The 115343-nt window shown below is 42.2% G+C and carries 112 protein-coding genes and 1 pseudogene (2 of these 113 cut by a window edge); 67 read left to right on the forward strand and 46 right to left on the reverse strand.

Features of this window, described 5'->3' with window-relative positions; genetic code table 11:
• The 10 genes in view from gspE to FIV01_RS00560 are tightly spaced (at most 53 nt apart) and all read left to right on the forward strand, a layout consistent with a single transcriptional unit that may run on beyond the window.
• Nucleotides 1-308, forward strand: the final stretch of a protein-coding gene (gspE, locus tag FIV01_RS00515; RefSeq protein WP_152429266.1) for a type II secretion system ATPase GspE. 1177 nt of this gene lie to the left of the window's left edge; only the last 308 of its 1485 coding nucleotides appear in the window; the start codon falls outside the window, past its left edge; its stop codon occupies nt 306-308.
• The gene (gene gspF, locus FIV01_RS00520) at nt 308-1531 is read left to right on the forward strand and encodes a type II secretion system inner membrane protein GspF (RefSeq protein WP_152429267.1); all 1224 of its coding nucleotides are present in this window, start codon (nt 308-310) and stop codon (nt 1529-1531) included. Before gspE ends, gspF begins: the two co-directional genes overlap by 1 nt.
• A 53-nt stretch (nt 1532-1584) precedes the next feature.
• Nucleotides 1585-2028 carry a type II secretion system major pseudopilin GspG gene (gspG, locus tag FIV01_RS00525; RefSeq protein WP_152429268.1) on the forward strand — a complete coding sequence of 148 codons (444 nt, stop codon included), beginning with the start codon at nt 1585-1587 and terminating at the stop codon, nt 2026-2028.
• A gap of 33 nt (nt 2029-2061) precedes the next feature.
• Nucleotides 2062-2661 carry a type II secretion system minor pseudopilin GspH gene (gene gspH / locus FIV01_RS00530; protein ID WP_152429269.1) on the forward strand — a complete coding sequence of 200 codons (600 nt, stop codon included), beginning with the start codon at nt 2062-2064 and terminating at the stop codon, nt 2659-2661.
• On the forward strand, nt 2651-3004 hold the full coding sequence (gspI, locus tag FIV01_RS00535; protein WP_152429270.1) for a type II secretion system minor pseudopilin GspI: 354 nt from the start codon (nt 2651-2653) through the stop codon (nt 3002-3004). The genes gspH and gspI overlap by 11 nt, the downstream gene beginning before the upstream one ends.
• Nucleotides 2991-3638 carry a type II secretion system minor pseudopilin GspJ gene (gspJ, locus tag FIV01_RS00540; protein ID WP_152429271.1) on the forward strand — a complete coding sequence of 216 codons (648 nt, stop codon included), beginning with the start codon at nt 2991-2993 and terminating at the stop codon, nt 3636-3638. The genes gspI and gspJ overlap by 14 nt, the downstream gene beginning before the upstream one ends.
• Nucleotides 3638-4657, forward strand: a complete 1020-nt coding sequence (gspK, locus tag FIV01_RS00545) for a type II secretion system minor pseudopilin GspK (RefSeq protein ID WP_152431616.1) — start codon at nt 3638-3640, stop codon at nt 4655-4657. Before gspJ ends, gspK begins: the two co-directional genes overlap by 1 nt.
• Nucleotides 4620-5831, forward strand: a complete 1212-nt coding sequence (gspL, locus tag FIV01_RS00550) for a type II secretion system protein GspL (RefSeq protein ID WP_152429272.1) — start codon at nt 4620-4622, stop codon at nt 5829-5831. The genes gspK and gspL overlap by 38 nt, the downstream gene beginning before the upstream one ends.
• A gap of 9 nt (nt 5832-5840) precedes the next feature.
• Nucleotides 5841-6332, forward strand: coding sequence for a type II secretion system protein M (locus FIV01_RS00555; protein WP_152429273.1), 492 nt, complete (start codon nt 5841-5843; stop codon nt 6330-6332).
• A gap of 6 nt (nt 6333-6338) precedes the next feature.
• Nucleotides 6339-7103: a type II secretion system protein N gene (locus FIV01_RS00560; RefSeq protein WP_152429274.1), complete on the forward strand. Its 765-nt coding sequence runs from the start codon at nt 6339-6341 to the stop codon at nt 7101-7103.
• 69 nt (nt 7104-7172) lie between these two features.
• Here FIV01_RS00560 and envZ read toward each other — a convergent pair whose 3' ends face one another.
• Entirely contained in the window at nt 7173-8486 is a 1314-nt protein-coding gene (gene envZ, locus FIV01_RS00565) for a two-component system sensor histidine kinase EnvZ (RefSeq protein ID WP_152429275.1), read from the reverse strand.
• 70 nt (nt 8487-8556) lie between these two features.
• Nucleotides 8557-9276, reverse strand: coding sequence for an osmolarity response regulator transcription factor OmpR (ompR, locus tag FIV01_RS00570; RefSeq protein WP_152429276.1), 720 nt, complete (start codon nt 9274-9276; stop codon nt 8557-8559).
• A 180-nt stretch (nt 9277-9456) separates the two neighbouring features.
• On the opposite strand from ompR, the gene greB reads away from it, so the two are divergent.
• Complete coding sequence (greB, locus tag FIV01_RS00575) at nt 9457-9948, forward strand: transcription elongation factor GreB (RefSeq protein ID WP_152429277.1); 492 nt, start codon at nt 9457-9459, stop codon at nt 9946-9948.
• A gap of 37 nt (nt 9949-9985) precedes the next feature.
• Here the strand turns inward: greB and FIV01_RS00580 are convergent, their stop codons facing one another.
• A complete protein-coding gene (locus tag FIV01_RS00580; RefSeq protein WP_172971797.1) occupies nt 9986-11890 on the reverse strand; it encodes a putative ATP-dependent zinc protease in 1905 nt (634 codons plus the stop codon).
• A gap of 211 nt (nt 11891-12101) precedes the next feature.
• On the opposite strand from FIV01_RS00580, the gene FIV01_RS00585 reads away from it, so the two are divergent.
• Entirely contained in the window at nt 12102-14411 is a 2310-nt protein-coding gene (locus tag FIV01_RS00585) for a Tex family protein (protein WP_152429278.1), read from the forward strand.
• 57 nt (nt 14412-14468) lie between these two features.
• Here FIV01_RS00585 and FIV01_RS00590 read toward each other — a convergent pair whose 3' ends face one another.
• Together FIV01_RS00590 and bioH are read right to left on the reverse strand one after the other, a co-directional pair.
• Nucleotides 14469-14939 carry an ATP-dependent Lon protease gene (locus tag FIV01_RS00590; RefSeq protein ID WP_152429279.1) on the reverse strand — a complete coding sequence of 157 codons (471 nt, stop codon included), beginning with the start codon at nt 14937-14939 and terminating at the stop codon, nt 14469-14471.
• Between the two features lie 111 nt (nt 14940-15050).
• The gene (bioH, locus tag FIV01_RS00595) at nt 15051-15848 is read right to left on the reverse strand and encodes a pimeloyl-ACP methyl ester esterase BioH (RefSeq protein ID WP_152429280.1); all 798 of its coding nucleotides are present in this window, start codon (nt 15846-15848) and stop codon (nt 15051-15053) included.
• 62 nt (nt 15849-15910) lie between these two features.
• Here bioH and FIV01_RS00600 point away from each other — a divergent pair, with 62 nt between their 5' ends.
• The 4 genes from FIV01_RS00600 to cysQ all read left to right on the forward strand — a co-directional run bounded on the left by FIV01_RS00600 (nt 15911) and on the right by cysQ (nt 18829).
• Complete coding sequence (locus FIV01_RS00600) at nt 15911-16636, forward strand: phosphoribosyltransferase family protein (RefSeq protein WP_152429281.1); 726 nt, start codon at nt 15911-15913, stop codon at nt 16634-16636.
• 72 nt (nt 16637-16708) lie between these two features.
• Entirely contained in the window at nt 16709-17296 is a 588-nt protein-coding gene (gene nfuA / locus FIV01_RS00605; protein ID WP_152429282.1) for a Fe-S biogenesis protein NfuA, read from the forward strand.
• 129 nt (nt 17297-17425) lie between these two features.
• Entirely contained in the window at nt 17426-17974 is a 549-nt protein-coding gene (nudE, locus tag FIV01_RS00610; protein ID WP_152429283.1) for an ADP compounds hydrolase NudE, read from the forward strand.
• Nucleotides 17975-18001: 27 nt separating this feature from the next.
• On the forward strand, nt 18002-18829 hold the full coding sequence (gene cysQ / locus FIV01_RS00615; RefSeq protein WP_152429284.1) for a 3'(2'),5'-bisphosphate nucleotidase CysQ: 828 nt from the start codon (nt 18002-18004) through the stop codon (nt 18827-18829).
• A gap of 25 nt (nt 18830-18854) precedes the next feature.
• On the opposite strand, the gene recG is transcribed toward cysQ, so the two are convergent.
• The 5 genes from recG to gmk form a co-directional block, all read right to left on the reverse strand.
• Nucleotides 18855-20933 carry an ATP-dependent DNA helicase RecG gene (gene recG, locus FIV01_RS00620; RefSeq protein WP_152429285.1) on the reverse strand — a complete coding sequence of 693 codons (2079 nt, stop codon included), beginning with the start codon at nt 20931-20933 and terminating at the stop codon, nt 18855-18857.
• A gap of 102 nt (nt 20934-21035) precedes the next feature.
• Nucleotides 21036-21719: a tRNA (guanosine(18)-2'-O)-methyltransferase TrmH gene (gene trmH, locus FIV01_RS00625; RefSeq protein WP_152429286.1), complete on the reverse strand. Its 684-nt coding sequence runs from the start codon at nt 21717-21719 to the stop codon at nt 21036-21038.
• A 60-nt stretch (nt 21720-21779) separates the two neighbouring features.
• The gene (gene spoT, locus FIV01_RS00630) at nt 21780-23894 is read right to left on the reverse strand and encodes a bifunctional GTP diphosphokinase/guanosine-3',5'-bis pyrophosphate 3'-pyrophosphohydrolase (protein WP_152429287.1); all 2115 of its coding nucleotides are present in this window, start codon (nt 23892-23894) and stop codon (nt 21780-21782) included.
• 39 nt (nt 23895-23933) lie between these two features.
• On the reverse strand, nt 23934-24206 hold the full coding sequence (rpoZ, locus tag FIV01_RS00635) for a DNA-directed RNA polymerase subunit omega (protein WP_006957184.1): 273 nt from the start codon (nt 24204-24206) through the stop codon (nt 23934-23936).
• 116 nt (nt 24207-24322) lie between these two features.
• A complete protein-coding gene (gene gmk / locus FIV01_RS00640; protein ID WP_152429288.1) occupies nt 24323-24946 on the reverse strand; it encodes a guanylate kinase in 624 nt (207 codons plus the stop codon).
• A gap of 314 nt (nt 24947-25260) precedes the next feature.
• Between gmk and FIV01_RS00645 the strand changes: the two genes are divergently transcribed.
• From FIV01_RS00645 to FIV01_RS00670, 6 genes are all read left to right on the forward strand, one after another.
• Entirely contained in the window at nt 25261-26928 is a 1668-nt protein-coding gene (locus tag FIV01_RS00645; RefSeq protein WP_152429289.1) for a hypothetical protein, read from the forward strand.
• A gap of 319 nt (nt 26929-27247) precedes the next feature.
• Nucleotides 27248-28513, forward strand: a complete 1266-nt coding sequence (locus tag FIV01_RS00650) for a DNA cytosine methyltransferase (protein ID WP_152429290.1) — start codon at nt 27248-27250, stop codon at nt 28511-28513.
• Entirely contained in the window at nt 28506-30929 is a 2424-nt protein-coding gene (locus FIV01_RS00655) for a sensor histidine kinase (RefSeq protein WP_152429291.1), read from the forward strand. The genes FIV01_RS00650 and FIV01_RS00655 overlap by 8 nt, the downstream gene beginning before the upstream one ends.
• Complete coding sequence (locus FIV01_RS00660) at nt 30926-31816, forward strand: hypothetical protein (protein ID WP_152429292.1); 891 nt, start codon at nt 30926-30928, stop codon at nt 31814-31816. Before FIV01_RS00655 ends, FIV01_RS00660 begins: the two co-directional genes overlap by 4 nt.
• The gene (locus FIV01_RS00665) at nt 31797-32261 is read left to right on the forward strand and encodes a phosphatase domain-containing protein (RefSeq protein WP_246210414.1); all 465 of its coding nucleotides are present in this window, start codon (nt 31797-31799) and stop codon (nt 32259-32261) included. The genes FIV01_RS00660 and FIV01_RS00665 overlap by 20 nt, the downstream gene beginning before the upstream one ends.
• A gap of 24 nt (nt 32262-32285) precedes the next feature.
• Nucleotides 32286-33014, forward strand: coding sequence for a restriction endonuclease (locus FIV01_RS00670; RefSeq protein WP_152429293.1), 729 nt, complete (start codon nt 32286-32288; stop codon nt 33012-33014).
• A 378-nt stretch (nt 33015-33392) separates the two neighbouring features.
• Here FIV01_RS00670 and FIV01_RS00675 read toward each other — a convergent pair whose 3' ends face one another.
• Nucleotides 33393-34259, reverse strand: coding sequence for a YicC/YloC family endoribonuclease (locus FIV01_RS00675; RefSeq protein WP_152429294.1), 867 nt, complete (start codon nt 34257-34259; stop codon nt 33393-33395).
• 14 nt (nt 34260-34273) lie between these two features.
• On the reverse strand, nt 34274-34438 hold the full coding sequence (locus FIV01_RS20565) for a hypothetical protein (protein ID WP_172971798.1): 165 nt from the start codon (nt 34436-34438) through the stop codon (nt 34274-34276).
• Here FIV01_RS20565 and rph point away from each other — a divergent pair.
• Together rph and pyrE are read left to right on the forward strand one after the other, a co-directional pair.
• A complete protein-coding gene (gene rph / locus FIV01_RS00680; protein WP_152429295.1) occupies nt 34438-35154 on the forward strand; it encodes a ribonuclease PH in 717 nt (238 codons plus the stop codon). The two genes, FIV01_RS20565 and rph, sit on opposite strands and share 1 nt — an antisense overlap.
• An 84-nt stretch (nt 35155-35238) precedes the next feature.
• The gene (pyrE, locus tag FIV01_RS00685) at nt 35239-35880 is read left to right on the forward strand and encodes an orotate phosphoribosyltransferase (protein ID WP_152429296.1); all 642 of its coding nucleotides are present in this window, start codon (nt 35239-35241) and stop codon (nt 35878-35880) included.
• A 72-nt stretch (nt 35881-35952) separates the two neighbouring features.
• Here pyrE and lpxM read toward each other — a convergent pair whose 3' ends face one another.
• The 4 genes from lpxM to coaBC form a co-directional block, all read right to left on the reverse strand.
• Complete coding sequence (gene lpxM, locus FIV01_RS00690; protein ID WP_152429297.1) at nt 35953-36912, reverse strand: lauroyl-Kdo(2)-lipid IV(A) myristoyltransferase; 960 nt, start codon at nt 36910-36912, stop codon at nt 35953-35955.
• A 6-nt stretch (nt 36913-36918) separates the two neighbouring features.
• Complete coding sequence (locus tag FIV01_RS00695) at nt 36919-37869, reverse strand: Kdo(2)-lipid IV(A) acyltransferase (RefSeq protein WP_152429298.1); 951 nt, start codon at nt 37867-37869, stop codon at nt 36919-36921.
• Nucleotides 37870-37877: 8 nt separating this feature from the next.
• The gene (gene slmA / locus FIV01_RS00700) at nt 37878-38468 is read right to left on the reverse strand and encodes a nucleoid occlusion factor SlmA (protein ID WP_114785895.1); all 591 of its coding nucleotides are present in this window, start codon (nt 38466-38468) and stop codon (nt 37878-37880) included.
• A gap of 162 nt (nt 38469-38630) precedes the next feature.
• Nucleotides 38631-39836 (reverse strand): bifunctional phosphopantothenoylcysteine decarboxylase/phosphopantothenate--cysteine ligase CoaBC, encoded by a 1206-nt coding sequence (gene coaBC, locus FIV01_RS00705; RefSeq protein WP_152429299.1) that lies wholly within the window; start codon nt 39834-39836, stop codon nt 38631-38633.
• Between the two features lie 223 nt (nt 39837-40059).
• Here coaBC and radC point away from each other — a divergent pair, with 223 nt between their 5' ends.
• The 5 genes from radC to mutM all read left to right on the forward strand — a co-directional run bounded on the left by radC (nt 40060) and on the right by mutM (nt 42932).
• On the forward strand, nt 40060-40725 hold the full coding sequence (radC, locus tag FIV01_RS00710; protein WP_152429300.1) for a RadC family protein: 666 nt from the start codon (nt 40060-40062) through the stop codon (nt 40723-40725).
• A gap of 276 nt (nt 40726-41001) precedes the next feature.
• Entirely contained in the window at nt 41002-41238 is a 237-nt protein-coding gene (gene rpmB, locus FIV01_RS00715) for a 50S ribosomal protein L28 (RefSeq protein ID WP_006881432.1), read from the forward strand.
• A 13-nt stretch (nt 41239-41251) separates the two neighbouring features.
• A complete protein-coding gene (rpmG, locus tag FIV01_RS00720; protein WP_004410866.1) occupies nt 41252-41422 on the forward strand; it encodes a 50S ribosomal protein L33 in 171 nt (56 codons plus the stop codon).
• 184 nt (nt 41423-41606) lie between these two features.
• Complete coding sequence (locus FIV01_RS00725; protein ID WP_152429301.1) at nt 41607-42092, forward strand: hypothetical protein; 486 nt, start codon at nt 41607-41609, stop codon at nt 42090-42092.
• A gap of 33 nt (nt 42093-42125) precedes the next feature.
• Nucleotides 42126-42932: a bifunctional DNA-formamidopyrimidine glycosylase/DNA-(apurinic or apyrimidinic site) lyase gene (gene mutM, locus FIV01_RS00730; protein ID WP_152429302.1), complete on the forward strand. Its 807-nt coding sequence runs from the start codon at nt 42126-42128 to the stop codon at nt 42930-42932.
• A gap of 24 nt (nt 42933-42956) precedes the next feature.
• Here the strand turns inward: mutM and coaD are convergent, their stop codons facing one another.
• Entirely contained in the window at nt 42957-43451 is a 495-nt protein-coding gene (gene coaD, locus FIV01_RS00735; RefSeq protein ID WP_152429303.1) for a pantetheine-phosphate adenylyltransferase, read from the reverse strand.
• A gap of 110 nt (nt 43452-43561) precedes the next feature.
• On the opposite strand from coaD, the gene FIV01_RS00740 reads away from it, so the two are divergent.
• Nucleotides 43562-44596 (forward strand): glycosyltransferase family 9 protein, encoded by a 1035-nt coding sequence (locus FIV01_RS00740; protein WP_152429304.1) that lies wholly within the window; start codon nt 43562-43564, stop codon nt 44594-44596.
• A gap of 49 nt (nt 44597-44645) precedes the next feature.
• On the opposite strand, the gene FIV01_RS00745 is transcribed toward FIV01_RS00740, so the two are convergent.
• Together FIV01_RS00745 and FIV01_RS00750 are read right to left on the reverse strand one after the other, a co-directional pair.
• Nucleotides 44646-45431: a glycosyltransferase family 2 protein gene (locus FIV01_RS00745; protein WP_152429305.1), complete on the reverse strand. Its 786-nt coding sequence runs from the start codon at nt 45429-45431 to the stop codon at nt 44646-44648.
• 9 nt (nt 45432-45440) lie between these two features.
• A complete protein-coding gene (locus tag FIV01_RS00750) occupies nt 45441-46523 on the reverse strand; it encodes a glycosyltransferase family 9 protein (protein ID WP_152429306.1) in 1083 nt (360 codons plus the stop codon).
• 94 nt (nt 46524-46617) lie between these two features.
• Here FIV01_RS00750 and FIV01_RS00755 point away from each other — a divergent pair, with 94 nt between their 5' ends.
• A complete protein-coding gene (locus FIV01_RS00755) occupies nt 46618-47325 on the forward strand; it encodes a 3-deoxy-D-manno-octulosonic acid kinase (RefSeq protein ID WP_152429307.1) in 708 nt (235 codons plus the stop codon).
• A 90-nt stretch (nt 47326-47415) separates the two neighbouring features.
• Entirely contained in the window at nt 47416-48291 is an 876-nt protein-coding gene (locus FIV01_RS00760; RefSeq protein WP_152429308.1) for a hypothetical protein, read from the forward strand.
• A gap of 13 nt (nt 48292-48304) precedes the next feature.
• Here the strand turns inward: FIV01_RS00760 and waaA are convergent, their stop codons facing one another.
• The 4 genes from waaA to waaF are packed head-to-tail and all read right to left on the reverse strand — an operon-like array spanning nt 48305 to nt 52438.
• Nucleotides 48305-49564, reverse strand: a complete 1260-nt coding sequence (gene waaA, locus FIV01_RS00765) for a lipid IV(A) 3-deoxy-D-manno-octulosonic acid transferase (RefSeq protein WP_152429309.1) — start codon at nt 49562-49564, stop codon at nt 48305-48307.
• On the reverse strand, nt 49561-50349 hold the full coding sequence (locus tag FIV01_RS00770) for a glycosyltransferase family 32 protein (RefSeq protein ID WP_152429310.1): 789 nt from the start codon (nt 50347-50349) through the stop codon (nt 49561-49563). Before FIV01_RS00770 ends, waaA begins: the two co-directional genes overlap by 4 nt.
• A 38-nt stretch (nt 50350-50387) precedes the next feature.
• Entirely contained in the window at nt 50388-51404 is a 1017-nt protein-coding gene (locus FIV01_RS00775; protein WP_152429311.1) for a glycosyltransferase family 9 protein, read from the reverse strand.
• Entirely contained in the window at nt 51401-52438 is a 1038-nt protein-coding gene (gene waaF, locus FIV01_RS00780; RefSeq protein WP_152429312.1) for a lipopolysaccharide heptosyltransferase II, read from the reverse strand. Before waaF ends, FIV01_RS00775 begins: the two co-directional genes overlap by 4 nt.
• 182 nt (nt 52439-52620) lie before the next feature.
• Here waaF and FIV01_RS00785 point away from each other — a divergent pair, with 182 nt between their 5' ends.
• A complete protein-coding gene (locus tag FIV01_RS00785) occupies nt 52621-53346 on the forward strand; it encodes a glycosyltransferase family 25 protein (protein ID WP_152429313.1) in 726 nt (241 codons plus the stop codon).
• Nucleotides 53343-54494, forward strand: a complete 1152-nt coding sequence (locus FIV01_RS00790) for an O-antigen ligase family protein (protein WP_152429314.1) — start codon at nt 53343-53345, stop codon at nt 54492-54494. The genes FIV01_RS00785 and FIV01_RS00790 overlap by 4 nt, the downstream gene beginning before the upstream one ends.
• A gap of 12 nt (nt 54495-54506) precedes the next feature.
• Here FIV01_RS00790 and FIV01_RS00795 read toward each other — a convergent pair whose 3' ends face one another.
• The 3 genes and pseudogenes from FIV01_RS00795 to rfaD form a co-directional block, all read right to left on the reverse strand.
• Nucleotides 54507-55067 (reverse strand): acyltransferase, encoded by a 561-nt coding sequence (locus FIV01_RS00795; RefSeq protein ID WP_152431619.1) that lies wholly within the window; start codon nt 55065-55067, stop codon nt 54507-54509.
• 90 nt (nt 55068-55157) lie between these two features.
• Nucleotides 55158-56195 (reverse strand): annotated as a pseudogene (locus tag FIV01_RS00800) (glycosyltransferase family 4 protein); the annotation flags it as partial.
• Between the two features lie 83 nt (nt 56196-56278).
• Entirely contained in the window at nt 56279-57220 is a 942-nt protein-coding gene (gene rfaD / locus FIV01_RS00805) for an ADP-glyceromanno-heptose 6-epimerase (protein WP_152429315.1), read from the reverse strand.
• Nucleotides 57221-58277: 1057 nt separating this feature from the next.
• On the opposite strand from rfaD, the gene FIV01_RS00810 reads away from it, so the two are divergent.
• Both FIV01_RS00810 and FIV01_RS00815 read left to right on the forward strand, forming a co-directional pair.
• The gene (locus FIV01_RS00810; protein WP_152429316.1) at nt 58278-58826 is read left to right on the forward strand and encodes a sugar transferase; all 549 of its coding nucleotides are present in this window, start codon (nt 58278-58280) and stop codon (nt 58824-58826) included.
• 57 nt (nt 58827-58883) lie between these two features.
• On the forward strand, nt 58884-60824 hold the full coding sequence (locus FIV01_RS00815; protein WP_152429317.1) for a polysaccharide biosynthesis protein: 1941 nt from the start codon (nt 58884-58886) through the stop codon (nt 60822-60824).
• Nucleotides 60825-60856: 32 nt separating this feature from the next.
• Here FIV01_RS00815 and pssA read toward each other — a convergent pair whose 3' ends face one another.
• From pssA to murB, 3 genes are all read right to left on the reverse strand, one after another.
• Nucleotides 60857-62197: a CDP-diacylglycerol--serine O-phosphatidyltransferase gene (pssA, locus tag FIV01_RS00820; RefSeq protein WP_152429318.1), complete on the reverse strand. Its 1341-nt coding sequence runs from the start codon at nt 62195-62197 to the stop codon at nt 60857-60859.
• A gap of 107 nt (nt 62198-62304) precedes the next feature.
• A complete protein-coding gene (birA, locus tag FIV01_RS00825) occupies nt 62305-63267 on the reverse strand; it encodes a bifunctional biotin--[acetyl-CoA-carboxylase] ligase/biotin operon repressor BirA (RefSeq protein WP_152429319.1) in 963 nt (320 codons plus the stop codon).
• Nucleotides 63267-64310, reverse strand: coding sequence for a UDP-N-acetylmuramate dehydrogenase (murB, locus tag FIV01_RS00830; protein WP_152429320.1), 1044 nt, complete (start codon nt 64308-64310; stop codon nt 63267-63269). Before murB ends, birA begins: the two co-directional genes overlap by 1 nt.
• Before the next feature lie 59 nt (nt 64311-64369).
• On the opposite strand from murB, the gene FIV01_RS00835 reads away from it, so the two are divergent.
• Nucleotides 64370-64789: a GNAT family N-acetyltransferase gene (locus FIV01_RS00835; protein ID WP_172971799.1), complete on the forward strand. Its 420-nt coding sequence runs from the start codon at nt 64370-64372 to the stop codon at nt 64787-64789.
• Nucleotides 64790-64821: 32 nt separating this feature from the next.
• On the opposite strand, the gene FIV01_RS00840 is transcribed toward FIV01_RS00835, so the two are convergent.
• The 4 genes from FIV01_RS00840 to FIV01_RS00855 all read right to left on the reverse strand — a co-directional run bounded on the left by FIV01_RS00840 (nt 64822) and on the right by FIV01_RS00855 (nt 68776).
• Entirely contained in the window at nt 64822-67032 is a 2211-nt protein-coding gene (locus FIV01_RS00840) for a YjbH domain-containing protein (protein WP_152429321.1), read from the reverse strand.
• The gene (locus FIV01_RS00845; RefSeq protein ID WP_152429322.1) at nt 67032-67760 is read right to left on the reverse strand and encodes a capsule biosynthesis GfcC D2 domain-containing protein; all 729 of its coding nucleotides are present in this window, start codon (nt 67758-67760) and stop codon (nt 67032-67034) included. Before FIV01_RS00845 ends, FIV01_RS00840 begins: the two co-directional genes overlap by 1 nt.
• A 6-nt stretch (nt 67761-67766) precedes the next feature.
• A complete protein-coding gene (locus FIV01_RS00850; RefSeq protein WP_152429323.1) occupies nt 67767-68423 on the reverse strand; it encodes a YjbF family lipoprotein in 657 nt (218 codons plus the stop codon).
• A 95-nt stretch (nt 68424-68518) separates the two neighbouring features.
• Nucleotides 68519-68776 carry a hypothetical protein gene (locus tag FIV01_RS00855; RefSeq protein ID WP_152429324.1) on the reverse strand — a complete coding sequence of 86 codons (258 nt, stop codon included), beginning with the start codon at nt 68774-68776 and terminating at the stop codon, nt 68519-68521.
• A 743-nt stretch (nt 68777-69519) separates the two neighbouring features.
• On the opposite strand from FIV01_RS00855, the gene FIV01_RS00860 reads away from it, so the two are divergent.
• The 16 genes from FIV01_RS00860 (at nt 69520) to groL (ending at nt 85849) form a co-directional block, all read left to right on the forward strand.
• Nucleotides 69520-70656, forward strand: coding sequence for a polysaccharide export protein (locus FIV01_RS00860; RefSeq protein WP_152429325.1), 1137 nt, complete (start codon nt 69520-69522; stop codon nt 70654-70656).
• Between the two features lie 62 nt (nt 70657-70718).
• A complete protein-coding gene (locus tag FIV01_RS00865) occupies nt 70719-71159 on the forward strand; it encodes a low molecular weight protein-tyrosine-phosphatase (RefSeq protein ID WP_152429326.1) in 441 nt (146 codons plus the stop codon).
• Nucleotides 71160-71198: 39 nt separating this feature from the next.
• Nucleotides 71199-73367: a polysaccharide biosynthesis tyrosine autokinase gene (locus FIV01_RS00870; RefSeq protein ID WP_152429327.1), complete on the forward strand. Its 2169-nt coding sequence runs from the start codon at nt 71199-71201 to the stop codon at nt 73365-73367.
• Between the two features lie 211 nt (nt 73368-73578).
• Nucleotides 73579-74046 (forward strand): transcription/translation regulatory transformer protein RfaH, encoded by a 468-nt coding sequence (gene rfaH, locus FIV01_RS00875; RefSeq protein WP_172971800.1) that lies wholly within the window; start codon nt 73579-73581, stop codon nt 74044-74046.
• 208 nt (nt 74047-74254) lie between these two features.
• Nucleotides 74255-75406 (forward strand): hypothetical protein, encoded by a 1152-nt coding sequence (locus FIV01_RS00880; RefSeq protein WP_152429329.1) that lies wholly within the window; start codon nt 74255-74257, stop codon nt 75404-75406.
• On the forward strand, nt 75381-76592 hold the full coding sequence (locus FIV01_RS00885; protein WP_152429330.1) for a capsular polysaccharide export protein, LipB/KpsS family: 1212 nt from the start codon (nt 75381-75383) through the stop codon (nt 76590-76592). The genes FIV01_RS00880 and FIV01_RS00885 overlap by 26 nt, the downstream gene beginning before the upstream one ends.
• Nucleotides 76592-77785: a polysaccharide biosynthesis protein gene (locus tag FIV01_RS00890; RefSeq protein ID WP_152429331.1), complete on the forward strand. Its 1194-nt coding sequence runs from the start codon at nt 76592-76594 to the stop codon at nt 77783-77785. The genes FIV01_RS00885 and FIV01_RS00890 overlap by 1 nt, the downstream gene beginning before the upstream one ends.
• Before the next feature lie 28 nt (nt 77786-77813).
• Complete coding sequence (gene kdsA, locus FIV01_RS00895) at nt 77814-78611, forward strand: 3-deoxy-8-phosphooctulonate synthase (protein WP_152429332.1); 798 nt, start codon at nt 77814-77816, stop codon at nt 78609-78611.
• Nucleotides 78612-78613: 2 nt separating this feature from the next.
• The gene (locus FIV01_RS00900) at nt 78614-79177 is read left to right on the forward strand and encodes a KdsC family phosphatase (protein WP_152429333.1); all 564 of its coding nucleotides are present in this window, start codon (nt 78614-78616) and stop codon (nt 79175-79177) included.
• Between the two features lie 3 nt (nt 79178-79180).
• Nucleotides 79181-79933, forward strand: coding sequence for a 3-deoxy-manno-octulosonate cytidylyltransferase (gene kdsB / locus FIV01_RS00905; protein WP_152429334.1), 753 nt, complete (start codon nt 79181-79183; stop codon nt 79931-79933).
• A complete protein-coding gene (locus FIV01_RS00910; protein WP_152429335.1) occupies nt 79934-80869 on the forward strand; it encodes a KpsF/GutQ family sugar-phosphate isomerase in 936 nt (311 codons plus the stop codon).
• A 159-nt stretch (nt 80870-81028) separates the two neighbouring features.
• Nucleotides 81029-81865, forward strand: a complete 837-nt coding sequence (locus tag FIV01_RS00915; protein ID WP_152429336.1) for a glycosyltransferase — start codon at nt 81029-81031, stop codon at nt 81863-81865.
• A 164-nt stretch (nt 81866-82029) separates the two neighbouring features.
• Nucleotides 82030-83031 (forward strand): sugar transferase, encoded by a 1002-nt coding sequence (locus tag FIV01_RS00920; protein ID WP_152429337.1) that lies wholly within the window; start codon nt 82030-82032, stop codon nt 83029-83031.
• Nucleotides 83032-83305: 274 nt separating this feature from the next.
• A complete protein-coding gene (locus FIV01_RS00925) occupies nt 83306-83641 on the forward strand; it encodes a DUF3135 domain-containing protein (RefSeq protein WP_152429338.1) in 336 nt (111 codons plus the stop codon).
• Between the two features lie 193 nt (nt 83642-83834).
• Complete coding sequence (locus FIV01_RS00930; protein ID WP_114785960.1) at nt 83835-84128, forward strand: co-chaperone GroES; 294 nt, start codon at nt 83835-83837, stop codon at nt 84126-84128.
• Nucleotides 84129-84211: 83 nt separating this feature from the next.
• Nucleotides 84212-85849 (forward strand): chaperonin GroEL, encoded by a 1638-nt coding sequence (gene groL, locus FIV01_RS00935; RefSeq protein WP_152429339.1) that lies wholly within the window; start codon nt 84212-84214, stop codon nt 85847-85849.
• A gap of 74 nt (nt 85850-85923) precedes the next feature.
• On the opposite strand, the gene glpX is transcribed toward groL, so the two are convergent.
• Entirely contained in the window at nt 85924-86931 is a 1008-nt protein-coding gene (glpX, locus tag FIV01_RS00940) for a class II fructose-bisphosphatase (RefSeq protein ID WP_152429340.1), read from the reverse strand.
• Nucleotides 86932-87189: 258 nt separating this feature from the next.
• Here glpX and FIV01_RS00945 point away from each other — a divergent pair, with 258 nt between their 5' ends.
• Nucleotides 87190-87600 carry a hypothetical protein gene (locus FIV01_RS00945; RefSeq protein ID WP_152429341.1) on the forward strand — a complete coding sequence of 137 codons (411 nt, stop codon included), beginning with the start codon at nt 87190-87192 and terminating at the stop codon, nt 87598-87600.
• A 285-nt stretch (nt 87601-87885) separates the two neighbouring features.
• The gene (zapB, locus tag FIV01_RS00950) at nt 87886-88128 is read left to right on the forward strand and encodes a cell division protein ZapB (RefSeq protein ID WP_114785964.1); all 243 of its coding nucleotides are present in this window, start codon (nt 87886-87888) and stop codon (nt 88126-88128) included.
• Nucleotides 88129-88180: 52 nt separating this feature from the next.
• Here zapB and metF read toward each other — a convergent pair whose 3' ends face one another.
• The 3 genes from metF to FIV01_RS00965 all read right to left on the reverse strand — a co-directional run bounded on the left by metF (nt 88181) and on the right by FIV01_RS00965 (nt 92857).
• Nucleotides 88181-89071, reverse strand: a complete 891-nt coding sequence (metF, locus tag FIV01_RS00955; protein WP_152429342.1) for a methylenetetrahydrofolate reductase — start codon at nt 89069-89071, stop codon at nt 88181-88183.
• Between the two features lie 208 nt (nt 89072-89279).
• Nucleotides 89280-91691, reverse strand: a complete 2412-nt coding sequence (locus FIV01_RS00960) for a bifunctional aspartate kinase/homoserine dehydrogenase II (protein WP_152429343.1) — start codon at nt 91689-91691, stop codon at nt 89280-89282.
• Nucleotides 91688-92857 carry an O-succinylhomoserine (thiol)-lyase gene (locus FIV01_RS00965; RefSeq protein WP_152429344.1) on the reverse strand — a complete coding sequence of 390 codons (1170 nt, stop codon included), beginning with the start codon at nt 92855-92857 and terminating at the stop codon, nt 91688-91690. Before FIV01_RS00965 ends, FIV01_RS00960 begins: the two co-directional genes overlap by 4 nt.
• Nucleotides 92858-93075: 218 nt before the next feature.
• On the opposite strand from FIV01_RS00965, the gene metJ reads away from it, so the two are divergent.
• Nucleotides 93076-93396, forward strand: coding sequence for a met regulon transcriptional regulator MetJ (metJ, locus tag FIV01_RS00970; protein ID WP_152429345.1), 321 nt, complete (start codon nt 93076-93078; stop codon nt 93394-93396).
• A 136-nt stretch (nt 93397-93532) separates the two neighbouring features.
• On the opposite strand, the gene FIV01_RS00975 is transcribed toward metJ, so the two are convergent.
• Both FIV01_RS00975 and rpmE read right to left on the reverse strand, forming a co-directional pair.
• Nucleotides 93533-94807, reverse strand: a complete 1275-nt coding sequence (locus FIV01_RS00975) for a malic enzyme-like NAD(P)-binding protein (RefSeq protein WP_152429346.1) — start codon at nt 94805-94807, stop codon at nt 93533-93535.
• A 239-nt stretch (nt 94808-95046) separates the two neighbouring features.
• Nucleotides 95047-95265, reverse strand: a complete 219-nt coding sequence (rpmE, locus tag FIV01_RS00980; protein ID WP_114785970.1) for a 50S ribosomal protein L31 — start codon at nt 95263-95265, stop codon at nt 95047-95049.
• Between the two features lie 284 nt (nt 95266-95549).
• Between rpmE and priA the strand changes: the two genes are divergently transcribed.
• The 6 genes from priA (at nt 95550) to FIV01_RS01010 (ending at nt 102724) form a co-directional block, all read left to right on the forward strand.
• Nucleotides 95550-97748, forward strand: coding sequence for a primosomal protein N' (priA, locus tag FIV01_RS00985; RefSeq protein ID WP_152429347.1), 2199 nt, complete (start codon nt 95550-95552; stop codon nt 97746-97748).
• A gap of 245 nt (nt 97749-97993) precedes the next feature.
• Nucleotides 97994-99001, forward strand: a complete 1008-nt coding sequence (gene cytR, locus FIV01_RS00990; RefSeq protein WP_152429348.1) for a DNA-binding transcriptional regulator CytR — start codon at nt 97994-97996, stop codon at nt 98999-99001.
• A gap of 183 nt (nt 99002-99184) precedes the next feature.
• Nucleotides 99185-99718, forward strand: a complete 534-nt coding sequence (ftsN, locus tag FIV01_RS00995; protein ID WP_152429349.1) for a cell division protein FtsN — start codon at nt 99185-99187, stop codon at nt 99716-99718.
• Between the two features lie 231 nt (nt 99719-99949).
• Nucleotides 99950-100492 carry an ATP-dependent protease subunit HslV gene (hslV, locus tag FIV01_RS01000; RefSeq protein ID WP_152429350.1) on the forward strand — a complete coding sequence of 181 codons (543 nt, stop codon included), beginning with the start codon at nt 99950-99952 and terminating at the stop codon, nt 100490-100492.
• A 37-nt stretch (nt 100493-100529) separates the two neighbouring features.
• Nucleotides 100530-101861: an ATP-dependent protease ATPase subunit HslU gene (hslU, locus tag FIV01_RS01005; RefSeq protein WP_152429351.1), complete on the forward strand. Its 1332-nt coding sequence runs from the start codon at nt 100530-100532 to the stop codon at nt 101859-101861.
• A 179-nt stretch (nt 101862-102040) separates the two neighbouring features.
• Entirely contained in the window at nt 102041-102724 is a 684-nt protein-coding gene (locus FIV01_RS01010; RefSeq protein ID WP_152429352.1) for a nitroreductase family protein, read from the forward strand.
• A gap of 65 nt (nt 102725-102789) precedes the next feature.
• On the opposite strand, the gene frdD is transcribed toward FIV01_RS01010, so the two are convergent.
• From frdD to frdA, 4 genes are read right to left on the reverse strand one after another with little or no spacing between them, the layout of a single operon-like run.
• Complete coding sequence (gene frdD, locus FIV01_RS01015; RefSeq protein ID WP_152429353.1) at nt 102790-103167, reverse strand: fumarate reductase subunit FrdD; 378 nt, start codon at nt 103165-103167, stop codon at nt 102790-102792.
• A 12-nt stretch (nt 103168-103179) separates the two neighbouring features.
• The gene (frdC, locus tag FIV01_RS01020) at nt 103180-103563 is read right to left on the reverse strand and encodes a fumarate reductase subunit FrdC (protein ID WP_152429354.1); all 384 of its coding nucleotides are present in this window, start codon (nt 103561-103563) and stop codon (nt 103180-103182) included.
• A 2-nt stretch (nt 103564-103565) separates the two neighbouring features.
• The gene (locus FIV01_RS01025) at nt 103566-104324 is read right to left on the reverse strand and encodes a succinate dehydrogenase/fumarate reductase iron-sulfur subunit (protein WP_152429355.1); all 759 of its coding nucleotides are present in this window, start codon (nt 104322-104324) and stop codon (nt 103566-103568) included.
• Complete coding sequence (gene frdA, locus FIV01_RS01030; protein ID WP_152429356.1) at nt 104324-106129, reverse strand: fumarate reductase (quinol) flavoprotein subunit; 1806 nt, start codon at nt 106127-106129, stop codon at nt 104324-104326. The genes FIV01_RS01025 and frdA overlap by 1 nt, the downstream gene beginning before the upstream one ends.
• 381 nt (nt 106130-106510) lie before the next feature.
• On the opposite strand from frdA, the gene epmA reads away from it, so the two are divergent.
• The 5 genes from epmA to cysE all read left to right on the forward strand — a co-directional run bounded on the left by epmA (nt 106511) and on the right by cysE (nt 110748).
• Nucleotides 106511-107482, forward strand: coding sequence for an elongation factor P--(R)-beta-lysine ligase (gene epmA / locus FIV01_RS01035; protein WP_152429357.1), 972 nt, complete (start codon nt 106511-106513; stop codon nt 107480-107482).
• Between the two features lie 111 nt (nt 107483-107593).
• Nucleotides 107594-108028 carry a rhodanese-like domain-containing protein gene (locus tag FIV01_RS01040; protein WP_152429358.1) on the forward strand — a complete coding sequence of 145 codons (435 nt, stop codon included), beginning with the start codon at nt 107594-107596 and terminating at the stop codon, nt 108026-108028.
• Nucleotides 108029-108162: 134 nt separating this feature from the next.
• Nucleotides 108163-108630, forward strand: coding sequence for a protein-export chaperone SecB (secB, locus tag FIV01_RS01045; RefSeq protein ID WP_114785983.1), 468 nt, complete (start codon nt 108163-108165; stop codon nt 108628-108630).
• Nucleotides 108631-108834: 204 nt separating this feature from the next.
• Complete coding sequence (gpsA, locus tag FIV01_RS01050) at nt 108835-109869, forward strand: NAD(P)H-dependent glycerol-3-phosphate dehydrogenase (RefSeq protein ID WP_152429359.1); 1035 nt, start codon at nt 108835-108837, stop codon at nt 109867-109869.
• A gap of 57 nt (nt 109870-109926) precedes the next feature.
• On the forward strand, nt 109927-110748 hold the full coding sequence (gene cysE, locus FIV01_RS01055) for a serine O-acetyltransferase (protein WP_152429360.1): 822 nt from the start codon (nt 109927-109929) through the stop codon (nt 110746-110748).
• A gap of 57 nt (nt 110749-110805) precedes the next feature.
• Here the strand turns inward: cysE and FIV01_RS01060 are convergent, their stop codons facing one another.
• The 3 genes from FIV01_RS01060 to argE all read right to left on the reverse strand — a co-directional run.
• Nucleotides 110806-111345: a PadR family transcriptional regulator gene (locus FIV01_RS01060; protein ID WP_114785986.1), complete on the reverse strand. Its 540-nt coding sequence runs from the start codon at nt 111343-111345 to the stop codon at nt 110806-110808.
• A gap of 394 nt (nt 111346-111739) precedes the next feature.
• Nucleotides 111740-114373, reverse strand: a complete 2634-nt coding sequence (gene ppc, locus FIV01_RS01065) for a phosphoenolpyruvate carboxylase (protein ID WP_152429361.1) — start codon at nt 114371-114373, stop codon at nt 111740-111742.
• 204 nt (nt 114374-114577) lie between these two features.
• On the reverse strand, nt 114578-115343 hold the 3' portion of the coding sequence (gene argE, locus FIV01_RS01070) for an acetylornithine deacetylase (protein WP_152429362.1). The gene runs 371 nt beyond the window's last position; 766 of the gene's 1137 nt are visible here — the last part of the coding sequence; the start codon falls outside the window, past its right edge; the stop codon is at nt 114578-114580.

Here is a 115343-nt window from a genome sequence, read left to right on the forward strand (position 1 = left end):
AGCCTTATCAAGCGGATAAAGAGACGAAGAAGCTGTTCGAACTTAATGAGCAAGATGAGCTAACTCTGTTCAAGCCCAAAGGGTGTGAACACTGCAATAACAAAGGTTATCGAGGTCGTACCGGTATTCATGAACTTCTTGTTGTCGATGAGCAGGTACAAGAGAGTATTCATAGTGAAGCTGGTGAGCAAGCGATTGAAAAAGTGATTCGCCAATATACGCCAAGTATTCGTCAAGATGGTCTAAGCAAGGTTCGTAATGGCATTACCTCTCTTGAAGAAGTAATGAGAGTGACGAAGGAAGGTTAATGGCAGCATTTGAATACAAAGCTTTAAATAAAAAAGGAAAAAATCAAAAGGGTGTTATTGAAGGTGATAACGCTCGCCAAGTTCGTGCTCGCCTTAAAGAGCAGGGTCTAATTCCGATTGAAGTGACAGAAACGCGGCAAAAAGCCAAGAAGCAAAATGAGCAAGCGGGTTTTACCTTCAAACGTGGTATTAGCACCCCTGATTTGGCTTTGATTACCCGTCAGCTCGCTACTTTGGTGCAATCGGGTATGCCGTTGGAGGAATGTCTTAAGGCTGTGTCTGAGCAATCAGAAAAGCCACGTATCCGAACCATGCTTTTGGCGGTTCGCTCGAAAGTGACGGAGGGTTACACTCTTTCGGATAGTTTGGCCGACTTTCCCCATATCTTCGATGACTTATTCCGCTCTATGGTGTCTGCAGGAGAAAAGTCGGGTCATTTAGATGCGGTTTTGGAGCGCCTAGCTGATTATGCAGAAAATCGCCAAAAAATGCGCTCTAAGCTGCAACAAGCCATGATTTACCCTGTGGTACTGGTTGTTTTTGCGATTGGGATTGTGGCCTTTTTGTTGGCGGCTGTGGTGCCTAAGATTATTGGTCAATTTGTACAAATGGGGCAGGAATTACCTCAATCGACTCAGATTCTTTTGGCATCGAGTGATTTTATTCAACATTGGGGAATCCAGATATTCTTTGCTATCGTAGTCTTGGTTTATGTGTCTAAGTTTGCTTTGAGCAAACCGAATTTACGTTTGAGTTGGGACCGTAAAGTTGTACATATGCCATTAATCGGCAAGATCTCGCGTGGATTAAATACGTCGCGGTTTGCGCGTACGTTATCTATTTGTACATCAAGTGCTATCCCGATTCTTGAAGGTATGAAGGTCGCAGTTGATGTAATGTCTAACCACTATGTAAAACAGCAGGTTTTGAGTGCCACAGATAATGTTCGTGAAGGTGCGAGCCTGAGAAAATCTCTCGAACAAACTAAGTTATTCCCCCCTATGATGCTGCATATGATAGCCAGTGGTGAGCAAAGTGGAGAATTAGAAAGTATGCTCACTCGCGCAGCGGATACTCAAGATGCGAACTTTGAATCCACAGTCAATATTGCGTTAGGTATTTTCACTCCAGCTCTTATCGCCTTGATGGCTGGGCTGGTTCTGTTTATTGTGATGGCAACTATGATGCCAATTTTGGAAATGAATAACTTAATGAGTGGTTAGTCATAGTCAGGCGACTTTCCCGTCTTGATACGAGTTTTTATATGGAGAATCTAATGAAAGGAAAAATGAGGAAGCAATCTGGTTTCACCCTGTTAGAGGTCATGGTTGTTATAGTTATTCTGGGTATCCTAGCCAGTTTTGTTGTTCCTAACTTACTCGGTAATAAAGAAAAAGCGGACCAACAGAAGGCCATTACCGATATTGTTGCACTAGAAAATTCACTGGATATGTACAAACTGGATAACAGTGTCTATCCAACTACCGACCAAGGTTTGGAAGCATTGGTTAAAAAGCCTTCCAGTCCTGAGCCGCGTAACTACCGTGAGGGGGGCTATGTGAAGCGTTTGCCAACAGACCCATGGGGAAATGACTATCAATACTTAAGCCCGGGTGATCATGGCAATGTTGATATCTTCACATTGGGAGCGGATGGCCAAGAAGGTGGTGAAGGTATTAATGCCGATATCGGCAACTGGAACATTCAAGACTTTCAATAAGGCAGTGGCGGCATAAGCCGCCCTCTTTTTCTTATGCATCAAAGATATTCAAATCGCTTTCGAGCTGGATTTACATTGCTCGAGATTTTGCTTGTCCTAGTATTGGTTTCGCTGGCATCTGTTGCGGTAATTTCAACGTTGCCAACCAGTGCTAAGGACGAGTCAAAGATACAAGCAAAATCACTCTATCAACGTCTCTTATTGCTCAATGAAGAGGCGATGCTGAGTGGCCGTGATTATGGTTTAAGGGTGGATGAAAAAAAATCTTCTTACTATCTGATGACACTAGAAACTGAAGGTTGGAAAAAGCTTAACATCGATCAAATCCCTTATGAAACAAAGCTTGAAGACTCTATGGTCATGGCTTTATCTTTAGGCGGAAGTGCATGGGATGATGATAGGTTGTTTAAGCCTGGTGGCTTGTTTGATGATGATTTGCATGAGGAACTGTTCGAGAAGAAAAAACTTCCTCCACCGCAAATTTTCATTGTTTCTAGTGGAGAAGTAACGCCATTCACTGTCTCTATTTATCCACAAAAAGGTGATGAAGAGCAAGATGCGTGGAAAGTGACGGCTAAAGAGAATGGTCAGATAGTGCTTTTAGCTCCGGGAGAGAGTCTTGATGAAAGCTAAGCGCGGAATGACACTATTAGAGGTATTAATCGCTTTGGCTATTTTTGCCACCGCTGCTATCGCGACAATTCGTTCCGTAAGCCAGCACATTAATACTCTCAGTTACCTTGAAGAAAAAACTTTCGCTGCCTTGGTGGCGGATAACCAAATGGCGCAAGTCTTGTTGTCACAGAGCAAGCCGAGTAAAAAGAAAGGCAAAGAGGAATTAGCTGGTCGAGAGTGGTTTTGGTCGATAGAACCAGTAGCAACGCAAGGTGATATTTTGCAAGCCTTCGATGTGAAGGTGGCGACGACTGAAAAAGGCTCTCCAGTAGTAACGGTAAGAAGCTATGTGCAGAAATAAAGCGCCTCTTAAGCCATCGGGATTTACACTTATTGAAGTTTTGGTAGCTATTGCTATCTTTGCCAGCTTAAGTATTGGTGCCTATCAAGTGTTGAACCAGGTACAACGCAGTAATGCTCTGTCACTTGAACGCAGTGAAAGATTAAAAATGCTGCAGCGAACTCTTGTTTATATGGATGGCGACTTTCGCCAGATGGCGACACGTCAAACCCGAACCAATGGTGAAGAGACCAATGGCATGTTGCTGCAATGGAAGGAATACCTTTTGGACTCTGATGCAAAAGGTATCATGTATACTCGTTTAGGTTGGCATAATCCACAGCAGCAATTCCCTCGAGGCGAGATAAGCAAAGTCGGTTATCGGATAAAAGATGATGTGCTAGAGAGAGTGTGGTGGCGCTATGCTGATACTCCTGCTGGTCAAGAAGGTATTTCTTTACCACTGATCGATAACGTTGAGTCTTTCGAAGTTAAGTTTATGGAAGGCTCTGATTGGAAAAAAGAGTGGACCAAGAAAGAGGCCTTGCCAAAGGCGGTCTCTGTCGAATTGCAACTGAAGGATTATGGCAAGATTGAGCGCATTTATTTGGTTGCAGGTAGTGAAGCAAGTAATTCAGAGGAGAAGACGCCATGATGAGGCGCTCTCAGCAGGGTGTTGCCCTTATCGTCATTTTGCTTGTTTTGGCTGTTATGGTGAGTATCGCTGCGAGCATGGCTGATAGGCTATTTACCCAATTTAAGCGCGCACAAAATCAGCTCAACTATCAGCAAGCTTATTGGTACAGTTTGAGTGTTGAAGCTCTAGCAAAATATGGCATTGAGCAAAGTTACCAAGATAACCCAGATAGTATTAACTTATCTCAACCTTGGGCTAATGAATTTGATAGTTTGCCGCTTGAGTATGGTACGGTTAGTGGTAAATTAATCGATGCACAGGCATGCTTCAATATCAATGCATTGGCGGGGCTAGAAACAAACGCTGGGTCGTCTCAAGTGCCATTTTTGGTGGCTAGATTTCAAAACCTACTTGAAGAGTTAGAAGTAGAAAACTACCAGGCGGAAACAATATCTCAATCTTTATGGGAATATACCGATAGTAACGACTCGGTGAATTCACCTTCAGGCGTTGAAGATAGCTATTATGAGGGTTTGTCTCCAGCCTATCTAAGCGCTAATACTTTGCTCGCTGATAGCAGTGAGCTTCGAGCGGTCAAAGAAGTCAGTGGCGATGCCATGGAAAAAATTAGTTCTATGATTTGCGCACTTCCCACCAGTGATTTACGCCTCAATGTAAATACCATATCGGTAGATCATGCCGCTTTGCTGGTTGCTATGTTTTATCCTAACTTGAGCGCATCACAAGCGAAAGAAGTTCTGGATGGCCGAGGCCCAGATGGTTGGGCCTCGATAGATGACTTTATGAATCAAGCTGTACTGAGTAGTTTGGGCGATGAAGTCAAAAAAGAAGTAAAAAAGTACTTGAGTGTCGATAGCAAGTATTTTGAGATGGATGCTGAGGTGCTGGTGGATAATTCTAGGGTGCGACTTCGCAGCCTGTTATTTAGTGATGATAAAAAAACTGCAACGGTAGTACGCCGTCGCTTTGGAGGGATCGGTGAACGAGTTTCTAATCGTTCGGCTGAGCAAAAATAAAACAGCGGTCATTCAATGGCTGGTTTGGTCTGAAATCCAAAAGGAAGTGATAGCGAGCGGAGAGCTGCAGGATCATCAGGATTTATCAGACCTAACTCACTATGCGCAAGGGCGCCAGCTTATTTTATTGGTGTCTACTGCCAACCTAGTGTTAACTCAAGTTGATATTCCCGCTGGGGCAAATCGTCAGCTTGAGTCGATGCTGCCATTTCTGCTTGAAGATGACATTGCTCAGGATGTTGATGAGCTACATTTTACTGTGCTTGCGAAGCAAGATGGTAAAGCAAATGTGTGTGGTATCGATCATAGTTGGTTGGAAGCCATTATTGCTGATTTTCGTGAGTTGGGTTTGGTGGTGCGTAAAGTCATACCTGATGCACTTGCTTTACCAGTCTCTGAGGAGATGGGCTTAACAGCAGTAGAAGTTGATGGGCAGTGGCTGGTAAAAAAAGGGCCTTATCAAGCCATGAGTATTGAGGCATCTTGGCTTTGTCTCCTAGTACAATCTGAATGGGTTAAACAAGGTGATGACTATTTGCCGCTACAAGCGTTCTCACCATTACCAGATTTAGATTTGGGTCAAGATCAAGACTGGCAAAATGCCTCGCCTAAATTAGTCATGCAGCTGCTGGCAGAAGGTGCGGTGCAGAGCAAGTTGAACCTTCTATCTGGAGAGTTTAAACCTAAATCTTCGCTTGGTCGTCACCTCAAGGTATGGAGAAAAGCCGGTATAGCGGCTGGTGTGCTACTTGTTATGGTCGGTGTGAACAATTGGCTGCAGATCCGAAATGCAGAAGCTCAAGCCAATGCATACCGTAGTGAAAGTGAGCGTATATTCCGCCAAATAACCAACAAGAATAAGATCCCAACGGTCACCTATCTGAAACGAGAATTACAGCGAGAGGAAACAATTTTGTCTGGGAGTGGTGGTGAATCAGTGCTTGATTGGATGATAAAGATGCCTCAAGTGATGAAGCAAGTACCGGGACTCAAATTGACCAGCTTTAAATACGACGGCTCCAGAGGTGAGGTGCGGTTGCAGGCACAGAGTAATGACTTTCAAACCTTTGAGAAAGCTCGAGAGTTGATGTCAGATAAATTCATGGTTGAGCAAGGGCAATTGAGTAAGTCTGGTACTTTAGTCAATGGTACCTTCGTGCTTAAACGTCTGTAAGAGGTGGAGATGAAGCAGTTATTAACATCAATACAGCTTTGGTGGATGAAGACCAGCCAACGTGAGCAACATATGTTGATGGTTTGCGGTGCATTTTTGTTTTTGGGCATCCTCTATTGGGGTATTGTACAGCCTGTCATTGAAAGGGCCGATGCCGCGACGCAGCGCATTCAAAACGAAAAGCAGCTTTTGAGTTGGGTTAAGGATAAAGCGGATAGTATCAGTCAACTTCGCGCCAATGGTGGAATGTCCTCATCCAATTTGCCTTTAAATCAATCTATCTCTTCTACAGCCTCTCGTTTTGGCGCGGAACTTGTGAGAGTCCAGCCTCGAGGAGACGAGCTGCAAGTATGGGTGCAGCCGATGCCGTTCAATCGTTTGATTGACTGGATGACTTTCCTGAAAGAAAGTCATGGTGTGTCTGCAACTTTTATGGATATTGATAAAGGTGAGCAAGAAGGAACTGTTGAAATTAAGCGCCTCCAATTTGTAAAAGGATAGTGTGCAGTGAAAAAAATTATTCTGCTGAGTTTGGCTCTGTTTATGGTGTTTTTAATAAGTGCTATCGCACATTTGCCCGCTCAGATAGCGCTGAATTATCTGCCTTTGCCCCAACAGCTTATGGTAAGTGGGGTCACAGGCTCTTTTTGGAATGGTCGAGCTGATGCTGTTCAGTGGCAAAATAGTAACTATGGTTCTCTGAACTGGACCTTATCACCACTTAAGCTCCTGCTTGGTAAAGCAGAAGCGCAAGTACGCTTTGGTCAGGGTAGCGATATGCAGATCTCTGGGCGAGGAACTGTCGGCCTGAGTATGTCTGGTCCTTATGCTCATAAGCTAGTTGCTTCTCTTCCAGTTGATAAAGCCCTTGAGCTAGCTCCACCGCTTCCCATTCCTATTGAGCTCAACGGTAAAGTGGAATTGAGTATTCAATCTATGGTTTATGCTGCGCCATATTGTCAATCGGCTACGGGCTCATTGGTGTGGAACACAGACAAAGTTGTTACTCCTCTTGACGAACTAAAGCTAGGTCCAGTGATTGCCAACTTTACTTGCAATAATAGTGATATCAAGGTTAAAGTGGAGCAAAGCAGTCAAGATGTTGTAAGTTCAGGCGATCTTGAACTTAGCCCAAATCGCACTTATCAAGCATCGGCATGGTTTAAACCAGGGGAAAGTTTCCCTCAAGCTCTTGCGGAGCAATTGAAGTGGCTGCCCTCGCCAGACGGGCAAGGCCGCTATCAGCTTAGTTACCAGGGTAAGCTTAACTAAAGACAGCAACTTGAGTTAGATATTTGCCAGAAATAGGCGTTTGTATTTGTGGCAAATATCGACATTGGGCTAGCTAGCCTTGATCGTTGGAAAACTAATTTGCGCTCTAAGTCCGCCATTGCTGCGATTATTAATAGTGACGCTTCCTTGGTGTTGATTGGCGATGCGTTTGACTATCGCTAGGCCGAGTCCAGTTCCCTCGCTTCCACGAGCTGTATCACCACGAGTAAAGGGTTCAAACAGTTTTCCTATCTGATTTTCCTCGATCCCTGGGCCATTGTCTTCCACACAAACCCATACAAGTGCATTATCTGCTGTGATACCCGTACTAACTTTGACCCAGCCATTGCCGTAACGCATGGCGTTGATCACTAGGTTAGTAATGGCTCGCTTGATAGCAATCGGGCTTCCATAGGCAAACTTAAGTGGTCGGTGATACTCAGTTTCGATTTTTACTTCATATCCACCTTCAGCAGAAGTCACTTCATTGGTGATGTCGTTTAGATTAACAGCAACAAACGTTTCTCTGTCGACGGGTTTTAGATAATCCATAAACTGATTGATGATCTGATTGCATTCCTCAGTATCACTAATGATACCCTCAGCAAGATAACTATCCTGCGGTGACATCATTTCGGTTGCGAGACGTATGCGTGTCAGTGGGGTTCTCAAATCGTGACTGATACCAGCCATGAGTAAGGTTCGGTCCTCTTCAAGTGCTTGAATGCCTTTGGCCATTTGATTAAAAGCGCGGGTAACCGCGCGAATTTCTGATGCACCCTTCACCGGTAAAGGAGGAGGGATATCGCCTTTACCCACTCCTTTGGCGGCTTTTTCTAGCGCTATAAGAGGCCGGTTTTGTAAGCGGATAAAAAGCCAGCCTCCTGCAACTATGAGTAAAGCCACCAATAAGCTATTGCGAAATAATGGGGCAAAGTCTTCTTCATGTAATTCGGATAGTGGAATACGGAGAATAGAGCCTGGTAGCGAGTCAATTTTCATCCACAGTGTATAGCTATCCTCTCCGAGCGTCATGCGCACATCGGTTCCAGTGCCGAGCTCTTTGCTCATGTCTTCACTCATGAGATCTATGGTCATTCCCTGATAATACTCGGCCGCTATTGGGCTATCTTCACTATGAATAGTGACCCCAAGCTGCTCAAGTACTCTTCTTCGTAATGGTGCGTCTATTTGGAGCTGATGCTCGGCATTTGCAGAGTCATCAAGCATAAGGCTGATTTCATGACCGAGAATCTTATTGAATTGTTGTAAGCTGGGCATCAAGGCGTAATTGAATACAGCGTAATAGGAATAAATTTGGCTTGCGATAAGTAAGGTGAAAAAGATAAAGATTGATTGGGTAAATGAGCTAGTAATACGCATGCCAGTAACCTTAGTCGCAATGAATAAAAGAAATGCGAGACATAAGCTCGCATTCTTACCGGATTAGCTATTATGCCTCTTTGCCATCTGGAACAAAAACATAACCTAGTCCCCAGACAGTTTGTATGTAGCGTGGCTTACTTGGGTCGAGCTCAAGCATTCGGCGCAGACGCGATATCTGTACGTCAATCGAGCGCTCCATCGCTGAATACTCTCGGCCTCTGGCCATGTTCATCAGCTTATCTCGAGACATGGGCTCTCTGGCGTTGGTGACCAGTGCCTTTAAAACGGCGAACTCCCCTGATGTCAGAGGCATAGATTCTTCGCCTTTAAACATCTCTCGTGTGCCTAGATTAAGGCTAAACTCGCCAAACTCGACAACAGATTCTTCAGCACTAGGAGCGCCAGGAAGTTCAACCGTTTGACGACGTAATACGGCCTTGATTCGAGCAAGCAGTTCACGGGGATTAAATGGTTTAGGTAGATAGTCATCTGCCCCCACCTCTAAACCGACAATGCGATCGATTTCATCGCCTTTGGCAGTTAGCATTAAAATCGGAAGAGTGCTGTTTGCATTGCGTAGTCGTCGGCAGATAGATAAACCGTCCTCTCCTGGTAGCATGAGATCCAGCACCATTAAATGGAAGTTTTCACGGGTCAATAGGCGGTCCATTTGTTCGCTGTTGGCAACACTGCGCACTTGAAACCCTTGTTCAGACAAGTAACGTTCTAACAGTGCACGCAAACGCGCATCGTCATCAACAACCAAAACTTTGTGCTTTTCTTGCATAGAATGCTTCCACCTATTTGTATATCCAGTGCTCAGTGTGAGGGGCTAGGACTTTTGCCTTGCGACTAAAATGTAACACCCTTTAGTAAAAAGTAGTCAAAAGAATTGTTAATGATTATTACCTTTTTGATCCTTTTTAGCTAATGTATATGCCAAGATCAACCGAGTAGTATTGAAGCAATGAAAACAAACTTGATCACCCGTGAAGGTTTTCAGCGATTAAAAGATGAACTTGATTTTTTGTGGAAAGAAGAACGTCCAGAAGTGACCAAAAAAGTCACTTGGGCCGCTGGTTTGGGCGATCGCTCCGAAAATGCGGATTACCAATATAACAAAAAACGCTTACGAGAAATTGATCGACGGGTTCGCTACCTTAGGAAGCGTATAGAGCAGGTTAAAGTGGTCGACTATTCGCCTCAGCAAGAGGGAAAGGTTTTTTTTGGAGCATGGGTAGAAGTAGAAAATCAAATGGGCGAAGTGAAAAAATTTCGTATTGTTGGTCCAGATGAAATTTACGGCGATGCAAAGGACTATATTTCGATTGATTCACCTATGGCGAGAGCGCTAATCAAAAAAGAAATCGATGATGAAGTGATGGTAAGAACCCCTGAAGGGGAGAAAGAGTGGTTTGTAAACAGGATTGATTATAAGGCTGATGTTGAGCCTAGTTAGAATACCGCCGCGCAGCTGCGTGGCGGTAGAAGATTGATTATTTCTCGTAATCAGGCTTGTCTGTCACTATATAGTTGGTTTCACTAGAGACCATAACACCATGTTTTAAGAAGTTTTTGCCTAAAATCATACTGTAATGAAAGCGGCTGCGATCTTGAAGGTTTACTCTCACTCTCTTTTCCAAGTCACCGAGTTTCACTTGCATTTCAACCACAGGGCGAACATTGGCTTTCTCCCCCTTTTTGGCCTTGATTCGCATAGTGTCTACAACTGGCTTGGTAAAAGTTTTGCTCATGCCTGCGTCGTTTTTATAGGTAAAGCTAACCATGTCTTGGCCATCTTTTTTAAATTGCTTGATATTTAAAGCGTTTATCGAGCTGACATCCGCGCCAGTATCAAGTTTGACCGGAAAAGATATACCTTCGACTTGCGCAACTTCAATATGGCCAGCTTTAAAAATTGGGTCATTCTCCAGTAGATTATCTGACCGTGTGTTTAAGAGTACGCCACCTTTGGCAATGTTATGACCCAATACAAAAAAGGGTTGTTGATCTTTATCTAGGATATCCAGAGCAACATTCATTGGCTTATCTTTACTGCCAAGTTGGACATTTACTTCTATTACAGGGCGTACTGAGTCACCTACTTTGAGCTTTTTAATCACAGGTTTTGTAATTTTTTCCACTTTCCCTATCTCTGTTGGTAGATAGAAAGTCACTACTTCTTTGTTATCCTTTTCAGTGAGCTCGAAGCTCTCTACGCGAAGTAAAGGGGTTTTAACCGCAAAAGTTGGGTAAGCAGGCAGACTGATATTATCCAGTTTGATGGATTCTTGCGGCGAAATCACCAGAGGGTCAGATTTAAGAGCGTCGCTGAATGGCTTGTTGTGTTGGAGTAAGTTTTCTTTGTCGGTGTCGATAACAAAGTGCTGGCTTGCCAAATCCTTACCAATTCTAATTTGCGAGCTGAACTTACTCCGGTCGCGCAAATAGACCAACCAATTTTGGTTATGCGTCTTATCTATTGTGACGGGTAGGTAAACCAAAGGACGTTCACCACTGCTGGTCTTCAGCATCCGTACTAAAGGCAAGCTCATGGTTTGGCGCTGTTTGTTCTTTCCCTCCAGAACAAACGAGACTTGCTTATTCTTTTTGTCTACTTGGATGTCTAGTGCATGGGCACTGGTATAGCGAGCTGTGGTTGAAATGCTGGTTTTATAGGGAATATTAGAGATGGTGACTAAGTCCTTTTTGCCAATCATCTTCGCATTGGGCTGCTCTTGAAGATAGTTATATCCGGCTAGCACCCAAGCATTGTTGTTAAGGTAGGTTTTGCCAATTAGGATTGGAGCTGAAAAGTGAGAGCGGTCAGTTAAATTAACCAAAGTCTCTACTTTCTTGTTCGCAATTGTCAGAGGCATCATTATCGCGGGGCGCAAAATGGGCTCTTGGCTGGTGCGGCTGCGGATGACACTTAACTTCTCCAGCTCTTTGTCGACGGGTATTTTCTTACCTGTTATGGGGTTTGGTATCTCAAAAGTGACGTGGACTTGATAGGTATCAAAGCTGTCATTATCCCAGCTTGCTGCGGCAAATTTCTCAGCATCCCAAGTTCCATCGGTACCAATTAAATCACCGAAAACTGCCCACATAAGTTGGTCATCTTGGTACTTTTTAAACTTAGGGTTGTTGCTGTATAGGTGAACATTTTCGGCATGAATAGAGGTGCTATCAGCACCAGTATCAATTTTGCCAGCAAAAGGTACCTGAGCAAGCTCAGAAATACCGCTGAAGTAGACGTTTTCGACTCGGCCTAATACAGGTTTGTTATCGAGCTGGTAAATAGGACTTTGTGTGGTGGCTGCAAGGGCATGCTGCCAAGTCAATGGGTTGGCAAGTAAAGCCACCATTAGCACTAAGGCCGAAGACAGTTTCTTCATCATAGTTTCCCGTAGATATTTAAGCGCAAAGGTATGTTCTAATACTCAGAGTTGATCTGCTTTCAGTTGTTCCAGTTTTGACATAAATCTGCTGGATGTCTATCAGGAGTTGGTAAATTTTACTCAACATAGTTAAAAACATTGCAAATTCTGTATAGAACCCCAATGTTCTACGGATAAATCCCATCACTAAGAATTAAAAGAGAATCACCGGATGAGCCAAGCTATCTGCCAAATGATTGCTCAAGAACTTAATGTTCGTCCTGAGCAAGTCACTGCTGCTGTTGACCTAATTGATGACGGCAATACCGTCCCTTTTATTGCTCGATATCGAAAGGAGGCGACAGGTGGCCTGGATGATACCCAATTACGTAATCTCGATAGCCGACTCGCATACTTAAGGGAACTAGAGGATCGTCGTCAGACCATTCTAAAGTCGATTCAGGACCAAGGTAAACTCACCGATCAATTGGCTAAAGATATTCACCAAGCGGAGAGTAAAACCCGTTTGGAAGACTTGTATTTGCCTTTTAAACCTAAACGTCGAACCAAGGGGCAAATTGCCATTGAGGCGGGTCTTGAGCCATTGGCAGAAACGCTGTGGAATCACCCTGAACATGATCCTGAGCAACAGGCCTCTGACTATGTTGATTTGGAAAAGGGTATAGCAGATACCAAAGCGGCACTTGATGGTGCACGTGCCATCATCATGGAGCAAATCGCAGAAGACGCCGATCTGCTTGAGAAAATACGTTCATATCTTAACCGTCACGCTGAACTGGAAGCCAGAGTTGTTGAAGGAAAAGAGCGCGAAGGAGAGAAATTTAAAGACTATTTCTCACATTCTGAGCCTTTAAATAAAGTGCCTTCTCATCGCGCGCTTGCCATGCTGCGTGGTCGCAATGAAGGCTTTCTTACACTGACCATGAATGCGGATCCTTCGCAAGAGCAAGGTGCTCGTCAGTCTTATTGTGAAACCATTATTGCCGATCATTATGGTATTACTCTAAGCGAGGCCCCGAGTGATGGCTGGCGTAAGCAAGTGATCAGCTGGGCGTGGCGCGTGAAAGTGTCAATGCACATGGAAACTGAGCTCATGGGTGCGATGAAAGAGCGAGCAGAGGTTGAAGCAATAGAAGTTTTTGCTACTAACCTCAAAGACCTTTTAATGGCAGCGCCTGCTGGTCCTCGAGCCACCTTAGGATTGGATCCAGGCTTGAGAACCGGCTCAAAAATCGCTGTGGTAGATTCAACAGGTAAAGTGCTAGCGACCGATACCATTTATCCTCACCCTCCGCAAAATCAATACGATAAGTCGGCTCAGGTTGTTGCCAAATTAGTCGAAAAGCATCAAGTCGATTTGATTGCGATTGGCAATGGCACTGCATCGCGTGAAACCGATAGTTTCGTTGCAGAGCTTGTGAAACGTCATAACCTTAAAGTGCAAAAAATTATGGTTAGTGAGGCTGGGGCGTCTGTGTATTCAGCTTCTGAACTGGCAGCCAAAGAGTTTCCTGATTTGGATGTTTCACTTCGAGGGGCGGTTTCGATTGCTCGCCGCCTGCAAGACCCCTTAGCAGAGTTAGTGAAAATCGACCCTAAATCTATTGGTGTGGGCCAATACCAGCATGATGTCAGTCAATCTATGCTGGCGAAACGCTTGGACGCTGTAGTTGAAGATTGTGTGAATGCTGTTGGCGTTGACGTCAACACGGCTTCATCCGCTCTATTGAGCCGAGTGGCAGGTCTGTCTAGTACGATTGCACAAAATATTGTCGACTATCGCGATCAACATGGTCGATTCGAGGCGCGCACCGTGCTTAAAAAAGTTGCTCGCCTTGGGCCTAAAGCCTTTGAGCAGTGCGCGGGCTTTTTGCGCATCATGGGAGGCAAAAATCCATTGGATGCCTCATCGGTTCATCCAGAAGCGTATCCTGTAGTAAAAGCCATTGCAGAAAAAAACGCTAAGAAAGTGGATGCGCTGATTGGCGACACTCAGTTTTTACGGGGGTTGCATGCGATTGACTACACTGATGAGCACTTTGGCCTGCCTACGGTAACTGACATTATCAAAGAGCTTGATAAACCCGGCCGAGACCCTCGTCCAGAGTTCAAGACGGCAACTTTTGCCGATGGCGTTAATACGGTGTCCGATCTTGAACCAGGAATGGTACTGGAAGGCGTTGTGTCTAATGTGGCTAACTTTGGCGCTTTCGTTGATATTGGGGTGCATCAGGACGGTCTAGTGCATATTTCGGCATTAACCGATCGCTTTGTTTCTGATCCAAGAGACGTGGTCAAAGCGGGCGATATCGTTAAAGTCAAAGTGATGGAAGTCGATGTTCAGCGCAAGCGTATCGGTCTATCCATGCGTCTTACCGATGAACCTGGGCAAGATAACCGCTCACAACGTGCGGCACCAGCAAATAAAAAACAGGGCCGTACTCCGGCCCGCAGTAATGAATCGTCAAATAATGCGATGGGCGGCGCTTTTGCTGCCGCTTTTGCCAAAGCGAAAAAATAACGCCAAGGCCGATATAAACCCCCACTAAAGGGGGTTTTATTAGTATCAAGCGTTTTATTACAACACCGCTATGACATCTGAAGGAGTGTTTGGTGCAACCGCATCGCCATAATGAAATTTGATGATGGTTCTGCGTTTGGCCATTCTCCCTTCAGTGATCGCTGCATCAATAATGTACCTTGGTAACCGAAAGCGCATTGCGTAGCCTTTGCCTTGATCCTTACTGTAGCTATCTAGAGCAATTAGCTTGAAAATCCTATCGAGAGTATCGTTAGGGTTTTCATGATAAGTCGGCTTCACGTCTTCTTGTTCACTGGCTTCATAGCTTGGATGCTCAGCTGGATCCCAAGAAGACTGTTTTCGCCTTTTATCGTCCGCTTTAACTTGGCGCTCTGCGTTACTTTTGGTTAATGCCACCGTAGGGTTGACGGGCTCGCGAACCTTGTTGTCTCGTGCAACCTGTTCGGTTTGCACATTAACCGATGGAGCGATCAGCGGTACGCTTACGTTCGTAGGTGATACGAGCATTGCTTAACCTCCTCACGCTCAGTCAACAACGCATAATAAAACAGCGTTTTCTTGACTTAGTTACTTATCGGCTTACTTGATTAAAATTTTAGCTTATTGATTGAATTATTTTTATTTTGTCTTAGCGAAGTGAATGACCTTTTGGCAAAACTGCTCATTTTCTGTGATAAATGGAGCATGTGAGGAAGCGCTAAATATATGGCTGTTACTTATCGGCATGAGTGTATCGACCTCTGTTGCCACGTGCTTTGGTACTAAGCCATCTAAGCGACCATACATACGAAGAGTTGGAATATCTAACTGTTTGAGAAGGTGCCTGTGATCGACGCTAGAGAGCAGCTCTAGACCAGCAATGAGTGATTCAGTATTGGGTAATGGCCGAGATAATACCGCTTGTTTAAGGCTTTTGATATCTTGACGCGCAGAAGGGCTGCCCATTGCCTGCAATGCCATAAACCTTTCGATTGTGAGTTTGAAATTGTCAACTAATTGCTCAGTGAAATTGTTGAGTACTTTGGGCTGTATTCCTTTCCATTGTTTGTGCGCAGAAAACTTTGGTGAGCTGGCAACCGTGATTAATTTAGCGATATGCTCGGGGTGTTTTAAGGCGATGTGTGTAGCAACTAAGCCACCTAGTGACCAGCCGAGCCAGGTCGCGTTCTTCGGCGCTCCTGTCAGGATTTGCTGACTCAAGTCTTCTAAGGTGTTAAACGTGAGGTGATTGCTATGGCCAAAGCCGGGCAGGTCAATAACATGAACTCGAAAATGTTCACTTAATTGCTCGGCAGTTTGATGCCAAACCGCCCCATTCATTCCCCAGCCGTGGATAAGAATCAAGTCACTGCCTTGACCGCTACGTTGCCAGTATGGCGTTGCGTGTTTGCTCTCAGTTTGTACCACGTTTTTCATCCTTAAGATTTCATTCAAACGGTTAAATTATCCTGACTACTGGTTTGGCAGGCAAAGAGCACATGTTAACCGATTGGATTGGTAAATACACAGCTTACCTGTTACCCAAACATTGCGACTTATGCGGCTTACTTATTGAGAGGCCGCATTCTCATCCCATTGTGTGTCGTATCTGCTTGGATAATATGACTCGTCAGTCTTGCTGTTTACGTTGTGGGCTTATCGTTCCAGTCAAAGCGGAGCAATGTGGGCGCTGTCTTGTTTCACCGCCTCCTTGGTCGCATCTGTATTGTGTCGGTGATTATCAACAGCCTCTGTCAAGTTATATTCATCGATTAAAGTATTCTGGGCAGTTTTGGCATGCAAAGACACTGGCTTTACTACTTACTCCTCACCTTAGGGAAAAACCTGACTTGATTACTTTTGTGCCACTGCACTGGCAGCGCTTTTTATATCGAGGCTATAACCAAAGCCAGCACTTGGCTTGGGAGATTAGTCACTCGATGCAGGTTAACTGCTTCGGTATTTTTCGTAAAGTCAGAGCAACACTGCGCCAACAAGGTATGACTAAACAGCAAAGACAACGCAATGTCAGGCAGGCTTTTAAGCTGTGCCTCCCTATCAATGCTGAACATGTCGCCATTGTTGATGATGTTCTAACCACAGGAAGTACGGTTGAACCTTTGTGCGAACTTCTTACTCAGCATGGAGTGAAAAGGATTGATATATATTGCATTTGCCGAACCTCTGAACCTAGGGATAAGCTGAGTGGTGCGAATTTGATCTAAAGGGCTAGATCTTGCAGAAATCAGGAGTAAAATGAGAGGTAAATAGCCTACAAAATTACTCAGGTATTCGTCGTGTCAAATTCTATTACTATTACTGAAAATGCCCAGCAGCACTTTGCTAACCTATTAAGTCAGCAACCTGAAGGTACAAACATTCGCGTGTTTGTGGTAAACCCTGGTACTCAGAATGCCGAGTGCGGCGTTTCTTATTGCCCAGTGGAAGCCATTGAATCTTCGGACACAGAAATTAAATATCAAAGCTTCTCTGCGTATATTGATGAACTAAGCTTGCCTTTTCTTGAAGACGCCGAGATTGACTATGTGACAGACAAAATGGGCTCTCAGCTGACCCTAAAAGCGCCCAATGCTAAAATGCGTAAGGTAGCGGATGATGCGCCATTGCTTGAGCGTGTTGAGTATGCGATTCAAACCCAAGTTAACCCTCAGTTAGCAGGGCATGGCGGACACGTCAATCTGGTTGAAATTACCTACGATGGTGTTGCTATTGTTGCCTTTGGTGGTGGTTGTAATGGCTGTTCTATGGTTGACGTAACACTTAAAGAAGGTATTGAGAAAGAGCTGTTGCAGCAATTTGAAGGCGAATTGACAGCGGTTCGTGATGCGACAGAACATGATCGCGGAGAGCACTCTTACTACTAAATAAACCTAGCTTAGTAAGAAAAGCAATGATCTTGATTTGAAAGGTTGGCGATAAAGTCAGCCTTTTTTGTTTTCAAAACTATTTGTTTTCTCATATATTAGGGGCTTAACCAGACTAAGGAGTAGTGAGTGGCTAAGCAAAACCTTCCCCAAATCCTGAGTAAACAGACGGTAGCACAGTCTAAGCTATTTACTGTAGAGGCGCTTGATTTACGTTTTAGTAATGGTGTCGAGCGAACCTATGAGCGAATGAAACCTAGTGGTCGAACTGCGGTTATGATGGTACCGGTGACAAAAGAAGGGGACTTATTGCTAGTTAGGGAATATGCAGTAGGCACTGAGTCTTATGAACTGGGTTTTCCAAAAGGTCTAGTGGATCCTGAAGAGCTGCCCATTGATGCTGCAAACCGAGAACTCAAAGAGGAGATTGGTTTAGGAGCTAATAAACTTACGCCACTTAAAGAAGTTGTCCTCGCCCCTTCTTATTTTTCGAGTAAAATGACCTTGTTTATTGCAGAAGATCTATACTCAGAACAATTAGAAGGTGATGAACCAGAGCCCCTGGAAGTGATTCGTTGGCCACTTTCTCAAGCAGAAGAGCTTCTTACTCACCTCGACTTTAGTGAAGCGCGCAGTATAACAGCGTTATTACTTGCTCTACGTACCCTAAAACCATAACCAATGTAGAGCCTTGAAGGATTGATTATGCCAATGACCGAAGACTTTTCTCAGCATCTGCCAGCCGTGATTGATATTGCTCGGGCGGCGGGCCAGTTAACGCTTGATATCTATCAAAAAAAAGACTACCAAGCTTATACAAAAAGTGATCAGACCCCGGTAACGAGCGCAGATATCGCCGCCCATAAATTAATATTGGAAAAGCTAACCGAGCTTACTCCAGAGACGCCTGTACTCTCTGAAGAGGATGCGGATGTTAGCTTAGAGAAAAGGTCGAATTGGCATCGTTACTGGTTAGTTGACCCCTTAGACGGAACTCAGGAGTTTATTGCTCGTAGTGGTGACTTTGCCACCATCATTGCACTGGTGGAAGATCACAGGCCGGTGATGGGGGTGGTCTATAGTCCAGTATCAGGCGTCACTTATTATGCCTACAAAAACAAAGGCGCGTGGAAGATCCCTGATATGGATGAGAGCCTGCGTATTAATACGCTGCATCATGAAGGGCAAGCCGATTCGATTGCGATGGCAATAAGTCGCAGGCAAGACATTAGCCGTATTACCAGCCGGATGAACAGTCGATGGAATTACGACCTTGTTCCACTCGGATCTGCGGCCTTGAAAGCTTGTCTGGTTGCAGAAGGGGCTGTGGATTGTTATCTGCGCCTTGGGCCTACTGGTGAATGGGATACAGCTGCGACTCAGTGCATCGTCGAAGAAGCGGGAGGGAGAATATTAAGTACCCAACTCGAACCGCTTTCCTATAATGAGCGAGAAACACTGGAAAATCCGAATTTTATTGTGCTTGGTGATCAGAGCCTGCCTTGGGATGAAATCTTACAAGTAAAAGACTGAGCTACATCGCCTTAAGTACCCTAGATTAGGCCTTGGAGTAGATATCTCTCTCGCCAAGCCAGCGTTCAATAATTGCACTTGCCTTTTCTGGGTAGTTATCATGAATATGGCGCGCGACGCGCTGAACTTCGGGAATTAAGTGCTGATCTCTCACTAAATCTGCGATTTTAAAATCGGCAATGCCAGTTTGTTTGGTGCCGAGCAACTCTCCTGGCCCGCGAATTTCCAAATCGCGCTGCGCAATCACAAATCCATCGTTACTTTCTCTAAGTACGCCCAAGCGTTTTTGTGCCGTTTTCGATAAAGGTGAGTGATATAACAAAACACAGTGACTGGCGACACTGCCTCGACCAACCCTTCCTCGCAGCTGATGAAGCTGAGCTAAACCTAAACGCTCTGGGTTTTCAATAATCATCAAGCTAGAGTTTGGTACGTCGACACCAACTTCTATTACCGTTGTCGCAACCAATAAGTGCAGTTTGTTATCCTTGAAATCCTGCATGACTGACTGTTTTTCTGCTGGTTTCATTCGTCCGTGGACCAAACCAATTTTTACCTCGGGTAATTTTGTTTGTAATTCTTGAGCGGTATCTTCTGCTGCTTGTGCTTCGAGTACTTCTGATTCATCAATCAGGGTACAAACCCAATAAGCTTGTTTGCCTTCATTGAGACATGCGTTGCGCACCCTTTCAACAATCTGGTCGCGTTTGCTATCAGGGATAGCGACGGTTTGAATAGGGGTTCTACCTGGAGGGAGTTCATCAATCACAGAGGTTTCCAGATCGGCATAGGCTGTCATCGCTAGAGTGCGGGGGATCGGGGTTGCGGTCATAATGAGCTGATGAGGGTATGCACCTTGCTTTTGCCCTTTTTCTCTCAGTTCAAGGCGCTGATGTACACCAAAGCGGTGTTGCTCATCAATAATCACCAGCGCTAAGTTATGAAAATTTACCTGCTCTTGAAACAAGGCGTGGGTGCCGACGACCATTCGAGCTTGGCCACTGGCAATATTCTCCAGCTCCGCTTGTTTGGCTTTACCTTTGAGTTTTCCGGCCAGCCAACCGACCTCAATACCCATTGGCTCAAGCCATTGTTTAAAATTAATCGCATGTTGCTCTGCCAGAAGCTCAGTTGGAGCCATAAGAGCGACTTGATAATTATGCTCAAGCGCTCGAAGTGCAGCGAGTGCTGCAACCAAGGTTTTCCCTGACCCTACATCGCCTTGCACTAGACGCATCATGGGGTGAGGCTTTTCTAAATCTTGTTCAATTTCTTTTACAACTCGTGATTGTGCCTGAGTGGGAGAAAAAGGGAGCTGTTGCAACAGCTTTTGTTTTAATTCTGTTTTTTCAGACAGAGGGAAAGCGGCGTCTTTCTGACTTTTACTTCTTACCGATAGCATAGAGAGGTTTTGCGCTAATAATTCTTCCATGATAAGGCGAATTTGTGCTGGATGTTTGCCTTGATCGAAGGATTCTAGATCAATACTTGGAGTGGGCCTATGTATGATATGCAGTGCTTGATTTAAAGAAATCTGTTGATCATATAGCCCAGCCGGTAAAAGCTCTTGTACCGCTGTCTTGTTAAGCAGTTCCAGAGCCTGATCGGTTAGGCTGCGCAGCGTAAGCTGGCGCAGACCGTCAGTGGTTGGATAGACTGGGGTCAGCGTCTTTTCAAGCTTGGTGACTTGTTCAGGTGCATAAAATTTGTAGTCAGGGTGAATGATTTCCAGCCCCGTACTCCCTCGCTTTACTTCGCCATAAGCATGGACTTGCTTGCCTTCACTAAAGTTATTTTTCATTGCGGCAGTAAAATTGAAAAATCTTAGTGTAATCGTCCCATTACCATCACTGACCTTTACTGCCAGCATGCGGCGTTTCCCAAATAAGGTGTCGGCGCTCATTACCTTGCCTTGAACACTCGCCCACAAACCCGGATGCAGTTTGATAATAGGGTAGATGCGTGTTCTATCCTCATAGCGATGAGGAAGGTGGAAGAGCAAGTCTTGAACTGAATGAAGACCCACTTTTGATAACTTTTCTGCGACTTTCGCTCCAACACCAGTCAGAGAAGTTAAGGAAATGGCAGAGAGTAATTGAGACATGACACAGCTCGGTACGTTATTTACTGGCTAATCGACTTTACTAGTTAACCACTGAGCTGTGTTTTTGTACAGGGAAACTTAGGTCCTGTGCCGAGTTTTGCTTTATTTTTGCTGCATCTCTCGCCACCAATCTTCACTTGCGATTACCTCACCCTGTTCATCGATAAGTGGATAAGGCAAGCCTTTGCGCTTGGCAACTTTGGCTAGCACAGGGTGGCCGCGTTCAAACAAAACTTTTTGCACAGTACTTTCAGCGATTGGATTGGCTGGGTTGTCATACAAACCCGCAGCTTGCCTCTGGCGCTGAGCCTCATACATGATAACGGCACTAGCAACTGACACATTGAGTGATTGCACCATGCCCAGCATTGGAATAATGATATCTTGATCGGCGAGCTGTTTGGCTTGCTCTGATGCCCCCATTTTCTCGCCACCCAGAATGATGGCTGTCGGCTTGGTGTAATTAATGTCGCGAAAATCGACCGCGGTTTCCGACAAATTGGTGACTAAAACCTGCATATTTTGCTGTTTTAGTATATTCACGGCGTCGTTAATCGTATCGTGGGTTTCTACTTCTACCCAGTTGCGAGCTCCCGCTGATGTATGACTGAGTGTGCGCATTGCATTTGGCCAAACGGCATGTATTTTATGGATAGCAGTGGCATCGGCGCTGCGAATTACGGCTGAGACATTGTTAGGTTTATGGACTTCTTCGAGACAAAATGTCAGGTCAGTTTGGCGTGACTTGAGGACTTGTTGAATCCGTTGGTAACGTTCTAAGTTCATAGTTATATGTGTGATTTAAGCCCTTGAGCCAGTAAGCTCAAGGGCATAGTTAAGACAAGGTTAGTTTTTGCGACGTCGCACCTTAAGAGCATGAGGCATGGCTTTAATTTTGCGCATGATGCCAGCAAGATGGACCCTATCCTTGGTAGTGAGCAGAACTGTGACTGTGTATAAACGACCGTCTTTCTCTTCCGTTGATAGTCCGTGAATATTTGAACCCGTTTTTGAGATAACATTAGTCAGTTCAGCAAGAACGCCTTGACGATTTTGCACATCCACATACAGCTCGGTTATAAACTCTTGTTCATAATCATCAGACCATTCTACCGCCATGTATTTATCGAGCTCTTTTTGATAGCCGCGTACATTCGGGCAGGTCTCTCTGTGGACAACCAAGCCTCGCCCTGGTGATACATGGGCAATAATATGGTCATCAGGTATCGGATGACAGCAGTTAGCAAATGTGAGAAGCAATCCTTCCGCGCCGCGTATTGGCAACTTCTTCTTCGGCTTACCGCCTTCTGAAGGTTTGAGCTCATCGGCATCGCCTAGTAGCCTGCGCGCAATCACTATACTCATCAACTCACCCAGCCCAATGTCTGCCAATAGTTCATCGACGTTATCGATTTTTAACTCAGATAAGACATGCTGGATATTCTCTTCACGAATATCTGATAGCGACAAATCACCTAGAGCGTGATTGAGTAAACGGCGACCAAGGGTGATGGACTCTTCGCGGCGCATGGTTTTGAGCACTTGGCGTATTTTGGTTCGAGCCCGTGATGTAACCACATAGTTTAGCCAAGCTGCGTTGGGACGAGCTCCAGGCGCGCTGATGATTTCAATCGCTTGACCATTTTTGAGCGATTTACTCAAAGGATAAGGGTTGCGATCTACTCGTGCGCCGACACAGGTATTGCCCACATCGGTGTGAACAGCGTAGGCAAAATCGACAGCGGTTGCACCCACAGGGAGCTCAACAATACGACCTTTGGGGGTAAACACATAAATTTCGTCTGGGAAGAGATCTGATTTTACGTGTTCGATAAATTCGAATGAGTTACCCGCGCTTTGCTGTAATTCCAGCAGGCTTTGCATCCAGCGCTGAGCTTTAATTTGCGCTGTGGTGCCAGAGCGATCGCTGTTACCTTTATAGGACCAGTGTGCCGCGACCCCTTTGTCTGCCATTTGGTCCATATCTTCAGTACGGATCTGGACTTCAACGGGCACACCATGAGGGCCAACCATAGAGGTGTGAATGGACTGATAACCATTCGCCTTAGGCACGGCTATGTAATCTTTCATTCTTCCTGGGCGCGGTTTATACAAGCTGTGAACTTGTCCTAAAACGCGATAACAGGTGTCGGCGTCAGAGACGACAACTCTGAATGCGTAGATATCCATGATGGTGTGAAAGCGTTGTTCTTTGGTCTTCATCTTGTTGTAGATGGAATAGAGGTTTTTCTCTCGACCAAACACTCGTGCTTTGAGCCCAATTTCTTCGAGGCGGCCTTCAATTTCATCATGGATACGCTGAATCATCTCTTTACGGTTACCGCGCGCTGATTTAACAACGGCTTTTAACACGCGGTAGCGATTTGGATACAAGGCTTCAAAGCCTAACTCTTCGAGTTCAGTTTTGATGTTATGGATACCCAAACGATGAGCAAGCGGTGAGTATATTTCTAGGGTTTCTCTGGCAATACGACGTTTCTTGTCTGCTCGAAGCGCCCCTAAAGTGCGCATGTTATGGGTTCTGTCGGCAAGCTTGATAAGGATGACACGGATATCTTGCACCATGGCAAGAACCATTTTACGAAAATTTTCTGCTTGCGCTTCTTTACGATCACGAAATTTGAGTTTATCAAGTTTCGATACCCCGTCGACCAGTTCAGCAACAGTCGCACCAAATTGATTTTCTAAATCTTGTTTGGTTGCGGCAGTGTCTTCGATGACATCATGCAGTAGTGCGGCTTGTAGCGTCTCAATATCAAGGCGCATTTCAGCGAGAATTCGCGCCACGGCGACAGGGTGGATAATATAAGGTTCGCCACTTGAGCGAGTTTGCCCTTCATGGGCATCTTTCGCTACCACATAAGATTGACGCAGAGCCTCAATTTGAGGCTCTGGTAAGTATTCTTGGGCAACGTCTTTTAAGCTGTCGAATAGATACAAACTTTAGGCCCGAAAGATAGTTATTAGAAGAGTGTCAGATTAGCGACTGTGTGCAATACTGCTTACAGCTGCTAGCTCTGCTGCTTCTTGTTCCTGTTGCTCCTGACGCTCTCTAGCATCAAGAATTTCTTTAGTGATTAGGCCTTCTTCAATTTCGCGTAGAGCGATAACAGTTGCCTTATCATTCTCCTCTGGCACTAGTGAATCTTTACCACCAGTTTGCATTTGACGAGCGCGGCGAGCCGCAATAAGAACTAGGTCGAAGCGGTTGCCAACTTTTTCAACAGCGTCTTGAACAGTTACGCGTGCCATGAGAACTCCAAATTAGTTAACTAAAAATTTTGTATGACGAGAAATTATACAGTCTCTATGTTCTCAGTGTCTAGTAGCCACTGAGAGTAATTAGTGATAAACCACCGACAGGCGGCTTAATCTGCTAAAAGTGCATCAAGCATCACCTTATATTTGGCGGCTTGTTTATCTTGTTTTAATCTTTCAGCTCGAATGATCGCCTTAAAATCGATAAGTGCGTTATCGAAATCGTCGTTAACAATCACATAGTCATATTCGGTATAGTGAGAAATCTCAGACTTTGCTTCTGCCATACGTTTCGCAATCACAGCGTCACTGTCTTGCCCGCGAGCATTGAGTCGACGTTCCAACTCGTCGTCTGAAGGCGGTAAAATAAAGATACTCTGCGCTTTGGGCATTTGTTTCCGGATTTGCTGGGCTCCTTGCCAATCGATATCTAGGAAGATATCAATACCTTTATCTAAATTCTCTTCAATCCACAGGCGTGATGTTCCATAGTAGTTGCCAAACACTTCAGCGTATTCAAGAAAAGCGCCTTGCTCGATGAGTTCTTCGAAGGATTCTTTTTGCACGAAGTGATAATGAACACCGTCTTGTTCACCTGGGCGCATGCCACGGGTCGTGTGTGATACTGACACCTTCATGGCATAGGTCGGATTGGTCTCTAGCATGGCAGAAATCAAGCTAGATTTTCCTGCCCCGCTTGGTGCAGATACGATGTAAAGAGTGCCTTTTCCCATGGGTACATTCCAAATTTGTTTCTATTTTGTCTGCTTTACGCTGACATATTAAAGATAGCACTGACCGTGAGAAATCACTGAAGTGATTAAGTTTCAGTCATAAAAAGGGAGCCGAAGGTTAGCACAGGTTGTTTGTCTGGAACAAGCATTCGAGGTGGTCGATATAGCCTAGTGTATTTGAAGAGGCAAGATTCTAGTGAAAAACTTCTCAGGTTTAAGGCAATATCAGAAAAAACACCTAGGATTATAAGGAAAAATTGTTGATTTTTTTGACAACAATTTTGAGTTAGATCCAATCATACAAGGGAGAGTAAGTGTTGTTAAAGCGAATTTTTTTGGTAGTAATGCTTGGTTTTCCTGTAGGTGTTGGAGCAAATGGTGATTCTTCTACCGTTAATGCGGCTGATGATAAGGTTTGTGAGAAAGAAGGAAGTGCATGCCCTAACAATCAAGGGTCTGATATAAAGAATTCTGAACAAGGGTATTACCAATATCTACTCAATCAATTTAGACAGGTGATCCTGGGAGAAATGGATGGTTTTGCCGCTGTGGTTCAAGGAGCTAACCATAGCCGTTTTCCCTACTGGTATCTCAATGATAGTTTTACCTTCAATCAATACACCTATGATTACATCAGCGCGCGTGTTTTGCCTGATATGATCCGCGGCAGTGCCGAGCTGCTTGAAGGAAAAAGTTTCAATCATGCTTATTTACAGGTGATGTCTGCTATCTCCTATGGTTTGAATGAGCAAACAAAGCAGCAGTTAGCGGAGCATCAAAAAGAGCTAGAAACGCTTGCCAGTGAGCTAGTTGATGTTTACGAATACGCGTTTAACCCGATTACCCCAGAATACATAGAGAAGGCGAATCAAGCGCTTGAACCTTACAAAGGCACTGTTGAGACCAGACTCGACTATGTTGTCGATTATGCGGTTGCATTTAATTGGAGCGGGCATGCAGCAAAAGACGAGCCGCCACTAGCGTTTTCCAAGCTTGCAGATGCGAACAACTTAACCCAAGTTTTACCGGAGATGCCCGCTTCTGGCGCAGGGGTGCTGCAAAAGCTCGGCTTGTACTTGCATTCCTATCAGGTGATAAGCGCGATGAGTAATGGTTTCCAGCACAATTCTTCAATGCTTAAGTCTGCAATCAGTAATCTACAGTCACCTAGTCATGACTCTGGTGGAATCAAGACCTTTAATCCAGTTGATGGCAGTGAGTCAAAAGATTATCAGCCCAGATATGATATTGGTATTTCACTTGCCGATATTACAAACTCATTGAATAGCCCCGATCGAACGCTCGGTTTAACATTGTATCTTGACCCAGAGAAGGCTAAGTCAGCGCAGCAAGCCTTAGTTGGAAATCTAGAGTTTGTTGATGATGTAGGGCGGTCGGTTGATTTAAACTCCCTCGCTACAGTAGCGCCGATAAAGATAGAGGTTAGCTATCAAGGTTATGTTTATTTGCCAATTAAAAAAGACAGCTTGAACTCAGATGGGCAGTCTGGCTGGTATTTTAATGACCCTATATGGCAGTCAATCCAGAATCAAGGCCAAGACGAAACTGGATATCAGCTGATATACAAACCACCCTTTAACCTTGATTGCCATAATCAAGGTGGTAATTTAGCTGAACTAACAGGCGTGCTAATTGCCAACCCTCCTAAAGTCGTGATTACTTTTGAAGGGGCAGCTGAAGTATTACCAAGCCTTTTTGCTCAAGGCTCTGGCATCGGCAAGATTCAATTTGATTCTCAAGGCCCTAGCCTTGGAATTGGACAGCGCAGTTATCGCTATCGTATTACCGATGATAAAAATGGCCACAAGAGCTTAACTTTAACATCCGATAATCAGAGAGAGCCTGACTCTCAGACAAGTACTCTAAAAGCTAGTGTCCCGTTAGGGCTAAGAATGGCAGAGGTGCTATTGGTGACTTACAAGTACCCAGCCGAACAAGGGAATAGGGCTTGCCAAATATAACGAACCAGCTCTAGGCCGCAATGGCTGACCTAGAGCTGGTTTCTTACCTTATTCAATATTTTGGAGCCGAATCAGTAAATGAAACTTATACTTATGATATTTAAGTGTTTAATTGTATTTTCTATAAATCAGTCACCAATTCTGTCACCACTTTGATATGGTGGCATCTAGATTTGTTCAAGAAAGCTGTTACCTCTTCTCGTTGAACAGAATCTTCTTCTTTCTCACAAAGCTACAACCTTTTAGTCCTGGTATTTTGCTAGTTTTTCTTTAGAATAATACTATACATATGCAATTAAGATTTAAGAGTATTTTCTAGATGTCATGTCAGTCAGACTCAGCACAAAAAGCAACATATATTGACCTTTTCTCTGGATGCGGAGGGCTTTCGTTAGGCCTCGGCAATGCAGGCTGGCATGGTCTTTTTGCGGTAGAAAAAGATCCCATGGCATTTTCTACTTTTAAGCACAACCTTATAGATGGGAAACATGCGCATTTTGATTGGCCTGAATGGTTACCTAAAGAGGCGACAACTATTCAAAATCTTCTAGAGAGGTATCCTGAAAAACTAACCGCTTTAAAAGGAAAGGTTGATTTGATTGCAGGAGGTCCACCGTGTCAAGGCTTCTCCCTTGCTGGACGCCGGAATGCCAAAGACCCGCGTAACAAGCTATCTGATGAATACATCAAGATGGTAGAGATTATTTCACCTAAGTATTTGCTACTTGAAAATGTGAGAGGCTTCAATGCTTCTTTCAGAGCTCCTGAGGGTAAAAAAGCAAAGAAACCACATTCCATGATAGTTAAAGCTAAGCTCGAAAAACTAGGATATAAGGTATTCACAGACTTTCTATGTAGTGCTGACTTTGGAGTTCCGCAAAAACGCACTCGTTTTATTATGATTGGTGTTAAAAAAGATCTTGTTGACCAGAAGTTCGAGAATCCTTTTGAAGTTATATCTCGTAGCAGAAGAGACTTTTTGAAAAGTAAGAAATTGCCTTTACGACCAGTGAAAGTGAGTGATGCAATTGGAGATTTGTTGGTAAAGACCAATGGTCTTACTTATCACTCTGGAAGCGATAAAAGTGGTTTCAAGCAAGTTGATTATAAGGTGCCGTCCAAACCTTCAAAATATCTCCGAGTAATTAGAAAGGACTCCGGTAAAGCAAAACCTAATAGTCTTCGCTTAGCTAGACACAAGCTTAGCACAATTGAGAAGTTTACCAAGATACAAGAAATTTGTAAGCCAGGAGTTAGTTTAAGTGATCAAATGCGCTTGGAAATTGGGACTAAGAAACAAGCAATCACAGTTTTGAATGCCGATGAACCGTCGAAGACTTTAACAACACTACCAGATGATTTGCTGCACTATAGCGAGCCGCGAATTCTAACCGTTAGGGAAATGGCTCGCATTCAATCATTCCCAGATAGCTTTGATATTTTGGGTAAGTATACGACTGGTGGTGAAAGAAGAACGCAGGAATGCCCTAGATATACTCAGGTGGGTAATGCTGTACCTCCACTATTAGGTGAGGCTTTAGGATTTACGATTCTTAAAATAATGGCTAGGTTAGAAAATGGATAAATTACAGTTCGAAGTTAGTTCTGGATTGAAATCAATAATAGGAAAAGATCTAATTACCAATGATATCGTGGCAATTTTCGAATTGGTAAAGAACGCCTATGATGCAAATGCTAATAAAGTTGACATAATTTTCACCACTAAATTTGATAAAATAAAAGTTGATAATCAACATATAGATGTAGCTTACAAAGATAAAATATTTATTATCGACAACGGTAAAGGTATGTCATATGAAGACATTTTAGAAAAATGGCTAAAAGTTGCTTATTCCGCGAAAAGGGATGGAACAGAAGACCATATCGACAGGACGTATGCGGGTAATAAAGGAGTCGGTAGATTCTCTTGTGATAGATTAGGCTCCGTTCTAAGGATTCAGTCAAAAACAAAACACTGTAGTAGAGTGTCTAATTTGTATATAGATTGGGGAGACTTTGATAAGGACTATAAAAAAGAGTTTTCTAGTATTGATATACTTTATGATACCAAAGAGGATTTTGAGCTACCTAATGAGTTAGATGGAAAAATTAAATCTGGTGTGGTGATTGAGATCTCATCGTTAAGAGAGCAATATTCTTGGACGACTAAAAAATTACTGGATTTAAAAAGAAATTTAATAAAACTTGTCGATCCCTTTGGTGATTCACGATCCGGATTTGATATATATATAACCGACGAACATTCAAGAGAACATGATAAATCAATAATTAATGGAAATCTTCTAGTCGAAGATAAGGAAACTAGTATTATTAATGGTAAGATTACTAATACTATTATTGATGTGTTGAAATCAAAAACTACCTATCTAGAGGTCGAGTTAAATCATAATCACTTATATTCAACTCTTACAGATAGAGGAGAATTGGTCTATAAGATAAAAGAGCCAATCAACTCAAATAGTTTCTTGATTGACAGTTCATTTAAATGTGAATTGTTCTTTCTGAATAGGTCTGCGAAATCAACATTTACTCGAAGAATGGGAACTCCTTCAGTTAGCTATGGTTCTCTATTTTTATTTAGAAATGATTTTAGAGTATACCCAGTTGGTGAAGAGGATAATGACTTTTGGGGGCTCAACAAACGTAAGCAACAAGGTCACTCTAGATACTTGGGTAGTCGAGATGTGTTGGGGAAAGTAGAAGTATGGGGTAATGAGGATAAGTTTCGAGAAGCTTCTAGCCGAGATATGGGGTTAATTAAAACTGATGCATCGGAAGAGTTGAAGAAAGTAATCTTAGATAAGGTTGTGAAAAAGCTCGAAGCTTATGTTGTTGGTATTCAGTGGCAAGATTCTTTTGACAAAGACTATGATACTCCGGAAAGAATGTTTCGCGATGAGAACAAGGCGAAAATACTGGACCTAGTATCTAAAATTTCAGGCACTGAGTCAGTGGAGCTTATTGACTACAATAATGATTTAGTTGCTATTTATGACGAAAAGTCTAAGCACTTTGAATCTACTATTGACAAGCTCGTTAATCTCGCTGATGAAACTAATAACACCAAGCTTCTCAAGTTGGTTAAGGAAGCTACCTCAAGGTTTGAGGTAGAAAAAAGTAGAGCCATAGAGGCTAGAAGACAAGCTGATTTAGAGCAAGAACTACGTCGTGAAGCAGAAAAAAAAGCACGCGAAGAATCTAAGCGAAGAGTTGAAGAAGAAGAAAGGCGAAGACTAGCAGAAGCGCAAGCTAACAGGTTTAAAATAGAATCTCAAAAAGAGAAGTCTCGAAATTTATTTCTTTCGGCTATGGAAACTGATAGAGACAAAGAAAAGTTAGAGAGCTTTATACACCAACTTATAATTTATTCCGCCGCTACTAAAGACCTTATTAACGACTCCATTAGTAAAGTTAACCGAACTACAGGCCCACTGAATAAACAAGATATAATAGATACATTTTCAGAGATTTTGAACAATAATGAGAAAATAATAACCACCTCTAGATTTGCTGTTTTAGCTGATTTTATGCTTGATTCTGCTTGTATTGAGGAAAATCTTGCTAATTATATCTCTCAGTATATGAATGATATTATAACAGCATACAATCAGAAAATAAGAATAGAGACAAACATTCCGAGTGACATTGATTTCGTTATTAGGTTTTCCCCAATTGAAATTGGCTTGATATTTGACAATTTAATTGCAAACTCTCAGAAGGCACGGGCATCAAAAGTCTCTGTAGAAGCCGAAGTTGAAAAGAACAAATATTTAATAGTGAAAATAACAGATAATGGACGTGGAATAAGTGATCAAGTAGACCCAAATAGGATATTTGAGAAAGGGTACACGTCAACAAATGGATCTGGGCTAGGGTTATACCATGCAAAAACTCAAGTAGAGAAAATTGGAGGGGAAATTTTCCTAGATCAGGAGCAGCCTAAGCGTGGTACTCGATTTATTATAAGGATAAAAAAATGAAACTAACCTATGATATTTTGTGGTTTGAAGACCAGTTCGACGTCATTGCGCCTTCAGTATCTAGACTTGAAGGATTTATTCGTGATCAGGGTTTGATCCCCGTTTTTGAGAAACGAAGCGGTATTACTGAAGAAGAAATATATACACTTGCAGATAAGCTTGAAAAGAACAACCCATATGATCTAGTTATTTTCGATTTTGATATGGGAGATGGTTCGCTAGACGGTATCGAAATAGCAAAAATACTTAGAACAAATATATACACGGACATGGTTTTTTATTCTGGGAAGAAACCAGATGAAATTAACGAGCTCGTCTATAAGAATGGTATTCAAGGTGTATATATAGCGCACAAGTTAAATTTAATTGATGATGTTGAACCATTAATACAAGACCAAATAAAAAAGATATCCAGCCTTAATGGTGCTAGAGGGTTGCTGATGTCCGAATCAAGTCAAATTGATATAGACTTAAGGAGTAAAATAATAGGTGTCATACACGCTTTAGAGAACGATGATTTATCCAAAATTGATAAAGAAATAAGAAATAGGCTAACTAATAAAATTCAAGATAGAGGTGATAAAATCAAAGGGTTAGATATCGATAAAATTATATCTAACACCATGATAATGGACAATGATACATTGAGGAAAACTTGTAAAGATATATTTTCTTCATCGACTCTCTTTAATGAGGGTGGGAAGTATCAGGTAACTCAACAAGAAAGAAACTTCTTGGCTCACAATCCTCACGAAGTCCTCGAAAATGGAGATATACTGGTCAAGGGTATAACGAAAGAAAAAAGCTATAATCATGGTGAATTCAGTCGTGTGAGAAAAGAGCTGATTGAACTAAAGAGCCTTTTAAATGAAATTGATGCCCGATAAAACAGTTATAGTAGATCTTGATGGGACGTTAGCTCTAAACAAGCATAGAAGCCATTATATTGATAAGTCCAGCGGGCGAAAACCAGATTGGATTTCTTACTTCGAAGCTTGTGATGCGGACTTACCGAATCAGTCAGTAATTGAGACGGTTAACGCACTAAAGAAGCAGGGCTATCGAGTTCATATTTTTTCTGCTCGAGGTGACATAGTTAGAGCTAAAACAGTTGAATGGCTGTCTCTGCACGGTGTCGAGTATGACGCTCTAACTATGAGAGAAATGGATACATATACAGCAGACGAAATACTAAAACGTTTCTGGTTATTAGACCTTTATCCAAATTACAAAAAAGATATTCTTTGTGTTTTTGATGATCGAGATAAAGTTGTGAAAATGTGGCGTGAGTTGGGTCTAACATGCTTTCAAGTTGCTGAAGGAAACTTTTGATAATCACGACTTGCGTAGAGTGCTATGACTAGTTGGAAGAAATACGAAAGGTTTGTTGCTGAACTGTGTTCTGAAGATTACCAATCTACAGGTACAACCGTAATACCAAATGCGAAGATTAAAGGCTGTTTAAGTAAAACTATCCGACAGGTAGATGTACTCATTGACTCTCGTTTTGGTGATGATAGAGACCGAAGAATCATTGTCGATGCAAAGAAGTATAATCGCACCCTAAATGTCAAAGATGTCGAAAGTTTCCATGGCATGATGATCGATTTCTCATCTAAGGTAGGAATTCTAGTTTGTCCTAATGGATATAGTACTGCTGCAAAAAAAAGAGCACAGGACTTTATTAACCTTAAGATTGTGTCTTTGGAAGAGTTAGAGGATATCGATCTCGAATCATGGGATGATTGCCTCAGTGATAATTGTAATGAAAAATCTAAAAGAGGTTTGGTTCTGTGGGATGCCCCTATGGGAATTGGGTCATCTGCTTCGCCAGTTTCTATTTCCTGTATTGGGAAATGTGATGTTTGTGGTGACTTTCATATTTGGTGTTGGGATTGCGGTAAGAAGTTCTCCCTGAGTGATGAAAGCGAAGCTAAATGTAACTGTAAACATCCCTGGTTCTGGCTGACCGCGACTGAAGATGACGAAGCTAGCTCCAATGATAATGAGCAATCTACGTCGGTTTATTTGCTGTTAGTAACCCCTTTAGATGCTCTAATTGCTGATAGAAAACCATTGAGTTAGAGCTGCCTTTTTTCGTCACTTCGTTTAGATAATTACCTCTTCGATAAAGTTGTGCTCAGGTGTTTTATCACACTGCTGGACTGTTTTTAGCTGTTCAATCAAGAGCGTTAAATCGTTATCACTTAATTGCATAAATTCTTTTATGGTGTTTAGAGATCCATTTGATACTTGGAAGTGCCGATATTCGTTGCTGAAAAGCTTAACTCTGTCTCCCTCGGTATATTAGTACTGAAAATGTTTGTAAGAAACGCTACAAGCGAGTTTTCTATCTTACTGCTAAATTCCTATAATTTCATTTAGTTAATGGGATATTGACAGATAGCAAGTAACGCGTAATTACTCTTTATCTGTCACTCTTATGAAGGAGCTTTGGCACCATTATTCAATATTCTGGATTTGCTCTCGCATCTGTTCGATAAGAACTTTTAGCTCAACGCCTGAGGCTGTAATATCTTTGCTTATCGATTTAGATGCCAAGGTATTGGATTCGCGATTAAACTCTTGCATCATAAAATCTAAGCGCCGGCCGCAAGCGCCGCCTTTTTTAAGGATATTGTTTGCTTCTTTAACGTGTGAATCGAGGCGATCTAGTTCTTCTGCTACATCAGACTTTTGCGCAAGAAGGATAAGTTCTTGTTCCACACGAGAAGGATCAAGCTCGACCTTTGCTTCTTCAAACTTTGAGAACAATCGCTCGCGTTGCCACTCGATGATTTCGGGCATTCGAGCACGCACTTTGATGACTTCTTCTGTGATGGCCGACAAACGCTGCTCAATCAAGGCCTTCATGTTGTCGCCTTCACGGCCACGAGCGTCAATGAACTCGCTTACAGCGTCATCAAATGCAGCCAGTAAGTCTTTGTTAATCGCATCCATGTCTTGCTCTGAGCTTTCCATAACCCCTGGCCAGTTCATGATTTGAAATGGGTTTAATCGGTTGTCATCGCCTGTCATTGTCATCACTTGCTTGGCGGCATTGATCACTTGGTTGGCAAGGGTTTCGTTGATGCTAAGCTCGCCTTTGGCGGCAGGGTTAGCTTCAAAACGTAGAGCACATTCAACTTTTCCGCGTGCTAGGCGCTTTCTAAAACGTTCGCGCAGAACAGGCTCTAAGCCACGAAATTGCTCAGGTAGTCGAAAGTAGGTTTCTAAATAACGTTGGTTGACGCTGCGGATTTCCCATACTGCGCTGCCCCATTCACCTTTTACCTCTTTACGAGCATAAGCGGTCATACTGTAGATCATCGAATTTTCCTGTCTTAATCATCTGTGAAAATAACGCGTGGCAATAGTAGCAGAATAAGCTCGATTTGGTATCGCTGAAAAATAGGGTGCTTTTCCAGCACAGAGCTTTCTGCTAGAATCTTGCCCCAATCTGATTCGTCTTCCCCTATCTGTAGATAGACAACTAAGGTAGATGCCAATGCGTCCAAACGATCGCAAGGCGGACCAAGTTCGCCCAATTAAAATCACTCGTAATTACACGGCTTACGCTGAAGGCTCAGTTTTGGTTGAGTTTGGCAATACGAAAGTATTATGTAATGCGACCGTTGAAGAAAATGTACCTCGCTGGCTAAAAGGTCAAGGTAAAGGCTGGGTGACGGCTGAATACGGTATGTTACCTCGCTCGACGCACTCCCGCATGCGCCGTGAAGCGGCGAGTGGAAAACAAGGTGGCCGTACCATGGAAATTCAGCGCCTGATTGCGCGTAGCTTAAGGGCTGTGGTCGATCTTGAAGCTATGGGTGAAATTATGGTTACCGTCGATTGTGACGTGATTCAAGCCGATGGTGGAACGCGCACGGCTGCTATTTCTGGTGCCAGTGTTGCCATGGCTGATGCATTTCAGCATTTAGTCGATGGTGGTAAGTTGAAAGCAAACCCGATGAAAGGGCATGTTGCTGCGGTTTCTGTCGGTATGCTTGGTCAAGATGTATTGTGTGACCTAGAGTACGTTGAAGACTCTGCTGCTGATACCGATATGAATGTGGTGATGACAGAAGATGGCCGCATGATTGAGGTACAAGGCACCGCAGAAGGCGAACCTTTCAGCCATGATGACTTGATGAAGTTACTCGAGTCGGCAAAAACGGGAATTTGCGATATTGTCGCCGCGCAAAAAGCGGCGTTAGAGCAATGATTTTTAAATAGCTTCCAACCTAGGAAGCTATTTTTTTATCTTTTGGAAGATGGCCATAGGCATTATTAACTTAGAGAGAGAGCAATGAAAGCATACCAGCGTGAATTTATTGAGTTTGCACTAGAGAAGCAAGTATTAAAGTTTGGTGAGTTTACTTTAAAATCCGGCCGTAAGAGCCCTTATTTTTTTAACGCTGGTCTTTTTAATACAGGGCGAGATCTTGCTCGCCTAGGCCGTTTTTATGCTGCCGCTTTGGCAGATTCTGGGATTGAGTTTGATGTGCTGTTTGGCCCTGCCTATAAAGGCATACCAATTGCTACCACAACAGCAGTCGCGTTGGCTGATCATCATAACCTAGATACACCTTATTGCTTTAATCGTAAAGAAGCAAAGGATCACGGCGAAGGTGGCAACTTAGTTGGCAGTGCACTCGAAGGGCGCATCATGTTGGTGGACGATGTGATCACTGCCGGTACAGCTATTCGCGAGTCAATGCAGATTATCCAATCCAATGGTGCTGATTTAGCGGGCGTTTTAGTTGCTATTGACCGTCAGGAAAAAGGTAAGGGTGACTTATCTGCGATTCAGGAAGTTGAGCGTGATTTTGGCTGTGCGGTGATTTCTATCGTTAGCTTGGGCGATTTGGTTAGTTATTTAGAAGAGCAAGGCGATGCAATAGAGCATCTAGCGGCGGTAAAAGCCTACCGAGCTGAATTCGGTATCTAGAAGATAATCTAGCTCAGAAAAAAGGTTGACCTATGAGTCAACCTTTTTGCTTTTCAGTGTACATCTCTTGCTTTAGTTGTCATAAATCGCTCGGCCATCTCGCTGAGTTTTGAGCAAAGAGAGGTTCCACATGTATTGTTCAGGGTGAGGTCTTAACAGATCTTCAATGGCTTGATTCATCGCGCGCGCGTCTGCCTCTTCATCGCCTGTGGGGAAGTTTTCTAACGCTGGTAGAATATGTACTTCATATTTACCTGTCTTATCGTTATAAGCGGGTAAAACAGGCACGACTTTTGCTCTGGATAAGCGCGCCATTTTGCCAAAGCCTTTGAGTGTGGCTTTTTCCGTACCAAAGAAGGGAACGAAAACGGAGTTTTCAGCGCCAAAATCTTCATCTGGTAACCAGTAACCAAGGTAGCCATCTTTAATCGAGCGTACAAATGGCTTCACGCCGGCATCTCTTGCAAAAATGCGCCCACCATATTGCATACGCTGGACTTGCATTAACCAATCACCGATTGGGTTGCGTTGAGGCTTCATAATGGTAGTGACTTTATAGCCTTTAGCCGCGAGCATAACAGCAGGGTAGTCAACCGCCCAGGCGTGGGGAGCGAGAATTATCACCTTTTCGCCAGCATCTAGCAGAGGAAGGATGTTTTCTTCGCCTATCATTACGCCGCGATTTTGGTTGTGCTTGGTTGAGCGAACCAAAAACTCCGAATAGCCTAAAAGATACTGAGCGGCTTTTACAAAGGTCTCTTCTAATATCTGCTGACGCTCTGATTCGGATTTTTCAGGAAAGCAGTAAGCTAAGTTCACGCGGGCGCGGCGCACAACTCGGCCATTTTTTCTTACAATAAACACTGACAACTTACGAGCCAAAGTGTCACGCCAACGAAATGGAATAAAGGCGACAAGAGCCGCAAAGGCTATACCTAACCATGTTCCCCAATGTTTAGGGTGCAAAAAAGCCCATTCAAACTTTGGGTTATGCAGATGTTTTTCGATGCTATTTTTATCTGGGTTGCTCATTGAAACTTATTGATATCTTGAATTGGTGAGTGAGTGATCGGGTAAAGATTTAAAGCGTTTATGTAACCACATCCATTGCTCGGGCGCGCGCATGATAATTTCTTCGACAAATTTATTCATATAGGCTGCGGCGGCATCTTCATCTTTGTGCGGGAAGTCTTGCTCAATCGACTTGTCGGCAATGATTTCGTATTTGCCTTGCGGGTTGCGAAAGCCTGAACCTGGCACAATGGCGCTCTTACTGGTTGAGGCAAGAATCCGCGTTCCCGTTGTCGTACAGGCTTCTTTAACCGCAAAAAATGGTACAAATACGGATTTGTTGTGCCCATAGTCTTGGTCTGGTAGGTAGAAAAGCCTATGGCCTTGGCGTAGTACGCGTACCATTTGTTTTAAATCACGGCGATAAATCAACTGATTACCGTTGCGAGTACGGCCTCTGTACTGGATGAATTCATAGGCAGGATTAGTGTGTGGCCGGTAAGCACCGTATCCAGGAAGGCCCAATACAGCAAAGGCTCGGGCGGTGATTTCAAGGTTGAGCGCGTGCACGCAGCAAAGAAGAACACCTTTTCCTGCGTCTTGGTGCTTTTGCAATTCATCAATATCTTTGGCAATCAGAATACGTTTAAAGCGCCATGTTGGCCAAAACCAAGTGATACCAGTTTCAATCAGAGCCATACCGGTATTTTTGAAGTTTTCCTCTACCATATCGTCAATCTCTTTCGCAGACATGTTAGGGAAGGCAAGTTCAAGATTACGCTTAGCAATCTTTGCTCGTGACTTACCTATTTTGATGCCCAGAGAGCCAACCCCTCGTCCAATCTTGAGAAGTACAGCGTAGGGAAGTATGTTCACAATAAGGGCGAGAAAACCAAATCCTAGCCATACCCCCCAGTATTTGGGATGAAGTAAGCCTGCAGAAAACTCTGGTTTATCAAGGGTATTTTTTTTGTTCATGTTACAAACTACTTAATTTGTGCACTCAGTAAAGCCCAATATTGTTCGAAATTGGCTGTTGGCTGATATTTAAAATCACTGCGGACAAAGCGATTTAAGCTACCTTCTACTTGGCCTAGCAATTGCGCCGCTAGGGTTAGTTCATCGACAGGAAACGCTTTCCCCTCTCTTAATTGACGCTCACGCAGAATTTGGCGAATTGAAGTTTCGATACGTTCAAATAGCTGATTAATGCGTTCACGCAGGCGCTCATTTTCAAACATCAGAGCATGACCGGATAAAATTCGCGTTAAGCCAGGATTGCGTTCGGCAAAGGCTAACACTAACTGAAGTACCAGGCGAATGCGCGTTAATGTGTCTTTTTCCTCATCGAGAATACGATTGATGCGTGACATCAGAGACTCTTCAATAAACTCGATTAGGCCCTCGAACATGCGTGCTTTGCTTGGAAAGTGGCGATATAAGGCTGCCTCAGACACACCAACGTGTTTTGCAAGCTTAGCGGTTGTGATTCGGGAAGCTCCATCGTGAGATTCCAGCATCTGTGCCAGTGCTTGTAGTATTTCTTCCCGGCGGTTGCTTTTTTTTGTTCCGGCCATGAATGAGTTCCTTTTGTATCTCCACTGTTAATGCCAATAAACACAGGCATTCGCCCAGACTAGCAAACTAGGGTGAGCGGAATAGACAACGTTCTGAATATAAGGTTAGGGTCTGCTTATTTTTCTGAGTAAGCGTATACGACTAGGTTGCAGTCCCGTGATTTAGCTACTTATTCTTTCTGCAATGCACATGAGTATTTGCTGCGCAATTTTTTGCTTTGATGCAAGGGTAAGTGACTGCTCACCCTCTTTCCAGTATAGAGTAACTGCATTGTTGTTGCTGTTAAAGCCTTGCCCCTCTATTGAGACATCATTGGCACAAATCATATCTAAATTTTTATTAGTGAGCTTACTGCGTGCGTAGTGAGCGACATCCTGCGTTTCTGCAGCGAAACCTACCGTGTATGGTCGAGCGTCGGTCATGTTGGCAACAGAAGCTACAATATCCGGATTTTTGACCATAGAAATGGTCATATGCTCGTTGCTATCTTTTTTCTTAATTTTTTGCTCGGCAATCGATTCAGGGCGATAGTCAGCTACAGCAGCGCAACTGATAAAAATATCATGAGAAGGGGCATATTGCATAACGGTATTGTGCATTTCTAGGGCGCTTGCTACATCAACTCTGTTTACGCCTACAGGTGTGTCTAGTGAAACTGGGCCTGCAACTAAGTTTGTTGAGGCGCCTAATTGCACGGCAGCTTGTGCCAGTGCAAACCCCATTTTGCCTGAGCTGTGATTAGAAATATAACGCACAGGGTCAATCGATTCTCGAGTTGGTCCTGCGGTAATCAGTACAGACAATCCTTTCAGTGGCTTGTCTGCCCAAAATTGCTCACACTCTTCGACTAACTGCATCGGCTCTAGCATTCGGCCAGGGCCAATGTCGCCGCAAGCCTGCTCACCAGAGGCGGGTCCCCAAATATGCATGCCTCGTTTTTGCAGTGTGGCGATATTTTCTTGGGTTGCTTGATTGCGATACATTTGTTGATTCATGGCAGGGGAGACAGCAATGGGTGCATCGCTTGCTAACACTAGTGTGGTAAGAAGGTCATTTCCCATACCTGATGCAATGCGAGCGATGAGATCGGCCGTGGCTGGTGCGAGCAGTATCAAGTCAGCCCATTTTGCCAATTCAATATGGCCCATTGACGCCTCTGCGGCAGGATCAAGAAGGCTATCGGAGACAGGTTTTCCTGACACGGCTTGCATGGTTAAGGGGGTAATAAATTCTTTTGCGGCTCTGGTCATTACAACTTGTACTTCTGCGCCCCTTTCGATTAAGCGTCGAGTCAAATCTGCACATTTATATGCAGCTATACCACCACCGATACCAAGTAGGATCTTTTTGCCTGCGAGTGTTTGCATTGTGTCATCCTTAAAAAATTCTGTGGCAAGATTACCATGCAGCAGTTTGAGACTCTAGAAATGGTGTCGTAAGTTTTACATCCCACCATGCTTTGGCTGATTATTTATATACCTGTTATTTACTCAAAATCTTTCACTTGCTCTAAGACAGCGTTGATTTGTGTGATTCAGTGCATAGCTGTGGTTATGCTAGTGCGGCGTTGTTCAAATTTAAGGTTTCGTTATGTTTCTGCCTCCCGAATCCATGCCAAGGGAAAAGTTGATTGCGCGAGGAGCACAGTCTCTAACTGATGCAGAGCTTCTGGCAATCTTTTTGCGTACAGGCACTAAAGATATGAACGTCTTGCAATTAGCCGACAAGCTACTTAAAGAGATGGGTTCGCTACGCGGTTTGTTCTCGGCTGATAGAGCAGAACTATGCCAATACAAAGGCTTGGGAGAGGCAAAATACGTTCAATTACAGGCAGCATTAGAAATGACACAACGTTATCTTTATGAGGCTTTGGTTCGCGGAGAAGCATTAACCAGCCCAGAGCAGACCAAGTTGTATTTAGTAAGTAGGCTGCGTGATAAAACTCGTGAAGCTTTTTATATCTTGTTTTTGGATAATCAACACAGGGTGATTAAAGGAGAGGTTTTATTTGAAGGGACTATAGATAGCGCCTCAGTGTATCCAAGAGAAGTGGTTAAACGTGCGCTTGATCACAATGCTGCCGCATTGATACTGGCGCATAATCATCCTTCTGGGGTTGCAGAGCCTAGTCAGGCCGACCGTCGAATTACCCGTCGTATTGGAGATGCACTGGCTTTAGTTGATATTCGTGTGCTTGATCATTTTGTGGTTGGCGACGGAGAGGTGGTTTCCTTTGCAGAGCGTGGATGGATTTAAATCACATTACTGGTTGTGAGTTGCGTGAATTCTGCTACAATCCCCCGACATTTTTTGAACTATTATCAGCTCTGCCTAAAAAAGATCACGAAAACCTTGAAAAAGGATCTGTTCGGGTCTTGAGCAATGCTAGTCAAGTTAGTATAATGCGCGACCTTTGATAGCCTTGTATGGGTTTCCATAGCGGTATAAGACCTCTAAATTCTTCTACGAGAAATAGAGAGGTTCGGCCACCAAGGTTGATATCGAGCTGAAACGATTTTGGAGAAGACATTCATGTCACGAGTATGCCAAGTAACTGGTAAGCGTCCAGTAACGGGTAACAACCGTTCACACGCACGTAATGCTACTAAGCGTCGTTTTCTGCCGAACCTACAAACTCATCGTTTCTGGGTAGAGAGCGAAAAACGTTTTGTTAAACTACGTCTATCTGCTAAAGGTATGCGTATCATCGACAAGAAGGGCATTGATGCTGTTCTTGCTGACATTCGCGCAAACGGCGAAAACGTTTAAGAGGAAATAGGCAATGGCAAAGAAAGGCGTACGTGAGAAAATCCGTCTAGTATCTTCTGCAGGTACTGGTCACTTCTACACTACTGATAAGAACAAGCGTAATATGCCAGGCAAATTTGAGATCAAAAAGTTTGATCCAGTTGTTCGCCAGCACGTTATGTACAAAGAAGCGAAAATTAAGTAATTGATTTCTCTTCTCGGCTTCTTTAACGGAAGTACATACTAGAAACCCAGCATTTCAGCTGGGTTTTTTGTTTTTCTAAAGCTATTAATATACTCTGGCCTGCGCAGCGTGTTTGATCTTCATTTCCCTCCATTCTGTTTTCTGCTACCTTTTGTTACAGTCACTTAAATGGAAAGCTCTATTTATGCGTGTTTCTACATCCAGGCGTCGACGCTGGAATAACATCATGATTCTAGGCATTATTGCCTTTATTATGATCCTTAACCTGCCAACGGTTATTAAGACTTATCTTATAGAAGATGACTCGACAGTGGTGAGTAGTGATTACCCCTATTTACTCAATCCATCATCCAAGCTTCGTGCTTTGCATTTCTCTAACTGGTCGTTAGAGTTCCAAGATGGCCAGTGGAACATGACTAGGCAAGGGAATGTATCAGCATCTGAGTTAGCCAAGCGCTGGGTAAGTCTAGTTGGCACTAGGGTCGACGGTCAGACGTTTGATAGCCTTAAACCTCAACTCAGCTCACCCAGTACTATAGAAGTTTGGTATCAAGATCAGGAAGAGCCACAAAGGATCACTTTCTATCAAGCCCCAAAATTTTGGTTGTTAAAAAATTGGCAAGACCAATGGATCGCGATTTCAGTTGAACCTGAATATTTGTTACCTTAACCAACCTTATCCAATCTGGAATAAAAGAGCATAATGCCTGAGTTACCTGAAGTTGAAGTGAGTCGTCTCGGCATCACACCACATCTCATTGGACAAACAGTTGCCAAACTGACCTTTCGTACACCCAAATTGCGTTGGGATATTCCAAAGGCACTAAAAAATATCGAAGGCCAAGTAATACGTAATATTTCTCGTCGAGCTAAATATTTGCTGATTGAAACCGATGCGGGAAGTGCCATTGTCCATTTGGGCATGTCTGGATCGCTGCGTGTATTAGACGCAGAAATAGCACCAAGTAAGCACGATCACGTAGACTTGAAGCTCACCAACGGCAAAGTGCTGCGCTATAACGACCCAAGACGCTTTGGTGCTTGGCTGTGGACAGAAAATGGAGAACACCAAGTACTGGATCGCATGGGGCCAGAGCCATTAACCAATGAGTTTGATGCTTCTTACATTGCGGCTAAAGCTGTCAATAAGCGAGTGGCCGTAAAACAGTTCATCATGGACAATAAGATAGTGGTCGGTGTGGGTAACATATACGCAAATGAATCCTTGTTTAGCGCTCAAATTCATCCAACTCGACCTGCTGGCTCATTAACCGACAATGAATGGCTAAGGGTAGTCAAAGAAATTAAGCAGGTTCTTGATACCGCGATTAAACAAGGTGGGACCACGCTTAAGGATTTTGCTCAAGCTGATGGTAAGCCTGGGTACTTTGCTCAAGAGCTTAGAGTATATGGCCGTGCGGGCGAGCCATGTCCGAGCTGCACTGAGGCCATCCAAGAGCAGAAAATTGGTCAACGTAATACATTTTTCTGTGACACCTGCCAGCACTGATCTCAGCGGCGTTGGCCGCTGAATTTATACGTGTGCCTTACTTTTGAGGGCTTTTGCGACTATCTCAGGGACAAAGTTAGTCACATCGCCACCATGAATCGCGACTTCTCGCACTATAGTAGAGGAGATAAACGCATGCTCTTCTGCTGGTGTTAGAAAGACGCTTTCAAGTCCAGGCATTAATCTGCGATACATATTGGTTAAACCAAATTCATACTCAAAGTCGACAGTGGTGCGCAAGCCGCGGATCAGCACGTTGGCATTTTCTTGCTTAGCAAAGTCGACCATCAAACCGGCAAAGCCTTTCGAGCTGACATTATCTAAATGCTTGGTAACTTGCTGAGTAAAAGCAACGCGCTCTTCAAGTGTAAACATGGTGTTTTTACTTGGGCTAGCGGCGACGGCTATGGTGACTTGGTCAAACATATCCGCCGCTCTTTCGATTAAATCTAAGTGGCCGTTGGTAATAGGATCAAAGGTTCCTGGGTATATTACTCTGGAGAGACGCTTTTTACTCACTGTTAAGTACTCGATGGATTTATTTATCTTGCTTAATGGTAACAAAAAGGCTCACATTTACCCAACTTAGCCGTTATCATTGAGACAAAAGATCGAGCGCTGGAAATGTAATGAAAAAAATACTGGTTGTCCGAAATGATAAAATTGGCGACTTTATGCTGGCTTGGCCAAGTTTTGCTATGCTCAAAAACTCTCTGCCTCATTGTCAGATCACGGCGCTAGTTCCCAACTATACAGTGGCTCTTGCCAAACTTTGTCCTTGGATTGATGAGGTTCTGGTTGATCCTACAAGCAAAGGCTCCAACCAATCCCAGTCAGCTTTGGTCGAAATACTAAAGTCGGAACACTTTGATGCTTCGATCAATCTATTTTCTACAACCTACAATGCCAAATTAGTCTGGAAAGCAAAGATTCCGTATCGTCTGGCGCCCGCTACCAAGCTAGCACAAATTTTTTATAACAAGCGTATAAAACAGAAACGCTCGCAATCGGCCAAACCTGAATATGAATACAATCTTGATTTAGTGAGGGCTTTTCTCATCGATCTTGGTAAAGACATAGTCGAACCTAAGGCGCCTTATTTGTCTTTTTCATCTCAAGATATTGATAGTCAGAAGCAAAAACTCGCGCAGCAACTTGGTATTGCTATACATAAACCTTGGTTTTTTGTTCATGCAGGTAGTGGCGGCTCTGCAAACAACCTTTCACTCACGCAATACACTCAGTTGATTTGCAGCTTGTCTGGAGAGTTTGAGGTAGTGTTAACCGCAGGGCCTGGCGAAGAGCAAAAAGCGGCAGAGCTGAATAGCCTAGTGCAGCAGCAAGGCAGAAGCTGTGTGGTGTATGACAAGAATCAAGGCTTAATCGATTTTTCTCTTGCCATTGCGTGTGCTGACTTGTTTATCGCTGGTTCTACAGGGCCACTGCATATTGCCGCAGCTATTGATGTGCCAACGGTGGGGTTTTTCCCTAGCAAGCGCTCGGCGACGCCTTTGCGTTGGCAGCCGATTAACTCTGACAATAATCACATTGCTTTTTGTCCCCCGCAAGCAGATGATAAAGCCAGTCAGGAAGATATGGCTAGAATTGATATCAGCTCGGTTGTTAAACACCTACAGCCATGGTTAAACAGTAAGGTTAAATAAAGGGCCAAAGGCACTCATTTTTGCCTTTGGCTTGCTAAGTAAGGTGCACTTAAAACGTGTTTGGCATCTTGTCTGTTTCGCTTCTAATCCAGAGATCGGCATATTTAACAAAGGTCGAGTGTGCTGATAGCAAAGAAAGCAGCAAACCTTGTTTACCGTCAAGAAATCCTGCTTTTAGGACATACATTTTCAAAAAGCAGCCAAGAGCATGCAATATACCTTGTGAGATGCTGCTCTTTTTACCTTTTTTCTCTCTCTGCTCGGCCCATGCTTTGGCATAACCTGCCGATTTGACTAGGTAATGGTTCATATCATTGTACGTGAAGTGAATCAGGTCGCCTTTGAGTGTTTCCACCTTCATCGATTTTGATACTTCGACTTTTTCATGCACCAGCGCATCATTGTAGCGTGTGAGTTTGGTTGGGTATAAACGCAAAACTTTGTCTGGATACCAGCCACAGTGGCGGATGTAACGGCCGAACACCCAACTGAGCCGTGCGGTTTGGTATATGGTGTCTGGTTGGTTAGCACTTACTGCCGATATGATGCTGTTTTTAAGTTCTGGCGTGACTCGCTCATCGGCATCAAGCCACAGGACGTAATCAGATTCTACATGAGATTGTGCCAATTGGCGCTGCGGCCCAAAACCAGGCCAATCGGCATTAACAAAAAATTTATCGGTGAAGCTGCGGGCGATAGCTTCGGTATTATCTGTGCTACCAGAGTCTAGCACCACAATTTCGTCAACCCAGCTATGTACGGTTTCAAGACAGGCTTTTAGATGCTGGGCTTCATTTTTTACGATCAAGGCGACCGCAATACTTGGTTTACTCATACGGGCACCTTATTGGTTTATACTTTGGAGCGATTTTTTAGTCAGGTTAAGCTCGTTAGTGACATTATCAAACATGGCAATGACCTGTCGTGGCTTGATGCGCTGCATCGCAGTTTTGTCTTTCACGCGAGATCGCCAGCTTAGCTGGGTTGCTGATTTTCCTGTCTCAGCCAAGATGGCTTCTTCATAAGCTGAAACTACATACTGACGATATTGATAAGGACCTGTTCGCTCTGGGTTATGGTGAGCATAGAGGCCTATCACTGGGGTATTTACAGCATTGGCCATATGCGCAGGCCCAGTGTCAGGTGCAATAACTAAATCAGCGCAGGCAATCAGAGCAAGCATTTGCTTGAGTGAGCTTTGGCCCACTTGATTATTGAGCTTAGATTTTGTTTTACTCTCAATTTCAGCGGCTAAATCCACTTCTATTTGGGCTGGGCTTCCTGCCAAGATGATTTGCCAGCCTTGTAGATTAACATGCTCGATTAAAGCTAAGTAGCCTTGCAGTGTCCAATTCTTATATGCCTTGCTTGCTGCAGGAACCAGAACTAGGTTTCTTTTTTCAGTTGAAAGCTGGGCTCTTGCCCACTTTTTATCTTGGTCAGAATAATCGAGTGACCAAGAGGGTGTCATATCACGAATTCCCAGTGTATGACCAAATGCCAGCAAGCCATCGAGTACATGCATTGAATCTGGAGAAGGCACTTTGACGTTAGTAAACCAGGTTTGCAAATCTTGACTTCTTAGCTTGTCAAAGCCGAGTTTATACGTGGCTTTAATTCCCAATGTGGCAAGACTGGCTCTAAAGGCATATTGCATGTGCAAGAGAGCATCAAACCTGCGCCCTTTTAATGCCTGCCATAGTTTCTGATACTCCCGCCAGCCTTGTTTTTTATCAAATACGATAACTTCTATATCTTTTATTCCTTCAAGTAACTTGGCTTCAAGTTGACCTGTAATCCAGACAATGTGAGTGCTGGGCCAGTGTCTCTGAATCGCCTGTACCGCGGCAAGGGTATTACACACATCACCAATGGCAGATAAACGCAGAATGCAGAGAGATTCAGGGGGAGATGAAAAAAGGCTCATAGGGTTTTCTTATCACTAGCAGTGTTGAAGATTATGCAGAGCCATTCAATAAATGTAAAATACCACTCAGCATTTATTTAAGAGAAAGCCGAGCATGAAAACGCTGCAGTTTGACAATCAGACTATTTGGTATGACGACATTTTGCTCAAGGACGACCCTAAGCAAGCTTTTGATGCTGAGTTCTGGCGGCAGCAAGATAGTTTGATTGGGAGTGCGCAGGGGCGCGGCACCACTTGGTTTGTTCAAACTCAAACCATTCAAGCTGCCCTAAGGCATTATCGTCGTGGTGGTCTTTTTGGAAAACTAATTGCCGATACCTACTGGTTTTCAGATTGGGAAAAAACCCGAAGTTATCAGGAGTATGATTTACTCAATACTTTAATTAAAGCGGGTGTAAATGTGCCAAGGCCCCTTGCTGCAAGGGCAATTCGTAATGGCCTTACCTATAAAGCGGATCTTCTCAGTGAAAAAATCCTTAATGCGCGAGACTTGGTATCTATTTTGATTGATGGACCATTACCCGAAGAAATATATCGTAAAATTGGTCAAGAAATCGGTAAAATGCACCATGCTCAGGTCAATCATACAGATCTTAATATTCACAATATCCTGATAGGTGATAATGACAAAGTATGGATAATTGACTTTGATAAATGCTATCAGCAATCGGGAGATGCATGGAAGCAGAGTAATCTTGATAGACTTAAGCGATCGTTTGAAAAGGAAGTGGTTCGCCATCAAATCTATTGGCATGATGCAGAGTTAAAAGTGTTATTGGAAGGGTACAAGCATGCGACTTAATGTTACCCAAAGAGGTTAGGTTAGAGTATCATTTCGACAACAATATATTACTAGCGCCTTTTTTGTCCCCCATTTTTAGACGAATAACTTATGAAAAAAACGCCCGTAGAGTTTATTTTTCTCGCATTTGGAGAAAAAACACAGTATCACAGTCAGCTAGTATACTCGATGACGAGTATAGCGGCACATATGCCTACTGATAGAGATTATAATTTTACCATTGTTACTGATAGAGCTGAATTTTATCAGTGGCTAGGTGATAGGTTCAATGTGGTTGGGGTTGACAGTAATAAACTACAGCACTGGCGTGGTGATGTTGATTTCTTTTGGCGGATTAAAATCAAGGCAATATTATCCATTGCCGAGAGTAAACCTGAATGTCATTGTGTGTATCTGGATACTGATACCATTGCCGATAAGTCGCTTGATAAGATGATGGAAGAGCTGGATAGTGGCAATAACCTAATGCATATCCGAGAATTTGACTTTCATGCCCCGTTAGGGAGAACCGGAAAAAAGATGCAAAGCCACGGTATAGGTAAGAGCTATGGCGAATTTGATATGACGCTTGATAGTGCCATGTGGAATGCTGGTGTTGTTGCAGTGTCTAAGCTAAGGGATCCATCGAAGGTATTATCATCAGCTTTGGTGGCATGTGATGCCATGTGTAAAGATGGAATGGAGCGTAGGCTCGTTGAGCAGTTTTCCTTGTCACTTGCACTTCAATCAACCTCGATTTGTGAAGCAAAACATTGGATACGACACTATTGGGGTAATAAGCCTCAGTGGGATGCATTGATCTCCTCTTTCTTTGCTAAAGTGCTACTTCAGGGGCAAAACTTTGAACAAGCTGTAGAGATGTTTAAAACTCAAAAACATGACATAGCAGATGTCATAAAAGATACTAAGGTGCAGAAGTTCAAAAACAGTGTTGTAAAACGTTATAAACGATTGACTGGTGCTTAGGGAATCCCCCCTACTAACTTGTGTACGTTAGTGTTCTCGCAACTGCACCACTGTTTAACTCGACAAACTTCTTGCTAGCTTCACCAGCTTCTTTTAAGTACATCTGATCATTTAGTGCTTCATTAATTGCAGCTGCTATTTCTGCAGAGTTGTTGACTACTTTGCATCCACCAATTTCGATAAGGGAGTTGGTCACATCTTTAAAATTATAATAACTTGGGCCTGTCAGGGTTGGAAGCCCAAGCGCTGCGGGTTCAAGTAGATTGTGGCCTCCCACTTTCTTTCCTAAGAGGCTTCCCCCCATAAAACAAATATCAGCCGTACCTAAGAGCAGCATCATTTCACCCATAGAGTCACCCACGTATACCTGGGTGCTCAAGGAAACTTTTTCTCCGCTGCTGCGTGCGATGGTGGTGAATTGTTCAGCACAAAGTTTGGTTACATCGACAAACCTTTCGGGATGTCTCGGTACCAAGATTAGGAGTGTGTCTGGGCGGGATTCTAATATTGAGGAGTGGGCTGATAGTAGTAACTCGTCTTCACCAGCATGAGTGCTTGCTGCTATCCAAATCGGCCTAGACCCGCCTAAAGTATCTCGAAGTTTATTGCTAGCTAAGATACTCTCATTGGTGATGGTGATATCAAACTTTATTGATCCGGTAATCAGTACGTTGGCAGTTGGAACTCCCAGTTTGATAAATCGCTCGGCGTCATCTTCAAACTGACATAAAACTCGAGATAGCTTTTGAGCCATTGAGCTAAAGAGAGGGAGAATTCTCTTGTAACCAAGGTAGGACTTTTCGGAGAGCCTTGCATTAAGTACAGTAATTGGTATTCCTGCTTGGTGGGTATAGTGGATTAAGTTCGGCCACAGCTCGGTCTCGACAATTAAAAGCTTTTTAGGATTAAAACTCTTTAAAAAGCGTTTTATTGCAAAGGGAAGGTCAACTGGAGCGTATCTGTGTTCAACCAACTCGGATAGGCTTTCTGCTTGCTTAGCACCGGTTGGGGTTGTAGTAGTAAGGAGTATAGTTTGTTTGGGGTTTTGCTTCTTAAATTCGCGTATAAACTGCGTAACAGCGATTGTTTCACCAACTGACGAGGCGTGAATCCATACAGGCTCATTACCATGACTTAATTTGTCAGAGAATCCAAAGTGTTCTTTCCACCTCTTTCCGACAGTTGGCTTTCCTGGCTTTGTTCGAAATAATCCATACAACAAAAAAGGGGCAGCTAAACTAAGTAAAACAGTGTATAGAATTCGAATCATCATTTCTTTTTAACAAGTTGGTTGAGATTTATGTGGGTCCATTTACCACGTGGTTTATCGATATACTGAAAATACTCATTAGTAAAAGTGCCTTGGATGCAGACATACTTCCTGTCTTTTGAGTTAATGTCTTTTTTGTCAATTAGAAGATTATGCAAGACAGTTGGACCTGTGCAATGATAAACCCCCATAGAAGGCTCATAGTGATTCACATTATAAACAACTTGATCTATTGCTCGTTCTAGGTCTAGGTTATTGGGAGAAGAAGCAAGAAAATAGTTAGTAAATCGAGTATTTTTACCAATTTTTATATACAAAGATTCATGTTGATTACCAAGAAGTTTATCCAAAGGCCAAACAAGAGTTGCATCAATATCCATGTAAACACCCCCCTTATGGTTTAGAACAAACAAGCGCCATAAATCTGCTTGGGCTGCTCCATTCGTGAGTCTAGAGTAGGCATCGTACACTTCTTCAGATGCATGCTTTTTTAAATACTCTCCACGAGCTTCGGTACTCACATAGTTATAATTACAGTTCAAACTGAGCAAGCGATTGAAAAGATAATTTAGGTAAACAGGAAGCGAGACCTGATTAGTGAAATTGGTTTGCCAGATCTGACGAGGAATTTTTCTAGTTCCCGAGAGTCTTACCTTTGCCGCAGAGTGTTCAGGGATAGTAAAGCGCTTATTTGGCATTAGATAATGAAACGGGTATGACAATATTTTAAAAACATTGCCAGTCAAACGAATCAGGCGATTTGCAATTAAGGTTGATAAGTTGCTCATTTTTATAATTCCCAATATATCAACCGAGAAAGTATGTACTAGCTTTGCAGTGATTGTTTAATCGCCGATGTAATCTGCTCGGTTGAAGGTATATCTCCATTAGCGTTCATAACGATTGTATGGCGCTCATATAAAGGAGTGTACCTGAATGGCACGGTCGCATAAAATATGCCAACCGTAGGAGTGTGAGTTGAGATCGCAACATTTCGTACTCCTGTGTCCGGTGCCACCATTAATGTTGCTTTTGCTGTTAATTCAATAAGCTCTTCAAGTGGTAAGCAGGCTTGAATTTTAAAGTTGGGATATTCGAGGAGCTCTTTGAAAAAATCTCCTTTTTCAAAGTCGTTTTTCCCTTCCAGATACACATGGGTATGGTTTGGGTTTTCTTGAATAGCTTGCTCAAGTACGGCATACATCTGTTCTTTGGACAAAATTTTTCTCAGCTGAGATGCACCGTTAAAATACAGAACAAATGGGGTTTGAGTATCTTTAATGCTTCGGTGGTCTGGGTAACCAAAATCCAGGGGATGCTGTGGTGAATGGCCAAGTAATTTGAGCATATCTAGCATGCACTCCACCTCTGGCTGAAAGTCGGAGCGAAATACGGCCATGTTAAATAACGTACCGCACAAATAGGGCTTGTATGGGAAGCCCATTTTTATTTTTGCTTTACTAAGAGCTACCATCCAATGTGACCGATTAGTACTGGCTAAATCAAAAATAATATCTTGCTCGCCTAACTGTCTAATGTTGTCAATCTTATCTCTAAATGAGGTTTGTGATCTTTTGTCTCTCCCCGGCATAACCAGTGTTTTGTCTACTAAGTCGTTTGGCATACCATAGGTATAGTTAGATACTCCTACCAGGGTTATTTCGGCGTTGGGGAAAAACTTACGCGCCTCTATTAAAAAAGGGCGAACAATAACCTGATCGCCGAGTGCAGCATGTCGGATAACCGCTATTTTGGTGATTTTTTCGGGAAAGAATTCGGTTTCGATATAGTGGCGAGCTTTCTTGGAAGCATATGCGCCTCGTTCAAACCAGAGATGTTTCATATAGTGTTACTCAAAAATCGTTTTAGTCTAGAAATAACTTGCTCAGGTGCGAGCTTATTTAGACAGTCCTGATGACCCAGTGGGCACTCACGCTTGAAACATGGCCTACACTCGATATCAGTATGTACCATTTCTAATTCTGTTGTCAGAGGTGGCGTGTATTTCGGTGAGCTGGAACCATAAATAGCTACAATGTTACAGCCTACAGCTGCAGACACGTGCATTAGTCCAGAATCATTAGACACCACAGTATGACAAGCTGCCAGTAAATCAACGGCTTCAATTAGTGATGTTTCACCTGCTAAATCAAAACAGTATTGCTGTTCTTCCACTGTGAGAGCTGATCTGATTTCTTGTGTGACTAGCTTGTCCTTTTCAGAACCAAATAGCCAAATTTGCTGACCTTGACCAATAAGATATTTTGCCAAGGTAGCATAGTGTTTGTCTGGCCAGCGCTTCGCTGGTCCAAATTCGGCTCCAGGGCAGAGTCCTATAATTGGGCGAGACTTATCTAAACCTAATCTCAGTAAAGCAGAATGTTGGCTGTGACTGTCGACAAGTAGTTTCGGTTTGGGGCTATTGTGTAAAGATACTTGAGTTTGCATCTCTGCTTTACTGTAGGCCAATGCAACATACCTTTCTACCATGTACTGAAAAACACGTTTGTCTGGGCGAAGATCGGTTAAAAGGCCATAGCGAAATTCGCCTTTCCAACCTATACGGTTGGGGATCTTAGCAAACCAAGGAATTAAGGCAGACTTGGCTGAGTTGGGTAAAACATAAGCATGAGTGTAGTTGTTTTTGCTCAATAACCGTCCAAGTGCATGTCTACCTAAAATATTTAACTCACCGTGACCAATAGGCATTTCAATTGCTTGGTTGACCTCTGGCATGCGCTGCAAAATTGGTTTGCACCAAGCAGGGGCAAGAACATCAATCTCGCTTTCTGGGTAATTTGCTTTCAAAATAGTATACAAGCTTTGCGACATAACCATATCGCCTACCCAAGATGGGGCAATGATGAGGGATTTCATGTAAATAGTTGAAGTGGAACTTTGATTACAATGATAACACATGAGAGCATTGTTTAGGAACCTAGCTTGGTAGTCTTAATATGTAAAGAATGCGTCAGTGGTGAGTGAAAACCTGTTAACTTATTTCTTTTTATGATCAATCTATGGTCTAATACGGCTTCTGTTTTTGGAGGGTGCTGGTAGTGAAAGTCTTTGTTATTAGTCTAAAGCGAAGTCCAGAGAGAAGACGATACATAAAAAAACAGTTGGATAACTTGGATATACAGTTCGAGTTTTTTGATGCTGTTGATGGTAGGGCTGAGCCTCCTCATCCTTTATTCGATAACTATGATTACGCCAAACGCCTATGGTTAACGAGTGGTCGTATGCCTTCAAAAGGTGAATTGGGCTGCTATGCTAGTCATTACTTATTATGGAAATCTTGCGTAGAACTTGATGAGCCCTTTGTTATTCTAGAGGACGATGTTGAGGTTAGTCCTCGGTTTAAGGATATGCGGCATTTAATAGAAAAGAAGGTTGTTGAATATGGCTTTTTGCGCCTGCAGGATAAGTCAGAGAAAGGTGTGCTGATCGAAAAAGAGAGTGGTCATGATTATAGTATTTCTTTTATGACTAACAATTTCGGAGGTTTAATCGGCTATGCCATTGCCCCAAACTCAGCGCGTAAATTACTCTCTAAATCGAAATCTTGGTGTATGCCAGTCGACAACTATGTTGGCTCTTTGTATCTTCATAATATGCCCTCATATGTATTCTACCCATCTATCGTTGCGCACCCATATGTGCATGACACCACAATTCAATTGGGTGAAGAAAAAAAAGCGAAATGGCATAGAAAGCTAAGTCGTGAATTATATAGCTTATATAGAAAAATTAAAATGACCCAATTTAATAAAAAATACCAATGAAAAAAATATTTTTATTATTTGATAAAATATTCATATTGTCACCTATTTTTATAGTATTCTATTCTATATTTAACTTTTCAGATTCCAAATATTTAGTATCGAGAGTATCTGTTTTAGTAATTATCTACTGTTTTTTTAGATATAAAGACTCCTTTAGACATAACATTAATAAAAAAAATATATCTTTTATTGCCTTATCTTCTTTAATTTTATTTATATACTTTTCAATAATGCATCTGTGGCGAGGTGATAATTTTGGATTCCCTAGAACTCTTATAACATGTGTATTATATTTAGCTGTCGTTCCATGGGATAAGTTTTCAAAAAAATGGATATTCAACACTATTATCGTAGCGTCTTATTTGTGTGGCTTTAATGCAATATATGAGCATTTTTTTCTAGGTATAAATAGAGTTGGCATTGCAACAAACCCAATCCCTTACGCTTTGTATTGTGCCTTTTTGTCATTGTCTTCGTTATACTTGGTTAGTGTTTATCACAATAAATTTAACAAGTTTCTGATCCTTTTGGGGTCTTTTCTTTCACTAGGAGCATTAGTTTTAACCGAAACTCGTGGTGTTTGGCTCGCATATTCAATATGTCTGCTTTATGTCCTTGTGTTATTTCTTGAAAAGATTTCCAAACAGAAATTACTATTATTTATTATACCATTGGTTATTGCTCTGTTCTTTACCTTTAATACTGAAATAGAGTCTAGAATTAACAAAACAGCTACCGAGATAGATAAAATTCTAGAAGGTGATCACCAAACTTCGATTGGTGCGAGAATTGATCTATGGTGGTGTGGAACAAGTGTTTGGCTAAGTTCACCTGTGCTGGGGGTGGGTGATAGCCATTTGAAATCAGTAATAGCACTAATTCCAAATAAGAAGGCATACAATCAGTTACATATTCATAATCAATATCTTGATACTCTAGCAAGGTATGGTTTTGTTGGTCTGGTTTTATTGGTTGTATGGGTCATTAGTGGGAATGTTGGTACTAATAATAGAGATAGCCGTAGGTTAATTATAATATTTAGTGGGTTAATTTTAATATCTGGTCTGTCTGATGTCCCATTCCATCATACACATACGGTATATTTATTTTTTTTATTGGTTGGTAGCTTAAAGCTTATTGATGAATGAGTATAATATATACTAGAATGTTAATTTTCGTCTCCAGCTTACTCCGTCAGCTATGACTTTGGCAGGGTTGCCTACTGCAATGCTATTGTGGGGAATTGACTTGGTTAAAGTTGAATTTATACCTACTATTGAGAAGTCTCCAACGCATGTTCCTTTTAATATGGTGACACTATCTGCTAACCAAACATGATTTCCAATGTTTATATCTTTAGATGGGTTTATACGGTTATTATTTTTTAAAATATCATGGCCATCACTGGTCATTATTTTGACATTTCTCGATAGCATGCAACCTTCACCGATTGATAGCTTAGTTCCACTTTCTCTAGAAGATAAATAGCTGTTATGCCCTATTGTTGTGTTTTTGTCTATTTTAATTAGGCAATTATCGCCATCTATTTCTATATGGCAATCTCGAATATTAACATTGTCTTCAATTATTAATGTGTTGTTTTGGCCTTTAATTAAAATCGAACATTGACGAATTTTGGCTGAAGGCGATAGATTAATAGTATGGTTATTACCTTGAATTCGAAACTTATTCCTAAGTCTAGTGATTAGTTTGATAGGCATATCTTTGTTACAGTCTTGATTCTGATAATAGCTTAGTAGTTTTTTAAGATGATTCTCCATTGAAAATTCTGTCTTTGCTCTTTCATAGGCGGCATTAGCGTTATTATCTCTAAGAGATGAGTCATTGAGATAAATTTCTATACTGTCCGCTATTTCGATAGGCTTGTGAGGGTTGGCGAGAAGTGCGACTGGTTGTAATATTTCTGGAAGAGCTCCTGCATTTGCCCCAACAATGGCTTTTTTCGCTGCCATAGCTTCAATAGCAGTTAACCCAAATGCTTCATTATGATTAGGTAAGCAAACTATATCCATTATTGCTAGCATACGCTCTGTGTCTTCTCTGAATCCGACTAAATGCACACGATTTTCGATCGACAGTTCTGCGATTCGTTCTTTGAGTTTGCGCACAAAGGCATTATCTGATCCATCAGACACATCCAAGCCCCCAACAAATAATAATTGAAGGCTAGGGTGTTTTTGGTGGATTAAAGCAAAGGCCTCTAGCAGCTCCATTTGCCCTTTGCCCGAACAAATCCTCCCTACATTCCCTACAATAATCGAATTACTATCAATGCTCAGCTCCTGTTTAATTAAGCGAATCGTCTCTCCATCTTCAATTGGTGTTGGTGGTATATCAGTACCCAGCCATAGCCGATCTATCTTATGTTTTGGGACTGGGAGTGAATTGATATTCCTTCGATAAGTTTCATCGCTGATTGAAAAGACTTTTTCTAAGTGTGAGTATGTCCATCTATGATATAAATCTTTTTTAGGGCGTGTGACCCCCATATGTTCAGTAAAAAAGGCCTTTCTTTTCGTGACAAGACTTAGCAGTGCGGACACTAGGATGTCACCAGATTTGTGGCAATGTATAACATCGATATTTCTCTTATTCAGCCACCGGTTCAATTTTAGTAGTTGAGGTGAAAAGAGTTGACTTTTACTCTCTATTTCAAACGTTTCAATTCCCGCATTACGCATACCTTTAGCAACTTGAGTTTCGGATGTACAAAGCCCATATACCTGATAGCCACGCTTGATAAATTCTTTGCCTGTTCTTATGGGGTACATTTCTAGCCCACCCCAGCCTTTAGAAAGGCAGATATGAAGAATTACTGGCTTTGTCAAAGTTATACCTTCAATTGGAAATAGATTTAAAAATTAGGAGTAGTTAAATACCTGTTTGATGCAAAATGCCAGGAAACTTGAAGCTATTTATTTATCAATTTCATATACTCCGCCACACCTTCCGCAACAGTTTTAAACTTATGTTTGCAGCCAGCTGCCCGCAGTTTAGTGAGGTCGGCTTGAGTATATTCTTGATAAGCACCTTTTAAGTGCTCAGGGAACGGGATAGTTTCGACAGCGCCTTTCCCGTGGAAATTGATTACTGCTTTGGCAACGTCTTCGAATGACTCTGCATTACCAGTACCCAGATTAAAAATGCCTGAAACACCACTTTTCATGAACCAAAGATTAACTGCCGCAACATCACCTACATAGACGAAATCTCGTTTGAAGGCTTCGCTCCCTGCAAACAATTTTGGATTTTCGCCAGCGTTCATTTGATTATTTAAGTGGAAGGCTACTGAAGCCATCGAGCCTTTATGTTGTTCGCGAGGACCATAAACGTTGAAGTAGCGAAAGCCTGTAACTTGAGATAGTTTCTCTCCATGTTTTTCCGCATCTTGCCAAATACGGCGAACATAGTTGTCAAATTGTTGTTTAGAGTATCCATAGACGTTAAGAGCGCCTTCATACTCTTTTTCTTCAATAAATTTGTCAGTTTCACCATAAGTCGCAGCAGAGGATGCGTATAGGAATGGGATCTCTCGTTCAAGGCAGTAGTGAAGAAGCTCTTTTGAATACTCATAGTTGTTGAGCATCATGTACTTACCGTCCCATTCAGTAGTCGCTGAACATGCACCTTGGTGGAAAATGGCGTCGACAGGGCCAAAATCATCACCTGCCATGATTTGAGTCAGAAAATCATCACGATCCATATAATCAGCAATATCAAGATCGACTATGTTTTGAAATTTTTTACCATTCTTCAGGTTATCCACGACCAGAATATCGTTAATACCTTTACTGTTAAGTGCTTTGATGATGTTGCTGCCAATCATGCCAGCACCACCAGTTACGATTATCATAGGGACCTCTGTCGTGCATCTAGTGTATGACTTTGATTCTATCACTATGCTTCTTTGTTTGTAACCTGTCTTTCAATCTACTTTCTAGATATACGGGGGCCTTGTCGAAAAGGTTGTTTTGACGGTGAAAGTTGTTCTTCAGGCCACACTTACCCTGCGAGAGAGTAAAATCTCTTGCGGGCTGTGTCTCTACCAATATCAACCTGCCCTTTTTAAGGTTTTTATCATCAAAACCTTATCTTAACGTATTATCATCTATGCAGAATTCTTGTAGTTCATGAAAGATGACATCTGAGAGGGTAGTCGTTAAGTCTTTTGTTGGAATCAATTGTTCTACGTAGATGCGACATATAAAGCGTGACCCATAGCACGAGCTCTAAGCTTATTGCGTCCTGTATTAGTCTCTTCACGAAGGAATTAGTATGCTTTCTCATCAAAAATGAATTTCAATAAAGCCTTATAAAGCTATCCATATTCATCTGACTTACAGTGGTTACCGTCATACAACTTTTATTCCACAAGCCCATACACAACGAATGCTTCATGAAGGTAATTTATATTTTTTTTTGTTATTAGGCATCTTATCCCCAAAATAGGGTAACTCATTCTTTCGGATATTTAACCAATGCTGCGCAGCCTTACTGCTTGTTCATAAAATTATTAAAGTGTTGATTACTAGAGAACATGCTGCTATTGACCAGCCATCATCGCTGTTGCACTTGTTACATGAAAACTATGTTGAGGAAGGGTTGAATACCAAAAACACGTTATCATCTGTTCTGTCAACACAATGTTGAGAGAAGTACATTGCAGTATCTACCACAGCAATATTTGCATTTGTAGTCATATCATTTTCCGGTTTGAAGTGTTCATTAACTTCGATTAGAACTTGAATAGAATGAATAGTGGGTATGCCGTAGTATCTCTTTTTCAGGCAGGAGATCTTCCCATATCTATTTTTATAAGGTAGGCTTCGAGCTGGAGAGCCCGTGCTAATACACTCTAAATTACTGCGTTTAACGGTTGAGCATTACCTTGCCTGTTTGAAGAATTAAAAATGATACGCCTACTAGATTTCATATTTTCCTTCGTTTCCTTATTGTTCCTCTGGCCTCTACTGCTAGTGGTAATGCTAATGGGTTTTTTTGATACGGGTTCACCTATTTTTATTCAGGAGCGTATAGGTCGGTATAAGAAGCCTTTCAAGCTTATAAAGTTTCGTACTATGTCGGTAGAAACGGAATCCGTCGCTAGTCACTTAGCCAATAGTACATCAATTACAAAGCTCGGAGGATTTCTGCGTAAAACTAAGATAGATGAGCTGCCGCAGTTGATTAATGTTATTAAGGGTGACATGAGCCTAGTGGGGCCGAGACCTAACTTATTTAACCAAACAGAGCTAATTAAAGAGCGTGATGCATTGGGTATATATGATGCATTACCTGGAATTACTGGTTTGGCTCAAGTTCATAACATTGATATGTCAACACCAGAGTTATTAGCTAAACTTGATAAAGAGATGATCGATACTATGAATGTAAAAGATTACTTTAGGTACCTTGTTACGACAGCCACAGGCAGTGGTCGTGGAGATGCGGTTAAATAGCTGCCTAATGAGATCATTCATTTCTTTTATATAGTGAATAGCTTTAATGAGTTTCCTATGGTTAATCTAAATAGTATCTGGAATTTATCTAGGACTTACAAACGTTTAGTCAGCATGGTTGTTGATATTTTGTTTGTGGTTGTTTCTTTTTATGCGGCGTATTGGAGCCGCATTGGCCATGTTAAGATCTTTGAAAGCTACTTAATTTGGTATGTTGTTGTTGGCACTTTATTGGTTACAGTTTTTGCGTTTATGAAGCTTGGTCTTTATCGGGCTGTCCTCAGGTATCTTACGTTTCATGCCTTAGCAATAGTATGTGTTGGTAGTATTGTTTCCTCTGTCTCTATTGCAGTTTTAGCATTTTATTTTGGTGCATGGGTACCAAGGTCGGTTCCAATTATTTATGGAGCATTTTTATGTTTATTGTGCGGCGGCTCTCGATTAATGGTCAGGGTTCTTGTTGCGCAAGCGACAGATAAAGGCAAGAAGAGTGTTCTCATTTATGGTGCTGGCTCTGCGGGTAGGCAATTGGCGTTAGCATTGCGTTCTTCTGAAACACATAAGGTTATTGGTTTCATTGATGAAGATAAAACTCTTTATAACACCATTATTATGGGGCTGAAGGTCAAAGGAATCAGTCATGCGCAATCGCTTATCTCTAAGTACTCTGTGAGCCAAATATTACTTGCAGTGCCCAGTGCATCACGTGCAAGACGCAGGGAAATTCTTGATTCGTTAGTTCACCTTTCTGCTGAGGTACTTACAGTCCCTGACATGCAAGATATAGTCGAGGGTAAGGCTAAGATTGATGAGCTGAAAGATGTTGCTATTGAAGATTTACTTGGGCGAGACTCAGTCGCACCTAAACCACCTTTAATGGAAGCAAATATCAAAGGCAAGGTGGTAATGGTTACTGGTGCTGGTGGTTCGATTGGTTCTGAGCTTTGCCGGCAAATCATCCGTCAGAAGCCAAAAGCTCTTGTCTTATATGAGCTATCCGAGTTCGCGCTTTACCAAATAGATAGGGAGCTATCAGGTTTATTAGAGAATGAACAAATAGCTGTAGAAGTAATTCCTCTACTTGGCTCTGTTCAAGCAGTGAATCGTCTCGCTACTGTGATGAAAAGTTTTGGCGTTAATACAGTGTACCATGCTGCTGCATACAAACATGTTCCTTTGGTTGAGTATAATGTTGTTGAAGGAGTACGAAATAATGTATTTGGTACATATTACGCAGCTAAGGCGGCGATTGAAGCTAGCGTTGAATCATTTGTATTAATATCAACGGATAAGGCGGTCAGGCCGACAAATATTATGGGAACAACTAAGCGAATGGCTGAGCTTGGTTTGCAAGCTTTAGCGGAGCAGGAAGGGAATAAAGAAAATGGCACTCGGTTTTGCATGGTTCGTTTTGGTAATGTTTTAGGCTCTTCTGGCTCAGTGATCCCTTTGTTTAAAAAGCAAATTGTATGTGGTGGCCCTGTGACAGTTACTCATCCTGATATCATTCGTTACTTTATGACCATTCCTGAAGCTGCTCAGTTAGTTATTCAAGCGGGCGCAATGGGCAAAGGTGGAGATGTCTTTGTACTCGATATGGGAGAACCGGTTAAAATAGCGGATTTAGCGGTGAACTTAATTCAACTGTCGGGTTTAGAGCTTAAAGATGAATCTAACCCCTATGGAGATATTGAGATTAAGTTTTCAGGCCTTCGTCCAGGAGAGAAACTTTTTGAAGAGCTTTTGATTGAGGATAATGTGTCTCTAACAGAACATCCAAGAATTATGGCCGCCAACGAAAGGTTTCTGCCGATCGACGAATATGGTGAATTACTCAACTTACTTGACAGTGCTTGCCACAACTTTGAACATGAAAAGATTAGAAAACTGTTAGTTGAAGCGCCTACGGACTTTAGCCCTACAGATGGTATTGGTGATCTGGTTTGGCGAAAGTTACATGCCCTTAAAGATGAAGCTGATGATGCTGTTATCCACTAACACATAGCCTCAAATTAGGTTGTATTTTTTAGTCATAAAATCTGCTTCAATATTCTATCCGCCTTAACACGAGTGATTTGGCGGATCAGCTTTTGAGCGGCTTCTGGGTAATCCTCGGCTTTCTCTAATTGCCTGTAGGTGCAGATAAGCTGAGTGTGTTGAAGAATGTTTTCCGCTTCTTTTTCAAATTGTGTTTTTAAATGCTGGTGTTTATCTTGAATAAGAATGGCATTTTCTAGATCTAAACTCCAAGCTCTTGGGTTTAAGTTACTGCCCGTGATCAGCATATAGCGCTTATCAACCCAAATTCCTTTGAGGTGAAAGCTGTTATTATCGTGCTTCCATAAATGGATAGAGAGTTTACGACTGGCAATGTGCGCTTCATTAGCTTTGGCAAATAGGCGCAAATTTCGTTCATACAGGTAAGGTAGTCCGCCAATTGTTTTGAATTCTTCTTCGGGGGAGATATAAAAGTCATTCGCTGTCTTATCACCCACCACTATGGTTACGTTTACACCGCGTCTAATCGCTTTTTTTACTTCTCTGGCAACGCTGCGAGGAAAATTAAAATAGGGAGTGCAGATGAAGATCTCTTCTTTTGCTTGCGCGAGTAGTTGATTAACCGTTTGGTTAAGTTTGTTGCGCTTTTTACCCACGCCAACAAGAGGTGTGAGTGCAACTTGCTCTTGAGAAATAGTTTGTGGCTCGTATTGATAACTGGCTTTTGCTAGTGAAGCTCTTAACTGCCGGATCTGAGTTCTGATTTGCTTGGTGTTAGGTTGATTTGGAGAAGAAAGGTCATGAACCGCTGGATGTTCGATCATTTCCGCTTCAATAAAGCGGACCATGCTATCGGCAAGAGATTTATTATTCAGTACCTGATAGCGGTCAAAACGATAGCGTTCATTATAATTAAGGTAGATGTTATTTAGGCTTGCGCCGCTGTAGATCACTTGATCGTCAATAACAAAGCCTTTTAGATGCAATACACCAAAGACTTCTCGACCTCTGACTGGAACGCCAAAGACGGGGATTTGATGAGTGTTTTGAGTGGCGAAATTCTTATACATAGCAGCATTGGTTTCACCGGGCTCTGCGCCAATCAAGCCTCTTTGCGCTCTGTGCCAGTCGACACACACCTTGATGTCGAGCCCCGGGTTGTTTTGTTTCGCTTGGTAAAGCTCGGTTAAGATCTCTCTTCCTGCTTCATCATCTTCTAGGTAAAGAGCGACAAGGTATATTCTTTTACTTGCCTGACGAATCGCTTCAATTAAGCGAATTCGAAAGTCTTTGGCTGTAAACAGTGTTTCTAACTGTGTTGGGTCTTGAGCCAAAGTAGGAAGTTGGTCGAATAAGTTCCTGCGAGTCATCATGTTGGACTAAATGCCTTTACTGAAAATGGACAAGGATAGTAGCAAAATGTGTTAGTGGTTCCTAGCGGTTAGCTCTTAGTTCTCGCTGCACAATTGTAAAACTTGTTCTACCGGTGAGGACGTAAGCTAATTTCACCACCAATGAAGGTTTCAATCCCGCATTCGGTTTCAAGTAGTACTGCGCCCTGTTCATTTATACCGCGTGATACACCAATGATTTCCCTTTGCCCCATGATGAGTTTTACTGGTCGATGAATAAAGTTGTCTAAGCGATTCCATCTATCAACGAAGCCTTGCATGCCTTGTTGCTCGTAGTCTAATAACGCTCGATTTAACGTTTTAATCATAGTGATTGCAAGCTGATTGCGGTCAATATCCTGATGACCTGCGACCTCACATAAACTTGCCCAGGGTTGGGTGATTCCTTCCGTTTGCTCTGTCATCATAAGATTAAGGCCCATACCTATAACAAGGTTAGCAGCGCCTCCTGCTTGCCCAGACATCTCGACCAAAATGCCTGCCAATTTGCGATCTTGGTAATAAAGATCGTTTGGCCACTTTAGCTTTACCTCTTTGAGATTAAGCTGCTCTAAAGCTTCAACTATCGCAACGCCAACAACCAAGCTTAATCCCATTGCCGCCGCCATACCGGCATCGAGTCGCCAGTACATAGACAGATATAAGTTCGTCCCAAAGGGAGAAATCCATTCCCTGCCTCTTCGGCCGCGGCCTTTTAGTTGATACTCAGACAAACACACAGAACCTGAGTTCAATCTATTGATATTATCAAGTAAGTACTGGTTGGTAGAGTCAATAATGGGTATAAGCTCTACATGATTGTTTGTTTGGGCTTGTATGATATCTTGGTTAAGCAGTTGCATGGGATTTGCTAATTGATAGCCTTTACCTTGGACTCGAAAAACATCGACCCCCCATGCTTGTATGCCCTTGATATGCTTGCTGATAGCGGCTCTTGATATGCCAAACTTCTCGCCAAGGTCTTCACCGGAATGAAATCCTCCTTGAGATAATGACTTTAATATCGAAAGTTTAATAGAATGCTCTTTCATTATAATGTCTCTATCAAGTTAGCTAAGTTTGTTTCTGTGTGAGAGCCAATAAAGCGCACTTCATGCTCAAGTTGAATTTGGAATTTTTTGAACACTTCGCAATAAACTTTAGCGGCAAGTTTTACCACATCATCACTGCTAGCTTTGCCTTTATTCACCAGAACAAGCGCCTGATTTTGGTGGACTTCAGCCCCTCCAACAGCAGCACCCTTGAGTTGGCATTGATCTATTAACCAGCCAGCTGCAACTTTTACCCCTTGTGGAGTAGAGTAGGCGACCATATTCGGGTATGTTTGTTGAAGCTTTAGAAAGTGCTGGTGAGAAATGATGGGGTTTTTGAAAAAACTGCCCGCATTGCCAAGTTTGGCTGGGTCGGGAAGTTTTTCAATGCGCACTTGGCATACTCGCTCAAAGACTTGTTTTGCGGTGAGTCCATTATTATCTAGGGTTTGAAGAGGACCGTATCCAGTATTGGGCTGCCAATTTTTAGCAAGCTTAATGCCTATCGCAACTATTACAACTTGCTGGTGGAGATCATGTTTAAACACTGAATCTCTATAACCAAACTCGCATTGCTCCGCACTAAGCCTTTTAACCTCGAAATTTTTCAAGCACAAAACATCAACGTATTCACATAAATCTTTAAATTCAACCCCATAAGCGCCGATGTTTTGAATGGGCGCGGTACCAGCACAGCCAGGAATGAGCGCAAGATTTTCTAATCCCAAGTAGCCTTGTTCGATACTCCATTTGACCAAGTCTGGCCAGTTTTCGCCACCTGCTATGTGTAAATGCCACGAGTCAGCAGTTTCAGTCACCGTTTTCCCAAGTAATTGGTTGAGTAGTACAACGCCTTGATATGGCTGAGTAAAAAGCACATTGCTACCTTTGCCAAGCATTAATTTGGGTAAGCTTGACCATTTCGGATTCTGGTAGACGTCTTTAATATGGTCAACGGTCTTCACTTCTACTAGATATTGGCAGCTTTGTTCTATCGAGAATGTGTGAAAGCGACTAAGGTCTGCATTGGCTAAAATTTGCATTGGATTTATCGAGTAATCTAAACTGGCTTCATTCTACCCCAATTTGCAGTTTGGTGATAATGAGTCCTATCCAGATAGAAGTGTTAGATCCTGTAAAACTCCCACTCGTAGCTCGCTTATATAAATCCTATTACCGTTCAGGTAAAGCAAAAAAAGACGAATTGACGATTGCGGGAAGCGTAGACAAACAGATGATCGCCGTGGTGCGTTTTAAAAGTGTTGAAGAGAATCGATTATTGACCGGCATGCTTGTTGTGCCTGAGTTTAGGAGCCAAGGCCTAGCTCATCGATTGATGTCATATTGTGAGCAGTATGTGCTTCAAAGTGGGGACTTTTGTTTCGCCTATTCAGAGCTGGAAAGCTTTTATCAGCAGCATGGGTTTGTCACTCTTGGTTCCGATTCCTTGCCAAATACGCTCAAGGGACTGTTTGAGCGCTACAGTCAGAAAAAATCACTAGTTGCAATGAAATACGGCTGATGTGTGAACATCAGCCGCATTATATGCATTTCCTAGTTAATTGAACTTGGCCTTTGGAACCAAGGTGAGCGGGCGTCTGTTTCGTCAAATAGGCTATGCTTCTTGCGTAGCATCTGACCACCGTCCCTAGTTAAAGGCTCCCAGCTTATTACCGCGCGATTGGTACTTGGCTTAACCGTGAGTATGTCGAATGGGATAGAGATATAGAAACCTTTATTATAACTACCTTCACCATACTCTTCGGCGGTTAGATCTGTTTTTGTTGCATAAACACCAACTATGATCCCAGTATCGAATTGCTTAGACACATCAACTCTCGCACCTACGTCACCTCCCAAGAATTTACCTGCGCTGACTTTAATCAAAGTGCTATCAAGGAATGACCAGCTTGGCATATAGTAGCCAGTCACGTGCCCTGTGGTGCCACGGCTCAAGACATAAGCTTGGCAAGAAGGAATTCGAGCGTCACACTTTGCCTCATCATAAAAGAAATAGTCATCTTGATATACTCCGAACCAAGAATCAGGATCTCTTTGACTAACGACATTAAAGTCCACTCCAAGCGCCCAGTTAGTGTTCAGTGGGCGGTAGAGAACTTCACTACCCACACCAGCAAACATCATTTCTAGATAGCCGCCATACATTTGGGTGTAGACTTCTTCCATTGGCTGTTCAAACCAAGTTAGCTGGAGGTTTTGTAGTCTTACTGGATTATCATCGACATAGGCACGGAACATAGTTCTAACCCTAGGTGTCGAGTAATTTCTAACGTGAGGAGAGTTTTCGACGTAGTTAAACTTATCGTAGTTATCGACAAGATTGAAATATAAGGAGCCGCCTAATTCCAAGTTGTCAGTTAGCCAGTAGTTGGACTTAGCGCTTAAGCCGATACTGTATAGATAAAACGATTCAGGTCCACCAATGCTTTGCTGCAATACCGGATCGATACCGTAATCCCAATTGTTTTTACTGGTGGCAACTCTTACTTTTGAAGATTGCTCAGGCTCTGAATATGACAGGCTGTCGGCTATCTTGGCATCTGGTGATTGATAGTCGGATGCATCAACAAAGGCTTTCCTATCAACACTTGTTTGAGTTAGATCCATACCGTTCTTTTGCTCAACAATTTGAATGACTTGAATTGATTCATTAGCATGGTGAGTCAGTATTGTGGCTGCTCTATCAACCGCTTGCTCTCTATCTCTGTATTTGACCTGCTCACCTTTCAGTGTCACCACGTCTTTATCTACGGAAATGGAGTTGTTGCTATAGCCAGCATTTTTCTCGATTTGCTCAGCGACTTGCTGCCAATCTGTGTCGTTTACTGTTGGTCGCAATTGGCCTTGAGAGTAGAGCTTGTCTTCATCTCGCCAGTTTGGCTTAATCTCATTGAAGTTAGTGTATAAATTAAAACCAAAGACAACCGTGTTTCCGCGCTGATAGCTTAGCTTGGCATCTCCCCAATCTCCAAGTCGATAGTTCACGCCAAAGTTCCACGGCGTGCTTTGCACCATGGGTTTAGACGCATTTCGTGTGTTGGGAAAATCTTCAGAGTAGTCGTTACCTTCGTATTCAACTTTAAGACGTAGTGGTTCATAAGGTGTTTGATATTCAATGCCACCGAACAGTGCCGATGGGCCTTTAAACCAACGCTGAGCATCGAACTCACCACCACTGCCGTTATAATCGCTAGGCCTTGTGCAATAGCTATCGCTCAGTTTACAGGCTGGATTGGAGGCGCTTCCACTTTGTCCTAGATACCCCCAACCAAAACCCAGCGTGAAATCTAGGCTGCCAAAGCGCTTGGTTGCAGCGATATATTCACCATCAAACAATCCGGTACCTGAAAAATCTCTCACACCAATAGAGGTTTCAGGGAGATAATAGCCTTCTTCTAACAGCCTAATTTTAAAATCAACCCCTCTGTCTGTGTAAAGGTTATCACCACTATAGCTAGCGTCGCTACTGAAAGGAACGTCTGGCACACGGGTATAGTGAAGCGTGGTTTCTAACCATTCCATCAGTTGTAGAGAAACCATATAGTGTTGGTAATCATTACTCATGGTGAGGCCGACATTAAATTCCCCTTCTTTTGTCATTCGCCCTGTCGGCGTTTGCATCAGGCCTGTACCACCAAAATCGGATTGGGAGACTTTCCAATCTGCAGAGGTGTCAGACCATGCCGCTCCTGATAACAATAGGCATAGTGGGGTAACAAAACTCAGAGTACTACGTGTGTTCATTAGATACTTTTTCTCATGCTTATGAGTTTGATAATGTCTTTTTCAAGGGAACGGATGAATTGAGACCCAGAGTCAAAACCGACAAAGATAACTGTGCTTGGTGGTAAATGCGTCTGACTATTATTCCAATAGGCATAACCACTTTTTGTCGTGTGCCCGTCAGGATAGATTAGCCATACAAAGCTCTTGTCTGCGCCAGCTAATGGCTGAGCAATACTGATTGCATCAGAAAGTGAAGGAGAGTTAGAAATATCGATCTCTGAAGGTTTCTCAACCAAGCCCACTATATAAGAGAAATGATTGCGCTTTGGAAAGGCTAACTCATACTCTCCTGATAATTTCGGGTCTAAATTATTTTTTATTCGGATTTCATCGTAATCCAAGGGAATGAATAATCGATAGCCAACTTGCCAGCTTTCAATCTGTTTGATTAAAGTACTCGCGAGCACAGCATTTTCGCCCTCTAACTGGCTAAGCCGTTTTAGGACACTTTCTTTTAACCCAATAGCTTTGTTTAATTGAGCTTTATCAAAGAGTTGGTTGGCGATGAAGTAGGCATCACTGTAGCTATTGGTATTCTCTTTGATATCTTGAATAACTTGGCTGAGCCGTGCAGGATTCTTGTATTCAAACAGCACACTCTGCTGTGGAACTTGAACTATCAGCTTGTTTGCGAAAACATTGATAGATAGGAATAAAGCTAGCAAGGCTAGGATACGTGAGAGCATAAAATTTTAGCCTATGTAGGGTTTTAGAATTTCGAGTTCAATCATGAGATGTTCAGGGATGGGCCACTGAATGCTCTTTACAACTTGGCCTTGTTCATCTAACCAGAATGTACTTTGATAACTCTGGCTGCTTTTATCTGGAGTTATAATTTCGACAACTTTGTTAGTATTTTTTTGCCAGATGAGGGAAGTGAGGAGCTCTTTACCTACCACAGACGATTGAACACTTGCTTCTTGCTGTAAGTGATACCCTGGTTGCCAGTCGTAAGAGATTTTCCAAGAGTCCGACTCTGTTTTGGGTTGATAATAAGACTCTGAAGTGGTGACATTGAGCAGGTTATAATTGGGTAAATGGAGCGTTTTTACTACACGACCATTTTCTGTGACTATCATCGCGCCATCAGATGAGAGCCATTTTAATCTTGTGTTACCAGTGTCTGTATTAGTTTCAGCAAACGCTAAGACCATGAAAACTCGCGGCCCATCGTTTACTCGTGCATAAATACTGGCATAAGGTAGAGCTTCCACTTCATCTTTAGTCATATGAGTATCGGGTAAGCCTGAATATGCTTCTTTAATGGTTTCGCCAGTATCTTTTATATACTGACTACAGCCTGCTGTGGCAGCAAAAAGCAGAATGATCAGAATTCGGAAATGATTCATGGTAAATACATTTATTTTATTCGGGTGTTCCGAGGAGTTTTAGCGAGGATATGAAAACACCCTGAAAGGTTTCTTCAGGGTGTAAGGTTGCAAAACTATCTTGAGGTTCCGTCTGTAGCACTTGTTCCGCTTGTACCATCATTGTCGCTAGCTGCGGCAATAGCTACTGCTGTGATAGCAACGGCACTTACAGTTACAGCAGTTGCGGTGACAGTGCCAGTTGCAGCGGTTGTGGCTGTTGAAGCACCAGCTGCACCACCTGATGTAGCAGCTGGAGTGGTTTCTTCTCCTGCGGCTAGAGCGTTTGCAGACATACCAAGAGCACAAAGAATTGCAAGAGCGGCATTTCTCATTGTGAATCTCCTCCAAAAGTAAATATAAAAGCGCTTGTGGAGCGTATAAAGAAACACGCTCGATATAATCCTATGAGATATTTACAAAGATGTAAAAAGAATTACGCTTATAAAAAACTATTCTTAAATAAAGATCACTAATAATTATTCTGAAACGGATAAATTGTCAAACCTTATTTTTAATTTTTACCCTGGGCGAGATGTAAAGACATATAATCATTTCGCTAAATGAAGACCTAACAAAACACGCTAAAGTTTGCTTGTTTTTTTCACTCTTATTTTGTCGTAGAGCTGTTCGTAATTTTTCACCTAACAGAGCTCAATTTCGATTAAATTCATTAGTTTCAAGTGGTTATTGTTATCAATGATGCCAGATATAGACAATCGCTAGCCTATGCTATCTATTTATTTTCTTTTTTTTGAGAAACTCATTTGATTTTAAATTTTTTTGTTGACATTTATATACAATATAAATGTCAAAATCTTGCTTTATCAGGGTATTCTCGATAAATAAACATATTCTAATATACATAGATATATCATTTGAGATTTAAGCAAAACAAGGATATTATTCGCGGCTGAAAATTACACTAAGGTCAATAGTGTTTCGCTATTCATATGAATGTAACTGATCTCATTTTCCTTGGTTTGTGTTTTTTTGTTAATGAAGTTTTGCGTGGTGTATGTGGCTTTGCCCCTATACCCAATAAGATTTAATATTTGCTTATACGATTTGGCTTACAATGAAGATTGAGATAAACCGTTGTTTAATTGCTTTGCTGCCAGTAGTTCTGGGTGGCTGTGCTGTACCTGGCTCTCATTTGTCGACCAGCGACAAAAATTTAGTTTCTCACACTGCCGATAGTGAAATAGACAATCTTTCTGATGTTGTAAACCTATATCCGCTCACAGCGCAATCTGTGTCCCGCTATCAGGCAAAAGAGCGTTTGGCTCCTCAGTCTAACCCAAAGCTTGATATAGAAATCGCCAAATATCAGTACAAAGTGGGGATTGGGGACATATTAAACATTACTATTTGGGATCACCCGGAGCTAACTATACCGGCAGGCTCTTATCGCAGTGCTTCTGAAGCAGGGAATTGGGTTCATGCTGATGGGACGATTTTCTATCCATATATAGGTGTTGTTGAAGTGGCCGGTAAAACGGTTGGCGAGATACGTTTAGATGTGGCGAAGCGTTTGGCGAAATATATTGAGAGCCCACAGGTTGATGTCAATGTCGCTGCATTTCGCTCGAAGAAAACTTACGTAACGGGCGAGGTTTCAAAACCTGGCCAGCAAGCTATTACTAATATCCCACTGACTTTACTTGATGCCATTAACCGCTCTGGCGGTCTTGCTGAGAATGCCGATTGGCGAAACGTAACCTTAACTAGAAATGGTGTTGAAGAGCATGTTTCTCTTTATGGACTCATGCAAAGAGGGGACCTGACACAAAACAAGTTGCTACAAGCTGGTGATATTATTCATGTTCCCCGTAATGATGGCCAAAAGGTTTTTGTTATGGGAGAAGTCAATGAGCCAAAGCTTCTTAAGATAGACCGTGCCGGTATGACGCTCACGGAAGCTTTAAGTAGTGCTGGTGGTATCAATGAGTTGTCTGCGGATGCAACAGGCGTTTTTGTTATTAGAGCATCTGACAATAAATCAGAGAGGATGGCTGATGTATATCAACTTAATGTGAAAGATGCGTCTGCATTAGTCGTTGGTACTGAGTTTGACCTTAACCCTTACGATATTGTGTATGTGACTGCTGCACCAGTGAATCGTTGGAACCGTGTTCTAAGACAATTCTTGCCGACCATCAGTGGCTTTAATGAGTTAACCGAAGGTGTACTGCGTATCCGCAATTGGCCATAAATTTTATTGGTAATGTTTAAGAGGCTAATAATAGCCTCTTAAAGCTTAGATGAGATCTGGTTATGTTTACTAACATTCTTGTTGTGTGTGTAGGTAATATATGTCGCTCACCATTGGGTGAGGCAATGCTACAGAATCTATTGCCCCATAAGAAAATTGCATCGGCAGGGCTGGCGGCAGAGAAAAGTCGTTTAGTGGGTAAGCCAGCAGATGACAAAGCCATTTTTGTTGCAAATGAGCATGGCATTGATTTATCAAATCATCGCTCACAACAAGTCAGTTCAGCATTATGTGCAGAGTTTGACCTGATATTGGTGATGGAAAAAGGTCATATTGAAGCGATAACCGCGATTGCGCCGGAAGTTCGCGGAAAAACAATGTTATTTGGACACTGGACTGATCAGAAAGATATTCCTGATCCCTATAGGCAGAGTAAAGAAGCATTTGACTATGCGTATCAGCTTATTGATCAAGCCGCGCAGGCTTGGGTTAAGAGATTGTAGTTATTCAACCCAGATTGGGTGTTTAGGATTTTATAGATAATGACCACACTACAGATCAAGCAGCACGTAGGTGCTGCTTCTGATGAAATTGACTTAGGAAAGCTATTTGCCCTTTTTATGGATGGCAAGTGGATAATTCTTTTTACCACGGTAATTTTTGCCATTGCTGGAATAGCTTTTTCCCTATTATCAACACCTATTTATAAAGCAGACGCACTGATTCAAATTGAGCAGAAAAGCTCAGGCGGTATTTCGGCTATGGTTGGTGATATGGGCGATCTCTTCGCGCAAGAGTCGTCAGCAACCACTGAGATTGAGATCATTAAATCTCGTATGATACTCAGCGATACAGTGAATAAATTCAATTTGATGACGATTGCTGTGCCTGAGTATTTTCCTATTGTCGGTAAAGGAATTGCTCGCCTCCTTGGACAGCAGCCGAGAATTGAAGTGACACAGTTTGAATTACCAAAAGAAGATCAAGCGTTTGCTTATAAAATTAAGGTAACTGATGCTGAGCAGCGGTCTTATCAGCTGCTCACTGATGATGGTCTTGTTATTCTCTCCGGTCGCGTGGGTCAGCTGGCAAAAGCAGGTGAATATAAACTGTTTGTATCTCACTTAGATGCTACTAATAATACCGCTTTTAATATTGCTAAACGTAGTTCGTTAGAAGCTATTCAGTGGTTGAAGGACAACTTATCAATAAGTGAGCGAGGAAAGCAAACTGGTATCATCGAGCTGTCTTTTGTTGGCGAAGATAGAGCTAAAATACAAGCTATATTGAACGACATCAGCCAAAACTACTTTTTGCAAAATGTAAAACGAAACTCAGCAGAGGCTGAGAAAAGTTTAGCCTTTTTAAAAGAGCACTTACCATCTGTAAAAACAGAGCTAAATAGCGCAGAAAATCAGCTAAATACTTATCGCCAAGATAATGACTCTATAGATTTAAGCTTGGAAGCGAAATCAACATTGGAAGTAATGGTAAGACTTGAAGCTCAATTGAATGAACTGACGTTTAAAGAAAGTGAAATTAGCCAGCGTTTTACTATCGATCACCCTGCGTACAAATCTCTGTTGGATAAACGCCAAGTTCTACTTGAAGAGAAACAACGTTTAAATACTCAAGTACAAAAGCTGCCAAAAACGCAACGTGAAATCCTTCGCATGACTCGTGATGTTGAAGTTAACCAACAGATTTATATCCAGCTATTAAATAAGGTCCAAGAGCTTAATATAATCAAAGCTGGTACCGTAGGTAATGTTCGGATATTAGATGGTGCTCAAGTATTCGAGCGGGCAGTTAAGCCTAAAAAACCTCTTATTGTCGTCATTGCTACATTACTGGGTGGAATGTTAAGCGTAGCTTATGTATTACTCAAAGCAGCTTTTCATAAGGGGATTGAAAGCCCCCAAGAAATTGAAGATTTAGGGCTTCCTGTATATGCCAGTGTACCTACATCGGTATTGCAGCTTGAGTTTATGGCTAAGCATAGTCGAAGGTTCAAAAGTAAGAATACGCAACAAAGAATGCTCTTGGCTGAGAGTAATCCTCTTGATTTGTCGATAGAAGCGTTGCGAGGGCTACGTACCAGTTTACATTTTGCAATGCTTGAAGCAAAAAACAATGTCTTAATGATTTCTGGCCCTGCACCCAATGTCGGCAAGACCTTTGTATCGGTTAACTTTGCTACTGTGGTGGCCAAAACCGGACAAAAGGTATTGTTAGTCGATGCCGATATGCGTAAAGGCTACTTACAACAGCCGTTTGGGAAAACTGCTGAAAATGGTTTGTCTGACTATTTAAGTGGTACAACTAAATGTACAGATGTACTTAAAAAAACAGATGTTGACAATCTACATATTATTGCCCGAGGCCAGATTCCTCCAAACCCTTCTGAACTATTGATGCATCAAAGGTTTACAGAATTAGTTGAGTGGGCATCTGATAAATACGACTTAGTAATTATTGATACTCCCCCTGTTCTTGCGGTTACCGATCCAAGTATTGTGGGTAGGCATGCAGGTACGACTCTTATGGTGACACGCTTTGGCATGAATTCAGCTAAAGAAATTGATGCAGCCAGAAGTCGCTTCGAGCATGCAGGAATCAATGTTAAAGGCGTTATTTTTAATGCTGTTGAGAAGAAGGCCTCTTCTGATTATGGTTATTACAGCTATGAGTATAAGAGTGAAGAAGCGTAATATCCTGTTATTTATTTAAGATAATAGATTGATATTAAGTTAGCCGTAACATAGAGCTATAAGATTTTATTAAATATGCAATGAGTAAAAATTAGCAAGGATATAAGCCTTTGGGGGCTGTAACCCAAGGGCGGTAGCGTGCTTTTTTATTGTGCGATATCTTTTTCACGGATAGTTGTAAATATATTAAATATTATAGATGATCCTTATTATGATGAAGAATATTCAGAACGATAATCAAAACAATCAATGGTTTTTAGTTAGATGTAAAAACAAACAAGAGCGACGCGCTAGTCTCAATCTTGCTAATCAATCAATCGCCTCATATTATCCGCTTATTAATGTGGTTAAAATGCGCCGTGGTAAAAAGCAAGTTATCCGAGAGCCACTCTTTCCGGGATACATTTTTGTTTATATAGACCCTTCTTCTTTTCTTGCTTCAAAAGTAGCGAATACGTTTGGTGTCTGCGGATATGTTCAATTTTCTGGTCGACCTCAGGTGGTTCCAGATACTATAGTAGGCGATTTAAAAGCGAGAGCTTGCTTGGTAATCGATGAATCAATCCAATTTAGTGAAGAAATGGTAGTTTCTGGCGGTAAATGTAAAAATATGAAAGAAATATTCCTAGAGCCCGAGGGTGAAAGGAGGAGTAGTATATTGATAGATATGCTAAATTAACCTAACAAAAATATAATTCATGTGATAGTTTTTAAATTTATAGTTTATGGTTGTATTTTAGTAGGGTTAATTTTATTTCAATATCTCAATTAAGTAATCAATAAAACCCTTATTTAGAAAACAATAGTTTAGTTGATACAATTAGTTTCTCATGATTTTCTAGTAATTAGTAAGTTTTATTAAGATGATAGATAGGTGCTTTCCTAAAATGGAACGAATGCTATTAATAGTAACTCTTTTTTTATTTACAATCAGCCTATTATTTATTGAATACGGCGGCTATAAATTAGCCTCTATCAGTATAATATTTTTTATAGCACTAACTGTACGCAAAAGAAATACACTAATTGAATATAGTGTTGTTGTTTCATATATTATAATATCTTTTATATTATATGTGACTGTTGTATTAAAAGGTGGTGATGTAGTTTGGGGTGGATATGAGTATTATCCAAAGTTCAGGAGTTATATAGTATATTTATTTGCTGCCTCATTCTTTTTCTTGCTCGCTAGGGGCGAATATTTTTTAACTTCTCTTCTTTTAGTTATAAAAATACTATTGATATTAATGATATTGGTATTTTTATTAGAATATATTCATTATATCTTTTACGGAGAAGGTTTAAATATTACAAAAATGTTCTTGTCTGTGGAGCAAAGATCGCTAAGTCGAGAATTTTTTAGACCCAGTATTCACTTTGCAGAACCAGGTACGTTTGTTAATTATTCGTTTCCTTTATTATTTGTTTATGGTTATTTTAAAGGTTTTGATAATAAAATTTCAATAGCATTTAGTTTAACTTTGATTTTGACATTATCTATTCAAGGTATAATTATCGGTGGCTCATATCTCTTGTATTCTATAATAAGCCAAAGAAATTTAAGTAAGATATTAATTTTGTTTCTTATTTTATTACTCTGTTCTTTTGTTTTTTATGAGTATGTTGACTCTTATGTTGATAAAAGATTTTATAGCGGAGTAAGTCAAGATGCTAGTTTAATAAAAAGGTTGTATCCTCTACAGTTTCTAAGCGATGTTGACACTAAGAGATTATTATTAGGAAGTGGTCTATTTGTTGATGACTGCCACTGTTTAGTTAGAGATGTGGGACTTGCAATTAATATATTATATCATTTTGGTGTTTTTGGGATATTCTTTATTCTCTTGCCCTTCTTGACTTGTTTTACATTCTTTAGTAATAAGATTGGATATTTGATTTTATTTATATCATTTGTTTTTACATCTAAGATTGCTATATTTTCAGGATATTATCATCTTGTATTCTTAATGTCTTTTTTCTTCTTAATTAAAAAGAAATCAATAGGTTATTTAAATGAAGTATCATGTGTTACTAGATAATATTGAACGTTCTAATGTATTCTATAGAATGTTTTTAAGTTTGAAAGATGATGAGTTTGTTTTTTATACTTTAAAACCATCAATTTATTTTTACTTCAAGTACTACCTTAAAGTAAGTAATATATTTATTATTGAAAGTGAAACAGAAGATGAAAGTGCAAATATTGATTGTAATAATGATATTCATGTCTTGATTGGACGTGCTAGCAATAAACTTTCAATTAGCATGTATAAAAAAATTAGATATTATCTATTAAAAAATGCTCAATACACATCTGAGGATATAGCCGTTGTCTTTAATGGTTGTCAAACTGCGGCTCGAGCTTTTTATGATTTTTTTCGTGATAATAATATTAAAACCTTGTCATGTGAAATTAGCAATCTACCAGGAAAAATGATATTTGATCCTAAGGGTGTCAATGCTCAATCATTACTTTTTAATAATATTGACATTTTGAATGATTTCAAGTCAGTGCTATCAGAGCAACAGCATGAGGACTGGATTAATTTATATGAGGAATATAAATCTTATCCTATACCTCAATCAAAAATAAAGTATAAGTATGCTATTTTTGCTATTGTTGATGCTCTACTCTATTATTTTAATAGAGGGATTAAAGAAGAAGATGGTGGCCTAATACAGAAGTCAAAATTATTTTTTAATAAAATAATAGGAAGTAAGAAAAATATTTCTCTGGGTTCTATATGTAATTTAGATATAAAGTATTCGTTCTTTCCTACGCAGGTTTCTACAGATACGCAAATTCTTATTAATAGTGATGTGGATAATTTTCAAGCTATTGAAATGATGTGTAATGAGTCAAGAGATTCTGAAATCTATGTGAAAATACATCCTGCTGAGCAAAATAAAGATATAATTCTAAAATATCTTTATCTAGAGAAACAAGGAAAAATCACCCTTTGCAAGAATAATACAACAGAGCTTATAAAAAATGCGTCTAAGGTTTATACAATAAATTCTACGGTTGGCTTAGAGGCTCTGATATACAATAAACCTCTCACTGTTTATGGTCGAGCTATATACTCTAAAATGGTTAATGCAAAAGATATAAGGGATTTCATACATGGATATTTAGTTGATATTGACTACTATGGGGCTAATAAAGTTGATGAATCTGTTTTTGATAAACTACATAAGATCGCATCTCATAATGGTAAAATTTAATGTTAAAAAATTTTTTAATATCATCATTTGGTACGTTAATTTCTCAACTTATATTATTTTTTTCGTTACCTCAAATAGCAAAGATTTGGGGAACTGAAAATTTTGGTATTTATTCTCAGGATGTAAGTATTGGAATAATTATTGCTACGCTATTAGTTCTCAGATTAGAGTTGTTAGTGATGAATGATGATTCAGATAAAGCAAAGGCATATTTATTTTGTGTAATAAAACTGTCTCTTTTATCTTGTATTTTTTGCATGGTTTTCTTGTTTGTTTTTGAACTAGCTCGATATACATTACCACTATATTATGGTTTTTCTTTGCTTCTCTACAATAGTTCAATACTATATTTTAGCGTAAATAGGCGATTTTTTTACATATCCATATCAAAAGTTTTATTAAATCTTATTTTTGTGTCACTTGTTTTTTTTATACCTAAAGATGAAAGTTTAGGAATTATATTTTACCACTTTATAACTACGTTAGTGATATTCATATTATTGTTTTATATTTCTTTGAAAGATAATAATAAACATTACAATATAAGCTTCTCAAGGTTGCTTGGCGATGGTAAAGATTATGTTTTAAACACTTTTCCAGCAAGCGTATTCAATGTGTCTTGTGTTAATATTATTCCAGTAATAATGCCATTTCTATTCAATGAGTCTAAGGCAGGGATTTTTTTTCTAGCATATAAAACAATCATATTTCCTGTTGGTATAATTGGTCAATCGTTAGGTAATATATTTAGGCGTGAGTTGCTGGCTAACCGTGACAATAAAAACAAAACAAATAATGTGTTTATTTATGTTTCATCTATTATTGCTGCTATTTGTATTTTGTTTTACTTTTTGGTGATTAACTTTTATGAGATTGTCTTTTTAAGCTATTTTTCTTATGAATGGCATGATGTTATTAAAATATATGATAGTATACTGTATTTATCAATATTGATGATGATCTACTCGCCTTTGGGGCATGTTTTCCTATGTAGTGGCAATCAAAGAAGTGACTTGGTTTTTAACTTTTTAAAATTAATGGCTTTGATTGCTTTTTTATTTTTGTCATATTTCTATTCATTCGAATTTATTACTTTCGTCAATTATTATTCATTTGTTATGAGTGGAACCTATCTATTAGGAATTTTAATGGTTTTACATTGTTACTTTTTTAAGTTCAAGTCGTTAGCGTGATAAGTAATTTTACATTAAGAGGTTTATTATGTTTTTAATTGCAGGTCCATGTGTTATTGAATCTGAGGGTCTAGTTCTAGATACTTTTGCACAATTACAGGAAATAACAACTAAGTTTGGTATTGAATACATTGCCAAGTCTTCGTTTACGAAGGCAAATCGTTCATCAGCGTCTGCTTTTACTGGGCCAGGTCTTGAAGATGGATTGAAAATTCTTCAAAAGGCAAAAGAACAGTTAGGTGTAAAAGTAATAACTGATGTGCATGATGATACTCCTTTAGATGAAGTGGCTTCTGTAGTGGATGTTTTACAAACACCTGCTTTTCTTGTCCGTCAAACGGGGTTTATTCAGCGAGTTGCTTCAATGGGTAAACCAGTAAATATTAAGAAAGGCCAATGGATGCATCCATCCGATATGGCTCCGGTCGTAGAAAAGTGTCGTGCAGTCGGTAATGATGATATATGGCTGTGTGACCGGGGCACTAGTTTTGGCTTTGGTCAGCTAATCAACTATATGCCGGGTTTAACCATTATGAAAGAAACAGGGTGCAAAGTGGTCATGGATGCAACGCATAGCGTTCAGATGCCAGGCACTCTGAACGGTTCAACTGGAGGGAATCGTTATCATGTTCCAGCTATCGCTAGAGCTGCAGTGGCTGTAGGTATTGATGGCTTGTTTATGGAAACTCATCCAGATCCAGATAATGCATTATGTGATGGCCCAAACATGTTGCCACTTAAGCATATGGAAGAGTTATTAGAAACGTTGCTTGAGATTGATGAAATTGTTCATCGTCGTACTTTTATTGAATCAAAGTTGGTTTAACAGTGTTGGATAAGCATGCTTGCGACAATATCAAAATGGTATTGCTCGATGTAGATGGTGTCATGACTGATGGCTCAATCTATATTCATCAAGATGGTGAGTTTTTTAAATCATTCAATGTGAAAGACGGTTTGGCTATAGAGTTATTACGGGCACATGGAATCAAATCAGGCGTAATTTCGGGTAAAGCGAGTTCCGCTTTAGATACTCGATGCCAACAGTTGGGTTTTGATGAAATCATCACAGGCTGTAAAAACAAACTCCCTGCTTTAATTGGTATTTGCCGCAAATATAAGATAACAACAGAGCAAATAGCTTTTTTGGGTGATGATGTTCTTGATATTCCTATCTTCGAAACAGTCGGGTTGTCTGCTGCTCCAGCCGATGCCCACAGTTTAGCTCTTAAAAATGTTGACTGGATTTCTAGCTTGAAAGGAGGGGAGGGAATGGTAAGAGAATTTGTAGATTTATTACTGACAAAACAGCTTCACAAAACATTAACAGAGATTTATAAGCCTTTGCTTAATAAAATTCGTCTGGACGATGTAGCAACGCTGGAGCAATAAACTATGAGTGTCAAAGTTGTAATACCCGCACGGTATGGCTCATCTAGATTACCCGGTAAGCCTTTATTAACTTTACTCGACAAACCTGTTGTTTGGCATGTGATTCAACGTTGCAAAGAGGCTGGTATCGGCCTAGACGATATTTTTGTTGCTACCGACGATCAGCGTATTATTGATGTGCTGAAAGGTGAAAATATTCAAGTTATTTTTACTTCGTCAGAGCATCAATCTGGTACTGACCGCATCAATGAAGTTTCTAAAATAATGGGTTGGAACGAAGATACGACTATTGTGAACGTGCAGGGAGATGAGCCTATGATCCCCTCAACGTTAATTCGAAAAATAGTATCTTTTTCTCAATCAAACCCTTTATATCATATAACGACAGCGGCTGTTCCCTTAGAGTCTCAAGAAGACTTTTCTAATCCTAATGTGGTTAAAGCGATAGTGGGACAAAATGGGAGAGCTCTTTATTTCACTCGCTCAGCATCACCGATGAACCGTGATGACAACGGGGACTTGTCATTAGCCAAAAGACACGTTGGTATTTATGCCTATCGAGCTTCAGCACTAGAACGGTTTTGTTTATATCCAGAAGATGAACTTGAGAGTTACGAAAAGCTTGAGCAATTACGTGCCCTTAGCTATGGGATGAGTATTGGTGTCATGATATTTGATGGTGTCGTCCCACACGGAATCGATACTATTGAAGATTTCAAATCTATTAGTAAAAAAATGGAAGGAAAGAACCTTTAAATGACAAGTTCACTTGATATTGCAAAAAAAGTAATTCAAACCGAAATTGATGGATTGAATTACATGGCAAAGAGTTTAGGCCCTGAGTTTGAAATGGCAATCAACGCGATTATTAATACCAAAGGTCGAACAATCATTTGTGGTATGGGGAAATCTGGAATTATTGGAAAAAAAATCGCAGCATCTTTTGCTAGCACTGGTACTCCTAGTTTTTTTATGCATCCCGGAGAGGCCTTTCATGGTGACCTTGGGATGGTAAAGCCTGAAGATGTCTTTATTGCTATATCGAATTCAGGTGAAACAGATGAAGTGCTGAAGCTTCTTCCTTTTTTGAAAGATAATGAAAACTATATTATTGCAATGACAGGTAATGCGAAATCAACATTAGCTGTAAATGGAGATTGTCATCTGGATATATCTGTACCTAAAGAGGCATGCCCGCATCAACTTGCTCCGACATCTTCTACAACTGCGACTCTTGTCATGGGAGACGCACTGACCGTATCCTTGATGTCTCAGCAAGATTTCCAACCGGAACATTTTGCTCGGTTTCATCCAGGTGGTAGCTTAGGGAGAAGATTGTTATCAAAAGTTAAAAATGAAATGGTTTTGGCTGAAAAAATACCGTTTGTAGAATCTCATACATGTTTCAAGGATGTCGTCAGTGAGATAACAAAAGGTGAATTAGGTCTAGTACTTGTTCATCATTCATCAAGTTTGCCTTTCCTAATCACGGACGGGGATGTCAGAAGGGCTATGGAAATGCAAGAAGAACAAGTATTCAAGCTCGTCGCTTTAGATATAGCCTCAACATTACCTAAAACCATCTCGGAAAATGCAAACATAGAAACAGCCTATAATAAAATGTCAAAATATAACGTTTCATCCTTACTAGTTGTCAGTGAAAGTAAATTTGTTGGTATTCTTAAAAAATAACCAATAGGTCTTGGTGATTTTACTTTTCTCATATACTTATGATTAATATTAACTAGTTCCCATTTGTCTAATTATATTTTTTGAATAACTTGTTCAAATTCTCTCGATTATAATCTTTATAATTTAGATAGTTTAAATATTTCCCTCAAAGGTCTTATAGTGAAAGAAATAAACTCTTTTCAGTTTTCAGTTTTAATGTCTCTCTATATAAACGAAACACCTAAGAATTTAGAAGAATGTCTCTCTAGTATAATGGAGCAGACTGTGTCTCCTAATGAGATAGTAATAGTTGAAGATGGACCTTTGACAGACGAGATGTATTCAACATTGGATCGTTGGGAAAGCAAACTACCTCTTATTAGGGTAAAGTTAAGTAAAAATGTTGGTTTAGGTAATGCTTTAAACGAAGGTTTGAAGTTTTGTAGCCATGATCTTGTGGCTCGTATGGATACTGATGATCTGTGTGTTCCATATAGATTTGAAAGGCAGTTACATGAATTTACAAGGCGTGATATCGATATCTGTGGAAGTTGGGTTTCTGAATTTGAAAGTAACTGTGATATTATTACAACATATAGAAAACCTCCCGAAAGTCACCCAAAAATAATAGAAGAATCACGCTTACGAAACCCAATTAATCACCCTTCTGTGATGTATCGAAAGTCAGCTATTTTAGATGTGGGTGGCTATGATAATGTTTTATTCTTCGAAGATTATCACCTCTGGTTAAAACTCATTGATGCCGGCTATAAGTTTTTTAATATACAACAACCCTTGGTTTTAATGAGGGCAGGTAATGCCCAACTTTCTAGACGAGGAGGGATTAAATATGCAATCCATGAATTATCTTTCTTAAAGCTTTGCAGTAAAGAAAAGATAATGTCAAAAAGATATGCTATTAGAAATGCGTTAATTAGATTTCCTGTTCGTATCGCACCTACTGTAATATTGGGAGGAATATACAAACACATTAGAAGTAGAGATTTTTATAAGTAATAATAGCTTTTCATTATATTACAAATTAGTTAAAAACAATATTGTTATTTAGGTTGCATAGCTGTGGGTTTTCACTATTCTCGGCTAATCACTTATTGTATATATTTTATTGTTAAATTTATCGTTTAATATGATTTTAAGATAGACTTTATAATATTCAAAGTATGAAAAACTCAGTATTAAAAAATCAAGTTACTGGCTCAGGAGTATTTGAAGCAGTATTTGACACCAATCCAAATGATCAGGTTTTAAAACAAGCACCGCAAAACAGCGAAGCCCTCATTCATATATATGCACCAGAGAAATATTTAGAAAAGTTGAAGTTTGTATTGTCAAAACACGACATTCAATACGATATAAACAATTATTCTATTCAAGATTTTAAAGGTAAGACTTTATGTCACTTTGAAAGTGCCAGCTTGTCGGAGGAGCATCGCAATTTTCTCATTGAAGCAACAGAACTTGGCGCTTGGGTAGAGCCTTTGGTAAGCTATTTTGATAGAACACTTGGTTATACAGAAACAGAGCTGCTTCATAGTGGATACTTTCTACATCAAAAAGCCTTTTCAATTCTGTCGAACAAAAGGAATGTAAGTGAAAAGCGACTGATAGATCTGATGTTCGTTTTTATGCTTGGAATAATAGCGATCCCCGTAGGCCTTATAACTGCTGTCTTGATTAAACTTGAGTCGCCGGGGCCTATTTTCTTTAAACAAAGAAGAACTGGTCAGTATAACCAAGAGTTTGAGGTAATAAAATTCCGTTCAATGCGAAATGATGCAGAGAAAAATGGAGCTCAGTGGGCAACCAAGAACGATGCACGAGTGACCAAGGTTGGGAACTTTATCCGAAAAACACGAATCGATGAGCTACCTCAGTTAATTAACGTTTACAAGGGTGAAATGTCGATGGTAGGCCCTCGACCTGAGCGAGAAGTGTTTATCGAAGATTTGGAAAAAGAAATACCATACTATCGTTTCCGTCATGCTGTAAAACCAGGCGTCACTGGTTTAGCACAAGTAAAATATCCATATGGCGCATCAGTTGACGATGCAATTTGGAAGCATAAGTTTGATATTTACTATATCAAACATCAGAGTTGGCGCATGGAGTTGAAAATTTTATTTTTAACTGTAAAGACTGTAATTTTTGGGATGGGCCGTTAGTGAAACTGTGTTGTTCCGCTGTAATGTGCATGAGTGAAGAACACAAGATGGGAACTTTCGAATAGAGGTTTCTGACATTATAGCTATTACGTCAATCCTGGCGCTCCCATTTCTTTTCATTTCCCTCAAGCAGTTTTGTAGTTTGAGAGGCTGTAACATCGTCTCTTAAAGCTCTCTTACTCAAAACTTAGAGTTAAACATATGTAGTTCGCACAACTCTGGCAAACCGTCTATATTTTAATTGATAGATTTGTTACTTTGTTTTGGGGGCGTTATGAATTCACCGTTAATCAATCAAACTCTTCCTTCGTTTGATGACCTAATCGACCTTGCAGAAAACAATCCTGAAGGTTTTGCTAAATTTAAGCATAACATGTGTAAAGAGATGATTATGTCCGCGTCTGAAGAGATGCAAGGTAGACTCTGGGCCCAGCAAAGTCATATAGATAGAGTTGTTGATAACTGCAAAAATCCTAATCATGCCAATGTGATGTTGATGCGTGAGCTTGTTTCTCAAATGGTTAAATTTCAAGATGTACTCGAAGGTGACTCGGCCGAGACCGAAGAATGCAGTAGTGCACAAATCATCCCTCTTGCTGACTGGCGCTAACACATTGAGTTAGCGCTAAGCTTTCCAAAGCCGTATTTCCAAGTTCTTCTCTGAACTCGATCACAAAAATCTTTCATATCCCCCTTGGGTTTCAGCAAAACGTCCCACATATAGATAGCACAAGACTTTAACGCCTTGTGCTATTGCGCTAGGTAATTATCCAACAACATGGAAATTTCAGGAGAGACGACCGATGAACATTCGTCCATTACACGACCGAGTTATCGTAGAACGCCAAGAAGTTGAGTCAAAATCAGCGGGTGGTATTGTTTTGACTGGTTCTGCTGCCGAGAAGTCAACTCGCGGTGTAGTTTTGGCTATTGGTAAAGGCCGCATTCTAGAGAATGGCACTGTGATGCCTCTAGATGTCAATGTTGGCGACACAGTGATTTTTGCTGAAGGCTACGGTACGAAAACTGAAAAAATCGACGGTAAAGAAGTTCTAGTGATGTCTGAAAGTGACATCATGGCTATCGTTGAGCAATAAGCTAGCAATCATTGAGTAATTTTTTGCTCAGATTCATTTGTTAATTAAGTAAAACTAAAGAATTTTAGAAAAGGAAACTAAAGATGGCTGCTAAAGACGTTAAATTTGGTAATGACGCACGTATTAAAATGCTAGAAGGTGTAAATGTTCTAGCAGATGCAGTAAAAGTAACGCTAGGTCCTAAAGGCCGTAACGTTGTTCTCGACAAATCTTTTGGTGCACCAACTATTACTAAAGATGGTGTATCTGTTGCGCGTGAAATTGAACTAGAAGATAAGTTCCAAAACATGGGCGCACAAATGGTTAAAGAAGTCGCCTCTCAAGCAAACGACGCTGCGGGTGACGGCACAACAACGGCGACAGTTCTTGCACAGTCTATCGTTAACGAAGGCCTTAAAGCGGTTGCTGCGGGTATGAACCCAATGGATCTTAAGCGCGGTATCGATAAAGCCGTTGCAGCAGCAGTGAAAGAGCTAGGTGAGCTTTCTGTTAACTGTAAAGGTAGCAAAGAAATCGAGCAAGTTGGTACTATCTCTGCAAACTCTGACTCTAGCGTAGGTAAGATTATTGCTGAAGCAATGGAGCGTGTAGGCCTAGACGGTGTTATCACTGTTGAAGAAGGTCAAGCACTTCAAGATGAGCTAGATGTGGTAGAAGGTATGCAGTTTGACCGTGGTTACCTATCTCCATACTTCATCAACAACCAAGAGTCTGGTTCTGTTGAGCTTGATAATCCATTTATCCTACTGATTGACAAGAAAGTATCTAACATTCGTGAGTTGCTTCCAACTCTTGAAGCAGTAGCAAAAGCTTCTCGTCCTCTGCTTATCATTGCGGAAGATGTTGAAGGCGAAGCGCTAGCGACACTAGTGGTTAACAACATGCGTGGTATCGTTAAAGTTGCCGCTGTGAAAGCACCTGGCTTTGGTGACCGTCGTAAAGCTATGCTTCAAGACATCGCTGTCCTAACAGGTGGTACTGTTATTTCTGAAGAAGTAGGTCTTGAGCTAGAGAAAGTCGTTCTAGAAGACCTTGGTCAAGCGAAGCGCGTTGCTATCACCAAAGAAAACACCACTATTATCGATGGTCTAGGCGAAGAGTCTATGATTCAAGGCCGTGTTGCTCAAATTCGCCAGCAGGTCGAAGAAGCAACTTCTGACTACGACAAAGAGAAACTTCAAGAGCGTGTTGCTAAGCTAGCAGGCGGCGTTGCGGTTATTAAAGTTGGCGCAGCAACTGAAGTAGAGATGAAAGAGAAGAAAGACCGTGTTGAAGACGCACTTCACGCAACTCGCGCAGCAGTTGAAGAAGGCGTTGTTGCTGGTGGTGGTGTTGCACTTATCCGCGTAGCTTCTAAGATTGTTGATCTTCAAGGTGATAATGAAGAGCAAAATGTTGGTATTCGCGTAGCACTGCGTGCTATGGAAGCGCCAATTCGTCAAATCACACAAAACGCGGGTGACGAAGAGTCTGTAGTTGCTAACAACGTTAAAGGTGGTGAAGGTAGCTACGGTTACAACGCTGCAACTGGCGAATACGGTGACATGCTAGAAATGGGCATCCTAGATCCAACTAAAGTGACTCGTTCTGCACTTCAATTTGCGGCATCAGTTGCAGGTCTAATGATCACAACTGAAGCTATGGTTACAGACCAACCACAAAAAGATGCGCCAGCAATGCCTGATATGGGCGGTATGGGTGGTATGGGCGGCATGATGTAGTCCATACAGCTTAGCTGAACAAGAAACGGAGACTTAGGTCTCCGTTTTTTATATCCGGATTAATAGGCTCAAAGCTATAACACAAGCTCTCTAACTTGAGGGTCTTTACGCTCTAGATAATGAGTTGACTTTATACGTCTGATTGTTTGGCAGCGACCTCTAATTAGAAGAGTTTCTGTGGTTGCAATGTGCCCTTGACGTGTCACGCCGTCGAGTAAATCGCCTTTTGTGATGCCAGTTGCAGAGAAGATAACATTATCACTCTTAGCCATTTCTTCCATGGTTAACACTCGATTCGCTTCAACACCCATTTTTTTGCAGCGATTGAGCTCATCAGCGCCATGAATACGATTTTCTTCGCTATCGCCTTTGACATGATGGCGGGGCAGTAAACGTCCGTGCATGTCGCCATCGAGCGAGCGAATGACAGCAGCAGAAATTACCCCCTCTGGAGCGCCTCCAATACCATACATGACATCGACCTCACTCTCTGGCATACAGGTTAAAATTGACGCTGCCACATCACCATCGGGTATAGCAAAAACTCGCACACCCATGGCTTGTATTTGTGCGATCACTTCATCATGGCGCGGCTTGGCAAGGGTAATAACCACGAGAGTATCGAGCGTTTTATTCAAGGCTTTGGCTATATTTTCCAGATTTTGTTTAAGAGGTTTATTGAGATCAATACAGCCTTTGGCCCCTGGACCTACAACCAATTTTTCCATATACATATCTGGTGCTTTAAGAAAGCTGCCTTTTTCTCCCGCTGCTAGTACAGCTAGAGCGTTTGATTGCCCCATTGCTGTCATTCGAGTCCCTTCAATGGGATCAACAGCAATGTCGACTTCCTCTCCCCCCATTCCGACTGTTTCGCCAATATACAGCATAGGAGCATCATCGATTTCTCCCTCACCAATCACCACTTGGCCATCAATTTCTGTCTGATTTAATAAAATACGCATTGCTTCAACGGCTGCTCCGTCGGCGGCATTTTTATCTCCGCGACCTAGCCATTTATAACCGGCCAAGGCTGCGCCTTCTGTTACTCTGGAAAATGCCATTGCTAAATCACGCTTCATAAATGCTCCAAATGAAAATTAAGCTGAGGAAAGGGATGCTGCGCGAATTTTAGCATAGCTGGATCTGGCAAAAAACATAACTGAATCCCGATTAAGCATTGGTTTACTAAACTATCTTGAAATCATAAGTCTGGTGATGCGCTAAACTATCGGTTTTAAGGAAGCACCCCTTATTTCGCTAGAGGGATGAGCTGGTTAGTCAAAGCTCAAATATGGTGTGTTTGTATAAACGTTTGGGATATCAAATCAGGTAACTAGATGAAAACATTTCACTTTCGACAAGTCTTTATTTCTACTGCTGTGCTTTTTATTATCTTGTTTTGCTCAGCTTATTTGCTTGATGCCTATTTGGTTTTTCCATTTTTTGCTTTTTTTGCCTATAGCAGCTTAATTGCTGGGTTACTTTGGGCTCTGACTTTGGCCAAAAAGAGGAGGCAGTTTATTGTCACAGCAATAGGGCTGATTTTTCTTGGCACCTTTGCGTCGGTTGATATCTTGCTTGCTAGTGACGAAGCGATTGAAGCTTTTATGAGATTGCCCAATCATGATATTTCACGTGATACGTTGCGCAACTTGACACAAGTATTATTGGTTTTGGTGAATATTTTTACTGGTAGCTTAGCGGCTAATGTGTTGTTTCAAGGGTTATGTAAGACTATTAGACAATAGATACACGATCGTTTAGGGAATAAGCGTTAAGGCTCTATGTTGACACCTGCATGTTTTTTAATAGGTTATTTAGATCTAAATTCATAAAAATCCGATCAAAACTAATAAAAAATGTGCTTTGAGTCCTTCTCCGTCAGTGCATTGTCAGGGTATGCTGTTTTTTTAATCGAATGATACCAAATATACAATATAGAGCGTGTTTCTCTCTCTCTGCCTGAGTAGAATGAGGACATAAGGTGAAGTGAAGCGCTTTACGGTAAATCGGATAATACAAGGTAGGCCAAGATGTCTTTTGAAGTACTAGAAAAATTAGAAGCAAAAATACAAACTGCAGTTGACACTATTGCTCTTTTACAAATGGAAGTCGAAGAGCTGAAAGAAGAAAAAGAAAAGCTTTCTACTGAAGCCAGTGAGCTGCGTTCAAGTCGAGAAGAAATGGAGCAAAAGGCTGAACAAATGCAGCAAGAGCATTCAGCATGGCAAGACCGCATCCGTAACTTACTCGGTAAGATGGATGAAGTCGAATAATGACGAGCATTAAGTAAAAAGGGTTGACCATGGTCAACCCTTTTGGGTTCATTTAGCTTTGAGGTCTTACGCCCAAGGTATGGCAAAGAGCGTAAGTCATCTCTGCGCGATTGAGAGTGTAAAAGTGAAAATCTTTCACACCTTCACGGCTTAACACTCGAATCATATCTATGGCTTGGCTTGCGCCTACGAGTTGTCTGGTGGTTGGGTCATCATCCAGCCCTTCAAATTGCTTCGCCATCCAACTTGGCACCTTGACGTTGTTTTGCGCCGCAAAACGTGAGGCTTGTTTGAAGTTGGAAACAGGTAAGATGCCAGGTACGATTTCTACGTCTATTCCCGCAGCAACGCAACGATCGCGAAAGCGCAGGTAACTTTCTACATCAAAGAAAAACTGGGTGATCGCGCGGTTTGCTCCGGCTTCCACTTTGCGTTTCAGGTTGAGCAAATCCGCCTGCGCACTTTTGGCTTCAGGATGAACTTCAGGAAATGCGGCTACTGAGATATCAAAGTCATGGCGCTGCTTGAGCAAAATAACCAGATCGGAGGCGTACATTTCAGGTTTGCCACCACCAGGAGGAATATCACCGCGAAGGGCCACAATACTTTGAATTCCGTTGGCCCAGTAGTCTTCAGCAATACGGATAAGCTCTTCTCTGGATGCATCGATACAAGTTAAATGAGGAGCCGCTACTAAGCCAGTTTGCGCTTTGATTTCTTTAATAATGGAATGAGTTCGGTCTCGCTCGCCAGAATTAGCGCCATAGGTGACGGACACAAACTTGGGTTTTAAGGTCTTTAGCCGGTGAACTGAGTTCCATAGTGTTTCTTCCATTTTTTCACTGCTGGGCGGAAAAAACTCAAACGATACATTGATATTGTCGGCAAGTTCAGCAATGTTCTGATTTAGGGCATCAATGTGGCCAGCGTGTGTATATCCCATCTTACTTTCTCCATGTGGTGTCGCATGACCACAAAAATACAAATTCTTTAAATTTACGTTTAGACGTCTATATGTCTAAATCATGTAATGAATAGGGTTTAAAGTCAACCGTGCCGTCATGAATTTTTCTCAAGTTTAATATTAATCCTTTTCAACATGAGGACTTTACGTTGCGCAATAAAAACGCAGCCAATGGCTGCGTGATAATTTAGAGTAAACTGGCCAGTAAATTGAGGTCAGACTGTATGGCTCCGGCGGTAACCTCTCGGCCTGCTCCTGGGCCTCTTATCACCAGAGGGTTATCTTTGTACCATTTACTCTCTATGGCAAAAACGTTATCGCACGGCAATAAATTGGCTAGCGCATGGTTTTTATCAAGCGCCTCAATGCCGACAGTGGCTGAGCCATCCTTTTCTAGCCGAGCGACATAGCGCAGTACTTTGTCTTCACTTTGAGCCTGCTTTAGGCGCTCAGCCATCCGTTCGCTGAGTATTTGCCCTTGGTCGAGAAATGCGTCGAGTGACAAATTGGTGAGCTCTGGTGGCACTAAGCTTTCTACTTTGACTGATTCAGGTTCAAGGTCGAGCTCTGCTTCCCGAGCAAGAATGACCAGTTTTCGCATTACATCGGAACCATCGAGGTCGCAGCGAGGGTCCGGTTCTGTGAGTCCTTGCTGCCAAGCAAGATCAACTAGTTCTGCAAAGGGTACACTGCCATCATACTGCTGAAATAGCCAAGAGAGTGTGCCGGAAAATATGCCTGATAATGCGTGAATATCATCACCGCTTTGACAAAGGTCTCTTACGGTATGGTTAATGGGTAGTCCAGCTCCCACAGTCGCGTTATAGAACCAGTGCCGATTAATCTTGGCAAATGCACTTTGCACTTGGTGATAGTATTGACTAGACGCTGAGCCAGCCACTTTATTGGCTGAGATTAGGTGCATGCCTTGTTCGGCAATTTCCACATAGCGATTGGCAAGTTGTTGACTGGCGGTGACATCCAGTACTATGACCTCATCATAACCCTGAATAGAACCGAGTTTTTGAACCCACTCATCTCCCTGATATTCTATTGCCTCTTCTTCATAGTGGTCACTCACACTCGTTGGATCAATACCTTTAGGACAGAACCAGTAGTTCTGGCTATCCACTATGGCGACTAACTCAAAGCTTATTCCGTGGCGCTTTTCAAGCTTGTTTTTTTGTTTGGCAAATAGCTCAAGCCAACTTGAACCTATATTTCCTTTTCCACACAGAGCGATACCTACGCGTTTTTGTGCCTGAAATAGCTGGCTATGAATAGATTTGACTAAGCCTGAAGTCTGAGTGCTGCGCAATATAGCCACTAGGCTCAAACCTGATTGAGATTCGGCGATGAACTCAACAGGGGCCGACTTTAGCTTCTGATAAAACCCGTAGCAATGATTGGCATTTTTGGTCACACCAGCCCCAACCGCTGCAACTAGAGAAAAGCCTTCTTTGAGTTTGATTTCTGCTTCGATAGCGGAATCTTGCAGATATTCTAACGCGCCACCGGCAATTTCGGAGGTGTAGGCTAAACGAAGAGTTTGTTGGTCTTCTTGGACTTCATAGGTGAGAGGCTCAAGCTGAGCGCGTTTTAAACCGCTCAATGCTTCTTGTTTGAGCCTTTCAAAGTCATGCCCGATCGAAAAATGAAGCTGAATGAGCAGCACTTCATCCAACGAAGATATAATTTTGGCTCCTCGTCCAGAAGCAAGTACTCGCTCGATACGAGTTGAACCAGCTTCCGGGTCATAACTACAGCGAAGATGAAGATCCATCGAGCTTTGGGCGACAGGTTGGAGAGTGCGACTATGCAGCACTGGGGCAGCTAAGCGTGCGAGCTCGTTGGCTTCATCAAGGCGAAGCAAAGGTAGTAGACAGGCATCGGAAACTAAACGAGGGTCTGCGCTATAGACACCGGCCACATCGCTCCATATGGTTACCTTCGAAGCTTCTGCTAAAGCGCCAATGACGGTTGCGGAGTAATCGGAACCATTTCGACCGAGTAATACAGTATGGCCTTGCCCATCTTGAGCCATAAAACCAGTAATAACAATACGATGATTGATATGCTGGGTGAGTGCCTCTTTGAGCAAAGGGTAGGAGTCGCCTCTGTACACCTCTGGCTGAGTTCCAGCTTGTGCGCGAAGAAATGCTCGAGAATCTTGAGTAACTGAGGGCATTCCATTTTGATTGAGTAAGCTTGCAAGCAAGCGCGCCGACCATGTTTCTCCATGACCAAGCACTGAAGCTCTTTGCGCGGCGCTTAAAGGCGCTATTAGCTCTCCTAGGGTGCTAAATTCATCATTTAGAGCTGAGATAAGCTCGTTTTGTAACTCGCCTTGCAGTAGATCTGTGACCAACTGGGTTTGGAACTGCCTCAGGGATTGCAGGATTTCGTGGGCGATACGGCCATCTTTGTTTAGAGCATCCAAGAACTCAATCAAGCGATTGGTTGTCTTTCCAGCTGCTGAGACAACGATGAGATCATCGGGGTTGGAGTACTCTTTGAGTATCTTGGCTACTCGGCGGTAACAGTCAGGGTTTGCGAGACTGCTTCCGCCAAATTTATGCAATTGTCGCGACGGGTTCATCGATGCAACTCCTTGGCTTTATTAAATGCTTGCTCCAAATCGTTAATGAGATCATCTGCATCTTCCAACCCAACCGATAAGCGCAAGAGTTGTTGTGATACCCCTGCTTTTTCAAGCGCTTCTTCGCCCATGGCTCTGTGAGTCATAGAAGCTGGGTGACAAATAAGGCTCTCGACACCTCCGAGAGATTCAGCCAAAGAGAATAATTGTAGTTCACCAACGAAATACTTAAGCTGCTCAAAACTTCCTGAAAATTCAAAGCTGAGCATAGAACCAAACCCTGATTGCTGTTTCTTGGCAATCTCATGGCCTGGGTGCTCTGGTAAGCTAGGATGATAGATTTTTCCAACCAGGGATTGCGATCTCAGATAGGCCAAAATGTGGTTAGCACTGTCTTCATGGACTCTCATCCGAGCCGCAAGAGTTCTGATTCCTCGTAAGGTCATATAGCTATCAAAAGGTGTACCTGTCGCGCCAATACAATTGCCCCACCAAGCTAAATCTTCACTATCCTTTTCATTTTTTGTAATAATGACACCACCAATCACATCGGAATGACCATTGATATATTTTGTGGTGGAGTGAATCACGAAATCGGCGCCCAGTTCCAACGGCTTTTGGAATATGGGGGTTAAAAAGGTGTTATCTACGGCTACCTTTGCGCCTGCTTGATGCGCTTTCTCACACACCTGTGCAATATCTACGACCCGCACCAAGGGATTTGATGGTGTTTCTAAAAGGACGAGCTTGGGTTTTTGTTCAAGGGCTAAATTGAGGGCTTGAGTATCTGATTGATCGACGAAAAGAACGTTGAAATCCCCTTTTTGAGCTCGTGTGTTGAACAGTCGATAGGTTCCACCATAACAATCATGCGGCGCAATAATAAGATCATCTGGTCCAAGAAATGCGGAAACCCATAAATTAAGCGCTGAAGTGCCGCAATTGGTGACTACGGCGCCGGCGCCAGATTCTAATTCAGAGAGAGCTTGTTCTAATAGCCCACGGTTGGGGTTGCCTGAACGTGTGTAGTCATATTTTGGCACCTCGCCAAAGGCGGGAAAACCAAAGTTTGTCGAGAGATAGATAGGCGGTACGACAGCATGATGCTGAGTATCTGACTCTATACCTGTACGCACTGCAATTGTGGCTGTTTTAGGGCGGCTCATAAGTGTTTCCTTTCGAACAGTAGTGACCTCTTTGGAGATAACACTATACCTTTTCGTGGATGTTAGAGATATGTTATTCCAATCAACTCTTTTTACTTTACCTTGAGTTTTTTTGGACGTCAATATATCCAGACGTCTATATGTCTTTGCTTGTGGCCATAAATCCCGCTAAAATTACCTTTTGTAATTTTATACATAATCAAACATAAAGGTGCGCAATGGCAGATTGGAACGGTGAATACATAAGCCCGTATGCTGAACATGGGAAGAAAAGTGAGCAAGTAAAAAAGATAACAGTTTCTATCCCACTGAAAGTACTAAAGGTATTAACGGATGAACGTACCCGTCGTCAAATTAATAACCTGCGCCATGCGACCAATAGTGAGCTGCTTTGTGAGGCCTTCTTGCATGCCTATACCGGTCAGCCGCTACCAACGGATGAAGACTTAAGAAAAGATCGCCCTGATGATATTCCAGCTGAAGTGAAAAAGTTGATGACTGAGATGGGCATTGCTTTTGAGTCTTATGATGAAGACTAGCCAGAACAAGATACTTGCGTTGCCAATGTTTATATCGTCAATCAGATGATAGGCTGATCGTCATTTCATTATGTCTAGAATAGAAAAAGCCGCTGACTGGGAAGTCAGCGGCTTTTGTTCAAAGCAGTATCATCTATTACTGCATATAGTTCTTTGGCATATCGATACGAGCGACGCCTGATTCTACAGCTGCGTTTGCGACCGCTTTGGCGACTTTTGGCAACAAGCGAGGATCCATAGGCTTAGGTATTATGTATTCTGGTCCAAACTCAAGCTTATCGACTCCAGCCGCTTTTAATACTTCAGCGGGTACGGCTTCTTTAGCCAGATCTCGGATAGCCTCTACCGCAGCCAGTTTCATTGCGTCGTTAATTTCGCTCGCTCTTACATCTAGAGCGCCGCGGAATATAAATGGGAAACACAGCACATTGTTGACTTGGTTCGGGTAGTCGCTGCGTCCGGTCCCCATGATGAGATCGTTACGCACTTGATGAGCAAGCTCTGGTTTGATTTCAGGATCTGGATTAGAACAAGCAAATACAATCGGCTTGTCTGCCATTAACTTAAGTGCTTCAGGTTCAAGTAGGTTTGGCCCAGAAACCCCAAGGAAGAGATCCGCACCTTCAATCACATCTTCGAGAGTGCGTTTATCTGTGTTGTTGGCAAACAACTGTTTGTATTGGTTAAGGTCATCACGACGAGTATGAATCACGCCTTTGCGATCTAGCATGTAAATCTTTTCTCGCATAGCGCCGCACTTTATCAAAAGCTCCATACAGGCAACCGCCGCCGCCCCTGCACCTAAACAAACAATAGTGGCGTCTTCGAGTTTCTTCCCTTGTAACTCGATGGCGTTAAGCATGCCTGCAGCAGTGACAATGGCCGTTCCATGTTGATCATCGTGGAAAACAGGCACATCACAGCGTTCAATAAGCTGCTTTTCGATTTCAAAGCAGTCAGGAGCTTTGATGTCTTCTAGGTTTATGCCACCAAAGGTATCTGCGATGTTGGCAACAGTATCAACGAACTCTTCAATAGTGCGGTGTTTCACTTCGATATCAATTGAATCTAAACCTGCAAAGCGTTTGAATAATAGCGCTTTCCCTTCCATGACAGGTTTTGAAGCAAGAGGTCCTAAGTTACCAAGGCCTAAAATGGCAGTGCCGTTTGAGATAACAGCAACCATATTGCCTTTTGCTGTGTATTTATAGACATTCTCAGCATTTTGCGCAATTTCACGCACAGGCTCAGCAACACCGGGGCTGTATGCTAGCGATAGGTCAGCGGCGGTTTCTGCTGGTTTTGATAGCTCTACAGAAATTTTGCCTGCTGTTGGGTAGGCGTGGTAATCCAAGGCTTGCTGACGAAATTGCTCTTCAGGAGAAAGTACTTGGTTGTTGTCATCGGACATGGGGGTAGACACTCATTTTAATAATAATTTAGATAGGGAAAAATCATTCTAGATTAAGTCAGTCAAGCTGCAAAGGCGAGAGAGCAAGCTAAATTAACAAATCTGGTTAAATGATAGGAGATAAGACCAGATAGTGAGAGATAGCTCAACTGAATGATTGTATGGAACTGCTAGTGAGCTGGGCTGTGACAGTAAACAAAAAAGGACGCCACAGCGTCCTTTTTACTTCTAAGACAAAATTACTTCTTAGAAGCAAGAGCACCAAAGCGTTTGTTGAAGCGATCAACACGGCCACCAGTATCAACGATACGTTGCTTACCAGTGTAGAATGGGTGACATTTGTCACATACATCTAGGTGGATTGACTCTTTAGTTAGAGTTGAGTTGAACTCAAAAGAGTTACCGCAAGAACAAGTTGCTTTAACTGCTTTGTATTCTGGATGGATACCAACTTTCATGGAAAACCTCTAAATATAGGCCGTGTCGCTATCCGATTCTATGCCGGACACCACACGTAAGTTAATAAAATTTTACCTTGGACACCGCCTGACCATACAAGCCATATCACTAAGGCGCGACATTCTAATCAATAGCTGATCTATGATCAACCGATTTACGAGTGAAAGTGCTACTTTTTTAACCGCAGACTAGAACCAATTCAATCAAATAGACGGTGTTTCTTTCCCGTTGGGCGGTTTTCACATAGACTAGACTGGTTTTTTTGAGTTGGTGTTAATTCGATATGCGCCCGACGATTGTCCGAGTAGCCTTGCCTGTCCCTATAGATAAGCAGTTTGACTATCAGATCCCTTCTGGTGTAAATCCAGTTGTTGGTGGCAGGGTGTCGGTGCCGTTTGGGCCGAAGACAATGATTGGCTTGGTCACCGAATTGGACGACAAGTCTGATTTCGACTTTGATAAGCTTAAAACGATCAAACAGGTATTGGATACTGAGCCTGTGTGGCAAGCTAACCTATACGAACTGCTTTTTTGGTGCAGTCAGTTTTATCAGTATCCACTGGGTGAGACCTTATTTAACGCTTTACCTGCTCAGTTACGTAAAGGAAAACCAGCCGCTTTTACCCCATTAATTGAGTGGCATTTAACTTTGGAAGGTCGTGAACAACTCTCGCGCGGATTTGGGCGTGCCATTCGACATGCTCAGGTGATGCAAACCCTTTCTTGTGGTCCTACTTTTCATCAAGATTTCATTGACCAGAATATTACTTCCAGCGTTTTACAAAAGTTAGAGCAAAAGGGGTGGATTGAACCAGCCGAATGCATACCAAAGTTTCATTTGCCCGATAATGTTGAAGCGCAAGTTGATAAGCCAAAACTCAATCAAGAGCAAGCCATTGCTATTGCTAGCGTAAATAATCACCAAGGCTTTGGCTGCTTTTTACTAGAGGGTGTGACGGGCTCTGGTAAAACAGAAGTTTACCTTAACCTTATAAAGCAAGTACTCGAGGCTGGAAAGCAGGCTTTAGTTTTGGTGCCGGAAATTGGGTTGACGCCACAAACCATCAAGCGTTTTAGGAAACGTTTCAACCTTCCTGTTGAGGTGATTCACTCAGGCTTAAACGATAGTGAAAAGCTAAACGCATGGTTAAGTGCGAGAGATAAAATTGCGGGAATTGTTATCGGTACTCGCTCCGCTTTGATGACTCCTTTTGCTGATCTTGGCATTATCATCGTTGACGAAGAGCATGATGTTTCCTACAAGCAGCAGGACAGCCTACGCTACCATGCGCGTGATGTTGCGGTGATGCGAGCAAGTAAAGAGAATATACCCATTGTGTTAGGTTCAGCGACCCCAGCATTGGAAACGTTACACAATGCCTTGTCTGGCAAATACCATCATTTGATACTGTCGACGCGCGCAGGAAAAGCTTTGCCTACGGTCAATAAAGTCATCGATGTTAAAGGTCAATATTTAGATAGCGGACTTTCTGCAGCGTTGATTGCTGACATGCGAAGACATCTTGAATCAGGCAATCAGGTGATGCTATTTCTCAATCGCCGAGGCTATTCTCCTGCCTTGATGTGTCATGATTGTGGTTGGATAGCAGAGTGTAAGCGTTGCGATGCTTATTATACCTATCATCAATCGACTGATGAAGTCCGTTGCCACCATTGTGGCTCTCAGCAAGCAACTATCAGGCAATGTCCTAATTGCTGCTCTTCCCAGTTAGTAACAGTTGGCGTTGGGACTGAGCAGCTAGAAAAGCAGCTATTGGCGCTTTTTCCTGACTTTAAAACCATACGTATTGATCGCGATAGCACTCGGCGAAAAGGGAGCTTAGAAGCCGCCTTAAACTCAATCAGCAAAAAGGAGTTTCAGATTCTTATTGGAACTCAAATGCTGGCCAAGGGGCATCACTTCCCAGATGTGACTCTTGTCGCTTTACTGGACGTTGATGGTTCTCTTTACAGCAGTGATTTCAGGGCACCCGAGAGATTGGCTCAATTATTTATTCAAGTCGCGGGACGGGCAGGGCGTGCCAGTAAACAAGGGGAGGTGATACTTCAGACTCATCACCCTGAGCATAGCCTACTGCAAACCTTGCTTACCAAAGGCTATCGGTATTTCGCTGAGTTAGCATTGCAAGAACGAAAAGGCTCACATTTGCCACCCTATTCGTTTTTAACTTTATTCCGTGCAGAGGCGAATCAAGTCCAGCTGGTTGAAGATTTTTTACGTCAAGTGCGTTTTACTCTCGAAGGACATCCTCTTTTTAAGGAACATTGCCAGATTCTCGGACCTACTCCAGCGCCGCAAGCTAAAAGGGCAGGTAAGCATCGCTGGCAACTCATGCTACAGGTAACAAGTCGTCCCATCATGCAAAAACTACTTTTCAGTGCAAAGCCAGCGATCAATTTGTTACCGAATTCGAAAAAAGTGCGTTGGTCGATTGATATTGAGCCGCAAGATTTAAGCTGATTTCAGCTTTTTCATTTAATTGTGATTCACATCTCGAAGCTAGTCTGATTTTTGTTAATCACCCCGTAATATTCTGCGCTGAAATGAATAAACTATGAATTGATTTTAATAATTTATTTTAATGATACGCGGTAGATAAACGATTTGTCTGGAAGATAGTCGTTTTGATGGAGGGCAGTCCATCACTATCGATTAAGGTAGCGAGGCCGCTACCATGTTTGGAAAATAAAGAGGGTAATAAATTTATGGCGACAATGAAGGATGTTGCTCAGCTGGCTGGCGTTTCAACTGCGACTGTATCGCGTGCGCTAATGAATCCGGAAAAAGTATCTTCAGCCACAAGGAAGCGAGTCGAGGATGCGGTGTTAGAGGCAGGGTATTCACCTAATTCTCTAGCACGTAATTTACGTAGAAATGAATCTAAAACCATCATCGCGATTATTCCTGATATCTGCGATCCGTATTATACCGAGATTATTCGAGGTATTGAGGATGCGGCTGTGGAGCATGGTTATATCGTGTTACTTGGCGACAGCGGACAACAGAAAAAACGCGAAAGTTCTTTTGTTAATTTAGTCTTTACCAAGCAAGCCGATGGCATGTTACTGCTTGGTACTGACTTACCTTTTGATGTGAGTAAACCAGAGCAAAAAAACTTGCCTCCTATGGTGATGGCATGTGAATTTGCCCCTGAGCTTGAGCTACCAACCGTACATATCGACAATCTTACTTCGGCTTTTGAAGCGGTAAACTATTTGACTCAAATGGGTCATAAACGAATTGCTCAGGTTTCTGGTCCAGAATCGGCTGTCTTATGTCAGTTCCGCCATCAAGGTTATCAACAAGCACTCCGCCGGGCTGGGATCACGATGAACCCAAACTATTGCATTCAAGGCCGTTTTTCTTTTGAAGATGGGTCTAAGGCCATCAGGCAGCTACTGTCTCTTCCTGAGCCGCCGACTGCTATTTTTTGCCATAATGATGCGATGGCAATCGGGGCGATTCAAGAGGCGAAAAAATTAGGTTTGCGAGTTCCTCAAGATTTGTCTGTGGTAGGCTTTGATGATATTCACTTCGCTCAATATTGCGATCCACCATTAACGACGATTTCTCAGCCACGTTATGAGATAGGCCGTCAAGCTATGTTGATGATGTTGGATCTCTTGCGAGGTCACGATGTTCGTGCGGGTTCACGACTGCTTGAGACTCAATTAGTCGTGAGAGACAGTGTCGCTCCGCCAAGAAGTTGCTAGAGAGCAATGGTTACATACACCGCTAGCATAGGTGATTATTCTAACTGTGTATTCACATTGTCTAAATAATTTATCTTATCAATGGGCGATGCATTTTGATGTGTCGCTTCCATTTCCTCCCTGTCATCGCAGGACAATCTGGATTACCATAGCGATAGAGGTAATAGACATTGATTTATAGCAGTGGCAAATAGAGATTACGTAAAACGCGGTCGCGGTAATAGCGGCAAAAAAACAACGTCCAAAAAATCCCCATCAAGAAAGCCATGGCGAAGTGGTCTCCTTGCTGTGCTCTTGGTCGGCACCTTCGGCTATGGGCTTTATACATTGAGTAATGACCCAGAACCGCCCCAACCTGTCCTTAAGCAGGCTAAGCCAAAGCCCAAGAAGATTTTACCAGCCCCTCCTGAGGAGAAGTGGGATTACGTTGAATCCTTACCTAATCGGGAAATAGAAGTCACGGCAAAAGAGCAAGTAGTGTCTGAGATCCCTTACATTATGCAGTGTGGGGCTTATACCAACGCAGCGCAGGCTGAAGCTCGTAAATTGGACATAGCGTTCCAAGGCATCAATAGCAAAATACGTAAAAAAGAGGGCAGCAAATGGTATCGAGTTGTTCTTGGCCCATATAAATTTAAAAGAGACGCTGAAAGAGATAAACACAAGCTACAACGAGCGAAAATTGAACCTTGTGCCATTTGGAAAGACTCTCAGTAAATTATTCTTTTATCATCGATGACTGTTATCTGTTTTAAAAATATAATTATATGTTTTAAAACGGATAATGGTGAAATGACCGCACATGTTGTGCCCAGCAAGCTGCTGGTATCGATGTGGTTCAAACTAGACTGAGATTATTTGAGGATACACACTCTTCCCTTGAATTTGTCATTTAGTAACCTCATATACTGTCTAACATTGGAATTAAAATAATGATGAGGTCCACTCGTGACTACTATTGTATCTGTACGCCGAAATAATAAAGTCGTTATCGCAGGTGATGGACAGGTATCGCTGGGTAACACTGTAATGAAAGGAAACGCACGTAAAGTTCGTCGCCTATACAATAATAAAGTGTTGGCTGGTTTTGCTGGTGGCACGGCCGATGCGTTTACGCTCTTTGAGCGTTTTGAGAGCAAACTACAAATGCATCAAGGTCACTTGACCAAAGCCGCAGTTGAGCTTGCCAAAGATTGGCGCAGCGATCGAGCGCTAAGAAAATTGGAAGCTCTATTGGCAGTGGCAGACGAAACCGCTTCGCTTATTATCACAGGTAACGGTGATGTTGTTCAGCCAGAAAACGATTTGATTGCGATTGGTTCAGGCGGCAATTTCGCTCAAGCTGCTGCGACGGCATTATTGGAAAATACTGAGTTGGACGCACGTGAAATTGCAGAGAAGTCCTTGAAAATTGCAGGCGACATCTGTGTGTTTACTAACCAGCATCACACTATCGAAGAACTAGAAACTCCAGAAGCTAACGCTGAATAAACAAAGATAGTGGTTATAGAATTTAAGGAATTGGATTATGTCTGAAATGACCCCTCGCGAAATTGTTCACGAACTTAATCGCCATATCATTGGCCAAGACAAGGCTAAACGTTCAGTTGCCATCGCTCTGCGTAATCGCTGGAGAAGAATGCAACTAGAAGAGAGTCTGCGCGTTGAGGTTACTCCCAAGAATATTCTTATGATTGGTCCAACAGGTGTAGGTAAAACGGAAATAGCGCGTCGTCTTGCTAAATTGGCTAACGCGCCTTTCATTAAAGTTGAGGCGACCAAGTTCACAGAGGTTGGTTATGTTGGTAAAGAAGTTGAAACCATCATTAGAGATTTGACCGATGTAGCAATCAAAATGACTCACCAGCAAGCAATGGAAAAGGTTAAATTCCGCGCGGAAGAGCAAGCTGAAGAGCGAATTCTTGATGCTCTTTTACCACCAGCACGTGATGCTTGGGGACAAAATGAGCAAACCGAGGAAAGTTCTAATACTCGTCAGACTTTTCGTAAGAAATTGCGTGAAGGTAAGTTAGACGACAAAGAAATTGAAGTTGATGTTGCAGCTCCGCAAATGGGGGTGGAAATTATGGCTCCTCCTGGTATGGAAGAAATGACAAACCAGCTTCAAGGTATGTTCCAAAATTTGGCCGGTGATGCTAAGAAAAAGCGCAAGCTGAAAATTAAAGATGCCTTTAAGACGCTGACTGAAGAAGAAGCGACCAAGCTGGTGAATCAGGAAGAACTAAAAGAGCAGGCCATTTTTAACGTTGAAAACAATGGCATTGTATTTATTGATGAAATCGACAAAATTTGTAAGCGTGGTGAAAGTTCTGGTCCGGATGTATCTCGCGAGGGTGTTCAAAGAGACTTGCTACCACTGATTGAGGGCAGTACGGTTTCAACTAAGCATGGTATGGTGAAGACGGATCATATTCTGTTTGTTACCTCAGGTGCATTCCAAGTAGCTAAACCTTCAGATTTAATCCCAGAGCTGCAAGGTCGTTTGCCTATCCGTGTTGAGCTTGAAGCGCTGTCTAGCGATGATTTCAAACGTATTCTCACTGAGCCAAAAGCGTCACTGACTGAGCAGTATGTTGCTCTAATGAAAACCGAGCAAGTGGACATTGAGTTTACTCAAGATGGCATTGCTCAAATAGCTGAAGCTGCTTGGACGGTGAATGAAACGACGGAAAATATTGGTGCTCGCCGTCTGCATACTGTTATGGAGCGTTTAATGGATGAGATTTCTTTTGAAGCGACAGACAAAGCTGGCTCAAAGATGACCATTGATGCGCAATACGTAAAAGAAAAGCTAGGCGATACCATAGAAGATGAAGACCTGAGCCGTTTTATCCTCTAGCCTATCTACGCAGCCTTTATTCGCGAGTATAGCCGATCACAAGATCGGCTTTTTCCTTTCCTGTCTCTTTTGATAAAAGTTGCTCTGACTCTCAGTGCTGCTCTCTGACATTTCTTTATCTATGCATCTGTATGGTGAATCGCTATAGTGGATTGATATTCATAGTGTAAGGAAACCGTATGTCGCCTTTAGAATCTCACTACCCACTTGATGATTTTATCGAATTTCCGGCTGAGGAAATGTCTGCTCGCGCTAAGAAAAATTATCAGCAGCTAAAACGTCGCCACTCTATTCGTAAATTTTCAGACCGATCTGTTGCTAAAGACATTATCGAAAACTGTATACGCGCCGCAGGGACGGCTCCAAGTGGTGCGAATCACCAGCCATGGCATTTTGTTGCCATTCACAGCGGTCAAGTGAAAGGGCAGATTAGACAAGCTGCAGAAGAGTTAGAGCGAACGTTTTATCAAGGACGAGCGGGTCAAGAGTGGCTAGATGCATTAAAGCCATTAGGTACCGATGCGGATAAGCCATATTTGGAGAAGGCGCCTTGGCTAATCGCTGTATTTTCGAAGAAAAAAGGTGGGTTGGCTAATGATGGTGAGCAGGCGAACTACTATGTGCATGAATCGGTAGGGATTGCGACTGGCTTCCTGATCCAAGCGCTACATAATGCAGGGCTGGCAACGCTAACCCATACTCCTAAACCCATGAGCTTTTTGACTGGTATATGCGGTCGCGATCCAGATGTTGATAGACCATATATGTTAATAGTGACGGGTTATCCAGACAAAGACGCTACCATACCAGAGCACGCATTAAACAAAAAAGCGCTTGAAGACATCGCCACTTTTATTGAATAGGAGTGGCGAGATTAAGTTCCTTCATCTCTGCACCCCATGTATAAGGGGCGCAGGTTTATACTTTGTTACAACATGATAATAAATATTACCGCCAAGACTGAGACCAAACCTGCAAAGGCATAACAGGCTATCTTACCAGTCAATCCAGCATGGATCTTGAGGTCGTGCATGCCATGATGAATACGATGCATCGCATGCCACATGGGTAGAGCCAAAGTCGCGATGATAAATAACCCTCCTATCAAGCTGCTACTAAAGCCTTTGACGCGTTGATAATCTAATGCCTCTGAATCAATGACTCCCAAGGGAATCAAAACTCCCAACACAAGAATAGTGACTGGAGTCACCATGGCAAACCATGTTCCTCCGGCGCCAAACAAGCTCCACCAGATTGGTTCATCGGAGCGTTTTGGAGCAGTATTTACTGAAAAATTCGGCTTCATAGTCAAGGCTCCTTAAATCACAACAAGTATAATTAGGGAAATAAATATCACGGCTGCCCACTGAGCCATTACGATAAGCTTCTTGTCGATCAGTTTGCCTTTGAGCCGAATAGGCACTACTTGAGGCATCATGCTAAAAAAGGTTTGTGCATGGAAAAGGCTGCCGATCAACGCAATAATATTAATCAAAATAACAATAGGATTGGTCATAAACTCAAGCCATGCTTGCCATGATTCAGGGCCTTTCACTAGCGAGCCTAAGCCAATCAGCAGAAAAATAGTAAATATAACCAAGGGCACAACGGTTGCTTCTCTTAACATATAGAAGCGGTAGAAGGGGTGACTTTTCCACCAAGTTGGGGTCATCTCTCGGACATAAGGTTTTCGATTACTCATCCTCAGGCCTCCTTCGCTGTTAATTTGCCATCGGGTTTAAGCATTGCAATAACAAAATCCATCGATGATTCGACCTTGCCTTGGTTGACTGCGGCCGCAGGATCGACGTTTTTGGGGCATACTTCAGAGCAATAACCGACAAAGGTACATCCCCAAGCTCCGTTGGCACCATTAATCATAGCCATACGCTGATTTTTACCCTTGTCTCGGCTATCTAGGTTATAGCGATGGGCTAAAGTGAGTGCCGCAGGTCCGATAAACTCAGGGTTGAGGCCAAATTGAGGACAGGCCGCGTAACATAATCCGCAGTTAATGCATCCTGCAAACTGTTTATATTTGGCCATTTGCTCTGGGGTTTGTTTATTGGTTCCATCTTCAGGTTGACGGTCATTGCCAATGATATACGGCTTTATTGCTTCGAGTCGTTCGATAAAAGGCGTCATATCGACGATCAAATCTTTTTCAATTGGGAAGTTAGCCAATGGTTCAATTTTGATGCCGTCTGGGTAGTCACGCAAAAAGCTTTTACATGCCAGCTTTGGCACTCCGTTAACCATGATGCCACAAGAACCGCATATCGCCATTCGGCATGACCATCGATAGGAGAGATTTTTATCCAAATTATCTTTGATGTAACCGAGCGCATCTAAGGTAGACATGGTGTTATCAAAGGGAACATCAAAGCTTTGCCAGTGTGGCTTTGTGTCTTGCTCAGGATCGTATCGCAAAATCTCTACTTTTTGGATTCGATTTTCAGACATTAGAAGCCCTCCTGTACAGATTTTTCATTTTCTTGTGCTGCCGCTTTTTCGGCTGCTTCGCCATACAGACGAGCTTTGGGTTGTGATTTGGTAATAGTGACGTCACTGTAATCAATTTGAGGCTCTGAGTTTTGGTGGTAAAAAGCGAGTGAGTGCTTTAAAAAATGGATGTCATCTCTTTCAGTGCATCCATCGTCGAGGCGCTGGTGGGCGCCTCGCGACTCTTTGCGTAATATGGCTGAATGCACCATGGCTTCAGCTACCTCTAAGCCATAGCCAACTTCAATTGCATACAGCAGGTCGGTATTAAATACTTTTCCTTTGTCTTTTATACTCACACGTTTGAAGCGCTCTTTGAGCTCGGCAATCTTATCTATGGTTACTTGCATCAAATCATGTTGACGGTAAATGCCGCAGCCTGCTTCCATAGCATGGCCCATTTCATTGCGTATTTCGGCCCAGTTCTCATCACCTTCTTGGTTGATTAAGTCGTTTAGGCGCTTTTCAATAGATTGAACTTGTTCAGATATGGATGCTTGGTTCCAATCTTTGAAATTGGTCGCATGTTTGGCTGCTTGCTCACCAGCAACCCGGCCAAATACGACGAACTCAGCCAATGAGTTAGAGCCGAGACGATTTGCGCCATGAAGCCCTACTGATGCACATTCACCAACAGCAAATAAGCCTTTAATCCGAGTTTCGCAGTTTGGGTTTGTCTCGATTCCACCCATAGTGTAATGGACGGTTGGACGGATAGGTATTGGCTCTTTTGCTGGGTCAACATTGACATAAGCTTTAGCGAGCTCACAGATAAAAGGTAATCGCTCTTGAAGGTAATCTTCGCCCAAGTGGCGTAGATCTAAGTGGACGACGTCTCCAAGAGAGTGCTTGATGGTGTTGCCTTTTTGCTGCTCATGCCAAAAGGCTTGTGAAACCTTGTCGCGAGGACCCAGCTCCATGTATTTGTTTTTGGGCTGGCCAATAGGCGTTTCAGGCCCCATGCCATAGTCTTGCAGATATCGATAACCATCTTTATTGACTATAATCCCTCCTTCACCACGACAACCCTCAGTCATTAAAATACCTGTACCAGGTAAGCCTGTTGGGTGGTATTGGACAAACTCCATATCTCGCAATGGCACACCGTGGCGGTAAGCCATCGCCATACCATCCCCAGTCACAATACCGCCGTTAGTATTGCAGTGGTAAACACGGCCAGCCCCGCCTGTGGCTAATACAACAGATTTGGCTTTGATGGTGATGAGTTCACCTTCTGACATCTGAATGGCAACCAATCCTTGTATTTCATCTTGATCGACAAGCAGATCGACAACAAAGTACTCATCTAACCTTCTAATATTTTTGTACTTAATTGAGGTTTGAAATAGGGTGTGCAGCATATGAAAGCCAGTTTTATCGGCCGCAAACCAAGTTCGTTCGACTTTCATGCCGCCAAAGCGTCTTACGTTGACTTCACCGTCTGCTTTACGACTCCAAGGGCAACCCCATTGCTCCATTTGGATCATTTCGCGAGTTGCATTTTCTACAAAATATTCAACGACATCCTGTTCACATAACCAATCTCCGCCTCCTACGGTATCGTTGAAGTGGTTATCTAAGCTGTCTTCATCCTTGATAACTGCTGCTGAGCCACCCTCTGCCGCCACTGTATGTGAGCGCATAGGGTAAACCTTAGAAATCAGTGCAATGTCTAAGTCTGGGTTTGCTTCAGCGGCTGCAATGGCAGTACGAAGACCGGCGCCGCCTGCACCAATGACTGCGATATCTGTGGTGATGGTTTTCACAGTTACCCTCCGGTAGGAATCGGCGGAGTGAACCGCCTGTTATTGTCAATAGAGAAAACCTTAAAAAGGCTAGGGTTAGTGTAAAAGACACGCATAAAGCAAATATTGATGTATTTAGGTTTTTGCTTCAGTAGTCAGGAGGTTTGAGTGAAAAATGCGCGTAATGTGAGGGCTGTCACGGCATACTTTTACTTCACTTTTTCATTTCCAAGATACGCTAAGGTTGAATAGAAAAAGCTAAGGCTAACCTTTTTCTTGTCGGCGAGATAAATTATGTGTTGATTGTTAGTCATCAAAACTCGCTTACAAGTGGCCTCAACTTGCAAATTCAAGCAAAGATGATAGTTTCCCATCTCACTTTATACACATGAGTAGTCAGACATGCACACACCTTGGCAACCTGCGGCGTCGCTTGAGCTGCTTAAATTGAGGGCCAAATTATTTGGTCAGATACGTCAGTTTTTTGCTGATCGTGCAGTATTGGAAGTGGATACCCCAGCCTTAAGTCATGCCACAGTAACAGATAGGCATTTGCATACTTTCAAAACTGAATTTGTTGGTCCCAATTATGCCAATGGGCAAGCTTTGTATTTGATGACTAGTCCAGAATTTCACATGAAACGCCTATTGGCCTCTGGAAGCGGATGTATCTATCAGATTTGTAAAGCGTTTAGGAATGAAGAAAGCGGACGTTACCATAACCCCGAGTTTACTATGTTGGAGTGGTATCGTGTTGGCTTTGACCATCATCAGTTAATGGATGAAATGGATGAGCTACTTAAAGCGACTCTCAAAGTAAAATCAACCTACCGCATGACATATCAGCAGGCATTTCTGAGCCAATTAGATGTATGTCCATTAGAAGCTTCGATGACTGAGTTAAAAGAAAGTGCGTATGCTCTAGGACTTGGTGATATTGCCAAGGACGAGACAAATCGAGACACACTACTTCAGTTGCTATTTAATCTTGGTGTTGAATCTCAGATTGGTCAGGAGCAGCCAGTGTTTATCTATAACTTTCCTGCATCACAAGCGGCATTGGCTAAAATTAGCCCGCAAGACCCTAGAGTTGCTGAGCGATTTGAGGTCTATTTTAAAGGGGTAGAACTGGCGAATGGTTTTCATGAGTTAGATAGTGCTGCTGAACAGCTAAAGCGCTTTGAAGATGATAATCTTATGCGACAATTTTTAGGCCTTCCCGCACAGCCGATTGACTATCGATTACTTGAAGCGTTAGAGGCTGGTTTGCCTCTGTGCGCAGGTGTTGCTTTGGGCATAGACCGGTTAGTGATGTTGGCAAATCAGGTTAATCACATTGAGCAAGTATTGGCTTTTCCTTTCGATAGAGCGTGATTCTACAGCTTATGTCTCGCTAAGCGAGGACATCCTCGTTATACTGCCAGTCTAAATTTACATTTCAGAGCCGCTGTCGATTAGCGGCTCTAGTATCGAAGAGCGCAGGACATGCAAGAGTACATCGCATTTTTTCAAGAAAATATGATCCTTTCTTTGGTTTGGGTAGGCATATTGATTGCCCTTATCATGAACATAATGAAATCAAGCACAGCAGCTTATAAAGAAATTACCGCCTCACAGACCACATATTTGATGAATCGAGAGCAAGGCGTTGTGGTTGATATTCGCAGTAAAGAAGACTTCAGAAAGGGGCATATTACGGACGCAGTTCACATTTTACCTTCTGATATTAAATCAGGTAACTTGGGTAAACTTGAAAATCAGAAATCTAACCCAATTATCGTGGTATGCCAGACAGGCCAATCATCGCAAGAAAGTGCGAATCTTCTTGCAAAAGGTGGATTTGAAAATGTTAGTCTACTTAAGAATGGTCTTATTGCTTGGAATGAAGCAAATCTCCCCTTGGTGAAAGGCAAAAAATAATTTTCAATAGTTTTAGACGTTGCTTGATATCGTAGCGTTTGTTTGAGAGGCGCGGGCTCATAATTATCACTGAGCTAGTGAGTCAACCTCTCTGTAAGTCTAAAGTAGACAACTCGATTACAAAGGATTTTAAAATGGCTGAAGCAGCACCACAACAAGAAGCTCAAAATTTCGCAATTCAACGTATCTTTCTAAAAGATGTGTCTTTTGAAGCGCCTAACTCTCCAGGTATGTTTCAAAAAGATTGGCAGCCAGATGTAAAGCTTGACCTAGATACTCAAAGCCGTGAGCTTGGTGAGGGAGTTTACGAAGTGGTACTTCGCTTGACGGTGACAGTTAAAAATGCTGAAGAAACGGCATTTTTGTGTGAAGTTCAGCAGGGTGGTATCTTCACAGCAGAAAAAATGGAATCAGGTCAGCTTGCTCACTGTTTAGGTGCGTTCTGCCCGAATATCCTTTTCCCATATGCGCGCGAAACTATTTCAAGCCTAGTGGTTAAAGGTACTTTCCCGCAGCTAAACCTTGCGCCTGTTAACTTTGACGCCTTGTTCATGAACTACTTGCAGCAGCAAGCTCAAGAAGAAGGTAAAGCGGAAGCTTAATCATCAAAAACGATTAAAGGGACAAAAAGCCCTAACGTTGAATAAAATGCACAGAGCAATCATGTCGATATGCACTGTGCATTTTTCATTTGCGACGTACAATATTGCTTAGCTTCTGATAACCTATTTACTATCAGGATAAGTATTTAACTTAACGACCCAAGTCTATGGCGTCATAGTCTTCAATAGGACTCAGGTACACTCATGACAGATACACACAGCATGAATAACGACAGTAAAAATATAGCCATGGCCGTACTTGGTGCGGGCTCTTATGGAACATCACTCGCGATATCATTGGCACGAAATGGTGCGAATGTGTTGCTGTGGGGGCATGATCCTGAGCATATGGCACGCTTGCAATCTGATCGAGCCAATCATGCCTTTTTGCCAGGAATAGAATTCCCTCCGTCTCTGATAATAGAGCCTGATTTGGCAAAGGTGGTAAAAGCTAGTCGGGACTTACTTGTTGTCGTACCAAGCCACGTATTTTCTGATGTTCTGACTAAAGTTCACCCTCACCTCCGCTCTGATTCTAGATTGTGCTGGGCAACCAAAGGACTTGAACCTGAGACAGGGCGTTTGCTTCAAGATGTTGCCACAGAAATTATTGGCGATACCTATCCTTTAGCCGTTCTATCTGGGCCGACGTTTGCCAAAGAGTTAGCAATGGGAATGCCTACAGCAATATCCGTTGCTTCACCTGACCAAGACTTTGTTACGGATCTTCAAGATAAGATACATTGCAGTAAGACCTTTCGTGTGTATGCCAATAGTGATTTTATCGGTATACAGCTAGGGGGCGCGGTTAAGAATGTGATTGCAATTGGTGCTGGCATGTCTGATGGGATAGGCTTTGGTGCCAATGCTCGCACCGCCCTGATCACCCGAGGGCTTGCTGAGATGACTCGACTTGGCATGGCGCTTGGAGCTCAGGCGGAGACGTTTATGGGCATGGCGGGACTTGGTGATTTGGTTTTGACCTGTACCGACAATCAGTCTCGTAACCGCCGTTTTGGGCTGGCATTAGGAGAAGGTAAAGGGGTGCAAGTGGCACAGGATGAGATTGGTCAGGTAGTTGAAGGGTATCGTAACACTAAAGAAGTATGGTTGCTGTCAAAAAGGGTGGGGGTTGAACTGCCAATCGTTGACCAAATATACCAAGTGTTGTATCAAGGTAAAGATGCGCACCTTGCTGCAAGGGATTTGCTTGCTCGTGATAAAAAAGCCGAAGCCTAAATCTGGGCAATATTAAGCTTCAAGGCGCCTTGTAGTAGTCAGATGTAAGGTTTAGAAATGAAACATTGTGAGAAACAGAAAGTTTGGCAAGCGGTGGTAAGGGAGGCTCGTGATTTATCCGAGCAGGAGCCCATGCTAGCCAGCTTTTATCATGCGACCATCATTAAGCATGACAGTTTGGCTTCGGCGTTAAGTTACATCCTAGCCAATAAACTTAATACGGCTTCGATGCCTGCAATGGCTGTCCGTGAAGTGATTGAAGAAGCCTTCAGTGCTGATCATTCTATTATTGAAGCTGCCGCTTGTGATATCTGTGCGACGGTCAATCGTGATCCGGCTGTTTCCATGTATTCAATGCCTTTGCTTTATTTGAAAGGCTACCATGCACTGCAAGGGTATCGCGTGGCGAATTGGCTATGGAAACAAGGACGAGTTGCTCTTGCGACCTATTTGCAGAATCAAATTTCGGTGGCTTGTCAGGTGGATATTCATCCAGCGGCGCGTATAGGTCAGGGCATCATGCTCGATCACGCAACAGGCATTGTGATTGGTGAAACTGCTGTTGTCGAGAATGATGTATCAATCCTTCAAGATGTTACATTAGGTGGTACTGGCAAAGCTTGTGGTGATCGACACCCGAAAATACGTGAAGGCGTCATGATAGGTGCAGGAGCCAAAATTCTTGGCAATATTGAAGTTGGGGAAGGGGCTAAGATTGGATCTTGCTCTGTGGTGCTACAACCTGTGCCACCACATACAACTGCTGCTGGTGTGCCCGCTAAGATCGTGGGTAGGCCCAAAACCGATAAACCATCGCTTGATATGGACCAGCAATTTAATGGACGTTCACAAAGCTTTGTGGGTGGTGATGGTATCTAAACGACCATATTAATTCGATAAAAAAGGTTGGTGCTATGCCAACCTTTTTGATCTTGCTTATGCCAGAGCTGTCAGCTCTGCAAGTACTTCTTCTGCCCACTCTACCCAGGCTTGGCGCACGAGTAGGTTGCGACGAAGTGTTAAGCGCTCAAGACGCTGCTGTTTGTCGAGAGTTGCAGGTTTAGAATAGTAAGCGCTTTCAATCTCTTTGTAATGCGAGACAAGCTTACGAGATTCCTCGACCAGTTCAGCAAGTTGTTGATGGTAAGGTGCTGAGGGCTGCACAGCGCATGCCATCAATTTAGCACAGAACTCATCGCGAACGGTTGGATGAGCTGTTGGTTGATCGAACCATTCTCCGAGTGCGACTCGTCCCGCATCTGTGATTGAATATACTTTGCGGTCGGGTTTGCCTTCTTGGGGCTCAAGTACGCAAGTAACGAGTTTGTTCTGAGCCATTTTGTTGAGCTCACGGTAAACCTGTTGATGACTTGCTTTCCAAAAGTAGCCAATGGTGGCTGAAAATTCTTTGGTGATATCATATCCAGTGGCATCGCGTGTGCTTAGAACTGTTAGGATAACGTGTGGTAATGACATGTCTTTAATCCAAATGGTCAAATAAATACTAATAACTGCTTTGCTACTGTTGTGCTTCTTTGGCACTTATCATCAGTAGAGAATCAAGCAGCGCCAACAATGTTGGCCATGTCACCTTAAAAGCCGTTTTATCACCTAGAGCGATCTGTAATTTTATTATTCATCGCAAAGGAGAAGTATTATATCTAAATAATAAGCATAAAGTAGAATAGAAGGGCCGATATCGTCAAAAAACTGATAATTAACTCAATAAATTATTATATCAGCATAATATTCTAATGTTTATCCATTGTGATTTTTATTTTGGTTTTTTATTCTTATGTATTTGGTGTTTTTAGCATCAGATGCATTGGGGCTGTTGATTAAATCAGCCCCAAATCATAGTTTACTGCGACTATCCAGTGTTGCGCATTCCGGCTGCGATGCCCGCAATGGTTACCATCAGAGCCTCCTCTAGTTCAGGAGAAGCTGAGCTATTTTGGCGATTGCGGTACAGTAACTCCGCTTGTAGCATATTGAGAGGTTCAACATAGATGTTGCGTAAGCGGATGGACTCTTGTCCCCAAGGATCGCTTTGCATTAAATTTTCATTGTTTTCAACATTTAATACCGCTTTGATGTCTTTACTCAGCTGCTGGCGTAATTGTTCACCTAAAGGCTGCAATTTTTCTTCAACCAATCGCTCATCGTAATAGCGAGCGATCTCTAAATTGCATTTGGTGTAAACCATTTCCAGCATCCCAAGGCGAGTAGAAAAAAATGGCCACTCGCGACACATTTCCTCCAGTAGAGTTTGATGTCCTTTGTCGATAGAATGTTGAATCGCTTCACCAGCACCTAGCCAAGCGGGTAGGACTAAGCGATTCTGACTCCAAGAAAATATCCAAGGTATTGCACGTAGGCTCTCGACTCCGCCGTTTGGATTGCGTTTTGCCGGGCGAGATCCAAGTGGTAATTTGCCTAGCTCAAGCTCTGGTGTTGCTTGACGAAAATATGGTACGAAGTCAGGCTTACCTCGAACAATATTTCTATACGCTTCACAACTGACTTTAGACAGAAGATTCATCTGATCACGCCATGCTTTCTTCGGCTCAGGTGGCGGTAGTAAGTTAGCCTCTAAAATTGCGCTTGCATAAAGATTAAAGCTGTTTACTGCAACCTCTGGAAGTCCGAGTTTAAAGCGTATCATTTCACCTTGCTCAGTGACTCTTAATCCTCCTTTTAAGCTTTTAGGAGGTTGCGACAAAAGAGCTGCATGGGCTGGAGCGCCGCCACGTCCAATCGTTCCCCCTCGGCCATGGAATAAGGTCAGTTCAACGCCTTCTTCTTCTGCAACTTTGACCAATGATTCCATAGCATGATATTGAGCCCAACCAGCAGACATGACGCCAGCATCTTTTGCTGAGTCCGAATAGCCTATCATGACCATTTGATGGTTTTGGATAAAACCTCGGTATAAATCAATTCCCATCAGCTGTTTGACAACCGACTCAGCATTATTGAGGTCATCAAGTGTCTCAAACAGCGGGCATACATCCATACGATAGGGGCAACCTGCTTCTTGAAGTAATAAATGCACCGCGAGCACATCTGATGCCGTGCGAGCCATGGAAATCACATAGGCGCCAAATGCTTCACGTGGCTGAGTGGCGATAATTTTGCACGTATCAAGTACTTCTTGTACCGCTTCAGAAGGATGCCAATCTCTTGGTAGCAAAGGCCTTTTAGAAGCTAGCTCATTGGTTAGAAAAGCGATTTTATCTTGCTCATTCCAATGATTGTAATCTCCAATCCCTAGATAGCGAGTTAATTCTGATAATGCCTCTGAGTGGCGTGTACTTTCTTGGCGAATATCCAAACGAACCAAATGAACCCCAAAGGCTTTGATGCGGCGCAGTGTATCCAGTAGAGAGCCTTCCGCTATGATGCCCATGCCGCATTGATGTAATGACTGATAGCAGGCATAAAGAGGATCCCAAAGCTGCTCCACTTTTTGCAGTGGCGCTTTAATGGCAATTTTCTGGCCTTTGATTTTTCCATCAAGGATATGTTTGGTATCAGTTAGCAGCGAACGAAGCTGTTTAAGAATGGCGCGATAAGGTTCATGTTCATCTTCACCAGCCAGTGAGCGCACAGGCTCATTGCAGCGAGTCATGGAAAGTTCACTGATTAATTCATTGATATCATTGAGGTAGAGATCGGCCGCTTTCCAGCGAGATAGCAGCATGACTTCACGAGTAATGGTGTGTGTGACAAACGGATTACCGTCTCGGTCTCCCCCCATCCATGATGAAAAGTGAACGGGTCTCGCATCAATCGGCAAGCCTTCTTGTAGATACTCACGTACTTTCCCGTCTAATTCACGCAGAAAGTCTGGCACGGCTTCCCACAGTGAGTTCTCGACCACGGCGAAGCCCCATTTGGCTTCATCAAGGGGAGTAGGGCGCTGCTGACGTATCGTATCTGAGTGCCACCCCTGCGCGATTAATTGCTCAAGCCGGCGTTCGGTTTTTAACCGCTCTTTGCTTGAAAGCTCATTGAGATCGAGCTTTGATAAACACTTATTAATCTTGACCAGCTTGTTGATCATGGTGCGACGTGTGATTTCTGTTGGGTGCGCTGTGAGCACGAGTTCTATATTGAGATCACGAATAGCTTGGGCGGTATCTAGCTGACTAATACCATTTTGGTTGAGTTTTGAAAACAAAGCTTTAATGGCATCGGGTTCGTTGACATCTGTGTCACAGTGGCGAGAAATGGTGTGATATTGCTCTGCCATGTTGGTGAGGTTGAGAAATTGATTAAAGGCGTGAGCAACAGGGGTAAGTTGGTCGTCAGGTAGGTTTTTTATTTCTTCTATTAAGCTTTCTCTGTCTGATTTATTACCGGAGAGAGCAGATTTGGAAAGCTTACGAATAGTTTCTACTTTTTCCAGAAGGGCATCACCATGAGCATCTTTGATGGTATTACCCAATAAATGCCCCAGCATGCTCACATTGCTTCTGAGAGCAGAGTATTTTTCGTTCATTATTATCCTACCTTGTAAAAAAATTACATCCATTGTTCCTTGTTGAATAGACAATCTAGCGAAAAATATCAATGAGAGTCAAATACTCTTGCATAGTAGTGCAAAGGTTAACCTAGGCTCGCTAATTTCAGTATTAGGCTGCTTTTGCCCAATACTGAAAATTTATTACAAACTAGGGCCAGTGAAAAAGCGGCCTTTACTAAACTAGAAACAATATTTATGCATTGCTTTGGACAGTACGTCTATGGTCGGTTCGATAAACTCAAAGCCAAGATACTCATCGGGTTGGTGCGCTTGTTCTATTGAACCTGGGCCGAGGACAAGTGTTGGGCAAAGCTGCTGCAAGAAAGGCGCTTCAGTGCAATAGTTAACTGTTTCACTGTCTGTTCCAGATATTTCTTCCATCCCTTTTATAAACGGATGATTATGCTGACATTCATAACCAGGAATAGGCTCATGGAGAGCGGTGATTTCAATTCTTCCGGGACACTTTAGTTCAACTTCCTTTAACGCGCTGCGTAGCATATTGTCCAAACTATCTAAGCTAATTCCAGGTAATGGACGTACGTCGTAGTGCAGCTCACAACAGCCACAGATTCGATTAGCACTATCCCCGCCGTGTATATGACCAAGGTTGAGAGTGGGACTTGGAATGGCGAATCCTGGGTGGTGATAATCTTTAATAAGTCGGTCGCGCAGTTGCATCATGGCAAATAAGATTTCATGCATAATCTCAATCGCATTAACACCAAGAGCCGGATCAGATGAATGGCCTGATTTGCCCGTTACCCGGATAGAGTTAGCCATATGTCCTTTGTGGCCACGGATTGGCACTAGGCTGGTAGGCTCACCAATAATACAGTAATCAGGTTCAATAGGATTGTTATCAGTAAAATGCCGTGCACCGAGCATGGTTGTTTCTTCATCACATGTTGCCAGCACATATAAGGGCTTGGTTTGCTTGCTCCAG

It is taken from the genome of Vibrio aquimaris (genome assembly GCF_009363415.1).
GTDB classification, from domain to species: domain Bacteria; phylum Pseudomonadota; class Gammaproteobacteria; order Enterobacterales; family Vibrionaceae; genus Vibrio; species Vibrio aquimaris.

Excerpts from the sequence above, each read along its gene's own strand:
- gspF (WP_152429267.1), top strand. The coding sequence starts at position 308 with ATGGCAGCATTTGAATACAAAGCTTTAAATAAAAAAGGAAAAAATCAA.
- gspG (WP_152429268.1), top strand. The coding sequence starts at position 1,585 with ATGAAAGGAAAAATGAGGAAGCAATCTGGTTTCACCCTGTTAGAGGTC.
- gspH (WP_152429269.1), top strand. The coding sequence starts at position 2,062 with ATGCATCAAAGATATTCAAATCGCTTTCGAGCTGGATTTACATTGCTC.
- gspI (WP_152429270.1), top strand. The coding sequence starts at position 2,651 with ATGAAAGCTAAGCGCGGAATGACACTATTAGAGGTATTAATCGCTTTG.
- gspJ (WP_152429271.1), top strand. The coding sequence starts at position 2,991 with ATGTGCAGAAATAAAGCGCCTCTTAAGCCATCGGGATTTACACTTATT.
- gspK (WP_152431616.1), top strand. The coding sequence starts at position 3,638 with ATGAGGCGCTCTCAGCAGGGTGTTGCCCTTATCGTCATTTTGCTTGTT.
- FIV01_RS00555 (WP_152429273.1), top strand. The coding sequence starts at position 5,841 with ATGAAGCAGTTATTAACATCAATACAGCTTTGGTGGATGAAGACCAGC.
- envZ (WP_152429275.1), bottom strand. The coding sequence starts at position 8,486 with ATGCGTATTACTAGCTCATTTACCCAATCAATCTTTATCTTTTTCACC.
- ompR (WP_152429276.1), bottom strand. The coding sequence starts at position 9,276 with ATGCAAGAAAAGCACAAAGTTTTGGTTGTTGATGACGATGCGCGTTTG.
- greB (WP_152429277.1), top strand. The coding sequence starts at position 9,457 with ATGAAAACAAACTTGATCACCCGTGAAGGTTTTCAGCGATTAAAAGAT.
- FIV01_RS00580 (WP_172971797.1), bottom strand. The coding sequence starts at position 11,890 with ATGATGAAGAAACTGTCTTCGGCCTTAGTGCTAATGGTGGCTTTACTT.
- FIV01_RS00585 (WP_152429278.1), top strand. The coding sequence starts at position 12,102 with ATGAGCCAAGCTATCTGCCAAATGATTGCTCAAGAACTTAATGTTCGT.
- FIV01_RS00590 (WP_152429279.1), bottom strand. The coding sequence starts at position 14,939 with ATGCTCGTATCACCTACGAACGTAAGCGTACCGCTGATCGCTCCATCG.
- bioH (WP_152429280.1), bottom strand. The coding sequence starts at position 15,848 with ATGAAAAACGTGGTACAAACTGAGAGCAAACACGCAACGCCATACTGG.
- FIV01_RS00600 (WP_152429281.1), top strand. The coding sequence starts at position 15,911 with ATGTTAACCGATTGGATTGGTAAATACACAGCTTACCTGTTACCCAAA.
- cysQ (WP_152429284.1), top strand. The coding sequence starts at position 18,002 with ATGCCAATGACCGAAGACTTTTCTCAGCATCTGCCAGCCGTGATTGAT.
- recG (WP_152429285.1), bottom strand. The coding sequence starts at position 20,933 with ATGTCTCAATTACTCTCTGCCATTTCCTTAACTTCTCTGACTGGTGTT.
- trmH (WP_152429286.1), bottom strand. The coding sequence starts at position 21,719 with ATGAACTTAGAACGTTACCAACGGATTCAACAAGTCCTCAAGTCACGC.
- rpoZ (WP_006957184.1), bottom strand. The coding sequence starts at position 24,206 with ATGGCACGCGTAACTGTTCAAGACGCTGTTGAAAAAGTTGGCAACCGC.
- gmk (WP_152429288.1), bottom strand. The coding sequence starts at position 24,946 with ATGGGAAAAGGCACTCTTTACATCGTATCTGCACCAAGCGGGGCAGGA.
- FIV01_RS00650 (WP_152429290.1), top strand. The coding sequence starts at position 27,248 with ATGTCATGTCAGTCAGACTCAGCACAAAAAGCAACATATATTGACCTT.
- FIV01_RS00655 (WP_152429291.1), top strand. The coding sequence starts at position 28,506 with ATGGATAAATTACAGTTCGAAGTTAGTTCTGGATTGAAATCAATAATA.
- FIV01_RS00660 (WP_152429292.1), top strand. The coding sequence starts at position 30,926 with ATGAAACTAACCTATGATATTTTGTGGTTTGAAGACCAGTTCGACGTC.
- FIV01_RS00665 (WP_246210414.1), top strand. The coding sequence starts at position 31,797 with ATGAAATTGATGCCCGATAAAACAGTTATAGTAGATCTTGATGGGACG.
- FIV01_RS00670 (WP_152429293.1), top strand. The coding sequence starts at position 32,286 with ATGACTAGTTGGAAGAAATACGAAAGGTTTGTTGCTGAACTGTGTTCT.
- FIV01_RS00675 (WP_152429294.1), bottom strand. The coding sequence starts at position 34,259 with ATGATCTACAGTATGACCGCTTATGCTCGTAAAGAGGTAAAAGGTGAA.
- rph (WP_152429295.1), top strand. The coding sequence starts at position 34,438 with ATGCGTCCAAACGATCGCAAGGCGGACCAAGTTCGCCCAATTAAAATC.
- pyrE (WP_152429296.1), top strand. The coding sequence starts at position 35,239 with ATGAAAGCATACCAGCGTGAATTTATTGAGTTTGCACTAGAGAAGCAA.
- lpxM (WP_152429297.1), bottom strand. The coding sequence starts at position 36,912 with ATGAGCAACCCAGATAAAAATAGCATCGAAAAACATCTGCATAACCCA.
- FIV01_RS00695 (WP_152429298.1), bottom strand. The coding sequence starts at position 37,869 with ATGAACAAAAAAAATACCCTTGATAAACCAGAGTTTTCTGCAGGCTTA.
- slmA (WP_114785895.1), bottom strand. The coding sequence starts at position 38,468 with ATGGCCGGAACAAAAAAAAGCAACCGCCGGGAAGAAATACTACAAGCA.
- coaBC (WP_152429299.1), bottom strand. The coding sequence starts at position 39,836 with ATGCAAACACTCGCAGGCAAAAAGATCCTACTTGGTATCGGTGGTGGT.
- radC (WP_152429300.1), top strand. The coding sequence starts at position 40,060 with ATGTTTCTGCCTCCCGAATCCATGCCAAGGGAAAAGTTGATTGCGCGA.
- rpmB (WP_006881432.1), top strand. The coding sequence starts at position 41,002 with ATGTCACGAGTATGCCAAGTAACTGGTAAGCGTCCAGTAACGGGTAAC.
- rpmG (WP_004410866.1), top strand. The coding sequence starts at position 41,252 with ATGGCAAAGAAAGGCGTACGTGAGAAAATCCGTCTAGTATCTTCTGCA.
- FIV01_RS00725 (WP_152429301.1), top strand. The coding sequence starts at position 41,607 with ATGCGTGTTTCTACATCCAGGCGTCGACGCTGGAATAACATCATGATT.
- mutM (WP_152429302.1), top strand. The coding sequence starts at position 42,126 with ATGCCTGAGTTACCTGAAGTTGAAGTGAGTCGTCTCGGCATCACACCA.
- FIV01_RS00740 (WP_152429304.1), top strand. The coding sequence starts at position 43,562 with ATGAAAAAAATACTGGTTGTCCGAAATGATAAAATTGGCGACTTTATG.
- FIV01_RS00745 (WP_152429305.1), bottom strand. The coding sequence starts at position 45,431 with ATGAGTAAACCAAGTATTGCGGTCGCCTTGATCGTAAAAAATGAAGCC.
- FIV01_RS00750 (WP_152429306.1), bottom strand. The coding sequence starts at position 46,523 with ATGAGCCTTTTTTCATCTCCCCCTGAATCTCTCTGCATTCTGCGTTTA.
- FIV01_RS00755 (WP_152429307.1), top strand. The coding sequence starts at position 46,618 with ATGAAAACGCTGCAGTTTGACAATCAGACTATTTGGTATGACGACATT.
- FIV01_RS00760 (WP_152429308.1), top strand. The coding sequence starts at position 47,416 with ATGAAAAAAACGCCCGTAGAGTTTATTTTTCTCGCATTTGGAGAAAAA.
- waaA (WP_152429309.1), bottom strand. The coding sequence starts at position 49,564 with ATGATGATTCGAATTCTATACACTGTTTTACTTAGTTTAGCTGCCCCT.
- FIV01_RS00770 (WP_152429310.1), bottom strand. The coding sequence starts at position 50,349 with ATGAGCAACTTATCAACCTTAATTGCAAATCGCCTGATTCGTTTGACT.
- FIV01_RS00775 (WP_152429311.1), bottom strand. The coding sequence starts at position 51,404 with ATGAAACATCTCTGGTTTGAACGAGGCGCATATGCTTCCAAGAAAGCT.
- waaF (WP_152429312.1), bottom strand. The coding sequence starts at position 52,438 with ATGAAATCCCTCATCATTGCCCCATCTTGGGTAGGCGATATGGTTATG.
- FIV01_RS00790 (WP_152429314.1), top strand. The coding sequence starts at position 53,343 with ATGAAAAAAATATTTTTATTATTTGATAAAATATTCATATTGTCACCT.
- FIV01_RS00795 (WP_152431619.1), bottom strand. The coding sequence starts at position 55,067 with ATGCCTATCAAACTAATCACTAGACTTAGGAATAAGTTTCGAATTCAA.
- rfaD (WP_152429315.1), bottom strand. The coding sequence starts at position 57,220 with ATGATAATCGTAACTGGTGGTGCTGGCATGATTGGCAGCAACATCATC.
- FIV01_RS00810 (WP_152429316.1), top strand. The coding sequence starts at position 58,278 with ATGATACGCCTACTAGATTTCATATTTTCCTTCGTTTCCTTATTGTTC.
- FIV01_RS00815 (WP_152429317.1), top strand. The coding sequence starts at position 58,884 with ATGGTTAATCTAAATAGTATCTGGAATTTATCTAGGACTTACAAACGT.
- pssA (WP_152429318.1), bottom strand. The coding sequence starts at position 62,197 with ATGATGACTCGCAGGAACTTATTCGACCAACTTCCTACTTTGGCTCAA.
- birA (WP_152429319.1), bottom strand. The coding sequence starts at position 63,267 with ATGAAAGAGCATTCTATTAAACTTTCGATATTAAAGTCATTATCTCAA.
- murB (WP_152429320.1), bottom strand. The coding sequence starts at position 64,310 with ATGCAAATTTTAGCCAATGCAGACCTTAGTCGCTTTCACACATTCTCG.
- FIV01_RS00835 (WP_172971799.1), top strand. The coding sequence starts at position 64,370 with ATGAGTCCTATCCAGATAGAAGTGTTAGATCCTGTAAAACTCCCACTC.
- FIV01_RS00840 (WP_152429321.1), bottom strand. The coding sequence starts at position 67,032 with ATGAACACACGTAGTACTCTGAGTTTTGTTACCCCACTATGCCTATTG.
- FIV01_RS00845 (WP_152429322.1), bottom strand. The coding sequence starts at position 67,760 with ATGCTCTCACGTATCCTAGCCTTGCTAGCTTTATTCCTATCTATCAAT.
- FIV01_RS00850 (WP_152429323.1), bottom strand. The coding sequence starts at position 68,423 with ATGAATCATTTCCGAATTCTGATCATTCTGCTTTTTGCTGCCACAGCA.
- FIV01_RS00855 (WP_152429324.1), bottom strand. The coding sequence starts at position 68,776 with ATGAGAAATGCCGCTCTTGCAATTCTTTGTGCTCTTGGTATGTCTGCA.
- FIV01_RS00860 (WP_152429325.1), top strand. The coding sequence starts at position 69,520 with ATGAAGATTGAGATAAACCGTTGTTTAATTGCTTTGCTGCCAGTAGTT.
- FIV01_RS00865 (WP_152429326.1), top strand. The coding sequence starts at position 70,719 with ATGTTTACTAACATTCTTGTTGTGTGTGTAGGTAATATATGTCGCTCA.
- FIV01_RS00870 (WP_152429327.1), top strand. The coding sequence starts at position 71,199 with ATGACCACACTACAGATCAAGCAGCACGTAGGTGCTGCTTCTGATGAA.
- rfaH (WP_172971800.1), top strand. The coding sequence starts at position 73,579 with ATGATGAAGAATATTCAGAACGATAATCAAAACAATCAATGGTTTTTA.
- FIV01_RS00880 (WP_152429329.1), top strand. The coding sequence starts at position 74,255 with ATGGAACGAATGCTATTAATAGTAACTCTTTTTTTATTTACAATCAGC.
- FIV01_RS00885 (WP_152429330.1), top strand. The coding sequence starts at position 75,381 with ATGAAGTATCATGTGTTACTAGATAATATTGAACGTTCTAATGTATTC.
- FIV01_RS00890 (WP_152429331.1), top strand. The coding sequence starts at position 76,592 with ATGTTAAAAAATTTTTTAATATCATCATTTGGTACGTTAATTTCTCAA.
- kdsA (WP_152429332.1), top strand. The coding sequence starts at position 77,814 with ATGTTTTTAATTGCAGGTCCATGTGTTATTGAATCTGAGGGTCTAGTT.
- kdsB (WP_152429334.1), top strand. The coding sequence starts at position 79,181 with ATGAGTGTCAAAGTTGTAATACCCGCACGGTATGGCTCATCTAGATTA.
- FIV01_RS00910 (WP_152429335.1), top strand. The coding sequence starts at position 79,934 with ATGACAAGTTCACTTGATATTGCAAAAAAAGTAATTCAAACCGAAATT.
- FIV01_RS00920 (WP_152429337.1), top strand. The coding sequence starts at position 82,030 with ATGAAAAACTCAGTATTAAAAAATCAAGTTACTGGCTCAGGAGTATTT.
- FIV01_RS00925 (WP_152429338.1), top strand. The coding sequence starts at position 83,306 with ATGAATTCACCGTTAATCAATCAAACTCTTCCTTCGTTTGATGACCTA.
- FIV01_RS00930 (WP_114785960.1), top strand. The coding sequence starts at position 83,835 with ATGAACATTCGTCCATTACACGACCGAGTTATCGTAGAACGCCAAGAA.
- groL (WP_152429339.1), top strand. The coding sequence starts at position 84,212 with ATGGCTGCTAAAGACGTTAAATTTGGTAATGACGCACGTATTAAAATG.
- glpX (WP_152429340.1), bottom strand. The coding sequence starts at position 86,931 with ATGAAGCGTGATTTAGCAATGGCATTTTCCAGAGTAACAGAAGGCGCA.
- FIV01_RS00945 (WP_152429341.1), top strand. The coding sequence starts at position 87,190 with ATGAAAACATTTCACTTTCGACAAGTCTTTATTTCTACTGCTGTGCTT.
- zapB (WP_114785964.1), top strand. The coding sequence starts at position 87,886 with ATGTCTTTTGAAGTACTAGAAAAATTAGAAGCAAAAATACAAACTGCA.
- metF (WP_152429342.1), bottom strand. The coding sequence starts at position 89,071 with ATGGGATATACACACGCTGGCCACATTGATGCCCTAAATCAGAACATT.
- FIV01_RS00960 (WP_152429343.1), bottom strand. The coding sequence starts at position 91,691 with ATGAACCCGTCGCGACAATTGCATAAATTTGGCGGAAGCAGTCTCGCA.
- FIV01_RS00965 (WP_152429344.1), bottom strand. The coding sequence starts at position 92,857 with ATGAGCCGCCCTAAAACAGCCACAATTGCAGTGCGTACAGGTATAGAG.
- metJ (WP_152429345.1), top strand. The coding sequence starts at position 93,076 with ATGGCAGATTGGAACGGTGAATACATAAGCCCGTATGCTGAACATGGG.
- FIV01_RS00975 (WP_152429346.1), bottom strand. The coding sequence starts at position 94,807 with ATGTCCGATGACAACAACCAAGTACTTTCTCCTGAAGAGCAATTTCGT.
- rpmE (WP_114785970.1), bottom strand. The coding sequence starts at position 95,265 with ATGAAAGTTGGTATCCATCCAGAATACAAAGCAGTTAAAGCAACTTGT.
- priA (WP_152429347.1), top strand. The coding sequence starts at position 95,550 with ATGCGCCCGACGATTGTCCGAGTAGCCTTGCCTGTCCCTATAGATAAG.
- cytR (WP_152429348.1), top strand. The coding sequence starts at position 97,994 with ATGGCGACAATGAAGGATGTTGCTCAGCTGGCTGGCGTTTCAACTGCG.
- hslU (WP_152429351.1), top strand. The coding sequence starts at position 100,530 with ATGTCTGAAATGACCCCTCGCGAAATTGTTCACGAACTTAATCGCCAT.
- FIV01_RS01010 (WP_152429352.1), top strand. The coding sequence starts at position 102,041 with ATGTCGCCTTTAGAATCTCACTACCCACTTGATGATTTTATCGAATTT.
- frdD (WP_152429353.1), bottom strand. The coding sequence starts at position 103,167 with ATGAAGCCGAATTTTTCAGTAAATACTGCTCCAAAACGCTCCGATGAA.
- frdC (WP_152429354.1), bottom strand. The coding sequence starts at position 103,563 with ATGAGTAATCGAAAACCTTATGTCCGAGAGATGACCCCAACTTGGTGG.
- FIV01_RS01025 (WP_152429355.1), bottom strand. The coding sequence starts at position 104,324 with ATGTCTGAAAATCGAATCCAAAAAGTAGAGATTTTGCGATACGATCCT.
- epmA (WP_152429357.1), top strand. The coding sequence starts at position 106,511 with ATGCACACACCTTGGCAACCTGCGGCGTCGCTTGAGCTGCTTAAATTG.
- FIV01_RS01040 (WP_152429358.1), top strand. The coding sequence starts at position 107,594 with ATGCAAGAGTACATCGCATTTTTTCAAGAAAATATGATCCTTTCTTTG.
- secB (WP_114785983.1), top strand. The coding sequence starts at position 108,163 with ATGGCTGAAGCAGCACCACAACAAGAAGCTCAAAATTTCGCAATTCAA.
- gpsA (WP_152429359.1), top strand. The coding sequence starts at position 108,835 with ATGACAGATACACACAGCATGAATAACGACAGTAAAAATATAGCCATG.
- cysE (WP_152429360.1), top strand. The coding sequence starts at position 109,927 with ATGAAACATTGTGAGAAACAGAAAGTTTGGCAAGCGGTGGTAAGGGAG.
- FIV01_RS01060 (WP_114785986.1), bottom strand. The coding sequence starts at position 111,345 with ATGTCATTACCACACGTTATCCTAACAGTTCTAAGCACACGCGATGCC.
- ppc (WP_152429361.1), bottom strand. The coding sequence starts at position 114,373 with ATGAACGAAAAATACTCTGCTCTCAGAAGCAATGTGAGCATGCTGGGG.